108 protein-coding genes and 1 pseudogene (2 of these 109 running past the window's edge) are annotated in these 112,267 nt (G+C 64.6%); 60 read left to right on the forward strand and 49 right to left on the reverse strand.

The features are described from left to right. A protein-coding gene (gene holA, locus NGM99_RS03570) for a DNA polymerase III subunit delta (protein WP_252816079.1) crosses the window boundary here: on the forward strand, positions 1–928 show its 3' portion. 104 nt of this gene lie to the left of the window's left edge; 928 of the gene's 1,032 nt are visible here — the last part of the coding sequence; the start codon falls outside the window, past its left edge; the stop codon is at positions 926–928. 120 nt (positions 929–1,048) lie between these two features. On the opposite strand, the gene NGM99_RS03575 is transcribed toward holA, so the two are convergent. The 9 genes and pseudogenes from NGM99_RS03575 to hemE all read right to left on the reverse strand — a co-directional run bounded on the left by NGM99_RS03575 (position 1,049) and on the right by hemE (position 11,271). Beyond that, the gene (locus NGM99_RS03575) at positions 1,049–1,924 is read right to left on the reverse strand and encodes a ParB/RepB/Spo0J family partition protein (protein WP_252816082.1); all 876 of its coding nucleotides are present in this window, start codon (positions 1,922–1,924) and stop codon (positions 1,049–1,051) included. Positions 1,925–1,953: 29 nt separating this feature from the next. Continuing rightward, on the reverse strand, positions 1,954–2,751 hold the full coding sequence (locus NGM99_RS03580) for a ParA family protein (protein WP_252816084.1): 798 nt from the start codon (positions 2,749–2,751) through the stop codon (positions 1,954–1,956). 121 nt (positions 2,752–2,872) lie between these two features. Then, positions 2,873–3,490 (reverse strand): 16S rRNA (guanine(527)-N(7))-methyltransferase RsmG, encoded by a 618-nt coding sequence (gene rsmG / locus NGM99_RS03585; RefSeq protein ID WP_252816087.1) that lies wholly within the window; start codon positions 3,488–3,490, stop codon positions 2,873–2,875. A gap of 8 nt (positions 3,491–3,498) precedes the next feature. Further along, complete coding sequence (gene mnmG / locus NGM99_RS03590) at positions 3,499–5,364, reverse strand: tRNA uridine-5-carboxymethylaminomethyl(34) synthesis enzyme MnmG (protein ID WP_252816090.1); 1,866 nt, start codon at positions 5,362–5,364, stop codon at positions 3,499–3,501. 37 nt (positions 5,365–5,401) lie between these two features. Then, positions 5,402–6,712 carry a tRNA uridine-5-carboxymethylaminomethyl(34) synthesis GTPase MnmE gene (gene mnmE, locus NGM99_RS03595; protein ID WP_252816092.1) on the reverse strand — a complete coding sequence of 437 codons (1,311 nt, stop codon included), beginning with the start codon at positions 6,710–6,712 and terminating at the stop codon, positions 5,402–5,404. 123 nt (positions 6,713–6,835) lie between these two features. Further along, a pseudogene (locus NGM99_RS03600) lies at positions 6,836–7,796 on the reverse strand (IS481 family transposase). Positions 7,797–8,209: 413 nt separating this feature from the next. Further along, complete coding sequence (gene rho / locus NGM99_RS03605) at positions 8,210–9,475, reverse strand: transcription termination factor Rho (protein WP_252816095.1); 1,266 nt, start codon at positions 9,473–9,475, stop codon at positions 8,210–8,212. Between the two features lie 216 nt (positions 9,476–9,691). Then, positions 9,692–10,225, reverse strand: a complete 534-nt coding sequence (gene hemJ / locus NGM99_RS03610) for a protoporphyrinogen oxidase HemJ (protein WP_252816096.1) — start codon at positions 10,223–10,225, stop codon at positions 9,692–9,694. Beyond that, complete coding sequence (gene hemE / locus NGM99_RS03615; RefSeq protein ID WP_252816099.1) at positions 10,222–11,271, reverse strand: uroporphyrinogen decarboxylase; 1,050 nt, start codon at positions 11,269–11,271, stop codon at positions 10,222–10,224. The genes hemJ and hemE overlap by 4 nt, the downstream gene beginning before the upstream one ends. Before the next feature lie 474 nt (positions 11,272–11,745). On the opposite strand from hemE, the gene NGM99_RS03620 reads away from it, so the two are divergent. Genes NGM99_RS03620 through dnaQ form a run of 5 tightly spaced genes read left to right on the forward strand, consistent with a single transcriptional unit; the run spans position 11,746 to position 15,404 of the window. Next, positions 11,746–12,582, forward strand: a complete 837-nt coding sequence (locus tag NGM99_RS03620; RefSeq protein ID WP_353937369.1) for a pyruvate, water dikinase regulatory protein — start codon at positions 11,746–11,748, stop codon at positions 12,580–12,582. A gap of 12 nt (positions 12,583–12,594) precedes the next feature. Beyond that, positions 12,595–13,194: a Maf-like protein gene (locus NGM99_RS03625; RefSeq protein ID WP_252816101.1), complete on the forward strand. Its 600-nt coding sequence runs from the start codon at positions 12,595–12,597 to the stop codon at positions 13,192–13,194. Beyond that, a complete protein-coding gene (locus NGM99_RS03630; protein ID WP_252816103.1) occupies positions 13,187–14,023 on the forward strand; it encodes a shikimate dehydrogenase in 837 nt (278 codons plus the stop codon). Before NGM99_RS03625 ends, NGM99_RS03630 begins: the two co-directional genes overlap by 8 nt. Further along, positions 14,020–14,619, forward strand: a complete 600-nt coding sequence (coaE, locus tag NGM99_RS03635) for a dephospho-CoA kinase (protein ID WP_252816105.1) — start codon at positions 14,020–14,022, stop codon at positions 14,617–14,619. The genes NGM99_RS03630 and coaE overlap by 4 nt, the downstream gene beginning before the upstream one ends. 56 nt (positions 14,620–14,675) lie before the next feature. Then, entirely contained in the window at positions 14,676–15,404 is a 729-nt protein-coding gene (gene dnaQ, locus NGM99_RS03640) for a DNA polymerase III subunit epsilon (RefSeq protein WP_252816107.1), read from the forward strand. A gap of 118 nt (positions 15,405–15,522) precedes the next feature. Here the strand turns inward: dnaQ and secB are convergent, their stop codons facing one another. Next, positions 15,523–16,035: a protein-export chaperone SecB gene (secB, locus tag NGM99_RS03645; protein WP_252816109.1), complete on the reverse strand. Its 513-nt coding sequence runs from the start codon at positions 16,033–16,035 to the stop codon at positions 15,523–15,525. Between the two features lie 116 nt (positions 16,036–16,151). Further along, positions 16,152–16,631 carry an FxsA family protein gene (locus NGM99_RS03650; protein ID WP_252816111.1) on the reverse strand — a complete coding sequence of 160 codons (480 nt, stop codon included), beginning with the start codon at positions 16,629–16,631 and terminating at the stop codon, positions 16,152–16,154. A 223-nt stretch (positions 16,632–16,854) separates the two neighbouring features. On the opposite strand from NGM99_RS03650, the gene NGM99_RS03655 reads away from it, so the two are divergent. From NGM99_RS03655 to NGM99_RS03670, 4 genes are all read left to right on the forward strand, one after another. Beyond that, positions 16,855–17,565 (forward strand): Tim44/TimA family putative adaptor protein, encoded by a 711-nt coding sequence (locus NGM99_RS03655; RefSeq protein ID WP_252816113.1) that lies wholly within the window; start codon positions 16,855–16,857, stop codon positions 17,563–17,565. Positions 17,566–17,600: 35 nt separating this feature from the next. Further along, positions 17,601–18,677: a murein transglycosylase A gene (gene mltA, locus NGM99_RS03660; protein WP_252816898.1), complete on the forward strand. Its 1,077-nt coding sequence runs from the start codon at positions 17,601–17,603 to the stop codon at positions 18,675–18,677. Next, positions 18,674–19,186 carry a Smr/MutS family protein gene (locus NGM99_RS03665; RefSeq protein WP_252816116.1) on the forward strand — a complete coding sequence of 171 codons (513 nt, stop codon included), beginning with the start codon at positions 18,674–18,676 and terminating at the stop codon, positions 19,184–19,186. Before mltA ends, NGM99_RS03665 begins: the two co-directional genes overlap by 4 nt. 85 nt (positions 19,187–19,271) lie before the next feature. Continuing rightward, positions 19,272–20,357, forward strand: coding sequence for a PLP-dependent cysteine synthase family protein (locus NGM99_RS03670; protein WP_252816118.1), 1,086 nt, complete (start codon positions 19,272–19,274; stop codon positions 20,355–20,357). A 43-nt stretch (positions 20,358–20,400) separates the two neighbouring features. Here the strand turns inward: NGM99_RS03670 and NGM99_RS03675 are convergent, their stop codons facing one another. Continuing rightward, on the reverse strand, positions 20,401–21,282 hold the full coding sequence (locus NGM99_RS03675; protein ID WP_252816120.1) for an SDR family oxidoreductase: 882 nt from the start codon (positions 21,280–21,282) through the stop codon (positions 20,401–20,403). Positions 21,283–21,386: 104 nt separating this feature from the next. On the opposite strand from NGM99_RS03675, the gene NGM99_RS03680 reads away from it, so the two are divergent. Further along, entirely contained in the window at positions 21,387–22,244 is an 858-nt protein-coding gene (locus NGM99_RS03680; RefSeq protein ID WP_252816122.1) for a helix-turn-helix transcriptional regulator, read from the forward strand. 246 nt (positions 22,245–22,490) lie between these two features. Here the strand turns inward: NGM99_RS03680 and NGM99_RS03685 are convergent, their stop codons facing one another. From NGM99_RS03685 to hslV, 6 genes are all read right to left on the reverse strand, one after another. Next, complete coding sequence (locus tag NGM99_RS03685; RefSeq protein ID WP_252816124.1) at positions 22,491–23,450, reverse strand: DUF1402 family protein; 960 nt, start codon at positions 23,448–23,450, stop codon at positions 22,491–22,493. A gap of 80 nt (positions 23,451–23,530) precedes the next feature. After that, the gene (gene hslU / locus NGM99_RS03690; protein WP_252816126.1) at positions 23,531–24,841 is read right to left on the reverse strand and encodes an ATP-dependent protease ATPase subunit HslU; all 1,311 of its coding nucleotides are present in this window, start codon (positions 24,839–24,841) and stop codon (positions 23,531–23,533) included. 4 nt (positions 24,842–24,845) lie between these two features. Continuing rightward, the gene (locus NGM99_RS03695) at positions 24,846–25,922 is read right to left on the reverse strand and encodes a hypothetical protein (RefSeq protein ID WP_252816128.1); all 1,077 of its coding nucleotides are present in this window, start codon (positions 25,920–25,922) and stop codon (positions 24,846–24,848) included. Beyond that, the gene (locus tag NGM99_RS03700; RefSeq protein WP_252816130.1) at positions 25,919–26,488 is read right to left on the reverse strand and encodes a DUF2585 domain-containing protein; all 570 of its coding nucleotides are present in this window, start codon (positions 26,486–26,488) and stop codon (positions 25,919–25,921) included. Before NGM99_RS03700 ends, NGM99_RS03695 begins: the two co-directional genes overlap by 4 nt. Before the next feature lie 23 nt (positions 26,489–26,511). After that, positions 26,512–27,021, reverse strand: a complete 510-nt coding sequence (locus NGM99_RS03705; protein ID WP_252816132.1) for a GNAT family N-acetyltransferase — start codon at positions 27,019–27,021, stop codon at positions 26,512–26,514. Between the two features lie 9 nt (positions 27,022–27,030). Continuing rightward, positions 27,031–27,585, reverse strand: a complete 555-nt coding sequence (gene hslV / locus NGM99_RS03710; RefSeq protein WP_252816134.1) for an ATP-dependent protease subunit HslV — start codon at positions 27,583–27,585, stop codon at positions 27,031–27,033. A 172-nt stretch (positions 27,586–27,757) separates the two neighbouring features. Between hslV and hisB the strand changes: the two genes are divergently transcribed. Genes hisB through coaA form a run of 8 tightly spaced genes read left to right on the forward strand, consistent with a single transcriptional unit; the run spans position 27,758 to position 32,873 of the window. Continuing rightward, on the forward strand, positions 27,758–28,357 hold the full coding sequence (gene hisB / locus NGM99_RS03715; protein WP_252816136.1) for an imidazoleglycerol-phosphate dehydratase HisB: 600 nt from the start codon (positions 27,758–27,760) through the stop codon (positions 28,355–28,357). 3 nt (positions 28,358–28,360) lie between these two features. Beyond that, the gene (locus NGM99_RS03720) at positions 28,361–28,795 is read left to right on the forward strand and encodes a DUF2628 domain-containing protein (RefSeq protein ID WP_252816138.1); all 435 of its coding nucleotides are present in this window, start codon (positions 28,361–28,363) and stop codon (positions 28,793–28,795) included. Further along, entirely contained in the window at positions 28,792–29,448 is a 657-nt protein-coding gene (gene hisH / locus NGM99_RS03725) for an imidazole glycerol phosphate synthase subunit HisH (protein WP_252816140.1), read from the forward strand. Before NGM99_RS03720 ends, hisH begins: the two co-directional genes overlap by 4 nt. Next, complete coding sequence (gene hisA, locus NGM99_RS03730) at positions 29,445–30,176, forward strand: 1-(5-phosphoribosyl)-5-[(5-phosphoribosylamino)methylideneamino]imidazole-4-carboxamide isomerase (protein WP_252816142.1); 732 nt, start codon at positions 29,445–29,447, stop codon at positions 30,174–30,176. Before hisH ends, hisA begins: the two co-directional genes overlap by 4 nt. Before the next feature lie 32 nt (positions 30,177–30,208). Further along, a complete protein-coding gene (locus NGM99_RS03735; protein WP_252816144.1) occupies positions 30,209–30,781 on the forward strand; it encodes a Uma2 family endonuclease in 573 nt (190 codons plus the stop codon). Further along, entirely contained in the window at positions 30,778–31,560 is a 783-nt protein-coding gene (gene hisF / locus NGM99_RS03740; RefSeq protein ID WP_252816146.1) for an imidazole glycerol phosphate synthase subunit HisF, read from the forward strand. The genes NGM99_RS03735 and hisF overlap by 4 nt, the downstream gene beginning before the upstream one ends. A 21-nt stretch (positions 31,561–31,581) precedes the next feature. Then, entirely contained in the window at positions 31,582–31,905 is a 324-nt protein-coding gene (locus NGM99_RS03745) for a phosphoribosyl-ATP diphosphatase (RefSeq protein WP_252816148.1), read from the forward strand. 8 nt (positions 31,906–31,913) lie between these two features. Further along, entirely contained in the window at positions 31,914–32,873 is a 960-nt protein-coding gene (gene coaA, locus NGM99_RS03750) for a type I pantothenate kinase (protein WP_435371387.1), read from the forward strand. Between the two features lie 22 nt (positions 32,874–32,895). Here the strand turns inward: coaA and NGM99_RS03755 are convergent, their stop codons facing one another. After that, positions 32,896–33,747 (reverse strand): oxidoreductase, encoded by an 852-nt coding sequence (locus NGM99_RS03755; protein ID WP_252816150.1) that lies wholly within the window; start codon positions 33,745–33,747, stop codon positions 32,896–32,898. Positions 33,748–34,014: 267 nt separating this feature from the next. Here NGM99_RS03755 and NGM99_RS03760 point away from each other — a divergent pair, with 267 nt between their 5' ends. Further along, positions 34,015–35,520, forward strand: a complete 1,506-nt coding sequence (locus tag NGM99_RS03760) for a phospholipase D-like domain-containing protein (protein ID WP_252816151.1) — start codon at positions 34,015–34,017, stop codon at positions 35,518–35,520. A 79-nt stretch (positions 35,521–35,599) separates the two neighbouring features. Here NGM99_RS03760 and arfB read toward each other — a convergent pair whose 3' ends face one another. After that, on the reverse strand, positions 35,600–36,040 hold the full coding sequence (arfB, locus tag NGM99_RS03765; protein ID WP_252816153.1) for an alternative ribosome rescue aminoacyl-tRNA hydrolase ArfB: 441 nt from the start codon (positions 36,038–36,040) through the stop codon (positions 35,600–35,602). 269 nt (positions 36,041–36,309) lie between these two features. Here arfB and NGM99_RS03770 point away from each other — a divergent pair, with 269 nt between their 5' ends. The 5 genes from NGM99_RS03770 to NGM99_RS03790 all read left to right on the forward strand — a co-directional run bounded on the left by NGM99_RS03770 (position 36,310) and on the right by NGM99_RS03790 (position 40,191). Further along, entirely contained in the window at positions 36,310–37,020 is a 711-nt protein-coding gene (locus tag NGM99_RS03770) for a response regulator transcription factor (protein ID WP_252816155.1), read from the forward strand. A 13-nt stretch (positions 37,021–37,033) separates the two neighbouring features. Beyond that, positions 37,034–38,848 carry a sensor histidine kinase gene (locus NGM99_RS03775; protein ID WP_252816156.1) on the forward strand — a complete coding sequence of 605 codons (1,815 nt, stop codon included), beginning with the start codon at positions 37,034–37,036 and terminating at the stop codon, positions 38,846–38,848. 9 nt (positions 38,849–38,857) lie between these two features. Then, complete coding sequence (locus NGM99_RS03780) at positions 38,858–39,289, forward strand: HPr kinase/phosphorylase (RefSeq protein ID WP_252816158.1); 432 nt, start codon at positions 38,858–38,860, stop codon at positions 39,287–39,289. 199 nt (positions 39,290–39,488) lie between these two features. Next, entirely contained in the window at positions 39,489–39,899 is a 411-nt protein-coding gene (locus NGM99_RS03785) for a PTS sugar transporter subunit IIA (protein WP_252816160.1), read from the forward strand. A 7-nt stretch (positions 39,900–39,906) separates the two neighbouring features. Beyond that, entirely contained in the window at positions 39,907–40,191 is a 285-nt protein-coding gene (locus NGM99_RS03790) for an HPr family phosphocarrier protein (protein WP_252816162.1), read from the forward strand. A gap of 51 nt (positions 40,192–40,242) precedes the next feature. Here NGM99_RS03790 and NGM99_RS03795 read toward each other — a convergent pair whose 3' ends face one another. Continuing rightward, positions 40,243–41,883, reverse strand: coding sequence for an aq_1923 C-terminal domain (locus NGM99_RS03795; RefSeq protein ID WP_252816164.1), 1,641 nt, complete (start codon positions 41,881–41,883; stop codon positions 40,243–40,245). A gap of 228 nt (positions 41,884–42,111) precedes the next feature. Between NGM99_RS03795 and ahcY the strand changes: the two genes are divergently transcribed. The 7 genes from ahcY to trxA all read left to right on the forward strand — a co-directional run bounded on the left by ahcY (position 42,112) and on the right by trxA (position 55,639). Further along, on the forward strand, positions 42,112–43,509 hold the full coding sequence (gene ahcY / locus NGM99_RS03800) for an adenosylhomocysteinase (protein ID WP_252816165.1): 1,398 nt from the start codon (positions 42,112–42,114) through the stop codon (positions 43,507–43,509). A 252-nt stretch (positions 43,510–43,761) separates the two neighbouring features. Then, entirely contained in the window at positions 43,762–46,320 is a 2,559-nt protein-coding gene (locus NGM99_RS03805; protein WP_252816166.1) for a sensor histidine kinase, read from the forward strand. 8 nt (positions 46,321–46,328) lie between these two features. Then, a complete protein-coding gene (gene tsaE / locus NGM99_RS03810) occupies positions 46,329–47,813 on the forward strand; it encodes a tRNA (adenosine(37)-N6)-threonylcarbamoyltransferase complex ATPase subunit type 1 TsaE (RefSeq protein ID WP_252816167.1) in 1,485 nt (494 codons plus the stop codon). Beyond that, positions 47,810–48,541, forward strand: a complete 732-nt coding sequence (locus NGM99_RS03815; RefSeq protein ID WP_252816168.1) for a nucleotidyltransferase family protein — start codon at positions 47,810–47,812, stop codon at positions 48,539–48,541. The genes tsaE and NGM99_RS03815 overlap by 4 nt, the downstream gene beginning before the upstream one ends. Beyond that, positions 48,538–51,663, forward strand: a complete 3,126-nt coding sequence (gene addB, locus NGM99_RS03820) for a double-strand break repair protein AddB (protein WP_252816169.1) — start codon at positions 48,538–48,540, stop codon at positions 51,661–51,663. The genes NGM99_RS03815 and addB overlap by 4 nt, the downstream gene beginning before the upstream one ends. Next, entirely contained in the window at positions 51,660–55,217 is a 3,558-nt protein-coding gene (gene addA, locus NGM99_RS03825; RefSeq protein ID WP_252816170.1) for a double-strand break repair helicase AddA, read from the forward strand. The genes addB and addA overlap by 4 nt, the downstream gene beginning before the upstream one ends. 101 nt (positions 55,218–55,318) lie before the next feature. Further along, the gene (gene trxA, locus NGM99_RS03830) at positions 55,319–55,639 is read left to right on the forward strand and encodes a thioredoxin (protein ID WP_252816172.1); all 321 of its coding nucleotides are present in this window, start codon (positions 55,319–55,321) and stop codon (positions 55,637–55,639) included. Between the two features lie 475 nt (positions 55,640–56,114). On the opposite strand, the gene pncA is transcribed toward trxA, so the two are convergent. Continuing rightward, complete coding sequence (pncA, locus tag NGM99_RS03835; RefSeq protein ID WP_252816174.1) at positions 56,115–56,714, reverse strand: bifunctional nicotinamidase/pyrazinamidase; 600 nt, start codon at positions 56,712–56,714, stop codon at positions 56,115–56,117. A gap of 292 nt (positions 56,715–57,006) precedes the next feature. Here pncA and NGM99_RS03840 point away from each other — a divergent pair, with 292 nt between their 5' ends. Further along, complete coding sequence (locus tag NGM99_RS03840; RefSeq protein ID WP_252816176.1) at positions 57,007–57,831, forward strand: ferredoxin--NADP reductase; 825 nt, start codon at positions 57,007–57,009, stop codon at positions 57,829–57,831. A 506-nt stretch (positions 57,832–58,337) separates the two neighbouring features. Here the strand turns inward: NGM99_RS03840 and NGM99_RS03845 are convergent. The 5 genes from NGM99_RS03845 to NGM99_RS03865 all read right to left on the reverse strand — a co-directional run bounded on the left by NGM99_RS03845 (position 58,338) and on the right by NGM99_RS03865 (position 64,001). Then, positions 58,338–59,336 carry an ABC transporter ATP-binding protein gene (locus NGM99_RS03845; RefSeq protein WP_252816178.1) on the reverse strand — a complete coding sequence of 333 codons (999 nt, stop codon included), beginning with the start codon at positions 59,334–59,336 and terminating at the stop codon, positions 58,338–58,340. Continuing rightward, positions 59,336–60,409 (reverse strand): Gfo/Idh/MocA family protein, encoded by a 1,074-nt coding sequence (locus NGM99_RS03850; protein ID WP_252816180.1) that lies wholly within the window; start codon positions 60,407–60,409, stop codon positions 59,336–59,338. Before NGM99_RS03850 ends, NGM99_RS03845 begins: the two co-directional genes overlap by 1 nt. Next, positions 60,406–61,245 (reverse strand): carbohydrate ABC transporter permease, encoded by an 840-nt coding sequence (locus NGM99_RS03855; protein WP_252816182.1) that lies wholly within the window; start codon positions 61,243–61,245, stop codon positions 60,406–60,408. Before NGM99_RS03855 ends, NGM99_RS03850 begins: the two co-directional genes overlap by 4 nt. Positions 61,246–61,507: 262 nt before the next feature. Continuing rightward, positions 61,508–62,440: a carbohydrate ABC transporter permease gene (locus NGM99_RS03860; protein ID WP_252816184.1), complete on the reverse strand. Its 933-nt coding sequence runs from the start codon at positions 62,438–62,440 to the stop codon at positions 61,508–61,510. 298 nt (positions 62,441–62,738) lie between these two features. Next, positions 62,739–64,001: an ABC transporter substrate-binding protein gene (locus tag NGM99_RS03865; protein ID WP_252816186.1), complete on the reverse strand. Its 1,263-nt coding sequence runs from the start codon at positions 63,999–64,001 to the stop codon at positions 62,739–62,741. A gap of 234 nt (positions 64,002–64,235) precedes the next feature. Here NGM99_RS03865 and NGM99_RS03870 point away from each other — a divergent pair, with 234 nt between their 5' ends. The 3 genes from NGM99_RS03870 to nagA are packed head-to-tail and all read left to right on the forward strand — an operon-like array spanning position 64,236 to position 67,191. Continuing rightward, the gene (locus NGM99_RS03870) at positions 64,236–65,012 is read left to right on the forward strand and encodes a GntR family transcriptional regulator (protein WP_252816188.1); all 777 of its coding nucleotides are present in this window, start codon (positions 64,236–64,238) and stop codon (positions 65,010–65,012) included. Beyond that, complete coding sequence (locus NGM99_RS03875) at positions 65,009–66,040, forward strand: SIS domain-containing protein (RefSeq protein ID WP_252816190.1); 1,032 nt, start codon at positions 65,009–65,011, stop codon at positions 66,038–66,040. Before NGM99_RS03870 ends, NGM99_RS03875 begins: the two co-directional genes overlap by 4 nt. After that, positions 66,037–67,191, forward strand: a complete 1,155-nt coding sequence (gene nagA, locus NGM99_RS03880) for an N-acetylglucosamine-6-phosphate deacetylase (protein WP_252816192.1) — start codon at positions 66,037–66,039, stop codon at positions 67,189–67,191. The genes NGM99_RS03875 and nagA overlap by 4 nt, the downstream gene beginning before the upstream one ends. A 78-nt stretch (positions 67,192–67,269) precedes the next feature. Here nagA and NGM99_RS03885 read toward each other — a convergent pair whose 3' ends face one another. Further along, a complete protein-coding gene (locus tag NGM99_RS03885; RefSeq protein ID WP_252816194.1) occupies positions 67,270–67,980 on the reverse strand; it encodes a haloacid dehalogenase type II in 711 nt (236 codons plus the stop codon). Between the two features lie 286 nt (positions 67,981–68,266). Between NGM99_RS03885 and NGM99_RS03890 the strand changes: the two genes are divergently transcribed. The 5 genes from NGM99_RS03890 to NGM99_RS03910 all read left to right on the forward strand — a co-directional run bounded on the left by NGM99_RS03890 (position 68,267) and on the right by NGM99_RS03910 (position 74,724). Further along, positions 68,267–69,625: an ABC transporter substrate-binding protein gene (locus NGM99_RS03890; RefSeq protein ID WP_252816196.1), complete on the forward strand. Its 1,359-nt coding sequence runs from the start codon at positions 68,267–68,269 to the stop codon at positions 69,623–69,625. Positions 69,626–69,715: 90 nt separating this feature from the next. After that, the gene (locus NGM99_RS03895; protein WP_252816198.1) at positions 69,716–70,732 is read left to right on the forward strand and encodes a carbohydrate ABC transporter permease; all 1,017 of its coding nucleotides are present in this window, start codon (positions 69,716–69,718) and stop codon (positions 70,730–70,732) included. A 3-nt stretch (positions 70,733–70,735) separates the two neighbouring features. Next, entirely contained in the window at positions 70,736–71,884 is a 1,149-nt protein-coding gene (locus NGM99_RS03900; RefSeq protein WP_252816200.1) for a carbohydrate ABC transporter permease, read from the forward strand. 25 nt (positions 71,885–71,909) lie between these two features. After that, complete coding sequence (gene bglA, locus NGM99_RS03905) at positions 71,910–73,583, forward strand: beta-galactosidase BglA (RefSeq protein WP_252816202.1); 1,674 nt, start codon at positions 71,910–71,912, stop codon at positions 73,581–73,583. Positions 73,584–73,611: 28 nt separating this feature from the next. Further along, positions 73,612–74,724 (forward strand): ABC transporter ATP-binding protein, encoded by a 1,113-nt coding sequence (locus NGM99_RS03910; protein WP_252816204.1) that lies wholly within the window; start codon positions 73,612–73,614, stop codon positions 74,722–74,724. Positions 74,725–74,793: 69 nt separating this feature from the next. On the opposite strand, the gene NGM99_RS03915 is transcribed toward NGM99_RS03910, so the two are convergent. Next, complete coding sequence (locus NGM99_RS03915; protein ID WP_252816206.1) at positions 74,794–75,177, reverse strand: hypothetical protein; 384 nt, start codon at positions 75,175–75,177, stop codon at positions 74,794–74,796. Positions 75,178–75,379: 202 nt separating this feature from the next. Here NGM99_RS03915 and NGM99_RS03920 point away from each other — a divergent pair, with 202 nt between their 5' ends. Further along, positions 75,380–75,826, forward strand: coding sequence for a Fur family transcriptional regulator (locus tag NGM99_RS03920; RefSeq protein ID WP_252816208.1), 447 nt, complete (start codon positions 75,380–75,382; stop codon positions 75,824–75,826). Positions 75,827–76,025: 199 nt separating this feature from the next. Further along, positions 76,026–77,477, forward strand: a complete 1,452-nt coding sequence (gene gnd, locus NGM99_RS03925) for an NADP-dependent phosphogluconate dehydrogenase (RefSeq protein WP_252816210.1) — start codon at positions 76,026–76,028, stop codon at positions 77,475–77,477. 326 nt (positions 77,478–77,803) lie between these two features. Here the strand turns inward: gnd and NGM99_RS03930 are convergent, their stop codons facing one another. Together NGM99_RS03930 and NGM99_RS03935 are read right to left on the reverse strand one after the other, a co-directional pair. Then, on the reverse strand, positions 77,804–79,570 hold the full coding sequence (locus tag NGM99_RS03930; protein ID WP_252816212.1) for an ABC transporter ATP-binding protein/permease: 1,767 nt from the start codon (positions 79,568–79,570) through the stop codon (positions 77,804–77,806). Positions 79,571–79,681: 111 nt separating this feature from the next. After that, positions 79,682–80,692: a LacI family transcriptional regulator gene (locus tag NGM99_RS03935; RefSeq protein ID WP_252816214.1), complete on the reverse strand. Its 1,011-nt coding sequence runs from the start codon at positions 80,690–80,692 to the stop codon at positions 79,682–79,684. 333 nt (positions 80,693–81,025) lie between these two features. Here NGM99_RS03935 and NGM99_RS03940 point away from each other — a divergent pair, with 333 nt between their 5' ends. The 10 genes from NGM99_RS03940 (at position 81,026) to NGM99_RS03985 (ending at position 91,632) form a co-directional block, all read left to right on the forward strand. Next, the gene (locus NGM99_RS03940; protein WP_252816216.1) at positions 81,026–82,267 is read left to right on the forward strand and encodes an ABC transporter substrate-binding protein; all 1,242 of its coding nucleotides are present in this window, start codon (positions 81,026–81,028) and stop codon (positions 82,265–82,267) included. A gap of 97 nt (positions 82,268–82,364) precedes the next feature. Next, the gene (locus NGM99_RS03945) at positions 82,365–82,901 is read left to right on the forward strand and encodes an endonuclease domain-containing protein (RefSeq protein ID WP_353937378.1); all 537 of its coding nucleotides are present in this window, start codon (positions 82,365–82,367) and stop codon (positions 82,899–82,901) included. Further along, positions 82,901–83,815: a carbohydrate ABC transporter permease gene (locus NGM99_RS03950; protein ID WP_252816220.1), complete on the forward strand. Its 915-nt coding sequence runs from the start codon at positions 82,901–82,903 to the stop codon at positions 83,813–83,815. The genes NGM99_RS03945 and NGM99_RS03950 overlap by 1 nt, the downstream gene beginning before the upstream one ends. A 195-nt stretch (positions 83,816–84,010) precedes the next feature. Further along, complete coding sequence (locus NGM99_RS03955; RefSeq protein WP_252816221.1) at positions 84,011–84,928, forward strand: carbohydrate ABC transporter permease; 918 nt, start codon at positions 84,011–84,013, stop codon at positions 84,926–84,928. Between the two features lie 14 nt (positions 84,929–84,942). Continuing rightward, positions 84,943–86,070, forward strand: a complete 1,128-nt coding sequence (locus tag NGM99_RS03960) for an ABC transporter ATP-binding protein (RefSeq protein ID WP_252816222.1) — start codon at positions 84,943–84,945, stop codon at positions 86,068–86,070. Between the two features lie 23 nt (positions 86,071–86,093). Then, a complete protein-coding gene (locus tag NGM99_RS03965; RefSeq protein ID WP_252816901.1) occupies positions 86,094–86,840 on the forward strand; it encodes a sugar phosphate isomerase/epimerase family protein in 747 nt (248 codons plus the stop codon). A 24-nt stretch (positions 86,841–86,864) separates the two neighbouring features. Next, complete coding sequence (locus tag NGM99_RS03970; RefSeq protein ID WP_252816224.1) at positions 86,865–88,073, forward strand: Gfo/Idh/MocA family protein; 1,209 nt, start codon at positions 86,865–86,867, stop codon at positions 88,071–88,073. 217 nt (positions 88,074–88,290) lie between these two features. Next, positions 88,291–89,325, forward strand: coding sequence for an L-glyceraldehyde 3-phosphate reductase (mgrA, locus tag NGM99_RS03975; protein WP_252816226.1), 1,035 nt, complete (start codon positions 88,291–88,293; stop codon positions 89,323–89,325). A gap of 65 nt (positions 89,326–89,390) precedes the next feature. After that, on the forward strand, positions 89,391–91,016 hold the full coding sequence (locus tag NGM99_RS03980; protein WP_252816228.1) for a glycoside hydrolase family 43 protein: 1,626 nt from the start codon (positions 89,391–89,393) through the stop codon (positions 91,014–91,016). Between the two features lie 130 nt (positions 91,017–91,146). Continuing rightward, positions 91,147–91,632 (forward strand): DUF1440 domain-containing protein, encoded by a 486-nt coding sequence (locus NGM99_RS03985; RefSeq protein ID WP_252816230.1) that lies wholly within the window; start codon positions 91,147–91,149, stop codon positions 91,630–91,632. Positions 91,633–91,692: 60 nt separating this feature from the next. On the opposite strand, the gene NGM99_RS03990 is transcribed toward NGM99_RS03985, so the two are convergent. Next, on the reverse strand, positions 91,693–92,460 hold the full coding sequence (locus NGM99_RS03990; RefSeq protein WP_252816233.1) for a class II aldolase and adducin N-terminal domain-containing protein: 768 nt from the start codon (positions 92,458–92,460) through the stop codon (positions 91,693–91,695). 128 nt (positions 92,461–92,588) lie between these two features. On the opposite strand from NGM99_RS03990, the gene NGM99_RS03995 reads away from it, so the two are divergent. Further along, on the forward strand, positions 92,589–93,650 hold the full coding sequence (locus tag NGM99_RS03995; protein ID WP_252816235.1) for an aldo/keto reductase: 1,062 nt from the start codon (positions 92,589–92,591) through the stop codon (positions 93,648–93,650). Positions 93,651–93,722: 72 nt separating this feature from the next. Here the strand turns inward: NGM99_RS03995 and NGM99_RS04000 are convergent, their stop codons facing one another. The 6 genes from NGM99_RS04000 to NGM99_RS04025 all read right to left on the reverse strand — a co-directional run bounded on the left by NGM99_RS04000 (position 93,723) and on the right by NGM99_RS04025 (position 98,037). After that, entirely contained in the window at positions 93,723–94,295 is a 573-nt protein-coding gene (locus NGM99_RS04000) for a cysteine hydrolase family protein (RefSeq protein WP_252816237.1), read from the reverse strand. Positions 94,296–94,722: 427 nt separating this feature from the next. After that, positions 94,723–94,896: a hypothetical protein gene (locus NGM99_RS04005; protein ID WP_252816239.1), complete on the reverse strand. Its 174-nt coding sequence runs from the start codon at positions 94,894–94,896 to the stop codon at positions 94,723–94,725. Positions 94,897–95,050: 154 nt separating this feature from the next. Next, positions 95,051–95,707 (reverse strand): DUF2076 domain-containing protein, encoded by a 657-nt coding sequence (locus NGM99_RS04010; protein ID WP_252816241.1) that lies wholly within the window; start codon positions 95,705–95,707, stop codon positions 95,051–95,053. Between the two features lie 35 nt (positions 95,708–95,742). After that, complete coding sequence (locus NGM99_RS04015) at positions 95,743–96,459, reverse strand: Bax inhibitor-1/YccA family protein (protein WP_252816244.1); 717 nt, start codon at positions 96,457–96,459, stop codon at positions 95,743–95,745. A 262-nt stretch (positions 96,460–96,721) separates the two neighbouring features. Continuing rightward, positions 96,722–97,492, reverse strand: a complete 771-nt coding sequence (locus NGM99_RS04020) for an anti-sigma factor family protein (protein ID WP_252816246.1) — start codon at positions 97,490–97,492, stop codon at positions 96,722–96,724. Further along, positions 97,489–98,037, reverse strand: a complete 549-nt coding sequence (locus NGM99_RS04025; RefSeq protein WP_252816248.1) for a sigma-70 family RNA polymerase sigma factor — start codon at positions 98,035–98,037, stop codon at positions 97,489–97,491. Before NGM99_RS04025 ends, NGM99_RS04020 begins: the two co-directional genes overlap by 4 nt. 207 nt (positions 98,038–98,244) lie before the next feature. On the opposite strand from NGM99_RS04025, the gene NGM99_RS04030 reads away from it, so the two are divergent. Both NGM99_RS04030 and NGM99_RS04035 read left to right on the forward strand, forming a co-directional pair. Continuing rightward, positions 98,245–99,393 (forward strand): MFS transporter, encoded by a 1,149-nt coding sequence (locus NGM99_RS04030; protein WP_252816250.1) that lies wholly within the window; start codon positions 98,245–98,247, stop codon positions 99,391–99,393. Between the two features lie 57 nt (positions 99,394–99,450). After that, positions 99,451–99,948, forward strand: a complete 498-nt coding sequence (locus NGM99_RS04035) for a GNAT family N-acetyltransferase (RefSeq protein WP_252816903.1) — start codon at positions 99,451–99,453, stop codon at positions 99,946–99,948. A gap of 3 nt (positions 99,949–99,951) precedes the next feature. On the opposite strand, the gene NGM99_RS04040 is transcribed toward NGM99_RS04035, so the two are convergent. Beyond that, positions 99,952–100,251 carry an HNH endonuclease gene (locus tag NGM99_RS04040; protein WP_252816251.1) on the reverse strand — a complete coding sequence of 100 codons (300 nt, stop codon included), beginning with the start codon at positions 100,249–100,251 and terminating at the stop codon, positions 99,952–99,954. Between the two features lie 31 nt (positions 100,252–100,282). After that, positions 100,283–100,789, reverse strand: coding sequence for a hydrolase (locus tag NGM99_RS04045; RefSeq protein ID WP_252816252.1), 507 nt, complete (start codon positions 100,787–100,789; stop codon positions 100,283–100,285). Between the two features lie 128 nt (positions 100,790–100,917). On the opposite strand from NGM99_RS04045, the gene NGM99_RS04050 reads away from it, so the two are divergent. Further along, positions 100,918–101,418, forward strand: coding sequence for a pyridoxamine 5'-phosphate oxidase family protein (locus NGM99_RS04050; protein ID WP_252816253.1), 501 nt, complete (start codon positions 100,918–100,920; stop codon positions 101,416–101,418). A gap of 122 nt (positions 101,419–101,540) precedes the next feature. Here the strand turns inward: NGM99_RS04050 and NGM99_RS04055 are convergent, their stop codons facing one another. The 3 genes from NGM99_RS04055 to NGM99_RS04065 all read right to left on the reverse strand — a co-directional run bounded on the left by NGM99_RS04055 (position 101,541) and on the right by NGM99_RS04065 (position 104,488). Continuing rightward, positions 101,541–102,818, reverse strand: coding sequence for a tlde1 domain-containing protein (locus tag NGM99_RS04055; protein WP_252816254.1), 1,278 nt, complete (start codon positions 102,816–102,818; stop codon positions 101,541–101,543). 287 nt (positions 102,819–103,105) lie between these two features. Then, the gene (locus NGM99_RS04060; protein ID WP_252816255.1) at positions 103,106–104,011 is read right to left on the reverse strand and encodes a S1C family serine protease; all 906 of its coding nucleotides are present in this window, start codon (positions 104,009–104,011) and stop codon (positions 103,106–103,108) included. A gap of 150 nt (positions 104,012–104,161) precedes the next feature. Continuing rightward, complete coding sequence (locus tag NGM99_RS04065; RefSeq protein WP_252816256.1) at positions 104,162–104,488, reverse strand: hypothetical protein; 327 nt, start codon at positions 104,486–104,488, stop codon at positions 104,162–104,164. A gap of 169 nt (positions 104,489–104,657) precedes the next feature. On the opposite strand from NGM99_RS04065, the gene NGM99_RS04070 reads away from it, so the two are divergent. Beyond that, positions 104,658–105,098 (forward strand): pyridoxamine 5'-phosphate oxidase family protein, encoded by a 441-nt coding sequence (locus NGM99_RS04070; RefSeq protein WP_252816257.1) that lies wholly within the window; start codon positions 104,658–104,660, stop codon positions 105,096–105,098. Positions 105,099–105,123: 25 nt separating this feature from the next. Here NGM99_RS04070 and NGM99_RS04075 read toward each other — a convergent pair whose 3' ends face one another. From NGM99_RS04075 to NGM99_RS04095, 5 genes are all read right to left on the reverse strand, one after another. Then, positions 105,124–107,238 (reverse strand): EAL domain-containing protein, encoded by a 2,115-nt coding sequence (locus NGM99_RS04075; RefSeq protein WP_252816259.1) that lies wholly within the window; start codon positions 107,236–107,238, stop codon positions 105,124–105,126. Positions 107,239–107,406: 168 nt separating this feature from the next. Further along, the gene (locus NGM99_RS04080; RefSeq protein WP_353937371.1) at positions 107,407–108,666 is read right to left on the reverse strand and encodes an LLM class flavin-dependent oxidoreductase; all 1,260 of its coding nucleotides are present in this window, start codon (positions 108,664–108,666) and stop codon (positions 107,407–107,409) included. Further along, positions 108,663–109,460, reverse strand: a complete 798-nt coding sequence (locus tag NGM99_RS04085) for an LLM class flavin-dependent oxidoreductase (protein WP_252816261.1) — start codon at positions 109,458–109,460, stop codon at positions 108,663–108,665. The genes NGM99_RS04080 and NGM99_RS04085 overlap by 4 nt, the downstream gene beginning before the upstream one ends. A 161-nt stretch (positions 109,461–109,621) precedes the next feature. Continuing rightward, entirely contained in the window at positions 109,622–110,116 is a 495-nt protein-coding gene (dps, locus tag NGM99_RS04090) for a DNA starvation/stationary phase protection protein Dps (RefSeq protein WP_252816262.1), read from the reverse strand. A gap of 69 nt (positions 110,117–110,185) precedes the next feature. Beyond that, positions 110,186–110,629: a MarR family winged helix-turn-helix transcriptional regulator gene (locus NGM99_RS04095; RefSeq protein WP_252816264.1), complete on the reverse strand. Its 444-nt coding sequence runs from the start codon at positions 110,627–110,629 to the stop codon at positions 110,186–110,188. Between the two features lie 155 nt (positions 110,630–110,784). Between NGM99_RS04095 and NGM99_RS04100 the strand changes: the two genes are divergently transcribed. Both NGM99_RS04100 and NGM99_RS04105 read left to right on the forward strand, forming a co-directional pair. Next, positions 110,785–111,210 carry an organic hydroperoxide resistance protein gene (locus NGM99_RS04100; RefSeq protein WP_252816265.1) on the forward strand — a complete coding sequence of 142 codons (426 nt, stop codon included), beginning with the start codon at positions 110,785–110,787 and terminating at the stop codon, positions 111,208–111,210. Between the two features lie 162 nt (positions 111,211–111,372). Then, on the forward strand, positions 111,373–111,768 hold the full coding sequence (locus NGM99_RS04105; protein WP_252816266.1) for a VOC family protein: 396 nt from the start codon (positions 111,373–111,375) through the stop codon (positions 111,766–111,768). A gap of 231 nt (positions 111,769–111,999) precedes the next feature. Here NGM99_RS04105 and NGM99_RS04110 read toward each other — a convergent pair whose 3' ends face one another. After that, positions 112,000–112,267: the final stretch of an HAL/PAL/TAL family ammonia-lyase gene (locus NGM99_RS04110; RefSeq protein ID WP_252816268.1), read on the reverse strand. The gene runs 1,256 nt beyond the window's last position; the window shows 268 of its 1,524 coding nt (coding positions 1,257–1,524); its start codon lies beyond the right edge, outside the window; it ends in the stop codon at positions 112,000–112,002.

Consider the following 112,267-nt stretch of genomic DNA (forward strand, 5'->3'; position numbering starts at 1 on the left):
GCGTGCGAAAGCGTTTGCCGAAAAATCCGGCGTGCCGCTCGACGATCCCTTCTCGGTAGTCAAGCTCGATGCCGGTTCGGAAACCGAGCCCGGCCGTGTGGTCGATGAAGCGCGCACGGTTTCCATGTTCTCGCCGCGCCGCCTACTCTGGATCCGCAATGCCGGCAACCAGAAGAGCTTGGTGGACGATCTTGCCGAACTCGCCAAGCGCCCGCCCAGCGATGCGATCCTGCTCGTCGAAGGCGGCGATCTGAAAAAGGGCGCCTCGCTCCGCGCGCTTGCCGAGGAAAGCCCGGCCGCGATCGCCCTGCCTTGTTACGCAGACGAATCGAAAACCATCGACACGCTGATCAACGACGAGCTGAAGCGCAGCAATCTGACGATCACCGAAGACGCGCGCGCGGCCCTTCACGAATTGCTCGGCGGCGACCGCATGGCCTCGCGCGGCGAAATCGAAAAACTCGGCCTGCACGCGGGCGGGGGCGGCGAGATCACCCTGTCCGATGTCCGCCTCCTGACCGGCGACGTGTCCGCCGCTTCGGTGGACGAAGTGATCGAGCAGGCCGTGCAAGGCAATCCATCGGAACTCGGCCGCCTGTTCAGCGCCCATGTCACCCTGCCCGCCCAGGTCCAGCCGTTGTTGGCTGCGGCCCTGCGGCAGTTCCAGACGCTTTATTTCCTGCGCGCCACAATGGACAGCACCCGCGCCAATGCCTCGTCAGCGGTCTCGGCGCTGCGCCCGCCCCCCTTCGGCCCCCGCCGCGCCGCGCTGGAACGTGGTGTCATCCGCTGGCCGATGGCCGCGCTGCAGACCGCACTCGCCCAGCTTCAATCCGCCGTCCTCGAAAGCCGCCGCCGTCAGGACTTGGCACTGGCGGTGGCCGAGCGAACGCTGTTGAGCTTGGCTGTTCGAGCAAAGCGGAACTGATGGCTTTGCCCCGAAGCGCCTAGCGGCTTTTCGGAACAGGATGCTTTCAAAACAGTGAGTTGGAGGCGCAACAGCAAGTGAGAGGTCGGCCGGCAAACAAGCCGACCGGAAACGCGCGGTTCAGCCCTTCAACCGCCGGCAAAGATCGTCCAGCTGCTCGAGGCTCTTATAGCCGATGCGCAGCTCGCCACCCTTGGGCTTGTGATTGATCGCAACCTTCAGACCGATCACATCGGCCAGGAGCTTTTCGAGCGCCCGCGTATCGGCATCCTTTTCAGGCTTCGGCGCTTTCTCAGCCGGTTCCGTTTCGCCCTCTTCCGCAGTGCCTTGCGCGATCGCCTCGGCCTGGCGCACCGACAAGCCTTCCTCCACGATACGCTGCGCGAGAGCCACCGGATCCTGCACTGTGATCAGCGCGCGGGCATGCCCGGCGGACAACTGGCCATCCACCAGCATGTCGCGGACGATGTCCGGCAATTTCAACAGGCGCAGCGTGTTCGCCACATAGCTGCGGCTCTTGCCGATCACCTGTCCCAGATCGGCCTGCGTGTAATTGTGATCTTCGATCAGCTGCTGATAGCCCAGCGCCTCTTCCACCGGGTTAAGGTCCGAGCGCTGCACGTTCTCGACGATGGCGAGTTCGAGCGCCGTCCGGTCGTTCACATCGCGCAGAATAACCGGCACTTGCGCGAGACCTGCCTTTTGCGCGGCGCGCCAGCGCCGCTCGCCGGCGATGATCTCGTAACGCTGCGTGTGTCCCACCAAGGGCCGCACCACGATGGGCTGCACCAATCCATGCTGCTGGATCGAGCGCGCCAGGTTGTCCAGATCGTCCTCGCTGAATGAACGACGCGGGTTGCGCTTGTTGTGCGCGATGGCATCGAGCGGCACCTGTCCGTCGGGCTGAACGGCAGCTTCGTCGGGGTTCTTGTCGATCTCGCCCAGAAGTGCCGCCAAGCCACGGCCCAAGCGTTTGCGGGACTGGTCGTCGTTCATGGCCGGTCCTTTCGGATGCGAATCATTCATCACGCCGCGCGCAACCGGCGTTCCTGACGGATCACCTCGGAGGCCAACTGGAGATAGGCTTGGCTGCCCGAGCATTTCAGGTCGTAGAGGATCGCCGGCTTGCCGTGGCTGGGTGCTTCCGACACGCGCACATTGCGTGGGATGATGGTCTCATAGACCTTCTCACCCATATGCGCCCGCACATCCTCGACCACCTGATTGGCGAGGTTGTTGCGCCCGTCATACATGGTCAAGACGATGCCCTGGATCGTCAGGCGCGGGTTGATCGAGCGTTTCACCTGCTCGACCGTTTCCAGCAACTGGCTCAGGCCTTCGAGCGCGAAGAACTCGCATTGCAGCGGCACCAGCACCGAATGCGCCGCCGCCATCGAGTTCAGCGTGAGGAGATTGAGCGAAGGCGGGCAGTCGACCAGCACATAGGTGAAACCGGCACGCGCGGCACTTGGCGAGGCGAAGGCTTGGCGGAGCCGTAAAGCGCGGTCGGGCGCCATGCCGATTTCCATCTCGACGCCCAAAAGATCGAGCGTCGAAGGCACGATGGAAAGGCCGGGCACCACCGTGCGCTTGGCCGCCTGTTCCACTGTCGCCGAGTTCGTCAGGAGGTCATAGGACGAGATATCGCGCTCGCGGCGATTGATGCCGAGCCCCGTGCTCGCATTGCCCTGCGGGTCGAGGTCCACGATCAGCACCTGCTCGCCGATGGCCGCAAGGGCGGTGGCAAGGTTGATCGCCGTCGTCGTCTTGCCGACGCCGCCTTTCTGGTTGGCCACGGTGATGATCCGGGGACCGCTCTGCATGGTTGCCCTCGACAGTTCCAGAGCCCTCTCGGTGATCTTCGATGCACCGGAAAAACTCTGTCTTATAACCTCGGTCGCGATCCCGAACGCAAAGCCGCTGCGCGGTTTGGCCGGGATTGCCCTATTTTGCGCGAACCGGCCGGAGGTTGCGAATCTCGAGGATGGCGCTTTCCAAATCAGTTCGGCTCGGATGCTCTACCACGTCGAACTGCCACAGCGCGCGACTTTCTTCGATCTCGGCGCGATAGTTTTTACCTTTTGGAAAGAGCCCGACCGCGCCTTTCCGCAGCCATAGCTCGGAAAGGCCCAAAAGCTTCGAGAGGGAAGCCAAGGCCCGCGCCGTCACGATCTCAGGCACCGCGATCATCGTATTGACCGCCTCGATGCGCTCGTTCCATACGGAAGCCGGGAGCTCCATCGCATCCGCAGTCTCGCGCAAAAAGTTCGCTTTCTTGCCTGTGCTCTCGACCAGATCGATATGCCCTTCGGGCTTTTCCTTGAGCGTGATCGCCAGGACAATTCCCGGAAAACCGCCGCCCGAACCGAGATCGATCCAGCGATTGGAATCCGGCTTAAGATCCGCCAGTTGCAGGCTGTCGCGAAAATGCCGTTCCCAGATTTGGTCCAGCGTGGAGGGCGCCACGAGGTTCATGCGGCCAGCGGCGTCACGAAACCTGTGCTCGAATTCGATCAGCCGCTCGCGTGTTTCACGTGAAACCTTGTCGAGCCAGTCGGGCATACCGGTCATTAGCTGGCTAAGCCATAGGAGCGAATCCGGGAAAGGATCAGGCTCATCGCCGCCGGCGTCATGCCATCCATCTTCTGCGCTTCCGCCAGCGAGCGCGGACGGCGCTGACGCAGCTTCTGCTTGAGCTCAAGCGACAGGCCAGCCACACCATCGAAGTCGATATCCTCGGGGATCAGCCGCGCTTCCTCCCGCCGCATCTCGGCAATGTCCGCCGATTGCCGGTCGAGATAGACCGCATAGGTCGCTTCCGTCTCGAGCCGCTCGGCGAGCTTCGGATCGATACCCCTGAGTTCGGGCCAGACACGCGACAGGCGCGTGACCGTCATGTCCGGCTGGCTCATCAACTCGTAAGCCGTGCGGCGGCGGCCGTCGCGGTTGAGCTCGATCCCATGCGGTGCCGCTTCATGCGCGGTGAGCGAAAGCGACTGGGTGAGGGCACGTGCTTGGGCCAAGGCCTCGCTCGATTCGTGGTAATGCGCGGCGCGGGTCGTGCCCACCACACCGAGTTCGATCCCGAGCGGCGTCAAGCGCTGGTCGGCATTGTCGGCGCGCAAGGTCAGGCGAAACTCGGCGCGCGAGGTGAACATGCGGTAGGGCTCGCTGACGCCACGGCTGGTGAGGTCGTCCACCATCACCCCGAGATAGGCATCCGTCCGGCTGACGACCCTGCCATCGCCGCCACCCGCACGCCGCGCCGCATTGATGCCGGCGAGCAGGCCTTGCGCGCCCGCTTCCTCATAGCCTGTCGTGCCATTGATCTGACCGGCCAGGAACAGACCGGGCAGGCGGCACGTCTCGAGCGTCGGCTCCAACTCGCGCGGATCAACATGGTCGTATTCGATGGCATAGCCCGGCTGCAGGATGCGCACCTGCTCCAGCCCCGGAATGCTCTGGATCAGTTCGCTCTGAACCTCTTCCGGCAGGGAGGTCGAGATGCCGTTCGGATAAACGACATCGCTGTCGAGCCCCTCGGGCTCCAGGAAGATCTGGTGTCCCTCGCGGTCGCCGAACTTGACGATCTTGTCCTCGATCGACGGGCAGTAACGCGGGCCGACCCCTTCGATGGAGCCGGAATACATGGCCGAGCGATGAAGGTTGTCGCGAATGATCCGGTGCGTTTCGGGCACCGTTCGGGTAATCGCGCATTCGATCTGCGGCGTGGTAATCCGGTCAGTGAGAAACGAAAACGGCACCGGGTCTTCGTCCGCGGCCTGCTTTTCCAACTCGTCCCAACGGATGGTCTTGCGATCGAGCCGGGCAGGGGTGCCGGTCTTCAGGCGGGACAACGCAAAGCCGGCGTCTCGGAGGCGAATCGATAAACCATAGGAGGGCTGTTCGCCGATGCGACCAGCCGGGATCTTTTTTTCGCCGATATGGATCAGGCCACCGAGGAACGTGCCGGTGGTGAGAACGACGGCACCCGCATCAAGCGTCCGCCCATCGGCCAGCACGACGCCTTTGACGCGATTGCCGGAGACCACCAAGTCAGCGACTTCACCTTCGATCACCTCGAGCCCATCCGTCTCGGCGATCAGTGCCTGAATGGCTTGCGCATAGAGCTTGCGGTCTGCCTGCGTCCGGGGCCCGCGTACGGCGGCACCCTTGCGGCGGTTGAGCAGGCGAAACTGGATGCCGGCACGGTCGGCAGCGCGGCCCATCAAGCCGTCCAGCGCATCGATCTCACGCACCAGATGGCCCTTGCCCAACCCGCCGATCGCAGGGTTGCAGGACATCACGCCGAGATTGTCGTGACGCAGCGTGACGAGCGCGGTCTTCGCACCTATGCGCGCGGCGGCAGCGGCGGCTTCCGTGCCGGCATGGCCGCCGCCGATGACGATCACATCGAAAGAGGAAACAGGGTTCATGCGCGCGCTCATACAGCATGAACCGGTTTCACGTGAATCACTTTCCGATGCAGAAAGACGAGAAGATTTCGCCCAAAACATCCTCGGTTCCGATTTCCCCGGTGATACGGCCGAGAGCCGTCGCGGCAAGGCGCAGGGATTCGGCCCGCAGTTCGAGCGGACGGCTGTCGATCGACGCGTCTTCCAATTCAGCGGCAGCGACGCGGAGATAAGTGGCGTGACGCTCGCGGGAAGGGAGGATCTCACCGAGATCGCCCAGCGAAGAGGCGGCTTGGCTGCCGATCAGCGAAAGAAGTGCCTCAATGCCTTCGCCGGTTTCCGCTGAGATCGTCAGGTCGGTTCGAGGCCGATCGTTGCCGGCAAGATCGGCCTTGCTCCCCACTGTCACGATATTCGGATGCGCTTGTGGAAGGCTTTGCGGCTGCGGATCGGAAAGGTCGATGAGGTGCAGCACCAGCTTCGCCTCGCGCGCCCGCTCCAGTGCCCGCGCAATACCGATGCTTTCCACGCGTCCGGCATTCTCGCGCAGGCCTGCCGTGTCCACGAGGCGCACGCGATTGCCGTCGAGCGAGAGTTGGACCTCGATCAGGTCACGGGTGGTCCCGGCTTCGTCCGACACGATTGCCGCCTCGCGCTGTGCCAGCGCGTTGAGCAGCGTGGATTTCCCGGCATTGGGCGCGCCGAGGATCACCACTTCAAAGCCTTCGCGCATCTGGTTCACCCGCGCGAGCCCGCCGAGATGTGCCAGCACCTCGCCGCGCAAGGCGGCCATATCCATCCAGATGCGGTCCGCAACCGACCCCGGCACGTCGCTTTCATCCGAAAAGTCCAGCTCCGCCTCGATCATGGCGCGTGCATGGAGCATCCGTTTGCGCCACGATGCGTAAAGCGCACTTTGCCGCCCGCCGAGGTTCTCCGCCGCGAAACGCCGCTCGGCTTCCGTTTCGGCCGCGACCAGATCGGCCACGGCTTCCGTTTGAACCAGATCGGCCTTGCCGTTCAGAAATGCCCGCCGGCTGAACTCGCCGGGCTCGGCCATGCGCAGGCCATGAGCGCGGAGGGCGGCAAACAGCCGGTCGAGGATGGCGCGGCCGCCATGAATGTGGAACTCCCCGCAGTCCTCGCCGGTCTCCGAACGCGGGCCTTCAAAGAACACGACCATGCCGTGGTCGATGAGCTGCCCGTCCGCGTCGCGCAGGGCGCGGGGGGTAAGCTGACGATGCGGGGGGAGGGTGTTCGCGAGCGCTTCGATGACGGTCGCGGTCTTCGGGCCGGAAAGGCGCACGACACCGATGGCGGCAGGCAGACGACCGCTGCCGAGGGCGAAGATGGTGTCGATGGCGGTCATGAGTGGGCTGCGGGTTGCTTGGTGTTCGTTGTGGTGGAGAGGGCACGGCATGGATTCTCGGGTCAAGCCCGAGAATGACAAAGATGGGGTGCTATGGTCGTTGGAAATTGCGGAGGCTGAAGGCTAGGTGTTCAGTCCCGGCATCTGGTGGATCGGGTTGATGATGAACCGATCTGGCTCTGAGGTCCAGATTTTGGCGATGTATTCGTAGGGTGTGAGCCCGCTGAGCGTCTTGAGCCGGCGGGCGAAGTTGTATGCGGCCATGAAGTCGGCGAGGTGCGTCCGCAACTGGTCGTGGCTCTCGTAATGGAAGCGTTTGACGGTGGCCTCTTTGATCGTGCGGTTCATCCGCTCGCGCCTCGCCGTTGGTCCAGGGATGGTTCGGCTTCGTCAGTCGATGCTCGATATCGTTTGCCTCGCAGATCATGTCGAAGCGCATCTGGCGCGACCAGGCGGTGTTGCGGTTGCGCGGCTGCTCGGCGAACTGGATGCCGTTATCGGTCAGGATCGTGTGGATGCGGTAGGGCACGGTCTCCATCAGGTGTTCGAGGAACTCCCATGCTGTCCGGCGATCAGCCTTGTCGACCAGCTGCGTGACCGCGAACTTGGCTGTGCGGTCGATGCCGACGAACAGGTAGAGCTTGCCTTCGGCAGTCTGCACCCCAGCGATATCGATGTGAAAGAAGCCGATCGGGTAGCGCTTGAAGCGCTGCGGCTTCGGCTTGTCGCCCTCGATGTCCGGCAGGTGGGATATGCCATGCCGCTGGAGGCACCGGTGTAACGCTGACCGCGTCAGGTGCGGGATCGACGGTTGCAGGGCATAGAGGCAGTCGTCGAGCGGCAGGAGCGTGTGCCGCCGGAACGCCACAACCATCGCCTCCTCTGCTTCGGACAGGGTCGTTGAATGAGGGGCCTTCGGCCCGGTCTTCAGATCCTCCACTGTCGCCCGCTTGCGCCACTTCGCAACCGTCTTCGGGTTGATCCCCAGCTCACGGCTCAGCGTCGCGAGCGAAGCTTGCGATCGCTGTATTGCTGCTCGGACGGCGTGCGTGGTCGTGGCGCTCCCATGACGAACCTGTCCCATACGGCTTCCTTCCATTCCAACGAAAGGATCGCACCATCAAACCGTGGGATCAAACAGCTAGCGCCTGTTCCCCTCCATTCGTCATTCTCGGGCTTGACCCGAGAATCCATGCCGTGAGGTTGCCAGTTGGAAGGAGGTGAGCGCGGAAATGCTGAGTTTGGCGGAGAGGTCACCCCCACCCCTCACCCCTCTCCATAGGTGGGAAGGGAGACATCCACGTTGCGTTTCTCACTTGAAACTTGGTGACTGGCTTGAAGGATCAAGCAGGATGCCCTTGTCCTCCCTTTCTCCTTGTGGGGAGGGGTAAGGGGTGGGGTAAAACCTCAGAACCTGGCTCCAATCCGCCCACACCACTTCCCTACACCCAAACAAAAAAGCCGCCCGAAGGCGGCTTGTTTCGTTTCCGACTCGGTTCAGGTGTTCATCGAGTCGAAGAAATCGGCGTTCGTCTTCACCTGCTTGAGCTTGTCGATCAGGAACTCGATCGCATCCGTGGTGCCCATCGGGGCGAGGATGCGGCGCAGCACGAAGATCTTCTGGAGGTCCGACTTCTGAACCAGCAGGTCTTCCTTGCGCGTGCCGGACTTGAGGATGTCCATGGCCGGATAGATGCGCTTGTCGGCGACCTTGCGGTCGAGCACGATTTCGGAGTTGCCGGTGCCTTTGAACTCTTCGAAGATCACTTCGTCCATGCGCGAGCCGGTGTCGATGAGAGCCGTCGCGATGATGGTCAGCGAACCGCCTTCCTCGATGTTGCGGGCGGCACCGAAGAAGCGCTTGGGGCGCTGGAGAGCGTTGGCGTCCACACCACCCGTCAGCACCTTGCCCGATGACGGCACGACCGTGTTGTAGGCGCGGCCCAGACGCGTGATCGAATCGAGCAGGATCACCACGTCACGGCCATGCTCGACGAGGCGCTTGGCCTTTTCGATCACCATTTCGGCGACCTGCACATGGCGCACGGCGGGTTCGTCGAAGGTCGAGGATACGACCTCGCCCTTCACCGAGCGCTGCATGTCGGTGACTTCCTCGGGGCGCTCGTCGATGAGCAGCACGATGAGATAGCATTCGGGATGGTTGGTGGTGATCGACTGCGCGATGTTCTGCATCAAGACGGTCTTGCCCACGCGCGGCGGCGCGATGATCAGCGCGCGCTGGCCCTTGCCGATGGGGGCCACGAGATCGACCACGCGGGCGGAGATGTCCTTGCCGGTGGGAACGGCCATTTCCATCTTGAGGCGCTCATTGGGGTAGAGCGGCGTCAGATTGTCGAAATGGATCTTGTGGCGGATCTTCTCGGGGTCATCGAAATTGATCGTGTTGACCTTGAGAAGCGCGAAATAGCGCTCGCCTTCCTTCGGTGAGCGGATCGGGCCTTCCACCGTGTCGCCGGTCTTCAGCGAGAAGCGGCGGATCTGCGAGGGCGAGATGTAGATGTCGTCCGGGCCCGGCAGGTAGTTGGCATTGGCCGAGCGGAGAAAGCCGAACCCGTCCTGAAGCACTTCCACCACGCCGTCGCCGATGATCTCGACATCCTGCGCCGCGAGCTTCTTGAGGATGGCGAACATCAGCTCCTGCTTGCGCATCACCGAGGCGTTCTCGACCTCGAGCGATTCAGCGAACGCGATCAGGTCGGTGGGCTTCTTGTTCTTGAACTCCTGGAGCTTCATTTCCTGCATGAAGGATACTTCTCGGGCCTTGGACTGAATGGGATTTTGGCGCGGTAGACCTGCGGCGAAGGGATCGGCGAGGCACTGACTATCTGGGAAGGCGTCGAACGCAACCGGACAAAGACGAGGCAAAGGGCGCGTGACGAGAGGAAGAGCCTTTATCTAAACGCTGCCGCGCCCAAGAGCAAGGCGGGCCAGCACCGATTTTTCAAGTGAGGCCGGCTGTCAGAACGGCTTCACCACCACGAGGATCACGATCAGGATCATCAGCACCGTCGGCACTTCGTTGACGATGCGCCAGTGCTTCGTGCTCTTGGTGTTCCGATCCTGCGCGAAGGTGCGCACGCCCTTGGACAGGTAGCCGTGCAGACCCGACAAAAGCAGCACGAGCGTGATCTTGGCGTGCAGCCAGCTGCCCTGGAAGGCGAACACTTTCCAGGCGAGCCAGAGGCCGAAGCTCCAGGTGGCGATCATGGCCGGGTTGATGATGGCGCGCAGCAGGCGGCGTTCCATGATCTTGAAGGTTTCGCTCTTTTCCGAGCCGACGGCCGCTTCCGAATGGTAGACGAAGAGCCGCGGCAGGTAGAGAAGCCCGGCCATCCAGGCGATCACCGCGATGATGTGCAGCGCCTTGATCCAGGGATAGAAATCCTCGGGCACGAACAGGATCAGAAGCGCCGAGAAGCCCGCGAAGATCAGCAGCGCCACGATCCCGCGCGTCAGCGCCACGCGTCCTCTCGTGCTCTCCGTCGCACTCATGCCTTGGCTCTCACCCGTTCGATCATGCGTTCCACATGGGCGATTGGCGTCGGCGGCGTGATGCCGTGGCCGAGATTGAACACCAGCGGCCCATCGCCCAGTTCGCGCAGGATGGCATCCACGCCCTCGTCGAGCGCCCGCCCACCGGCCAGAAGCCGTAAGGGATCGAGATTGCCCTGCACGGCCCCGCGCGCCTGCAGGCGCTTGGCCTGCGCGAGCGGCACGGTCCAGTCGAGGCCGAGCACATCGACGCCCGTTTCCGCGCGATAGGTTTCGAGCCGTGTGCCGGCCCCTTTCGGAAAGCCGATCACCGGCACGTTCGGGTAGGCGGCGTGAACACGGGCGGTGATGCGCTCGACGGGCTCCACGGCAAAGGCCTGAAAGCTTTCGCCGTCGAGAATGCCAGCCCATGAATCGAAGATCTGCACCGCATCCGCGCCCATCTCGATCTGGCGGATGAGATAATCGGCGCAGGCATCGGCCAGAAGCGTCAGAAGCTGGCGGAAAAGCTGCGGCTCAAGGTAGGAGAAGATCCGCGCGGGCGCTTGGTCGGGTGTGCCGTGGCCCGCGATCATATAGGTCGCCAGCGTCCAGGGCGCGCCAGAGAAGCCGATCAACGTGGTCTCGGGCGGCAACTCCTCGCGCAGGCGCCGCACGGTCTCGTAAACGGGCGCCAGATGCTCGTGCAGGCGCGACGGATCGAGCCGGGGGATGTCGGATGCCTCCATGGGCGTCATCAGCGGCCCACGGCCTTCCTCGAAGCGCAGATCGCGTCCCAGCGCATGAGGGATCACCAGAATGTCGGAGAACAGGATCGAGGCATCGAAGCCGAAGCGGCGGATCGGCTGAAGCGTCACTTCGACGGCAAGGTCGGGATTGTAGCAGAGATCGAGAAAGCTTCCCGCCTGTTGGCGTGTCGCCCGGTATTCGGGAAGGTAGCGTCCCGCCTGTCGCATCATCCAGATCGGGGGAACCTCGAAGCGTTCGCCCTTCATCACCTCCAGAGCCTTTCGGCGGGGTGCTGCCTGTGCCGGCTGTTCTCCCATATTCAAAGAGAATCCATAAAGAGGAGTCTTTTGATTCTTAGACTCTGTTGGAATCGGGAATGCTGAAGCATCCACAGTGCGGGGCTTGAAATGGGACCGAAACCGAAAACGGGAAGTCTCCGGCCTCGGGCTGTGGACATAAACGGGGAGGAGCGGAGAAGTCCATGCGGAATCAGGGCTCTAAGACGCCGTGCCGCAGGCGGGCGTTTGTGGATGAGGTGTGACGGGTCGCGTGTTTATCCCCATCACCATCCACACCCCTCGATCCGCCCTGTCTGTGGGCGGATTTGTGGATAAAGGGGTGGCCTATACAGGGGGCTTTTCCACAGGCCCCCGAACCGTCCCGCTTTTCCACAGCCCTCCACAGGGGCAGACCCAAACAGGGGCGCGGCCAGCCGAAAAAGCCCCGGGACTCTTTCGCCAACTCATTGTTTCCGCCGGGATTCCCGGCAGAGCCGCCTGGGGATATGTGCCGTGAATAAGCCGCCTGTTTCGAAGCCGCAGAGCTTCTTCCACCTGCACATGATCTCGGACGCGACGGGCGAAACGCTGCTCGCCGCAGGCCGCGCGGCCGCCGCGCAATATCGCGACGCACGCGCCATCGAGCACATCTATCCGCTGATCCGGAACGAGAAGCAGCTCGAAAAGGTCTTCGAGGAGATCGAGGAACAGCCGGGCATCATTCTCTACACCATGGTCGATCAGGAACTTTCGGGGCGTATCGACGAGAAGGTGAAGCTGTTGGGGCTGCCTTGCGTGTCGGTGCTGGAACCCGTGCTGAGCGTTTTCCAGTCCTATCTCGGCATGCAGGCGGGCCGGCGTGTCGGCGCGCAGCACGTGCTCGACGCCGATTACTTCCGCCGCATCGACGCGCTCACCTTCACCATGGAGCACGATGACGGCGCGCTGCCGCCCGACATGGAGGAGGCCGATATCGTGCTGGTCGGCATTTCGCGCACTTCGAAGACACCGACCTCGATCTATCTCGCCAATCGCGGCATCAAGACCGTCAATATTCCGATCGTCGTGGGCGTGCCCCTGCCCCCCGTTCTGTTCGCCGCCAAGCGCCCGCTGGTGGTGGGCCTGATCGCCACCGCCGAGCGCATCTCACAGGTGCGCCAAAGCCGCATGGTGGCGGGCAGTTCGGGGCTCGACCAGGATTTCTACGTGGATCGCGCGGCGATCAGCGAAGAGCTCGCTTACGCGCGCAGCCTTTGCACCCGCCATGGCTGGCCGACCATCGACGTCACCCGCCGCTCCATCGAGGAAACCGCCGCCGCCATCCTTGCCTTGCGCTCGAAGCCGAGATAGGCCCCCCACCCCATGACCGAGCCTTTGATCCTCGCTTCCGGCAGCCGCTTCCGTCAGAAGATGCTCGGAGATGCCGGCCTTGCTTTCGACGTCATCCTGCCCGATCTCGACGAGCGCGCGCTGGAAGCACCCCTGCAACAAAGCGGGGCGACGCCTGAAGACGTGGCGCGGGTCTTGGCGGAAGCCAAGGCCGTGGCGGTGAGCGAGACCGCGCCCGGCCGTCTCGTGCTCGGCTGCGATCAGACGCTTTCGCTGGGCGACCGCGTGTTCCACAAGCCCGCCACGATGGATGAAGCGCAGGAGACCATCTTTGCGCTGTCGGGCCAGACGCACCAGCTCAACAGTGCGGCCGTTCTGGCGCTCGACGGGCAAGCCGTCTGGCACCATGTGGCGGTGGCGCGGATGACCATGCGTGCGCTTTCACCCGCCGAGATCGGCCGCTATTGCGGTCGTGCCGGTGAGACGATCCTGCAAAGTGTGGGCGCCTACCAGATCGAAGGCCTCGGCGCGCAGCTCTTCGAGCGCATCGAGGGCGACTACTGGACAGTGGTCGGCCTGCCGCTCCTGCCGGTGCTCGGCGCGCTTCGCGAGCGGGGGATGCTCGATGTCTAAAGCTTTCGTTTGCGGCTATCCGATCAGCCATTCCCGCTCGCCGCTGATCCACCGTTTCTGGCTGCGGAAATACGGCCTCGACGGTGCCTATGACCCGCTCTCCGTGCCGCCCGACGAGTTGCATGCGCTCGTTTCCCGCATTCGCGCGGGCGAGTTCGCAGGGGGCAATGTCACGATCCCGCTCAAGGAAGAAGCCTTTACCGAGGTGGACCGCCGCGACGAGGCGGCCGACACCATCGGTGCGGTCAACACGCTGTGGCGCGATGGCGTCACGCTCTGGGGCGGCAACACGGACGCCTATGGCTTCGCCGCCAATCTCGATGCGGAAGCGCCGGGCTGGGCGACGGGCGGCGGCACGGCGGTCGTGTTGGGCGCGGGCGGCGCTTCACGCGCCGTGCTCCATGCCCTGGTCGAGCGCGGCTTCGACGTTTCGCTCACGAATCGAACGGAGGAACGCGCGGAAGGTCTCGCAGCGCATTTCGGCCCGCGCGTGCATGTCGCGCCTTGGGAGGAGCGCCAGCATCTTTTGCAACACGCCAAGCTCCTCGTGAACACCACCTCGCTCGGCATGACCGGCAAGGATGCGCTCGACCTCGATCTTGCCGCGCTCCCGTCCTACGCGGTCGTCACCGATATCGTCTATGTGCCGCTCGAAACCCCGCTGATCAAGGCCGCGAAGGCGCGCAGCGACCTGCAGGTGGTGGATGGGCTCGGCATGCTGCTGCACCAGGCCGTGCCCGGCTTCGAGCGCTGGTTCGGCGTGCGCCCCGAGGTGACGCCCGAACTCCGCGCCCTGATCGTGGACGATATCCTGAAGGCGCATCCATGATCGTTCTCGGCCTCACCGGCTCCATCGGCATGGGCAAGAGCACTACGGCGACGATGTTCCGCGAGGCGGGCGTGCCGGTGCATGACGCGGACGAAGCGGTGCACCGGCTCTATGCGGGCGAAGCCGTGGCACAGGTCGAGGCCGAGTTCCCCGGTGTGACGGTTGCGGGCCGCATCGACCGCGACCGCCTCGCCTCCCGCGTGCTGGGCGATGCGGATGCCTTGAAGCGGCTCGAGCGCATCGTTCACCCGCTGGTGCGTGCTGACGCCGACCGCTTCCTCAATGAGTGCCGGGAAAAAGGCGAACCGCTCGCTGTTCTCGACATTCCGCTTCTGTTCGAAACAGGCGGGCGCGAGCGTGTCGATCAGGTGGTGGTCGTGACGGCCCCGGCCGAGACCCAGCGGGCGCGCGTGCTGTCGCGGCCCGGCATGACGGCGGAAAAGTTCGAGGCCATCCTCGCGCGCCAGGTGCCGGATCTCGAAAAGCGCAGGCTGGCGGATTTCGTGATCGATACGGGGGCAGGGATGGAGGCAGCACAGGCGGAAGTCGCACGCATCGTGGCACTTCTCAAAGCGCAGGGGACAGGGGCCGGTTAAGCATTGCGGCGTAAGGCTCGGACGCCCATCTTCGGGTGGACGCTGAAAGGAAAACCATGCGCGAGATCGTGTTCGACACCGAAACCACCGGCCTCGACTTTTCCGACGACCGCGTGATCGAAATCGGCGCCATCGAAATGGACAACCGGTTCGTCACCGGCCGTGTCTTCCACCACTACATCAACCCGCAGGGCCGCGCGATCCATCCCGATGCCTTGGCTGTCCACGGCATCGGCGAGGACCAGCTCAAGGGCAAGCCACACTTCGGTGAAATCGTGGAAGAGTTCGCGGCCTTCATCGAGGGTGCGAACCTCGTCGCGCATAATGCGCGCTTCGACATTTCCTTTATCAATGCCGAGTTCAAGCGACTGAAACTCGCGCCCATCGGCGACGACCGCGTGGTGGACACGCTGCAGCTTGCCAAGCGCAAGCATCCGATGGGGCCGAACTCGCTCGATGCCTTGTGCCGGCGCTACGGCATCGACAACAGCCGCCGCACCAAGCACGGCGCCCTGCTCGACTCCGAGCTTCTGGCCGAAGTCTATATCGAACTGATCGGGGGCAAGCAGACGGCACTCGTGCTCGAAGCGTCTTCGGGCGGGCGCGGGTCCGAGGCGGGCGACAACCGCCAGACGGGCGGGATCAGCGCGGTCCAGCCGCGCGCCGTGCCCTTGCCGTCACGGCTGGATGCCGAAACGCTCGCAGCCCACGACAAGCTCGTGGCGGGCTTGGGCGAAAAGGCGATCTGGGCGAAATTCGCATCCGCCCAGACTGCGGAAGGCTGACGCCTTATCTTAGAGTCTATCCGGTTCTTTTTGAACCGAACAGGCTCTCGATTCCCTGTTTATCGGCTGTCCGGGCGGGCAAACCTGTTTCCACTTTGCCCTGACAGCCTCTAGTTTCTCAAGAAACCTGAACCTTGGCCGCGGCCTGTTCTTCGGCGATGCGGCGCTGGAACATCTGGCCGAAATCGATCGGGTCGAGCAGGAGCGGCGGGAAGCCGCCATTGCGGCTGGCATTCGCGATGATCTCACGCGCGAAGGGGAAGAGCAGGCGCGGGCACTCGATGAAGAGCAGAGGCAGCATATGCTCCTGCGGGAAGCCCTCGATGCGGAACACGCCGCCATAGGTCAGCTCGACATTGAACAGCACTTCCTGCTCGACGCTGGCCTTGGCGTTGAGTGTCAGCACCACGTCATATTCCTTTTCGGAAAGCGGGTTTGCGCCGACATTGACGTTGATGGCAATCGCCGGCGCCTTGTCACGGGCGCGAAGCGAGCGCGGCGCGCCGGGGCTTTCGAAGGACAGGTCCTTCACATATTGCGCCAGCACGTTGAGCGCGGGCTGCTGCTCAGGGCTGGCACCTGTCGTGCTCCCGTTGGCGCTGCCATTGCCGTTGGTTTCGTTTTCGGCCATGGGCCTGCGACCTCCGCTTGGGGTGCGCGAACAAGAAGGCACCCGACTGTTATCAAGACGGGCGCGGGCCTAACATGGGCCGAGGGGAAAGAACAAGTTCGCTCGCTGCGCCGAACTCACCGGTCCTTTAACGGCGCGATCCAGGGCGAGTTCGGATTGGGCCCGTTGGAATAGTCGCTGGGATCGAGATCGACCACATTGGTGGGCTGCGTCGGTCGCGCCCGGCCGCCGAACCCTCCCGCGAAATTGATCCGGCCCTTTACCGCGCGCCATGCGCGGTGCTGAACCGGCGGCAACAGGAGAGCGAGGCCCACGAGGTCGGACACGAAGCCCGGCACCATCAGAAGCACGCCGGCGACCATGGTCATGAAGCCGTTGACCAGCGAGAATGACGGGTCGCGGCCCGCTTGCAATTCGGTGCGCACGCGGCTGAAGGCCGAGATGCCACCCTTTCGCAGCAACAGCGCGCCCAGCACCACGCCGCCGAGCACCAGGCCCAGCGTTGCCAACACGCCGATCTCGCGTCCGACGATCACGAAGCCTGCGATTTCCAGAAGCGGGAAAAGGAGCAGGAGAAAGCGGAAAATGGAGGCCATCGGCGGATGTGGATTCCTTGTTTGTGCGGTTCGGTTTCGTGCAGCCGGCAAAACCCGGCATTCCAGAAGATAGGAACTGCCCAAAAGATAGGAACTGCATCGTGCCGTTTGAATGATGGGCATGTGCGTTCTATATGCAGCCGAATGCCTTCGGGCGGGTTTTCAAAGGGCGCGGGCTGTTCCGTGGGCCCAAAACAGGATTCAAGGAAGCGGTTCGCGACTGATGGGGTTCCTCGACTTCGGCACGATCTTCTTTCTTATCGTCGCGGTGGTGATCTTTTACCAGCTGCGCAACGTGCTCGGCCGTCGCACCGGCAATGAGCGCCCGCCCTTCGACCCCTATACCGCCGCCCGCACCCGTGAGGCATCGGGTGAGTCCAAGGCCGAGAATGTCGTGTCGCTGCCGCGCAAGCGCGCGGCGGGCGCGACTGAGGCGGAAGTCTCCTATGCTGCCATCGATGCAGCCGCCCCGGCCGGTTCCGAACTGAACAACGGCTTGCGCCGCATTCACGACGCCGATCCCACTTTCGAGCCCAAGAGCTTCGTCGAGGGCGCAAAGATGGCCTATGAGATGATCGTCATGGCCTATGCCGATGGCGACAAGAAAACGCTCAAGAACCTGCTCTCGCGCGAAGTCTATGACGGCTTCGTGGCCGCCATCGACGACCGCGAGGCGCGCGGCGAAAAGGTGCAGTCGTCCTTTGTCGGCATCAACAAGGCCGAGATCGTCGGGGCCGACCTCAAGGGCTCGGAAGCCCAGGTAACGCTGCGCGTGGTCAGCGAACTGATCTCCGCCACGCGCGACCGCGCGGGCGAGGTGATCGACGGCGACCCGGAAAACGTGTCCGAGGTCAAGGATGTCTGGACCTTTTCGCGCGACACCCGCTCGCGTGACCCGAACTGGAAGCTGGTCGCCACCGAAGCCGAGGATTGATCGCTGCGCGCGCGGCGGAGTACTTTGTCTTGGGAATGTTCGAGCCAACGGCGTTCACGGCCATCGCGGGCTGGGACGCTGATCCCAAACTCGGCGCCTTCGAGGCCTTCCGCCGCTCGGCCGTCCATGCGCTCGAAAAGCCCTATCGCTCAGGCAGCCTCGGCATCCGCTTCGAGAGTTTCGGCGAAGCATACGACGCTGCGAGAAACCGGCCCGCGCTGACCGACGTCGAAGCCCAAGCGTTTTTCGAAACCTTCTTCTGCCCGCTGCGCGTCCGTCCCGACAATGGCCAACCCCATGGCCTCGTCACCGGCTTCTACGAGCCGATCGTGGAAGCCTCACCGGTTCGCAAGCAACATTTCGGCACGCCACTTCTCAAGCCACCCGCCGATCTGGTGCCGGTGGATGACGCCAACCGCCCGGCCGGCATGGACCCTTATCTCGCCTGGGCGCGGCAGACGCCGGATGGGCTGGTCGAGTATCACGATCGCCGGGCCATCGAGTCAGGCGCTCTTCCATTCGATGAACTGGCACTCGCCTGGCTCCGTGATCCAGTCGATGCCTTCTTCATTCATGTGCAGGGTGCGGCACGGCTCATGCTGACTGACGGCACCGAGAAACGCGTGACCTATGCGGCGAAAAGCGGCCAGCGCTTCACCGGGCCGGGCCGGGTCCTGCTCGACCGCGGCGAGCTTCAGGCTGACACTGTTTCCATGCAGTCCATCCGTGCCTGGCTCGAAACGCATCCGAATCGAGTGCAGGAGATCCTCTGGCAGAACCGCTCCTATATCTTCTTCCGTGAGGCCCCGGTGTCCGACCCCGCGCTCGGCCCCGTCGCCGCCGCCAAGGTGCCGCTGACGCCGGGCCGCTCGATTGCGGTCGATCGCCTGCTCCACACATTCGGCACGCCGTTTTTCGTTTCGAGCCCGACGCTCCAAGCATTCGATCATGCACCCTTCGCCCGGCTGATGATCGCGCAGGATACCGGTTCGGCCATCACCGGCTCTGCCCGCGCCGATCTCTTCGCAGGCTCGGGCGATGCGGCGGGCGTTATCGCCGGGGTGGTCAACCACCCGGCCGATTTCATCGCTCTGGTGCCGAGGGCAAGATGACGAGCGCACCAACCATTTCCGATGAAGATCGGGTATTATGGAACTTGATCGCGAAGACGGTTAAGCCGCTCAGACCATCGACGCGAGTCATTTCGGACGAGCTGCCTTCCATGGCCGAATTGCTGGGCGAAGCGCCGAAGCCCGCAGCACCCGCGCCGACCCCGACCGTGCGCAAAGTCCCCGCGCCGGTCATGCTCGACAAGCCGACCCACACCAAGATCGCCAAGGGCCGCCTTGCCATCGAAGCCCGCGTCGATCTTCACGGCCTTTATCAGGACCAGGCCTACACGCTGCTCCTCGGCTTCCTCCGCAGCGCCCATGCGCGCGGGGCGCGGCATGTGCTGGTAATTACGGGTAAGGGGCCGGGCGGGGACGGCGTGTTGCGGCGCTCGGTGCCGAACTGGCTGATGACGGCACCCTTCCGCGAAGTGGTCTCGAGCTTCGACCACGCCTCGCGCGGGCACGGCGGAACGGGCGCGCTATATGTGAGGGTCAAGCGGCGCACGTGAAATGGCATTGAAGTGGTATTCGCCCATACGGTAGCGCCCCGGTCCATCTGCCGTTAAACCCGCCTCGAAAACCGAGGCCCATCCCTTGCCCAACCCTTCCGCCCGCGCCTGGACCGCCGATGCCATTCGGATCATCGAAGCAGATTTCAACCGCTCCGCCGACACGCATCTTCTGCGCGTGCCATTGCCCGCCACGCCCGGCATCGCGCTTTATCTCAAGGACGAGTCCACCCATCCCTCCGGCAGTCTGAAGCACCGGCTGGCGCGGTCGCTGTTTCTCTACGGCCTCTGCAATGGCTGGATCGGGCCGCAGACCACGGTGGTCGAAGCATCGAGCGGCTCGACCGCCGTGTCCGAAGCCTATTTCGCGCGGATGCTGGGATTGCGCTTCATTGCCGTGATGCCGCGTTCGACCGCGCGGGAAAAAGTGGCACAGATCGAGTTCTACGGCGGCACCTGCCATTTCGTGGACAGTGCCGCGGAAATGTACGCGCAAAGCGCGCGGTTGGCCGATGAACTCGGCGGCCATTACATGGACCAGTTCACCTATGCCGAGCGCGCCACGGACTGGCGGGGCAACAACAACATCGCAGAGTCGATCTTCGCGCAGATGGCGCATGAGGAGCATCCGGTGCCGCGCTGGATCGTGGTGGGTGCGGGTACAGGCGGCACCTCGGCCACGCTCGGGCGCTTCATCCGCTACCGCCGTTTGCCGACCGAACTGTGCCTCGCCGACCCGCAGGCCTCGGTGTTTCACCGCCATCTGGAAGATCGCAGCATCTGCACCTCGACCGAACCGCCCTCGCTGGTGGAAGGCATCGGGCGGCCGCGCTGCGAGCCGTCCTTCGTGCCAGAACTGATCGACCGTTTCTACGCGGTGCCCGATGTCGCCAGCATCGCGGCGGCGCGCGTTCTCTCGCGCCGCATCGGGCGTTCCTGCGGCGGCTCGACGGGCACCAATCTGTGGGCCGTCATGCAGATCGTCAGCGAGATGGCGGCGCGTGGCGAGAGCGGATCGATCGTCACGCTGCTCTGCGATTCCGGCGAGCGCTACCGCTCCACGATCCTCGACGGCGACTGGCTTTGCGCGCGCGGCATCGACATATGCGAGGCCGAAAAAGCCGTCGAGAGCTTCTTCGAGACCGGCACCCTTTCGAAAGCCGCGCTCTGAGCGTGGACGGGCCGGCTCGAGATAAACCGGCCCGTGCGGATGTTCAAAGCCGGTAGTAACCTGGCTGGCTGATATCGTTGAGAAGGCTCGGGCCGGTCGGCTCCCAGCCGAGCCATTCCCGCGTCAGCGTGCTCGATCCGGCAAGATCGGTGCCCGCGAAGTTCGCGAACCACCCGAAATGCTCCGGCTCGCGCGATTCCACCGGGAGACCCAGGGTGCGGCCGATCGCTTCGGCGATTTGTCTGAACGGCACGCCTTCGTCGGCAATCGCGTGATAGACCTCATGCGAAACGCCCTCTTCCAGCGCCAGCCGGTAGAGCCTTGCCGCATCCGAACGGTGCACGCCCGCCCAGCGATTGGTGCCCTCGCCGACATAGGCCGACACCCCCGTTTCTCGCGCGAGCCTGGCGAGGATGGCGATGAAGCCCTGATCGCCGCCAAGGCCATGGGTCGAGGGCGAGAGCCGCACGGTCCCCGCCCGCACGCCGCGTTGCGCGAGGTCCTGCGCGGTCACTTCCGAGCGGCGCGGAAAGGGCGCGTCCTTGGGCAGGCGGTCCTCTTCGGTCGCGAGCCGGCCCGGTGCCAGCAGAGCCACGCCCGAGGTCACGAGCAAGGGCTTGTCTGTCCCTGCCAGCGCCTCGCCGAAAGTCTCGATGGCGCGCTTGTCCTGCTGCGCGCTGGCCGCGAAGTTCGAGAAGTCATGGTTGAACGCCGTATGGATCACGGCCTCGGCGCGGTCGGCTTCCGCGCGAAGCGTGTCGAGGTCGTCCAGCGTCGCCTCGACCACTTTGGCTCCCTTGGCCGCGAGCGGCGCGGCCTTCTCCTTTGAACGCACGAGGCCGCTGACCTGGTGGCCTGCGCCCAGCAACTCATCCACCACCATGGACCCCACCCAGCCGGTGGCACCTGTCACGAATACACGCATCTCTCTGGTCTCCAAGATTCAGCGTGACGCCTCTGCTCCTCTTTTCTATGCTGTTAAAGACGGGACATTATCCCGGTATAATCCCTAACAGGCGGGGGCCGCCCATGTCCGAAACCACGGCGCTCGGCACCTATCTCAAGAACCGGCGGACCAAGCTCGACCCCGCCACGTTCGGGCTCAATGGCGGGCGCCGCCGCACGGCGGGCCTGCGCCGCGAGGAGGTGGCGCAGAGGGCGAATATCAGCGCCACATGGTACACATGGCTCGAACAGGGACGCGGCGGCGCACCCTCGGCCGATGTGCTCGACCGCATCGCGCGCGCCTTGACGCTGACCGAAGCCGAACGCGAGCATCTTTTCCTGATCGGTCTCGGCCGCCCGCCGGAAGTGCGCTACCGCAACAGCGACGGCATCACCCCGCGCCTGCAGCGCCTGCTCGATGTGCTGACGCACAGCCCGGCCATCGTGCGCACCGCGACCTGGGACGTGATCGCCTGGAATCGCGCGGCGAGGGCCGTTCTGACCGATTATGCCGCTCTGCCGCGCAGCGAGCGAAACGTGTTGCGCATGATTTTCGTGAACCCGCGCGTGCGCGCAGCACAAGAGAAATGGGAATCCGTCGCCCGCTTCGTCGTCGCCACCTTCCGTGCCGATTCGGCGCGCGCAGGGGCCGACAGCGAAGTCGAGCAGCTGGTCGAGGAACTGAGTGCCGCGAGCCCCGAATTCGCGTCCATGTGGCGCGAAAGCGATGTGCAGACCCATGGCGACGGCATCAAGCGCCTGCGCCACCCGCAGGCCGGCACCATCACGCTGGAATATTCGGCCTTCGCGGTGGATGGCCGGCCGGATTTGAGCCTGATCGTCTACAACCCCGCGACGGAGGCTGATCGGGCACTGGTCGAGGGTTTGGTGGAGAAAGCTTACGGGCTCTTGGAGCCGAACGCCATCATAGATGGTGCCTGACAGGGGAACGCTATTGGAGAGGGTACGGTATGGATTCTCGGGTCGAGCCCGAGAATGACGAATGGAAAAGGGGTTGATCACCAACCTTCAACGTTGGCGATTACCAGCAGGCGATCCCCCATCACTTCGTCATTCTCGGCCTTGAGCTGAGAATCCATGTCGTGACGTTTCCGCTTTTCCGACGGTGCCGAAAGCCGCCTAAATCTCCGAACGACCGCTACCCATCCCTTCCCTTCGGACCGCGCTCTAGAACAGCGCCTGAAGCTCTGGCAGCTTGTCGTTCACGAGCCAGCCGTAATAGTTCTCTTCCGGCATGCGCGGGGCTTCGCCCTTGGCCGCGCGCTCGGCGTTTTCCTTTTTGAGTGCTGAGGCGCGCTCTTCCGGGTTGCCGACATTGTAGAGCGTCGCCGTGATGCCGGGGTTCTTCGAGATGTCGAAACCGGCGACGTCGCGATAGGCGGCAATCGCATCGGCGAGCGTCGCGGCCACGTAAGGCAGCGTCAGGTCCGGGTCCATGATGGTGCGATAGACTTCCTGGGGGTCGTCTGCCGAAAGCTCGGGCAGGCCGGTGCGGCGATGCACGGCATCGCTCATCTTGAGCGCGGTGAGCGGGTTCAGCTGGCCGATGCCGAAGGTCTGCCCGGCATAGAAGGGCTGGAAGAAGACAGCGCTGAAGCGGTTCTTGGGAAAGCTCGTGCCGTCCACCGTCTGGCCGGAAAACTCACGGTTCCACACGCGCTCGCGGCAGGTCCAGAGCGCTTCGCTGCCGCTTCTGCCGTTGCATTCGGCGAATTGCGGGCGACGCACGAATTCGCCGATGCTCTCGCCCTTGTATTCGAAGTTCAGCCCCGAGCGCATATAGGAGATGGCTTTGACGTAGTAGGTCTGGAGCCGGTCATAGGCATCCACATTATAGGTGTGCTCGCCCACGATGGCGCCCACCATATGCATCGGGTCGATGCCGAACTGGGCGGAGGCTTCCTTGATCTTGGCGCGCAGCTTCTTGTCGTTCGCCAACAGCGCATAGACGCGCTTGTATTTGCGCTCGAAGGTGGTGTTGCCGGCGGATGTCCGACGCGAGGAGGCGCCGGGCACGTCCGGCTGCTCGGCCGACTGGTTGCCCGGCGGCACAACGGTCACGGCATGCGCCAAGGACGAGAAGCCGAGGCTCAGGCCGAGCACAGCACCGAAAAGTCCACGTTTCACCACGGCCGCCACCTTGCAAGGAAAAGCCCGCCGGCCCGACGCTTGAAAAGAAACCAAGCGTTAACCGGCGGGCTTTTGCCTTAAAGGATGAATCGCGACAAATCTGTGTTCTTGGCGAGATCGCCGACCTGTGCCTGCACATAGGCCGCGTCGATCGTGACGGATTCGCCGTCGCGGTCGGGCGCATGGAAGGAGATGTCGTCGAGCACGCGCTCCATCACTGTCTGCAGGCGGCGCGCGCCGATATTCTCGACCGACGCATTGAGATCGACCGCGATGCCCGCAAGGCTGTCGATGGCGTCTTCCGTGAAATCGAGCGTCACCCCTTCGGTCTGCATCAGCGCCACATATTGCTTGATGAGGCTGGCTTCGGTTTCCGTCAGGATGCGGCGGAAGTCATCCTTTTCGAGCGCGCGCAGTTCGACACGGATCGGCAAACGGCCCTGAAGCTCGGGGAGGAGGTCCGAAGGCTTGGCGACATGGAACGCACCCGATGCGATGAAGAGGATGTGGTCCGTCTTGATCGGCCCGTATTTGGTGGCGACCGTGGTGCCCTCGACGAGCGGCAGCAGGTCACGCTGCACGCCTTCACGCGAGGGACCGCCCGAGACGTCCGAGCGCGCGGCGATCTTGTCGATCTCATCGAGAAAGACGATGCCGTCGTTTTCGGCCGATTCCAGTGCGCGACGCACCACCTCGTCCTGGTCGAGCAGCTTGTCGGACTCGTCGTCGATCAGCGACTCGTAGGAGTCCTTGACGGTGGTCTTCTTCATCTTGGTGCGCTTGCCGCCCATCGCCTTGGACAGCATGTCGTTGATGTTCATCACGCCGATATTGGCACCGGGCATGCCGGGGATTTCGAAGCTCGGCATGCCGCCATTGCCGGTATCGGCCACCTCGACCTCGATCTCCTTCTCGTCCAGTTCGCCCTCGCGCAGGCGCTTGCGGAAACTGTCGCGGGTCGCGGGCGAGGCGGTCTTGCCGACAAGGGCGTCGAGCACGCGCTCCTCGGCATTCACATGGGCGCGGGCTTTCACGTCCTCGCGCATCTTTTCGCGGGTGAGGCCGATGGCCGTTTCCACGAGATCGCGCACGATCTGTTCCACGTCGCGGCCGACATAGCCGACTTCGGTGAACTTGGTGGCTTCCACCTTGATGAAGGGCGCGCCGGCCAGCTTGGCCAAGCGGCGCGAAATCTCGGTCTTGCCGACGCCGGTCGGCCCGATCATCAGGATGTTCTTGGGCATCACTTCTTCGCGCATCTGCCTTTCGAGCTGCTGGCGCCGCCAGCGATTGCGCAAGGCCACGGCCACGGCGCGCTTGGCGTCCTTCTGGCCGATAATGAAACGGTCGAGTTCGGAAACGATCTCGCGGGGGGAGAAGTTGGTCATACTCTCAGGACTCTGAATGAAAGCCGGAATGTGGGGTGCGGGGCAGGCGCGCTGCAAGACCCTCCGGCAAGCGGCCGAGCAAGATGCGGCGAAGCGCATGCCAACCGGCGGACAGGAGCAACACCAGCGCGCCGAGCACCAGCATCGAAAGCGGAAAGATATTGTCGGCCAGCACCGTGCCCGACAAAAGCGCGCCGAGCGCAATGCCGGCATAGGACAGGCCCGCCACCAGCACCGCGCGGCGATCCACCAGAAGGGCTATCAGTGCGAGCACCGCGAAGATCGCGAGCACCGCCCAAGCCGAAGCCGCATCCTGCGTGCCGTCGATCGTGATGCTCTGCACCAGCGGATGCACGATCAGGGGGGCCGCGATCATGTGGAGCCAGAAGGCGATATCGGTGCGTCGCGTGGCGCGAGCCGGATCGGACAGATCGAAGCGCATGGCGAGCGCGAAGACGAGAATGCCCAGCAGGAACAGGATCGGCCGTAGCCAGGCTGCCACGAAGTCCGGCGCCAGCGCGCTGATGAAAGCGAGCGCCGCCGTACCGAGTGCCGCGACACCGGCCGCGACCGTGATCGGCACGCGGAAGCGCCAATAATGCAGCCCGGCCGCGAGCACGGTGACGAGTGCGGCGCCGAGCACGATCCAGGGCGGCAGCGTCTGGTTGCCGGGAACGAGATTGAACTGCCAGAACGAGATCACGCCCTGGCCCGAGCCGAATGCGAGAGCTGCCGTGAAGATGCCGGTGGCAAAGGTCAGCAGAAGCACGATCGAGGGCAGCGCCATGCGGCGCGGGCGCGTGAAGAACTCGGCGAGCGCCCAGGAGACCACCGCGATCACCAGCGCCATGCCGCCGAGACCCAGCGGTGTTTCGGTGAACCACCCGATGGCACTCAGGAACAGGCCGATGCCGATGGTGACGAAGATATCGCCGAAGCCCGAAATGAAGCGCAGTTTTTCGTCGTCGCGCGGTTCCTGAAGGGCGCGCGCGTCCTCGATGGCGAGCAGTGAGGTGAACTGATCGGCGCTGATCACGCCGCGCTCGACGGCGGTGCGCAGGGTTTTGTCGGAAATCGTCATCCGGCCGCTCCCTGCCATTCGCGGATCGCATCCAGCGGGTAAAGCAGCATGATCACGTTGAGTGTGAGGTTGTCGCGAATGACCCAGCCCACGCCGATCTCCATGGCGACTGCCAACAGGACCGTAACCACGACCGGAAGCTTTCGTGCCAGAAGGAAGCCGACGATCATGGCGAGGTTGTCGCAGACCGAATTCAAGACCGAGTCGCCGAAATAGTCGAGCGAGATCGTGCCTTCGCGATAGCGGTTGATCACCATCGGCGTGTTCTCGACCACCTCCCACGCCGCTTCGAGCCCGACGGCAAACGCCAGCCGCGTCATCCAGTGGGTCTTCGGAAAAGCCCATGTGAAGAGCGCGTAGAAGATGAAGCCGTGGATGATGTGGGAGAAGGTGTACCAGTCGGAAATGTGCTGCGAGTTTTCCGAGCTCTGCACCACGCCGTGCCAGAGCTTCACATATCCGCATTCGCAGATCGTGACATGACCCATGAGGGAAAGGATCAGCGCCTGAAGGGCGAGAATGCCCAACACCAGGGCCAGGCCCGTTTTCCACCGGTCCTGTGACACGATGGATCGTTGTGAAATGGCCGTCACGGCGTCTCGCCCTCGAAGTCGGGGTTGTCGATGAACATCAGAAGGGCGGGACCGTATACGCTTTCGCGGCGGTCGAGCGGCTGGAAGCCGGCTTTGGCATAGGCACTGATGGCACGAAGATTGTCGGGATGCGGATCGATCACGACGCGCGGCGCGCCCTCGTCGAACAGCTCTTCCGTGAGCTGGCGGAGAAAGGCCGAACCATGGCCTGTGCCCGTCAGGCTCTCTTCGCCGACCGAAAGATCGATGCCGAGCGTGCCGTAGGGTTGATCGGCATAAGGATGGTCGTCTTCGAGATGCGGGTCATAGACCTGCGCATAGCCGACCGGCTTGCCGTCGAGCTCCAGGATCAGGGGCTCGACGGACACGCTGTCGATATGATCTTCGATCTGGGCAAGCTCATCCGCCGGCTCGCCCCACCAGGCTTTCCAGTGGGGTTGTTCGAGCCAGCGGGCGAGAAGGGAAAGGTCGCTCCGTTCGAGCGGCCTGATGCCATAGCGCGGCATGGGAAGCGGTCAGGCCGCGTTGTCGATGGTTTCGACGATCACGCTCGCATTGGTGTAGACGCAGATTTCCGCTGCAATCCGCATCGCCGTGCGTGCGATCTCTTCCGGGTCCTTGTCGGTTTCGAGAAGTGCGCGGGCCGCGGCCAGCGCATAATTGCCGCCCGAGCCGATCGCCATCACCCCATGCTCGGGCTCAAGCACGTCGCCCGTGCCGGTCAGCGCCAGCGACACGTTCTTGTCGGCCACCAGCATCATCGCTTCGAGGCGGCGCAGATAGCGGTCGGTGCGCCAGTCCTTGGCGAGCTCGACGCAGGCGCGGGTGAGCTGGTCGGGATATTGCTCGAGCTTGGCTTCGAGGCGCTCCAGCAGCGTGAAGGCGTCGGCGGTGGCACCCGCGAAGCCCGCGATCACCTGCCCCTCCTTGCCGATGCGGCGAACCTTGCGCGCATTGCCCTTCATGATGGTCTGCCCGAGGCTGACCTGCCCGTCGCCGGCGATGACGACCTTGTTGTTCTTGCGCACGGTCACGATGGTCGTGCCGTGCATGATGATTTCGTTCGACATTATGGCTCCGATGTCGCGCCGACCCATTCGAGGCATCGACACGGTACGAGGAATATCGCCACACTTAGGCGTTGCCTTGCGCTTTGCAAACAGCGTCGAGACTGTTCCGGTAAACTGGTCATCCGCCTCATGCGCTGATAGAAGCGCCGCGTTTCACGTGGAACATTCAAGCATGAGCGCCCGGCAAGCTACAGTCAGCCGCAAGACCAACGAGACGGAGATCAAAGTTTCCGTCGCGCTCGACGGTACGGGCAAGCACCAGGTGAAGACCCGTGTCGGCTTCTTCGACCACATGCTGGAACAGCTCTCGCGCCACTCGCTGATCGATATGCAGATCGAGGCGAACGGCGATCTTCACATCGATGACCACCACACGGTGGAGGATACCGGCATCGCCATCGGTCAGGCGATCGCGCAGGCGCTCGGTGAGCGGCGCGGCATCATGCGCTATGCCTCGATCGAGCTGCCGATGGACGAAACGCTGAGCACGGCGGCAGTGGATGTGTCGGGGCGCGCTTTTCTGGTCTGGAACGTCCAGTTCACAGCGGAAAAGATCGGCACGTTCGACACCGAACTGGTGCGCGAGTTCTTCCAGGCGCTGGCGCAAAGCGCGCGGATCACGCTGCACATTTCCAACCGCTATGGCGCGAACAGCCACCACATCGCCGAGAGCTGCTTCAAGGCGGTGGCCCGGGTGTTGCGTGCGGCGCTCGAGCCCGACCCGCGCCAGCCCGATGCGATTCCCTCCACCAAAGGCACGCTGAACGGCTGACTCATGGCAAGCTTCGTCGCAATGGAGCCGCCCGAAGGAGGGCCGAGCGACCGCACGATCTTCGTCCGCGACCGCTTCACCTTCTGGGCATTCCTGCTTCCCTTCGTCTGGTTCCTGCTCAATCGGATGCCGTTCATGGCGGTGATGTCGCTCCTCGTGGTGTTCGGTCTGTTCATGCTGATGACCCTGCCCGACTTTGGGCTGGTGGGCCTGTTGATCCTGCTTCTGGTGCTGTTCGGGTTCGGCCTCGAAGCGCCTGTGCTGAAGATCCGCTCGCTGCGCGGCAAAGGCTGGCATGAGGCTGGGACGATCGATGCGCGGTCGTTCCGCGACGCCGAGCTGCGTTATTTCACCGGTGCCGTGCCGACTGGAACCGACTCGAGCTGGCGCGAGCGTTTGCCGTGGTTCGCGACACCCGCCGAGGAGACCGCGCGATGAGCCAGACCGTCACGATCATCGACTACGGCTCGGGCAACCTCCATTCGGCGCAGAAAGCGTTCGAGCGGGCCGCGCGTGAAACGGAAACCGATGCGCGGATCATCCTGACAAGCGATGCGGAGCTGGTGCGTCGGGCCGACCGTATCGTGCTGCCCGGCGTTGGCGCCTATGCCGATTGCCGCGCTGGTCTCGACGCTGTTCCCGGCATGGTCGAGGTGCTGAACGAAACCGTTCGCGGGCAAGGCCGTCCCTTCCTCGGCATCTGTGTCGGCATGCAGCTGATGAGCGAGCGCGGGCTTGAAAAGACCGTCTCGCCGGGCCTCGGCTGGATCGGCGGTGATGTGACGGAGATCAAGCCGGCTGACCCGAACCTCAAAATCCCGCAGGTCGGATGGAACACGATTCACGTGAAACATTCCCATCCACTCTTCGCCGGCATCCCCACCGGGCCTGAAGGACTGCACGCCTATTTCGTCCACTCCTATCATCTGGCCGCGCGCAACCCGGACGAGGTGCTGGCCGAAACCGACTATGGCGGGGCGGTCACGGCGGCAGTCGGCAGCGACAATTGGGCGGGCATGCAGTTCCACCCCGAAAAGAGCCAGACGCTCGGTTTGCGCCTGCTCGGCAATTTCCTGAGGTGGAATCCGTGATCCTTTTTCCCGCCATCGACCTCAAGAACGGCGAATGCGTCCGGCTCAAGCTGGGCGAAATGGATTCGGCCACCGTTTATAATCCCGACCCCGCCGATCAGGCTCGCGCCTTCGAAGCCCAGGGTTTTGAATGGCTTCATGTGGTCGACCTCGACGGGGCCTTCGCGGGCGACAGCCGCAATGGCGAAGCGGTCGAGGCCATTCTAGGCGCGACCAGAAACCCGGTACAGCTGGGCGGCGGCATCCGCAATCTGGCCCAGATCGAGGCATGGCTCACGAAAGGCATTCGCCGCGTGATCCTCGGCACGGTCGCGGTGCGCGAGCCGGAACTCGTGAAGGAAGCCTGCCGCCTGTTTCCCGGTCGCATCGCGGTCGGCATCGACGCGCGCGGCGGCCATGTGGCGGTGGAAGGCTGGGGCGAGACTTCGACCCTCAAGACGGAAGACCTCGCACGGCAGTTCGAAGGCGCGGGCGTTTCGGCCATCATCTTCACCGACATCGACCGCGACGGCGTGTTGTCGGGCATCAACTGGGATGCCACGATCCGGTTGGCCGATGCGGTCTCGATCCCCGTGATCGCCAGCGGGGGGCTCGCCTCGCTCAACGACATCCGGCGTCTGACCTTACCTGACGCCCAGAAGCTGGAAGGCGCCATCTCGGGCCGCGCGCTTTATGATGGGCGCATCGACCCAGGCGAAGCGCTCGCCATCCTGCGTGAGGCGGCGTGACGGTGTTCGGGTCGCTATGCTAAAGGTGAGCCATGAATGTGCACGCCCGATATCCGACGACGCCCGATGAGTTCGTGCGCTGGAACGAGAACCGCGAAGGCAGGCGCGAATTCGTCCGTGGAACCGTTGTCGAGATGATGATCAACACGACGATCCGTCACGCGGTGATCGCTTCGCGCTTGACGGCTATTCTGTTGCGGCAGTTCCCCTATCCGGAATTCTTCGTCGGTTCGGCCGATGTCGCCGTGCGCACCCATGCCGGCATCCGCTACCCGGATGTTTTCGTGGATCGCGGCTCGCCCGAGCATGGCGATCTCGGCCTCGTCGCCGAACATCCGGTGCTGCTTGCGGAAGTCTTGTCCTCGTCGTCGGTCGGTCGGGATTTTCTCGAGAAGGCCGCCGAATATACGGCCATACCGTCGCTTCGCTTTTATCTCGTGGCCTCGCAGGACGAGCCGCGCGTCTGGCTCTGGGCACGCGACGCTCAGGATGCATGGCAGGAGCCACAGGAGACTGAAGGCACCGAGCCTGTGGTTTCCCTTTCCGACCTCGACGCCACCCTCCCCCTTGCCGAACTCTATGCGGGAATCGAGCCGCGCCGATGACACTCAAGGCCCGCATCATTCCCTGCCTCGACGTCCATAACGGGCGCGTGGTGAAGGGCGTCAACTTCGTCGATCTGATCGATGCCGGGGATCCGGTGGAGGCGGCTGCGGCTTACGACGCGGCGGGCGCGGACGAGCTCTGCTTTCTCGACATCACCGCCTCGTCGGACAATCGCGAAACGATCCTCGACGTGGTCGGCCGCACGGCGGAAAAGTGCTTCATGCCCGTCACCGTGGGCGGCGGGGTGCGCCAGCTGGCGGATATCCGCAACCTGCTTCTGGCGGGCGCCGACAAGGTGTCGATCAACACGACCGCCGTGAAGGACCCGGACTTCATCAACCGCGCGGCCGACAAGTTCGGCAACCAGTGCATCGTGGTCGCCATCGATGCGCGGCGCGTTGACGGCGAGACGCCGCGCTGGGAAATCTTCACCCATGGCGGGCGCCAGGCGACGGGCATCGATGCGGTGGAATTCGCCGCCGACATGGCCGAGCGGGGGGCTGGCGAAATCCTGCTCACCTCCATGGACCGCGACGGCACCAAGAGCGGCTACGACATCGCGCTGACGCGTGCGGTGGCGGATGCCGTGCGCTGCCCGGTGATCGCGTCCGGCGGTGTCGGCACGCTCGACCATCTCGTGGAAGGCGTGCGCGATGGCGGCGCGACCGCCGTGCTCGCCGCCTCCATCTTCCATTTCGGCACCTATTCGGTGGGTGAAGCCAAACGGCACATGGCCCAGGCCGGATTGCCGATGCGCCTCGATCCCGCCGACCTCTAGGCGATCACTCTGAGTCCACCGATGAGCTTCACGCTGTCCGACCTCGAAGCCACCATTGCCGCGCGTGCCGCGTCGGGCGACGCCTCGTCATGGACGGCGAAGCTGATCGCGGCGGGCACGCCGAAGGCTGCGCAGAAGCTCGGCGAAGAGGCGGTGGAAGCCGTGATCGCAGCGGTCGGCGGCGATCGGGCGAACCTCGTCAAGGAAAGTGCGGACCTTCTCTACCATTGGCTGGTGGTGCTCAAGCTTGCGGACATTCCGTTGAGTGAGGTAATGGCCGAACTCGAAAGCCGCACCGGCCAATCCGGCCTTGCTGAAAAGGCCGGTCGCCCGAAAGAAAACTGAGCACGACCTTGGACCAGCTCGCGCCGCGCGAACGCTATTCGCCCTACCGCTTCTTTTCCGCCGCCGAGTGGGCCGAGTTCCGTGCCGATACGCCGCTGACCTTGACCGAAGACGAGGTGAAGCGGCTGGGTTCGCTCTACGACCCGATCGACCTGCGCGAGGTCGAGCGCATCTACCTTTCGCTCTCGCGCCTGCTTTCGGCTCATGTGGAGTCGAGCCAGCTTCTGTTTCGCCAGCGCCAAGCCTTTTTCGGCGCCCCGGAAGCCTACAAGACGCCCTTCATCATCGGCATTGCCGGCTCGGTCGCGGTGGGCAAGTCCACCACCGCGCGCGTGTTGAAGGAACTGCTCGCCCGCTGGTCGTCGAGCCCCAAGGTCGATCTCATCACCACCGACGGCTTCCTTTATTCCAACGAAATCCTGCGCCGCGAGAACCTGATGGAGCGCAAGGGTTTTCCCGACTCCTACGATGTCGGTGCCCTGCTGCGCTTCTTGTCGGCCATCAAATCGGGCCAGCCTGACGTGCCCGCCCCCCTCTACTCGCACCTGACTTACGATGTGATGCCGGGTGCCTATGTGACCGTGGACCGTCCGGATATCCTGATCTTCGAAGGCATCAACGTCTTGCAGCCGCGCGAGCTGCCGCGCGACGGCACCTTCGTGCCCTTCGTGTCGGACTTCTTCGACTTCTCGATCTATATCGATGCTGATGAGGACCTGATCCACGACTGGTACATCGCCCGCTTCATGCGCCTGCGCGAGACCGCGTTTCGCGACGAGAAGAGCTTCTTCCACCGTTATGCAAGCCTGTCCGACGAGACGGCGCTGACGATCGCCGAGAATCTCTGGGCGAACATCAACCTCAAGAACCTGCGCGAAAACATCCTTCCCACCCGCCCCCGCGCCGACCTGATCCTGCGCAAGGGCGAAAGCCACCGCGTGGCGGAAGTGGCGCTGCGGAAGTTGTAGCGGGCCGATCCGAAGCGGCTGCTCACGCGCCGTCGGGAAAATCCGCCGACAGGCTGAGGTCGCGTGTGCCTTCGATGGTCGCCACGCGTTCGCGCTGGGCTTTCAGCACCGCATCATAGCCGAAGCGGCCCAGAACCAGATGGCGCGGCGCGTCTGGGTCGAGCGCAATCGCGATCATCGCATCCGCGGCGCGCTTCGGGTCGCCCTGCTGCTTGCCGCTAATGTCGCGTGTGGATTGCAGGCGCTTGCCGGCCGTGTCCTGATAGGCCTCGATCTGTGTCGCGGTCTGCTTCAAGGAGCGCCCGGCCCAGTCGGTGCGGAACGGTCCCGGCTCGATGCAGGTGACGGCGATACCCAAGGGCGACACCTCGGCGCGCAGCGAATCCGACCAGCCTTCCACCGCATGCTTGGACGCCGCGTAGTAGCCCGAGCCCGGAAAGCCGACGAGCCCGGCGACCGAGGTGAGGTTGATGACGTGCCCGCGCCTGTTCTCGCGCATGCCGGGCAGCACTGCGCGGGTCAGTGCGAAGAGACCGAACACATTGGCATCGAATTGGTCTCGGATTTCGCTCTCCACGCCCTCCTCCACCGTGCTCTGGTAGCCATAGCCCGCATTGTTCACTAGAACGTCGATCCGCCCGAATTTTTCGAGCGCGGCCTTTGTCGCCGCCTCGATTTCGCTGGGCTTCGTCACATCGAGCGCCAGGGCCAGCACCGACGCTTCGTGCCCCTGCGCGAGATCAGCGACCCGTTCCGCATCCCGCGCGGTCGCCACCACCGGCCAGCCTCGCGCGATGACGGCCTCGGCCAGCGCGCGTCCGAAGCCGGTCGAGCAGCCTGAGATGAACCATACGGGGTTTTGGGTGTCGGGCATGGAAACGTCCTTGGTTTCCGGCCCAACGCAGGCTGTCGCAGCGGGTTGCTCGTTTTCCGGCACGGGGCCCATGTTCCAGGGTCGATCTTTCTCATCGCCATTGGTTTGGGCGCTTCCCTGAAAGCAACCATAGGCTCGGCGAGCATCATCCCGCCGGGAACCCTTTTCAAAGCAAAACGTCTGATCGAAATCGAGACCGAATGCCCTCCCGCACATGGCTCCCGCGAATGACCAATCGAGTATTTTTGTCTGAAGAACGAGGAGCGCATGAACGACGCTGCGCCGCAACATCTGCCTGAGCCGGGGCGCAATTGCTTCCGCATTGAAACTGCCGAGCGGCTTTCGGTGATCGTGGATGCAGACGATTATTTCCGGATTGCGCGTTCCGCGATGCTGAATGCCAAGCGGCGGATAACCTTGGTCGGGTGGGATTTCGACGCACGCATCGCGTTCGGGCGGAACAGCGACGACGAGGCGCCGGAAAAGCTTGGCGCGTTCATCTACTGGCTCGTCGAACAGAATCCGGAACTGGAGATCTTTCTGCTGCGCTGGGATGTTGGCGCCCTGGCGACGCTGACGCGCGGCACGACGTTTCTGACGCTTCTGAAATGGATGCGCCACCCGCGCATCCATACCAAGCTCGACGGGGCCCATCCGGTGGGCTCGTCGCACCATCAGAAGATCGTCGTGATCGACGATTGCCTCGCCTTTTGCGGTGGCATCGACATGACCGCCGACCGCTGGGACACGCGTGAGCACCGGTTCAGGGACAAGCGTCGGCGGCGTCCGACGACGCATCGCGCCTATATGCCCTGGCACGATGCGACGACGGCGATCACCGGACCCATTGTGGACGCGATTGCCGAAATCTGCCGTGAGCGCTGGAAAGTGGCCGGCGGTCGTCCCGGTCTCGCGCCGATCGAGGGCGTGAAAAGCTGCTGGCCGGAAGGATTGCCCACGCATTTCCAATATGTGCCCGTCGCCGTGTCGCGTTCGGCGCCCGAATGGGACAACCGTCCACCCGTCCGCGAAATCGAAGCGCTTTATGTCGATCAGATCGCCCGCGCGAAACGCTTCATCTATGCCGAGAGCCAGTATTTCGCTTCGCGCCGCATCGCGGAGGCCATCGCCCGGCGGCTGGATGAACCGGGCGGACCGGAGATCGTGGTCGTCAACCCGGAAACGGCGCGCGGCTGGCTGGAACCGGTCGCGATGGACTCGGCACGGGCGCGCCTTGTGGAAGCGCTGCGCCGACGCGACCGGGAAAACCGCTTTCGCATTTATCATCCCTATAATGACGGGGGCGAGGCGATCTATGTTCACGCCAAGATCCTGATCGTCGACGACCGGATCCTGCGCGTCGGTTCCTCCAACATGAACAACCGTTCGATGCGGCTCGATACCGAATGCGATGTCACCATCGATCTCGATTGTGGTGGAGGCGTCGCAGCGGCCGAGACGGTCGCGGCGATCCGCAACGATCTTCTGGCCGAGCATCTGGGCGTCCCGGCTGAAATCGTGGCGGCCGAGATCGCCCGCACGGGCTCGCTGATCGAAACGGTGGAAGCGCTGCGTGGAGACGGCCGATCACTGCGGGCTTACGAAATGCCCGACCTTTCGAGCGTCGAGGAATGGCTGGCCGACAACGAAGTGCTCGATCCGGAAGGTCCTGCGGAAATGTTCGAGCCGCTTGCCGCACGCGGGCTCTTTCGTGGAATCCTGGGCAGGCTCAACCCGTCGGGCGGGCGGAAAGAAAGGATGGCGGAGCGCTGAGCAGGGCCGCTTTTTTGCTGGAAAGGTTTTGTGGCCGGACGTGATGCACGGAGCGCGCTCATGCGCCACCGCCCACCTCTCAATCGTCCCCTACCCGTCCGCGCATCTTCTTCACCACGCTGCGTCCGGCCTTCTTTTTCAGCCGCTCTTCCACCGAGCCCTTGGTCGGCTTGGTCTTGCGGCGGGGTTTGGGGGGCGGTTCGGCGGCCTGGGTGAGCATGTCGCCCAAGCGCTCGCGGGCGTCCAGACGGTTGCGTTCCTGGGTGCGGAAGCGATTGGCTTCCACCGTGATCACGCCGTCCTTGGAGGCGCGGCTGCCGGCCAGGATTAGCATCCGGCTCTGGACGCGGCCGGACAGGCCCTTGGCGCGCAGCACGTCGAAGCGGAGCTGGACGGCGGTGGAAACCTTGTTGACGTTCTGACCCCCCGGCCCCGACGCGCGGATGAAGCTTTCCTCCCACTCGTCGGGAAAGATGGTTTCACCATTGGCTTGAAGCGGGTCGTCGAGTCTTGGCGGCACGGGTGGAAATCTCTCTCGAAATGCTCCGGATTTCCCATCCGGCAAACGATCGGTTATAAGCCACCGGAACATCGGCGGCGGGCGGCAGGTTGCGATGCGAGTGGCAACCGGCCCTCATGGCGTTGGCGCTTATGCCACACTTTGCGCCCAATTCGTCCGCCACAAGCCCGCCCAGTCTCGAAAGAACGGGGCCGGGCCGGTTGAACAAAACGCGGTCTGTGCCCTTAACCATCAGGAAAGGGGCCCGGACCATGAGGGAGCCGCTTGATATGGCCACAATCGCGCTTGTGGACGACGACCGCAACATCCTGACCTCGGTCTCGATCGCGCTCGAGTCCGAAGGCTACCGCGTCGAAACCTATACGGACGGGGCGTCGGCTCTGGAAGGTTTGGGCGCGCGTCCGCCGAACCTCGCCATCTTCGACATCAAGATGCCGCGCATGGACGGCATGGAGCTGTTGCGCCGCCTGCGCCAGAAAAGCGACCTGCCGGTGATCTTCCTCACCTCCAAGGATGACGAGATCGACGAACTGTTCGGCCTCAAGATGGGCGCCGACGATTTCATCCGTAAGCCCTTCTCGCAACGGCTGCTTGTGGAGCGCGTGCGCGCGGTGCTGCGTCGGGCTTCCGCGCGCGATGCGGCGACCAACGGCGTCAAGGCGCCGACCCAGGCCTCGCGCTCGCTGGAGCGCGGCCAGCTGGTGATGGACCAGGAGCGCCACACCTGCACCTGGAAGGGCGAGCCGGTAACGCTCACCGTCACCGAATTCCTGATCCTCCATTCGCTCGCCCAGCGCCCCGGCGTGGTGAAGAGCCGCGACGCGCTGATGGACTCGGCCTATGACGAGCAGGTCTATGTCGATGACCGCACCATCGACAGCCACATCAAGCGGTTGCGCAAGAAGTTCAAGTCCGTGGACGACGACTTCGAGATGATCGAAACGCTCTATGGTGTCGGCTACCGCTTCCGCGAAGCCTGACCGCTGAATACCCATGGCGGTGGAAACGGATAATCGCGCACTCGCGCCGCTCGGGGCGACGGCGGCCCGTCGCGTCCGCCGTTCGCTTTGGCGCTATGTCCGTCCGAGCCTTTACTGGAGCCGGCTGACCACGCCGGTGCGCCGCTTTCTCGGCCACCATGTCTTTTCGAGCCTCACCCGCCGCATTCTGGTTCTGAACCTCGCAGCTCTTTGCGTGCTGGTATCGGGCATCCTCTACCTCAACCAGTTCCGCGATGGGCTGATCGAGGCGCGGGTGGAAAGCCTGCGCACGCAGGGCGAAATCATCGCCGGCGCCATCGCAGCTTCCGCCACTGTCGAAACGGATGCGATTCGAATCGATCCGGAAAAGCTTCTGGAGTTGCAGGCGGGCGAAAGCATCGCGCCGGGCGCGGACAGCCTCGACAGTCTCGATTTTCCGATCAATCCGGAGCGCGTGGCGCCGGTTCTGCGCCGCCTGATCTCGCCGACCCGCACCCGGGCGCGCATCTTCGACCGCGACGCGAATCTCCTGCTCGACTCGCGCCACCTTTATTCGCGCGGCCAGATCCTGCGCTACGATCTGCCGGTGGCGGAAGGCGACGAGCCCTCGGCCTTCGAAAGGCTCGAAAAGCGCTTCTTCGACCTGTTCCGCTTTTCCGACCTCCCCGTCTACAAGGAGCAGCCGGGGGGCAACGGCACAGGCTTCCCCGAAGTGATGAACGCGCTCACCGGCGTGCCATCCACCGTGGTGCGCGTCGGCGAACAGGGCGAGCAGATCGTCTCGGTCGCCGTGCCCGTGCAGCGCTTCCGTGCGGTGATGGGCGTGTTGATGCTGTCCACGCAGGGCGGCGACATCGACAAGATCGTGGCGGCCGAGCGCCAGGCGATCCTGCGCGTGTTCGGCGTGGCGGCACTCGTCAATGTGGTGCTCTCGCTGCTTCTCGCCTCCACCATCGCGAACCCCTTGCGGCGGCTGGCGGCAGCCGCCGTGCGCGTGCGGCGCGGTGTGAAGCATCGCGAGGAAATCCCCGATTATTCCGACCGCCAGGACGAGATCGGCAACCTGTCGGTCGCGGTCCGCGACATGACGCGCTCGCTCTACGCGCGCCTCGACGCCATCGAAAGCTTTGCCGCCGATGTGAGCCATGAGCTGAAGAACCCGCTGACCTCGCTGCGTAGTGCTGTGGAAACGCTGCCGCTTGCCAAGAGCGAAACCTCGCGGGCGCGGCTGATGGAGATCATCCAGCACGATGTGAAGCGGCTCGACCGCCTGATCACCGACATTTCCGATGCCTCGCGGCTCGACGCGGAACTCGCGCGCGAGGACGCGAACCGGGTCGATCTGGAAAAGTTCGTCGGAGATCTCGTCACCGTTTCGCGCGAAACGGGGCGCTCCAAGAAGCCCGTTTCCATCGAGTTCAAGGTGCTTCGCCCGCAAACGGGGCCGAAGGAGTTCTTCGTTCAGGGCCACGATCTGCGCATCGGGCAGGTGATCACCAATCTCATCGAGAACGCCCGCTCCTTCGTGCCCGACACGAACGGCCGCATTTCGCTGGCTCTCGAGCGGCGCAACAAGTGGATCGTCCTGACGGTGGAGGACAACGGGCCGGGCATCGGCGCCGAGAACATCGACCGCATCTTCGAGCGCTTCTATACGGACCGTCCCTCGAGCGAGATGTTCGGGCAGAATTCGGGTCTGGGCCTGTCGATCAGCCGGCAGATCGCCGAAGCGCATGGCGGCACGCTGACGGCCGAGAACATTCCGGGCGACCGGCCCGGCGAGCCGCGCGGCGCGCGGTTCACCTTCATGCTGCCGGCCGAAGAGTAGCGCTTTCCCATGCCGAATTTTCACGCCTGCGCCGTGTCACTGCGCGGGCAAGGCGTGCTGATCGCAGGCGCATCCGGCTCGGGCAAGACGCGGCTGGCGCTGAAGCTTGGCGGTCTGCGCGAGCTCGACGCGCAATTCGTGTCGGACGATCAGGTGATGCTGGAGGCGGTGGAGGGGCGTCTTGTGGCGCGTGCGCCGCACACCATATTCGGGATGGTGGAGGTGCGGGGGCTTGGTCCGGTCGCAATCCCGGCCATTCCCGAAGCCACCGTCGGCCTTTTCGTGCAACTCGTGCCCGGCCCCGAAAGCCCGCGCTTTCGTGCCGAAAGCGAGCACGAAACGCTGGAAGGCATAATCATTCCGCGCCTGCGTCTGCCCGAGCGTGATGCGGAGGGCGCAGTGCTTGCGATCCGCGCATTCCTGTTCGGCGCGCTTTTTTGAGCACATCCTGTTCGCAGATGCGGCAAAATGGCTATGAGTGTGACTGTTTTGGGCTTGTCAATGACATGGAGCTCGACAAGAGTGCGCAGCTCTTGCCCACGAGAAGGCCACCAAGGCCCGAGAAAACGGACAGGAAACCAAGGCCGAGGCGGATGGGAGCCCGGACAAACGATTGCCCAACGGAGCCTAGGCAAAGAGAATGATCGGACTCGTGCTCGTAACGCACGGTCGGCTAGCCGAAGAATTCCGCCTCGCGGTGGAACATGTGGTCGGCGCCCAAACCCAGTTCGAAACAGTGTGCATCGGAGCGGATGACGACATGGAGTCGCGTCGCGCCGACATCGTGGACGCCGTTGCGCGTGCCGACAGCGGCACGGGCGTGGTGATCCTGACCGACATGTTCGGCGGCACGCCCTCCAACCTCGCGATCTCGGTGATGGATGCCGGGCGCGTGGAGGTGATCGCGGGCGTCAACCTGCCCATGCTGATCAAGCTGACCAGCGTGCGCAAAGGCGACGACATGGCCCAGGCGCTGGAATATGCGCAGCTCGCCGGCCGTAAATACATCAATGTCGCGAGCCAGGTGCTCAACGCCCAGATGAAGTGCTGACCCGACGATGACCGGTTCCGACCCGATCACCCGCGAATTCCCGATCATCAACCAGCGCGGCCTGCATGCCCGCGCCTCCGCCAAGTTCATTCAGGTGGCAGGAGCCTTTCAGTCCGAGATCAGCGTCGAGCGCGACGGCATGAAAGTGGGCGGCACCTCGATCATGGGCCTGATGATGCTGGCCGCGGCGCAGGGCACGTCCGTCGTCGTTTCCGCGAGCGGCCCGGACGCGGACGATGCCATCCGCGCCATCGGCGATCTCATCCTGTCCAAGTTCGGCGAAGAGGCTTGAGGTTTCGCTTGGGCGGGTGACCGCCCGAACGGACCGAAACCGGTCTCGGCTTCACGGTTTCGCCTGCTCGCCGCTCTGCGCCTTGTAGGCATCCCAGAGCGCGGAGGCGCGGGCGCGGGCAGCATCCGTTTCGAGCGTGATGCGGCCTTCTTGCCCAGCGCGCGCGAGATCGTCGCGCAAACGGGCGGCGGGCTTGTCGCCAGCGGCGGATGCGATCAGCGCGACCGCATAGGCTTCCGTCATGTCGCGCGGGGCGCTGCGGCCTTCATAGGCGTCGAAGGCGAGCGCGCGCAGGCGACTCGGGCTGAAGGTCGAAACCGTTTCGGGCGTGAGTGGCGCGAGCGCCTTGCCCTGATCGGTGCGCTCGCGGAAATAGCGGCCGGCTTCCCGTTCCGCCGTCTGGCGTTCGTTCGCGCTCAGGTCCTTGTCGGCTGAAGCGAGCGTGGCATCCGACACATCCGCGCCGAGCGCGCGGGCGACGAGCAGGAATTGCAGAAGCGAAACGCGCTCGCTCTCACCGAGCGCGGGCAGCGGGCGATTGCCCGAATGGCTGCCCAGCGCGCGCACCGCATCGAGATTGCCGTTGTTTGCCAGCGTGAGCAGCCCGCGAACGCCCGCCGCCTCGTCCTGGATCGCGCCCTGCCCGCTCAGAAGCGCGCGTGCGGCGGCGAGCGGATCGCCCGAGCCATCGAGCGAGACGGTTTCGACGCGTGCCGGCGCGGGACTGACGACCGACGGGTTCAGCTCGGCCACGGTTGCCTTGCTGATCATGCCGGCCTGAAAGCGCTCCAGCGGAACGGGCTTGGACGGGTCGAGCGTGATGCGGATCGAATCCTTGTTGTCGAGAAAGCTTTGGATGGCCTTCGACCATTCCTGCGCTTTGGCGCGCAGGGCGGGATCCTCGCCGCCGGGCAACCCGTCCACGCTCGGCGCCAAGCCCATCGCCACCATCGCACCGAAGCCCGCGCGCATCTCGTCGGGCGTCACCCCTTGCGATTGCGCCGAAACATCGATCACCGCATCGAGCAGGCCGGCATCGCGATAGGTGACCGAGGAAGCGCGCAGGGTGCCGAGGATCTTCGGCGGCTGGCTGGACACGCCGGTCTCGGGCAGGGTTTCGAGACTGTCGATCGCCGCTTCGCCCGGCTCGCCGAGCGGCACCAGCACATGGAAGCCGTCGAGCATGCCCTCGGCTTCGATGCTGCCGAGCTTGGGGAAATCCATCTGGACGGCGACCGCATAGGCCGCGCGCGCATTGTCGGTGCGGTAATCGACGGTCACGTCGCCTTCCACGGTTTGCAGCCCGAGCCGGTCGAGACCGGCGCGCAAGGGCGGCGGCAGGGACAGGTTCTTGGTATCGACCACCAACCCTTGCAATTGCGTGACGTTTTCGTCGGCGCGCAGGCGTTCCACACTGGCATTGAATTGGTCTCGGCTGATGCGCAGGTCTTCCACCACGAAGCTTTCCGTCACCGGATCGTAGTGCCGCCCTTCATAGGTGATCTCGGCAAAGGAGCGGGCGATCAGGATGCCGAAGTCGAAGGCCGCCGGCGCGTAAGGCAACAGCATCGCGCGCAGGCCTTTCTCACCATCGAAGCGGGGCGCGGGGTCCTGCGCCCACGCCGCTTGCGGCAAACAGGTGCTCAAGGCGAGCAAGGCAGGGACAGCCACGCGACGGACAGTTGGGCGCATTCGAGACCTTTGCATTGGATGGCGACGGGCAAACTGGCGCGTGATGTACAGCTTTTCAACCCGAACCTTTCGGGCTCGGGCTCGAGCCGTCATATAAAGGCATCTTTATATCTTCTTGTGTCGGTGCGTCCTCTCTGCTATGTCGCGGGCGACGTCGCCCGCCCACCGCTCACGAAGCGTGCCGCATTCGGCCGGCTGGCGCGAAGAATTCAGCGAAACGGAGCTTCCATGGCTGAGCCAGACTTCCACGTTGCCGATATCAAGCTGGCCGATTGGGGCCGCAAGGAAATCGAGATCGCCGAAACCGAGATGCCCGGCCTGATGGCCGCGCGCGAGGAGTTCGGGCCCTCGCAGCCCTTGAAGGGCGCGCGCATTTCGGGCTCGCTCCACATGACGATCCAGACAGCGGTGCTGATCGAGACGCTGAAAGTGCTGGGCGCGGATGTGCGCTGGGCGTCCTGCAACATCTTCTCGACGCAGGACCATGCGGCGGCGGCGATTGCGGCCGGCGGCACGCCGGTCTTCGCCGTCAAGGGCGAGACGCTCGAGGAATATTGGCGCTACACCGACCAGATCTTCCAGTGGACCGATGGCGGTCCCACCAACATGATCCTCGACGATGGCGGCGACGCCACGATGTATATCCTGATCGGCGCGCGCGCTGAAGCCGGCGAGGATGTGCTGTCCAATCCGGGTTCGGAAGAGGAAGAGATCCTGTTCGCCCAGATCAAGACCCGCATGAGCCAAACGCCCGGCTTCTTCACGAAGCAGCGCGAGGCGATCCGCGGCGTGACGGAAGAAACCACCACCGGCGTCAACCGCCTCTACCAGCTCCAGAAGCGCGGCCTGCTGCCGTTTCCGGCGATCAACGTCAACGACTCGGTCACCAAGTCGAAGTTCGACAACAAGTATGGCTGCAAGGAATCACTCGTCGACGGCATCCGCCGCGGCACCGACGTGATGATGGCCGGCAAGGTCGCCGTCGTTTGCGGCTATGGCGATGTGGGCAAGGGTTCTGCCGCCTCGCTTTCGGGGGCAGGTGCTCGCGTGAAGGTGACGGAAGTCGATCCGATCTGCGCGCTGCAGGCGGCGATGGACGGTTTCGAAGTCGTGACGCTGGAAGACGCGGCGCCCACCGCCGACATCGTGATCACCACCACCGGCAACAAGGACGTGGTGACGCTCGACCATATGCGCTCGCTCAAGGACATGGCGATCGTCGGCAATATCGGCCACTTCGACAACGAGATTCAGGTGGCGGGTCTGCGCAATCTGAAATGGACCAACGTCAAGCCGCAGGTGGATATGATCACCTTCGCTGATGGCAAGCGCATGATCCTCCTGTCGGAAGGCCGCCTGCTCAATCTCGGCAATGCGACGGGGCATCCGTCCTTCGTGATGTCGGCCTCCTTCACCAACCAGGTTCTGGCGCAGATCGAGCTCTGGACCAAGCAGGGCGACTACGAGAACAAGGTCTATGTGCTGCCCAAGCACCTCGACGAGAAGGTCGCGCGTTTGCACCTCGACAAGCTGGGCGCGAAGCTCACCAATCTGTCCGACGAACAGGCCGCCTATATCGGCGTGACGCCGCAGGGCCCGTTCAAGGCGGAACATTATCGGTACTAAACGGGCGGTCCGGACTGCCCGCTCAGAAATCTAGGGATTGATCGCCGGCAAAAGGCCGGGGCTCCATGGGCCCCGGCCTTTTGGCTGAGGTGTTGCCCATTTGGCCTAGGCGTCATCTTCTCCGAATATTAACCTTGTTATCTGATTCTTGGGGATAGCCTGTTCAGGGGGTTGGACAGGTCCGCGCAAGCGGAATCGTCATGTTTTCCGACTTTTCGGAAAACTGTTGGGCAACGGAAAAAAGGAGCGGGGATGCCGGGGCAACCGTCGGGCAGATGGATGGATGCCGACGGCACGACGCCTGAACGGAGCATCCGCACGCGGCTGAAAGCCTGGGGCCGCCGCGTTCTGCCCTTGCCGAGCCTGCTCCTGGGTTCCACCGCGCTCGCAGCCCTTGGCCACATGCCGCATGCCCATGCGCAGGGCGCAACCACCATCGGCGGCATTTCGATGACCACCGTCGATGTGATCCAGCTCGCGATGCTGGTCGGCGCGATGGGCGCGGCACTCATCCTCGCCGTCTGGCTCATTCGCGAGCGCGGCGTTCTCGCTGCCGAAAACACCGCGATGCGCGGGCGGCTCGCCGACATGCACGCCAACCTGTCGCGCGCGGAAGCGCTTCTCAACCTGCGCGACCAGCGCATCGTCGTCTGGGCGAACGAGCACAAGAACCGCAAGCCGGAAGTGGTCGGCAATCTGGCCCTTTCCTCCGGCGCGCCGGACGACCGCGCGACCTTCCTCGCCTTCGGCCGCTGGCTGAGCCCGCGCTCGGCGGCCCAGCTCGACCAGGCGGTGAGCCTCCTGCGCGAGCGCGGCACGCCCTTCGATTTCGTGGCGGAAAGCCAGCTCGGCGCACCCTTCGAGGTGAATGGACGCCGCAACGCGGCCTATTCGATCCTGCGCGTGACGGCACTCGGCGAAGCGCGGCTGAGCGAAGCGCGCCTGCGCGCCGAGAACCAGCGGCTCAATGCCGATCTCGAAAACATGCTGGGCCTGCTCGATGCGCTCGACATGCCGTTCTGGGTGCGCGAAGGCGATAACCGTCTGCGCTGGGTCAACCAGGCCTATGCCAAGGCCGTGGAAGCGCCGAGCACGCAAGGTGTTCTGGCCGAAGCCAAGGAGTTCCTCGGCACGCAGGCGCGCGAAACCATTGCAGAGGAACACCGCAAGTCGCCGGTCTATGTCGGCAAGCTCTCGACCGTCGTGGACGGCGACCGCCGCCAGTTCGCGGTGACGGATTACGCCGGAACGAACGGCTCGGCCGGCATCGCCACCGACATGAGCGGCACGGAAGCGATCCGGGTCGAATATGAGCGCACCCTGCGCTCGCACACCGACACGCTCGACCAGCTGACCACGGCGGTCGCCACCTTCGACGAAAACATGCGCCTGCGCTTCTTCAACCAGGCTTTCGCCAAGCTCTGGGATCTCGACGCGGGCTATCTCGAAAGCGCGCCCGACAATGCGCTTTTCCTCGATCGGCTGCGCACCGAAGGCCGCATTCCCGAGCAGCCCGAATGGCGGCGCTGGAAGGACAATCTGCTGGCCTCCTATCGCGCCGTGGAGCCGCAGGAGCACTGGTGGCACCTGCCAGACAACCGGACCTTGCGCGTGGTCGCCAACCCGCAGGCCAAGGGCGGCGTGACCTGGGTGTTCGAGAACGTCACCGAGCGCATGGATCTCGAAAGCCGCTACAACACGGCCCTTCGCGTGCAGGGCGAGACGCTGGACAACCTGGCCGAAGGTGTGGCCGTGTTCGGCCCCGATGGGCGCGGCAAGCTGTTCAATCCGGCTTTCGCCACGCTCTGGAAGCTCGACGCGCTCGAGCCCGGCACGCACGTCGCCACCTTGCGCGCCCACTGCGACGCGTTGGTGGCAGGCACGAGCCCGTGGAGCGGCTTCGTCGCCTCCGTCACCGGCTATGACGAGGAGCGCCGCGACCGCAACGGCCAGTGCGAGCTGCGCGACGGCACCGCCCTTCGCTTTGCGGTCATTCACCTGCCCAACGGGCAGGTGATGATGACCTTCGTCGATGTCACCGACAGCGTGAACGTGGAACGTGCGCTGAAGGACAAGAACGATGCGCTGGAGCGCGCCGACCAGCTCAAGAACGATTTCGTGCAGCACGTGTCCTACGAGCTGCGCTCGCCGCTGACCAACATCATCGGCTTCACCGATCTGCTCTCGCTGCCGACCACCGGCCCGCTGACGGAGCGCCAGCGCGAATATGTCGGCCATATCGGCACCTCGTCCACGCAGCTGATCACGATCGTCAACGACATTCTCGATCTCGCGACCGTCGATGCCGGCATCATGGAGCTGGAGATCGCGCCGGTGCGCGTGGCCGAAACCGTGAAGGCCGCGAGCGATCTGGTGGCGGAGCGGCTGGCCGAGCATGGTATCGTGCTCAAGCTCGACCTGTCGCAGGCGCCGCAAAGCTTCCTCGGCGACGAAACGCGCATCCGCCAGATTCTCTACAACCTCCTGTCCAACGCCGCGAACTATGCGCCGGAAAACAGCGCGGTGGTGATCGCCGTGCAGGAAACGCGCGACGGCGTGGCCTTTGCCGTGCACGACAACGGCCCCGGCATGGCGCCAGACGTGCTCGACACCGTGTTCCGCCGCTTCGAAAGCCATGCCAATGGGGGCCGCCGGCGCGGGGCTGGCCTGGGGCTTTCCGTGGTGAAGAGCTTCGTCGAGCTGCATGGCGGCACGGTGCGCATCGATTCCAGCGAGACGCGCGGCACCACCGTCACCTGCTTCTTTCCCTCCGTGCCGCGCGCGAGCGGCCATTCGGAAGCCGCCGAGTAAAACCCGAAGTGACCATCGAGCTTCCCGACGAGGCGGCCACCCAGCGTCTGGGCGAGGACATCGCGGCCGTGATCCGCGCAGGCGACGTGCTGGCGCTGCAAGGGGACTTGGGCAGCGGCAAGTCCACGCTCGCCCGCGCGCTGATCCGGGCACTGGCCGACGAGCCCGATCTCGACGTGCCGAGCCCGACCTTCACGCTGGTGCAGACCTACGGGACGACACCGGCAATCGCCCATTTCGACCTTTACCGCCTCGGCCACCCGGAGGAACTGGGAGAGCTGGGACTGGGGGAGGACGCGCAGGAGGGGGCAGCACTCGTCGAGTGGCCCGAACGCGCTGAAGGCACCCTGCCGCCCGGCACGGTGACGCTGTCGCTGTCCGAGTATGGCGAAGGGCGAATAGCCGCGCTATCGGGCGAGGGCTCGTTCCGCGACCGAATCGAACGCTCGCTGTTGGCGCGCCGCTTTCTCGATGCGTCGGGCTGGGAGCGCGCCACGCGGCGGAGGCTGACGGCGGATGCTTCTGCGCGCACCTATGATGTGGTGCGCAAGGCGGGCCGGGAGCCGGTGCTGCTGATGAACTCGCTGCCGCTGGTGCTCGGTCCCGTGATCCGCGACGGCAAGGCCTATGCGGAGATCGCGCACTCCTCGCGCACGGTGCATGCTTTCGTGGCCGTCGATGAGGCGCTGGCGCAAGCCGGCATTCGCGTACCCGAGATCGTCGCGCAGGATGTGGCGAACGGCTTCCTTCTGCTCGAGATCCTCGGCTCGGAAGGCATCCTCGATGCTGACGGCCAGCCGATCCCAGAGCGCTACGAGGCAGCAGGCGCGCTTTTGGCGAAAATCCATGAGCGCGACTGGTCGCCGGAAATCCATGCGAAGGCCGGTTTCACCTACACGATCCCACCTTATGACCGGGACGCGCTGCTGATCGAGACGGAATTGTTGCTCGACTGGTTCATCCCCTGGCGCGACGGCAAGCCGGCCTCGGCTGAACTGCGCGCAGCGTTCAAGGCCGAGTGGAACCGTCTCATCACGCGGCTCGAAGCCACCGAGCAGAGCCTGGTGCTGCGCGATCACCAGTCGCCCAACACGTTCTGGCTGGCGGACCGCCAAGGCTCCGACCGCATCGCGCTGATCGATTTTCAGGACGCCCTGATCGGGCCAGCCGCCTATGACGTGGCTTCCATTGCGACCGACCCGCGCGTGACGATTTCCGAGGAACTGGAAGCGCAAGTCGTCGCGGCTTACGAGAAGGCACGCAACGGCTCGCCTCGTTTCGATCCCGAATCGTTTCGCGAGGCCTGCGCCATCTGCGCGGCGCAGCGGCACACGAAGATCCTCGGCATCTTCGTGCGCCTCAAGCTGCGGGACGGCAAGGACGGCTACATCGCTCATCTGCCGCGCATTCGCGACTATCTCCGCCGCGCGCTGAGGCATCCGGCCCTCACCGATCTGCGCGCGCTCTACCAGCGGGAAGGTATCCTGTCATGACGAAGCAGCCCATCCAGAATGCGATGGTGCTCGCGGCGGGCCTGGGCACGCGGATGCGGCCGATCACCGAGCATACGCCCAAGCCGCTCGTGGAAGTGGCCGGCAAGACGCTGCTCGACTGGGGCCTCGACGCGCTGGAAGAAGCGGGCATCGAACTGGCGGTGGTCAACGTCCATCATCTCGCGCCGAAGCTCGTGGCGCATCTCGCGAGACGTGAGAGCCCGCGCATTCTGGTGTCGGACGAGAGCGAGCAATTGCTGGATTCGGCCGGTGGCATCGTCAAGGCACTGCCGGTTCTTGGGGATAAGCCCTTCGCTCTCCTCAATGCGGACACTTTCTGGATCGATGGGCCCAGTTCCAGCCTTCAGCTTTTGTTTGGTGCCTGGGACCCCGCGCGCATGGACATTCTGCTCCTTCTCGCCGACCCGAACGCCGCCACCGGCCATTCCGGGTCGACCGATTTCCTCGTGGACGATGCGGGGAGGCTTTCGCGCGCCAATAACGATCCCGCCGGCATGATCTATGCGGGCGCCGCCGTGATCCATCCGCGCATCTTCGAGAGTGCCGCGCCCACGCCGCATTCGCTGAACCTTTATTTCGACCGTGCCATCGCTGGCGAAAGGCTCTACGGTCAGGCGATGGACGGCCATTGGATCACGGTCGGGACGCCCGACGCCATTCCGCTCGCGGAAGAAGCGATCCGGCGCGTGCGAGGTCTCGAGGCTTGAACGCCACGGGCGCCCCACGCGTCTTTTCCATCCCGCCGGGCGTTCCGTTTCTGGGCACCCTGGCGCGCGCTCTGGTCGAGGGCCGGCTGGTGCCGGGCTTCACGGCGTCGGACGACCCGCTCGCACTCGCCGATGCCACGATCTATGTGCCGACGCGCCGTGCCGCGCGCGAGTTGCGCAACGCATTCGCCAGCCTCTCGCCGGGCAAGTCCGCGATCCTGCCGACCGTGCGCGCGCTGGGCGAGTTCGAAGGCGAGGGGCTCGATCTGTCCGTGCCCGCCATTCTGGATGCCGCTCCGCCGATTCCTCATGTCGAGCGCCTGCTTTTGTTGGCGCCCCTGGTGCAGCGCTGGAAGGACTTTTTGCCCGACGCCGTGCGGACGATGTTTTCCGAAGATGTCGAGGTGCCGGTCTCGACGGCCGACGCCGTCTGGCTCGCGCGCGACCTCGCTTCGCTCATGGACGAGATCGAGTCCGAGGAAACGAGCTGGGCGAAGCTTGCCGATCTCGTCAGCGACGATCTCGGCGGCTGGTGGAAGGTCACGCTCGACTTTCTGCGTATCGTTTCCGAATCCTGGCCTGAAATCCTGCACGAGCGCGGCCAGGAAAACCCCGCGCGCCACCGCAACCGGCTGATCCGCCTCGAAGCGCTGCGGCTGGCCAATGGCGGGGCGAAGGGCCCGGTGATCGCGGCGGGCTCCACCGGCTCGAACCCGGCGGCGGCCGCTCTTCTCGCCACGGTCGCGCGCCTGCCGCAAGGGGCGGTCGTGCTGCCCGGTCTCGACGGCGAGCTGGACGAGGCTTCCGAGCGCGTGTTGAACGAGGAGCGTCCGGACGCCTCCGTGCTCGGCCACCCGCAATTCGGCCTGTCGAAGGTTCTGGCCCGCATGGGCGTGAAGCGCGGCGATGTGGAAGAGCTCGGCGCGCCGTCGGCCCCCTCGCGGTTGCGCGTGAAGGCCATCGGGGAGGCCTTGCGCCCGGCGGCGACCACCGACCAGTGGCCGGTGCGACACGCGGCCCTGCGGCCCGAGAACCTCGAAGACGCCTTCGCCGACGTGTGTCTGGTGGAAGCCGCCACCGAGCGCGACGAGGCCCTGGCCATCGCGATCGCGTTGCGTCAGGCCGTCAGCGAGCCTGAGCACACGGCGGCGCTTGCCACCGGCGACCGTGATCTGGCGCGGCGCGTGGCGGCCGAACTCGGCCGGTTCGGCATTCGTGCCGACGATTCCGGCGGCACGCCACTGTGCCGCACGCCGCCCGGCACGCTGTTGCAGCTGATGCTCGAAACCGCGTTTCGTCCCGGCGACCCGGTCTCGATCCTGTCTCTGCTCAAGCATCCGCTCCTGCTGCTCGGCCTCGACCGTGTGTCGGTGCGCCGCGCGAGCGAAACGATCGAGCTGATCGCCTTTCGCGGCGGGGCAGGGCGGCCCGACATTCTTACGCTGCGCGAGCTGTTCGACACGCGCCTCCAAGCCATTGCCGCTGCCGACCGCCAGCCTTTCTGGCTGCGCCGTCTGGATGCCAACCGCATCGAGGGGGCGCGCAAGGTGATCGCGCGGCTTGGCGAAGCCTTGGAACCGCTCGGCGACATCCGTGCCGGTGATTTCGCCGAGTTCCACGCCACGCTGCGCGCCTCGGTGGAAGCGCTGGAATGTTTAGGCCGCGGGTCCGACGGCGGGGTGGACGCGCTTTACGGCAACGATGCCGGCCGCGCGCTGGCGGCCTCCTTACGCGAACTCGTCGAAGCCGACCCGACCTTTGCCGTGCCCTCGCGCGAATGGCCCGATGTGATGGCCGCGATGCTGGCCGAAGCCGTGGTGCGCCCCGCCCCCGCCGCCGTGGACCGCCGCGTGCATATCTGGGGCCTGCTCGAAGCGCGCCTCCAGACGGTGGACACGCTGGTGGTGGGCGGGCTCAACGAGGGCTCGTGGCCGGCCAAGGCGCAGGCCGACCGCTTCATGTCGCGCTTCATGAAGAGCGGCATCGAACTGGAGCCTCCCGAGCGCCGCATCGGCCTGGCCGCGCATGATTTCGTGATGGCGGCAGGTGCTTCACATGTCGTGCTGACGCGTTCGGCGCGCTCTGGCGGTGCGCCGGCCGTGGCCTCGCGCTGGCTCCAGCGGCTTCTCACCTTTGTCGGCCCCGACACCAAGGCGGCGATGAAGGCACGTGGCGAACAGCTGCTGTCCTGGGCGCAGGAGATCGACGAGAGCGAGCGCATCGACTTCGAGAAGCGCCCGAGCCCCAGGCCGCCTGTCGACATGCGTCCCAAGCGCTTTTCGGTGACCGAGATCGAAACGCTGCGCCGCGACCCTTACGCGGTCTATGCCAAGCGCATCCTCAAGCTCGAAACCATGGACAAGCTCATCAGCGAACCGGGCCCGGCCGAGCGCGGCACGCTGTTCCACACGATCATGGACCGCTTCACGCGCAGCGAAATCGATGCGGGCGCGCCGGACGCCGAGGCACAGCTCCTCGCGATCGGCGCCCAGGCCTTTGCCGAGGCCGCCCTGCCGGAAGACGTCTATGCGCTCTGGTGGCCGCGCTTCGAGCGCATGGCCGGCGAAACGGTCGCCTGGGAGCGCGAGCGGACGGACGGGATCGCCGAGCGTCATTCCGAAATCCGCGCGGCGTCCGTTTCCGTGGGCCAGACCGGCGTGACCTTGAGCGGCCGTGCGGATCGCATCGACCTGATGCGCGATGGCACCGCCGAAATCCTCGACTTCAAGACCGGCACCTCGCCCTCCAAGAAGCAGGCGCATACGCTGCTCAGCCCGCAGATGGCGCTCGAAGGCGCGCTGTTGCGGCGCGGTGCGTTCGAGGCTCTGGGCAAGCGCGAGCCGAGCGACCTCACCTTCGTGCGGCTCAAGGCGAATGGCGATGTCGAGCCGGAATCGATCCTCGAACACAACCGCCAGCGCAAGGATGCGACGGCACTTTCCGAGGAAGCCTGGGAGCGGCTCGAAAAGCTGCTCGCGCATTACAACGATCCCGAGACCGGCTATCTGTCTCGCGCGCTGCCCTTCCGCGAGAACGACACGGATGGGGCTTACGATCACCTCGCACGTGTGCTCGAATGGTCGGCCGGCGGCGAGAATGACGGGGAAGGGGCCGAGGCATGAACGCCCGCGTTTCCGTCCCTTCCGATACGGTCGAGCGCCAGACGCTGGCTGCCGACCCGCGCAATTCGGTCTGGGTGTCGGCCAATGCCGGTTCGGGCAAGACGCATGTGCTCTCGCTTCGCGTCACGCGCCTGCTGCTCGGCGGCACGCTGCCCTCGAAGATCCTGTGCCTGACCTATACGCGGGCGGCCGCCGCCAACATGTCGAACCGCGTTTTCGGCCATCTCGCCGAATGGGCGATGCTGGATGACGAAAAGCTCGGGAGCCGCATCAAGGAACTTGAAGGCCGCGCGCCCTCGCCTGAAACGCTGCGGAAGGCCCGCCAGCTTTTCGCGAGCGCCCTCGAAACGCCGGGCGGGCTCAAGATCCAGACGATCCACGCCTTCTGCGAATCCGTGCTTCACCAGTTTCCGCTGGAAGCCAACATCGCCGCGCACTTCTCCATGCTCGACGGCAACATGGAAGCCGCCCTTTTCGCCGAGGCGCGGCGGCACCTGATCACCGGCTCGCTGCCGACTGCTGCCGATGCAGCACTCGCCGATGCCTTCGGCCACGCCATGGACTGCGCGGGCGAAGCCGGTCTCGAAGCGCTGCTTACCGAAATCATGAGCCGCCGCGACGGCTTGCGCCGCTTCATCGACCAGGGTGGCAACCCGCTTTATTCGGCCTTCGAGTTCGGCGCGAACGACGACTGCGCGGCGGTCGCGGGGGCGATCTGGCCCGATCCATATTTCCATCGCCGCATGGCCGACGATTTCCTCGCCCGCGCCCATGCCGCCGGCAAGGCCAACGCCAAGAAATTCGCCGAAAGCCTGATCGAGGCCTGCGACCAGCCCGACACCGAGAAGCGCCTCGACTGCTTGCGCCGCGCCTTCCTCACCAGGGGCAGCGACGGGCGCTGGCAGCCCAAGAAGCCCGAAGGCATCGCCTCCAAGGGCGTCGGCGAGTTCTTCGCAAGCTTTGCCGACGAGTTCGCGCGCATCGCAGACGGCATCCTGCGCCTCACCGACCGTTTGGCGCTGTTGCGCATGCTGCACGGCACGCGCGCCGCACTCCATTTGGCCGACCGGCTGCTCCATCGCTATGAGCGGCTGAAAAGCGGGCGCGGCTTCCTCGACTTCAACGACCTCATCACCCGTACGGCACGGCTTCTGGCGCGACCCGATGCGGGGCCGTGGGTGCAGTTCAAGCTCGACCAGGGCATCGACCACATCCTGCTCGACGAAGCGCAGGACACGAGCCCCGACCAGTGGGCGGTGGTGAGGCATCTGGCCGACGAGTTCTTCGCGGGCGAAGGCGCGCGGGGTTCGGCGCAGCGCACGCTGTTCGCGGTGGGCGACGAAAAGCAGTCGATCTATTCGTTCCAGGGTGCCGAGCCGCAATCCTTCACCGACACGCGCGACATCTTCGAGACCCGCGCGAAAGAGGCCGACAAGCGCTTCGCGCGCGTGGAGCTGCAATGGTCGTTCCGCTCGACAGCGGATGTGCTCAAGGCCGTCGATCACGTCTTCAAGGCCGAAACCGCCAAGCGCGGCCTGACGCGCTACCCCGAGCCCATCGACCACAAGGCGGTGCGCGAGGGGCAGGCGGGCTATGTCGAGCTTTGGCCCTCGCTCGGGCCCGAGGATGTCGAGGAGCCCGACGATTGGGCAGCGAGCATCGACCACGCCAAGGCGCCTGCCGCGCGGCTGGCCGAGAACATCGCCAAGACCGTGAAGGCGTGGATCGAAAGCGGTGACCGCATCGAGGGCCGCGACCGCCCCTTCACGGCGGGCGATGTGATGGTGCTGGTGCGCAAGCGCGACAGCTTCGTCCATGCGCTGTCGCGCTCGCTGAAAGAGCGCGGCATCGCAGTGGCCGGTGCCGACCGCATTTCGCTGCCCGCCCATATCGCGGTGAAGGACCTGCTCGCGCTCGGCCGCTTCATCCTCCAGCCCGAGGACGACCTGTCGCTCGCGTCCCTTCTGCGCTCGCCGGTCTTCGCGCTTAGCGAGGACCAGCTTTTCGCGCTCGCCGCGCACCGCCCCGAGGGTCAGTCGCTCGGTCAGGCCCTGCGGCAGGGCGCGGCGGGAAACCCGCATCTGATGACGGTCGCGGCGCAACTGGCGCTCTGGACCAACGAGGCGGCGTTCAAGCCGGTGTTCGAGTTCTATGCCGGCGTGCTCGGCCGCGACGGCGTGCGCCGCAAGATGATCGCGCGGCTGGGCCACGAGGCGGGCGAGATCCTCGACGAGTTCATGTCCTTCTGCCTCGATTCCGAAAAGGCCGGGCAAAGCGGGTTGCAGGCGTTTCTGGCAGCGCTCGACCAGTCGGCGCCCGACATCAAGCGCGAGATGGACCAGAGCCGGCCCGAAGTGCGGATCATGACCGTGCACGCCGCCAAGGGCTTGGAGGCCCCGGTCGTGTTTCTGGTGGATGGTGGCAGCGCGCCCTTTTCCGACGGCCACATGCCGCGCCTGATGCCGCTCGACCCGCCGCGCAAAGGCGACTGGGCGGGCAAGGGCTATCTCTGGCGCTTCAGCAAGGATGTCGGCAACGAGGTGACGCGGACCATCGGCGCGGGCTTCAAGGAGCGCGCCGACGACGAATATCGCCGCCTGCTCTATGTCGGCATGACGCGCGCCGAGGACCGGCTGATCGTATGCGGCTATCACGGCAAGCGCGGCCCCCATGCGGATGGCTGGCACACGCTGGTGTCGAATGGCTTGGCGAGTTCGGGGCAGTTAGAGGAACGCCAGTGCGGCGTGACGGGCGAAACCCTGCAGCGCTTCCGTGTGAGCGCCGACAAGCCAGCGGAAAGCCGTGCCCCTTCGGTGGCGGAGCCCGCAAGGCCGCAGCGGCAGAGGATCGTTCTGCCTCCGAATCTATTCGCCGATCTGCCGCCACCCCCGCCTCTGCCGCGACCGCTCGCCCCATCGGGAGCGGTGGCGAGCGTCGAGGTGGACGAGGGTGGCGAGGTAATCGCGGGCCGCTCGCCGGTGCTCGACGCCGATCCGGGCCCGAGTCTCGCGATTGCGCGGGGCCTCGCCTTTCACCGGCTGATCGAGGTCCTGCCCGACCTGTCCCCTTCCGAGCGCCGCCCCGCCGCCGAGCGCTATCTCGAGCGCGTGGGCGCGAACTGGCATCCGGTCGAGCGGGCGAAGATGCTCAAAGCCATTGAGGCCGTGCTCGACGCGCCCGAGTTGAAGGCGCTGTGGGGCGAGAATTCGCGCGCGGAAGTGGCGATCACCGGCACGGTCGATGTGAAGGGCGCGCCCCGCGCGGTGTCGGGCAAGATCGATCGTCTCGCGGTGGGGGTGGATGAGGTGCTGATCGTCGATTTCAAGACGAGCCGCCCGGCACCCCTCGGCATCAACGAACTGCCGCCTGCCTATATCGCGCAACTCGCGCTCTACCGCGCGCTGTTGCAGCCGCTTTATCCGGGCCGCCGGCTTTCGGCCACGCTGGTCTTCACCGAAGCCGCCCGTGTGATCGCGGTGCCCGAGGAGCGGATGGACGCGATGCTGGCCGAACTGGCGACGACCGAACTGGGGACAGGCAACGAACCCGCTTGAAAGCGTCTGTCGCCATCCCACATTGAAGCATGACAGTTCTTAACCCTCACACCATATGGAGTGTCCGTCTCGGTGTGAGGCACAACAGTAAGGGAAATCCCATGGCAACCGTGAAGGTCGACAAGAGCAATTTCGAACAGAGCGTTCTCCAGTCCTCGGAGCCGGTCGTGGTGGATTTCTGGGCCGAATGGTGCGGCCCCTGCAAGATGATCGCCCCGGCACTCGAGGAAATCTCCTCGGAACTCGCCGGCAAGGTGAAGATCGCCAAGCTCAACATCGACGAAAACCAGGAACTCGCCGCCCAGTTCGGCGTGCGCTCGATCCCGACCTTGATGATGTTCAAGAACGGCGAAGTGGCCGACATGAAGGTCGGCGCGCTGCCCAAGACGGCCCTCTCGCACTGGATCAACGGCGCGGCCTGAGGGTTGCGAAGATTTGAAGGAAGAGCCCGGCCGATGTGCCGGGCTTTTTTTGCTTGGTTTTGAGCGTCGTGGCTTGCCGCTTGCTCACCCCCACCCCTTACCCCTCCCCACAGGTGGGAGGGGAGACGTCATCGTTGCGTTCAGCCTCTGAAGCGTGGCGCCTAGCGTGAAGGATAGAGTGCAGCGCTCATGTCTACCCCTCCTCCTTGTGGGGAGGGGTAAGGGGTGGGGGTGACATCTCCATCAGACTCGACGCTTCGGCGCTTGCTTACCTTCATCGGCGGCGATGCGGAGAGGGAACGGCATGGATTCTCGGCTCAAGGCCGAGAATGACGAAGCGGAAGTGGAGGTGTTGGTTGCAATCGCCAAGGTGGGAGGTTGGCGCTTTACCCTTTTCCAATCGTCATTCTCGGCCTTGAGCCGAGAATCCATGCCGTGAGGGCCGCGCACCGCTGACCGTCCAGATCGACGCCCCTCAATCCACCTTGACGCCCGCCCCCCGCATTTCACCCATCATCGTCTCCACCGACCCGTTCAGGTCGATCCCCCGGCAGGCGTCGAGCTTGACGGTCACGCTGAAACCGAGCTTGCGCGCATCGAGTGCCGAATAGGCGACGCAATAGTCGGTTGCGAGGCCGACCAGCGTGAGCTTGTCCAGGCCCCGTTCGCGCAGGTAGCCGCCCAGACCTGTGGGCGTCGTGCGGTCGTTTTCGAAAAAGGCCGAATAGCTGTCGATCCGGGGACGGAAGCCCTTGCGGACCACGAGTTCGGCTTTGTCCCAGCGAAGTGCTGGATGAAACGCAGCGCCCTCCGTGCCGATCACGCAGTGGTCGGGCCAGAGCGTCTGCTCGCCGTAAGCCATCGTGACGCTTTCGAACCGGGCCTTGCCCGGATGGGAGGAGGCGAAGCTCTGGTGGCCGGCGGGATGCCAGTCCTGCGTCAGGATCACATGGGGGAAGACCTCGATCAGCGCGTTGACGAGGGGCACGATCGCGTCGCCCTCCGACACGGCCAGCGCGCCGCCGGGGCAGAAATCGTTCTGCATGTCGATGACGATCAGCGCTTCGCGGCTCATGAGGGGCTCCTGCTCTTCAAAGAAGGGATAGGCTCTGTGTGCAACGCGAAAGGGATGGGATCAACCGGCTTGCTGCTGGTCGGGAACGTGGCAGAGAATAGCGATATCCGCGCCGTTTCTTCTGAAAGGCACAAAGCCGAACGGCTATTCTCCCGCTAACGATTTGTTTGGCATTGCATTTCGCCAAACCGTCTTGATCGCGCAACCCTTCTTGCGCTAACCAGCCCTCTTGCGCCCAGCCCCGCGTTTTGCGCGGGCCGCCCGGCAAGCATCCACTTCGAGGTTTCCCATTATGCAGTCATCCGCCGCGGCCGTCAGCCAGCCCGAAACTGCGCCTGCGATTCCCGCCGGTGTCCATGCCGAAACCGTGGTGTCGGTGAAGCATTACACCGACCGTCTTTTCTCGTTCCGCATCACGCGGCCGCAGTCGTTGCGCTTCCGCTCGGGCGAGTTCGTGATGATCGGCCTGCCCGGCGGCGAGGGCAAGCCGTTGTTCCGCGCCTATTCGGTGGCAAGCCCGGCCTGGGACGAGGAGCTGGAATTCTATTCGATCAAGGTGCCGGACGGTCCGCTGACCTCCAAGCTGCAGAAGATCCAGCCCGGCGACACGATCCTGCTGCGCCCGCGCTCGACCGGCACGCTGGTCACCGACGCGCTTCTGCCGGGCCGCCGTCTGTTTCTGTTCTCCACCGGCACCGGCATCGCGCCCTTCGCTTCCATCCTGCGCGATCCCGACACCTACGAGAAGTTCGACCAGATCATCCTGACCCAGACCGTGCGCGAGCGCGCCGAACTGGCTTACGGCGAGGAACTGGCGCACCAGCTGGCCGAAGACCCGCTGATCGGCGAACTGACCGCAGGCCGCGTGCACACCTATATGACCACCACGCGCGAGATCTCGCCCCGTACGGGCCGCATCACCGCGCTGATCGAATCCGGCACGCTGTTCACCGATCTCGATATCGCCCCGCTCGATCCCGAGCACGACCGCGGCATGATCTGCGGGTCCATGCATATGCTGAAGGACATCAAGGCATTGCTGGAATCGCGCGGCTTCGAGGAAGGTTCCCTGAACAAGCCGGGCACCTTCGTGGTGGAACGCGCCTTCGTGGATTGAGGAGCGCCGCTCGGGGTTCTTTGCGGGGTAGTTCTCGTTTCTGGAAAGACGTTGTGCAGGTGGACGGTTTATCCCCACCCTATATCCCTCCCCACAAGGGGGAGGGAGGGCGCTAGCGTCGCGTTTCACCCCGAGCTTGTCGCCTAGCTTGAAAGTAGAAGTGCGGCGCTGACGTCCCCCTCCCACCTGTGGGGAGGGGTAAGGGGTGGGGGTGACGTAGCCACCAAGCTCAACGCCCCGCAAAGCCTGCGCTCTTTCGAAGCGTCAGTAGAATTTGAAGCGTCAGTAGAACCGGAAAGGACACGGCATGGATTCTCGGCTCAAGGCCGAGAATGACGAATGGATAGGAGGCAGGGCGCTAACCTTCGGCTGTGGCGACTGCCAGCCCTGACTTTGCCAACGTCACGAATGTCACCTTGGGATTTCCACCGTCACTTCGTCATTCTCGGCCTTGAGCCGAGAATCCATGCCATGAGGGTGGCGAGAAACGCTGGACTACCCAGCCCTCAGCCAACCCTCTTCCCATCCTCCCCGAACCGGTAGACCCGCGCCGGGTCGGGCGTCGCGAACAGTTCCTCGCCCGGCGCGGCCGCATATTCGCCGAACAGGCGCACCGTGATGAGCCCGGCTTTCTCGGTATCGAGATAAAGGTTCGTGTCCGCGCCCAGATGCTCGGCATGCACCACCGTGCCGCGCCATGTGCCTTCCGTTCCGTTCACGGCGATATGTTCGGGGCGGACGCCGATCGTCTTGGCACTCTCGCCCAGTCTTGCGCCGTCGATGAAATTCATCTTCGGGCTGCCGATGAAGCCGGCGACGAAGAGGTTGGCGGGCGCGTTGTAGAGCTCCATCGGCGCGCCGACCTGCTCGATCACCCCGCCATTCATGACGACGATCCGGTCGGCGAGCGTCATCGCTTCCACCTGGTCATGCGTCACATAGATCATGGTGGCGGAGAGCTCGCGGTGAAGGCGCGCGATCTCGAGGCGCGTGTTGACGCGGAGCGCCGCGTCGAGGTTCGACAGCGGCTCGTCGAACAAAAAGAGCTTGGGGTCGCGCACCACGGCGCGGCCGATGGCGACGCGCTGGCGCTGGCCGCCGGAGAGTTCAGCCGGACGGCGTTTTAGATAGGGTTCGAGCGACAGCATCGCCGACGCTTTTGCGATCTGGCTGTCGATCACGGCACTCGGCGTCTTCGCCTGTTTCAAGCCCAGCGCCATGTTGTCGCGCACGTTGAGGTGCGGGTAGAGCGCGTAGGACTGGAACACCATGGCGATGCCGCGCTGGGCGGGTGCTGTGTTCTCCACGCGTGTGCCATCGATCATCACCGCGCCCGAGCTGGTGTCTTCTAGGCCCGCGATGATGCGCAGAAGCGTGGACTTGCCGCAGCCCGAAGGCCCGACGAAGACGCAGAACTCGCCGTCGCCCACTTCGAGGTCGATGCCCTTCAGAACATCGGTCGCGCCGAAGCTCTTGCGGATTTGTTGAAGCGAAAGCGAACCCATCAGAGCCTCACCGGTTTGCCCGAACGCACGCTTTCGTCGGCCGCGAGGCACACGGCGAGCGAGCGCACCGCATCGTCCATGTGCCGCGACAGGTCGAGGTCCTCGCGGATGGCCTTGAGCACGAAGGCCTGCTCGCGGTCGCAAAGGTCCTGATGGCCGGGCTCGCCTGCCATGGAGATGTTCTCGTCGGGCGAAACGAAGCGGCCGTTCGCGTCCATTTCCGCGCGGTGGCGGCGGATCACGGACGTCTTGGTGTGGGCGTCGATGTCGTCGGACCTAGTGCCCTCGGCGACCACGATCGAGACGCAGCCGTTGGGCGAGATCACATCCTTCACGAAAAACGCGGTTTCCGACATCATCGGCCCCCAGCCCGCCTCGTACCAGCCGACCGAGCCATCGGCGAAGAGCACCTGGAGATGGCCGTAATTGTACATGTCAGGCGCGATCTCCTGGGAAAGGCGCACGCCCATGCCGCGCACCTCGACGGGTGGGGCGTCGGTGATCTGGCACATCACGTCGAGATAATGCACGCCGCAATCGACGATCGGGCTTGTGGTCTGCATCAGCTGCTTGTGGGTGGCCCAGGTGGGGCCCGAAGATTGCTGGTTGAGGTTCATGCGGAACACGAAGGGCCCGCCCAGCGCACGCGCTTCCGCGATCAGCCGCTCCCATGAGGGATGGTGGCGCAGGATATAGCCGACCACGAGCTTGCGGTTGTTGGCTTTCGCCGCATCGACCACGCGCTGCGCGTCCGCCACTGTCGTCGCGAGCGGCTTTTCCACGAACACATGCGCGCCGGCTTCCATGGCCTGCACGGCATAGTCGGCATGGCTGTCGGAATAGGTGGCGATTGCCACGAGGTCGGGCTTTTCCGATTGGAGCGTGTCCTCGAAGGACTGGCGGATGGACAAGCCGGCGAGGAGGCCGGGCAGCGGCACCCCGGAACGATTGACGAGGCCGACGATCTCGAAGCCCGGATTGGTGGCATAGGCCAGCGCATGGCTGCGGCCCATATTGCCGAGGCCCGCGACCATGACCCGTAAGGGGGAGGTGGGGATTGGTGCGGCGGTCATTTGACGGCTCCCGAGGTGATGCCGCGGATCAGCTGCCGCGAGAAGATGAAATAAAGGACGAGCACGGGCAGGATCGCGAGCGAAAGGGCTGCAAGAACCGCGTTCCAGTTGGTGACGAACTGCCCGAGAAAGATCTGTGCGCCCAGCGTCACCGTCTTGGTGGATTCGGATGGGGCGAGGATCAGGGGAAACCAGAGATCGTTCCAGATCGGAATCATGGTGAAGACCGCCACCGTCGCCATCGCGGGCCGCACCAGAGGCAGCACGAGGCGGAAGAAGATGCGGTATTCGGACAGCCCGTCGATGCGGCCGGCATTCTTGAGATCGTCGGACACCGTGCGCATGAACTCGGACAGGATGAAGATCGCGAGCGGCAGGCCCTGCGCGGTGTAGACGAGGATGAGCGCGGTCAGCGTGTTCACCAGTCCGCTCGCCACCATCAGCTGCAGGATGGCCACCGTGCCGAGCCGGATCGGGATCATGATGCCGAGCGCGAGGTAGAGGCCGGTCAGCGTATTGCCGCGAAAGCGATATTCGGACAGCGCGAATGCCGCCATCGCGCCGAACAAGAGCACGAGAAACAGCGAGACCACGGTGACGGTCAGGCTGTTGCCGAAATAAAGCAGGAAGTCGCCCTGCGCCATCACGGTGGTGTAGCCGACCGTATCGAAGGTGGTCGTGGTCGGCGGCATGAGCGGCGCCCGAAAGATCGCGTTGCGCGCCTTGAAGGAGTTCATGACGACGACAAGCACGGGGAAGAGGGCGATGATCGTGTAAAGGATCAGGATCGCATGAGCCGCGGCCGAGCGGGGGAGGGACGAGGTGGCGCGGCTCATGGGGCGGGTCTCGTGGTGAGGGCGCGGGTGGCTTGACGGTTCGAATGTCGAGCGCGCGGAGAGATCACCCCCACCCCGTACCCCTCCCCACAAGGGGGAGGGGAGGCGTCATCGCCGCGTTCAACACGGGGAAGGAGCAACAAGGCTGAAGGATGAGGCGCCAAGATCGGCGCTCCCCTCCCCCTTGTGGGGAGGGGTAAGGGGTGGGGGTGACGTTGCCGCTTCACCAGCCCATCCGAGTTTGGGGCCAAACCCACCCCGCTCAAAACTGATACCTCCGCAGCCGCGTCTGCACCGCGAACAGGTACACGCATACGCCGGCCAGGATGATCACGAACATCATCGAGGCGATCGTCGAGCCCATATACGGATCGCCCGATTGCAGCTGGAAGCCGAAGAAGGTGCGGTAAAGGAAGGTGCCGAGGATGTCGGTGGAATAGTTCGGTCCGGCGAGCGCGCCTTGGGCGGAATAGATCAGGTCGAAGGCGTTGAAATTACCGACGAATGTCAGGATCGAGATGATGCCGATGGAGGGCAGGATCAGCGGCAGCTTGATCTTCCAGAACTGGCTCCAGCCGGTCACCCCGTCGAGTTCGGCCGCTTCGATCACCTCGTCGGGGATGGAGAGCAGGGCGGCATAGATCAGCATCATCGGAATGCCGACGAACTGCCAGACCGAGATCAGGCCGAGCGTGGTCAGCGCATACTCTTCCTTGCCCAACCAGGGCGTGAACAGGCTTTTCAGACCGACGAGGTCGAGGAGGTTGGGGGCCACCCCCCAGAGCGGCGACAGGATCAGCTTCCACACGAAGCCGACGATCACGAAGGACAGAATGGTGGGGATGAAGATCGCGGTGCGGTAGAAGGCGGCGAAGCGCAGGCGCGGGCTCGACAGAAGTGCTGCGAGCGCCACGCCGATCGGGTTCTGCACCACCATATGGATGATGAAGAACCAGGTATTGTTCCACAGCGCGTTCCAGAACGAGGCCGACCAGCGCGCGTCGCCGAACAGCGTCTGGAAATTGGCAAGGCCGACAAATGTGCGCACGCCTTCGACATTGCGGAAGAGCGAGAGCTGCAGCGTGCCGAAGAGCGGCAGGATCATGATCGCCGAATAGACGAGCACCGCCGGCGCGAGCAGCACGGGAATGTGCCAGCGGAACGGGCGTCGAGCGGGGGCGGGCGCTTGGGTCATGGGCGGGTTTTTGGATTTTCGGACGGGCTGGTTGCGGGACCGTCGGGTTTGGGGTGGCTCGTTGCGGAGGTGTTCGCGTTCGTCGCGAACGTCACCCCCACCCCTTACCCCTCCCCACAAGGGGGAGGGGAAGACGTCGGCGTTGGGATCAGACTTTCAACTCAAGCGACAAGCGTCGAGGTTGCATCTCAGCGTGGCCGTACCCCTCCCCCTTGTGGGGAGGGGTAAGGGGTGGGGGCGACCTCGCCGCGCAACCGGCGCTTCAAGCATCAGCCGCGCGGCGAAAAGCCAACCCCGCTTACTTCGCAGCACCCGGCTTGTACCAGCCGTCCAGGCCCTTCTGCAGCTTGTCCGCAGCCTGTTCCGCTGTTTCGGTACCGTTGATCACGTTGGCCGACTCCACCCAGGTCTCGTTTTCGAGATTGGGCGTGCCGCGCGAAAGCACCTGGTAGGTCGAGCGGATGGTGGGCTTGCACTGTTCGCGCCAGGACACGAATTCCTGGGCGAGCGGGTCTTCCATCTTCACCGGCGTGTTGGACAGCGAGAAGAAGCCCGGCAGGGCGTTGGCGTAGATGGTGGCGAATTCCGGCGAAGCGACCCAGGACAGGAAGGTCTTGGCCGCGTCCTGGTTGGGGCTCTTGGCGTTCAGGCCGATGCCGATATCGTTGTGGTCCGAGATATAGCAGGTGTCGCCCGCGTTCTTCACCGGCGGCGGGAAGGCGCCCATCTTGAACTGCGCCTGGCTGTTGAACTGCGAGATTTCCCACGAACCAGCGGGGTAAATAGCGGCACGGCCGAGCGTGAAGAGGTTCTGGCTGTCTGGATAGGCCTGCGCCTCGAAGCCGTCGCCGAGATAAGGCTTCCACTTGGCGAGCGTCTTGAGGGGCTCGACCCAGTCGGCGTCGGTCAGCTTCTGCTTGCCCTCGATCAGCGCCTTGCGGCCGTCTTCGCCCTTCCAGTAGTTCGGGCCGATATTCTGGTAGCCCATGGTCGCGGCTTCCCAGAGATCCTTGGTGCCCATCGCCAGCGGGATATAGTTGCCGTCGGCCTTGATCTTGTCGAGGGCGGCGAAGAACTCGGCCTCGGTCTTCGGGACCGCGATGCCGAGCTGGTCGAACGCGTCCTTGTTGTAGATGAAGCCGTGGATCACGGATGCCATCGGCACGCAGAAGGTCTTGGAGCCGTCATCGGTGGACCATGCCGACTTCGCGACGGGGGAGAAGTTCTCCATGCCGGGCAGGCTCGTCAGATCGGCGAGCTGGCCCTTGTTGAAGAGATCGAGCGAGGCGTCGAAGGGGCGGCAGGTGATGAGGTCGCCGGCCGAGCCCGCGTCGAGCTTGGCGTTGAGGGCGGCATTGTATTCGGTGGGGGCGGAGGGTGCGAAGGTCACCTTGATGCCCGGATGGGCCTTCTCGAAGGCGGGAATGAGCTTTTCCTGCCAGATGGTCAGGTCGTCGTTGCGCCAGCTTTCGATGGTCAGCGACTTATCCTGCGCGAAGGCCAGAGTGGCGCCGCTCAGGATTGTGGAGGCCGCAAGCGCGGCCAGCATAAACTGTTTCATGATATCTCCCTGTGTTCCCGGCCGGGCTGTTCCTGGAGGCCCGGATCGCCCGCCGCCTCTTTTCGAGTGTCGGCGGCGAACGCATGCGGTGCAGACGATACCAAAAAAGACCACCTGTCTAGTGGCCAAGGATAGAAGGGACGAAAATTTGCGATTTTGGCGATTTCAGCTTGGCAAGTGGTATTTCAATGGTACCCTCACGATTGAAATCTTCGGGAGATGAGGCTTCAGGCCATGAGCGGGGTTGCCGCAATTCTGGACCGGATGCGCGGTGACGATCACCTGCACGCGCCGCTCTACATGCGACTGCAGCGCGCCATCGAGGAAGCCTTGGCGAGCGGCTCCATGGCGCCCGGCGAGGCACTTCCCTCCGAGCGTGATCTGGCGAATTTGACCGATGTTTCACGTGTAACAGTGCGCAAGGCCGTGCGCGATCTCGTCGAGCGCGGGGTGCTGGTGCAGCGTCAGGGCTCGGGCACCTTCGTCGCGCCACGCGTGGAGCGGGTCGAACAGCAGCTTTCGCGGCTGACCTCGTTTTCGGAAGACATGGCGCGGCGCGGCCTGACCTCGCGCTCGGTGTGGCTGGACCGTGGCGTCTATCCCGCACTTCCGAGCGAAGTCATGGCGCTGGGCCTGCGGGGCGACGAGAAGGTCGCGCGGCTTTCGCGTCTGCGCATCGCGGGCGACACGCCGCTCGCCATCGAGCGCGCGGTGATCTCGGCGACGATCCTGCCAGCCCCGCGCGACGTGCTGTCCTCGCTCTATGCCGTGCTCGACCAGACCGGCCACCGCCCGGTGCGCGCGGTGCAAAGGATCGCGGCCGTCAACCTCGGCGAAGAGGATGCGCGGCTGCTCGGCGTCGTCACCGGCTCGGCGAGCCTGTCCATCGAGCGCATCTCCTATCTCGCCAGCGGCCGTGCCATCGAACTGACGCGCTCCATCTATCGCGGCGACGCCTATGACTTCGTCGCCGAACTCTCCTGGGGTGCGCCCCGCGAAGGAATCAAATGACCGACCAGACGACTTTCATGCGCCGCGAAGTGGCCGAAATTCCGCAGGCCGTGGCGCGGCTGTTCGAACAGTCGGACGCGGCCCTGAAGGCGGCGGGCGAGGCTTTGCGCCAGGCCGATCCGCGCCTGATCGTGACGATTGCGCGCGGCTCCTCCGACCAGGTCGCGACGCTGTTCAAATATGCGGTCGAGATCGAGACGGGCATTCCGGTGGCTTCTGTCGGGCCATCGATCGCCTCCGTCTACGGCGCGAAACTGAAGATCGACGGGGGCGCGGCGATAGCCGTGTCGCAGTCGGGCCAGAGCCCGGACATCCTGGCCGCGATGAAGGTGGCGGGCGAGGGTGGTGCGCTGACGGTGGCCATGACCAACGATCCCCACTCGCCGCTCGCGCAGGGCGTCGCGCATGCGATCGATATCGCGGCGGGGCCTGAAAAGAGCGTGGCGGCGACCAAGACTTTCGTGTCTTCGGCGGCCGCCGCTCTCGGCCTCCTGGCGCATTGGCGAAAGGACGAGGCGCTGTTGCGCGCCCTCTACGATCTGCCCCAGGCGCTCGAAAAGGCCCTGACCTGCGACTGGCAGGCCTTCGGGGACGCCATCGGCGATCAGTCCTCGCTCTTCGTGCTCGGGCGTGGGCCGTCCTTCGCGATTTCGGGCGAAACGGCGCTCAAGTTCAAGGAAACCTGCGGCGTCCACGCGGAAAGCTACTCGGCGGCGGAAGTGATGCATGGGCCGATGGCGATCGTCACCAAAGGCTTCCCCGTGCTTGCCCTTTCCACGCCGGATCAGGCCGAGCCCTTCGTGGTGGATGCGGCCGATGCGCTGGCCGACAAGGGCGCTGCGGTATTCGCGGCAAGCGGGAAGGTGAAGACGGCCCAAAGCCTGCCTGTCGCCCGGACCGGCCATCCGCTGACCGACACGCTGTCCCTGGTGACGAGCTTCTATTCGTTCGCGGAGAATTTCGCGCGGGCGCGCGGGCTCGATCCCGACCAGCCGCCGCATCTCAGAAAGGTCACCGAAACCCGATGAGCTCGCAACACGCAATCACGGGCGCTGCCCGCATCTTCGACGGCGAAATCTGGATCGATGGGGCGGCCCTTCTGCTCGATGGCGACAGGGTCGCCGGCATCGTGCCGGAAACCGCGCTGGAGAATTCCGTGCGCCGCACCGAGCTCGATGGCGGCGTATTGGCACCGGGCTTTCTCGACCTTCAGGTGAATGGCGGCGGCGGGGTGATGTTCAACGACAGCCCGTCGGTCGATGCCATCCGCACGATCTGCGAAGCGCACCGCCCCTTCGGAACGACCGCGCTTCTGCCGACGTTGATCACCGACACGCGCGAGATTACTCGTGCCGCGATTGCTGCCGGCATCCAAGCGGCGAAAGCGAACGTGCCGGGCTTCATGGGGCTCCATCTCGAAGGCCCGCATCTGTCGATTGCGCGCAAAGGCGCGCATGATCCGGCGCTGATCCGGCCGATGGAGGACGACGACCTCGAAGCCTTGCTGGAGGCCAGGAAGCAGCTGCCGGTGCTGCTGACTACAGTCGCCCCTGAATCCGTCACACCCGAGCAGATCGGACGGCTGGCGCAAGGCGGCGTCTATGTCAGCCTTGGCCATTCCGACACCGGCATTGCGCAGGCGCATCGCTCCTTCATGGCGGGCGCGACGATCGCCACGCATCTCTTCAACGCGATGAGCCAGCTCGGCAATCGTGAGCCGGGGCTGGTAGGGGCTGTGCTCGATCACGGTCATGTCTATGCCGGGCTGATCGCCGACGGTATCCATGTCGCTTCCGAATCGATCGGCACGGCTCTTCGCGCCAAGCGTGGGCCGGGGCGGATCTTTCTCGTGACCGATGCGATGTCCACTATCGGCACGGATCAAACGAGCTTCACGCTCAACGGCCGCACCATCAAGCGCGAGCATGGGCGGCTGACGCTGGCCGACGGCACGCTGGCGGGCGCCGATCTCGACATGGCGGCGGCCATCCGCTTCATGCATGAGGTGATCGGGCTGGAACAAAGCGAGGCTTTGCGCATGGCGGGGCTTTATCCGGCACAAGCCGTAGGCGAGGCGGCCACGCGCGGACGGCTCGCGAGCGGCGCGCGGGCCGACTTCGTCCATCTGAGCGAAGACGGCCATGCGCAGGGCACCTGGATCGATGGCGAGCGGCCCTAGGCGCCGCTCCCCGAGCCGCGTGGAGGCTCTGCTCTCGCGCCCTGTTTCATGTGAAACGGGCGAGCGGGAAGAAGGGCGTCAGGCGGGCAGGAGCAGGGCTGCGGCTTCATCGAGGTCGCGCACCCGCGCGTAAGGCAGCCAGTCCGGGTTGCCTGCCTCGTTCAGCCGGTTCACCCAGATGCCGCGAAGGCCCAATTCGTGACATGCCTTCATGTCCCAATACATGCCCATCGCCACATGCACCGTCTCTTCCCTTGCGACGCCGATCGCGCGGTGGGCGTGTTCGAAGAACTGCCGCGACGGCTTGTAGGCCTGCGCCTGCTCGGCGGTGATGACGAAATCGAACGGCACGCCGATGCGCTCCACGGTGGGGGCGATCAGGTCGTCGTCGGAATTGGTGAAGATCGCGAGTCGGTAGCGCTCGCGTAGCCGCAGCAGGGCATCCGGCACGTCCGCATGCGGCCCCATCGTGGCGGGCGCGGAAGCGATGCGCTCGATCTCCTCTGCGCTTGGGCTCAGGCCCTCTTCGCTGAACGCTGCCCTGAAGCCGGTGCGCAGCACGTCCCTGTAGAGGCGATGCGGCTTCTCAGCCGTCAACCGGCGGCTCTGGGCCGAGAAGCCGTCGAGGATGGCCGAAGCGCTGCGGTCGCTCGCGCGATGGGCGTCCAGCACCCTCTCGATCTCGCGCAAAAGCACCTCGTACCACTGCACGAGGGTTCCATAGCAGTCAAAGGTGATGACCGAAGGCGCAGGGTCGAGCGTGAACGGGGCGGTGTCGGATCGGGGCATCGGGAAAGCCTGTGGGTCGGGATCGCGTTCGGGCGGCATCGGGGAAACGACGCCGGCACGGCTTCCAACGAACGGCCATCCGCCTCGTTGCGTCGGGTAGGGCAGGGCCTCGCTCTGCATCTGCAACCTGTGACAGTTCACGCGGCGGCGACTTCTTTCCCCGGTTGCAGCAAACCCTATGTTGCGGCACAGTCCTGTGATCGGGCGGAGGAGAACTGCCCCGGTTCGGCAGGCTGCAAGGCTCGGGCACGGCACAACACGGCCCAATGCATAGGGAGGCACATCGATGAGGAAGTTTCTGCTGCTCGGCGCGGCGATTGCGGCGCTGGCGGTGAGCGCGACCGCTCACGCCCAGGAACTCAAATTCGCGCCCGGCGAGGAAAACCGCTTCACCTGGGAGAACTACGAGGAGCTGAAGAAGACCGACCTCAAGGGCGAGACGCTGACCATCTTCGGTCCGTGGCGCGGCGAGGATGAGGCGCTGGTGCGCTCGGTTCTGGCCTATTTCCAGGAAGCGACGGGCGCCAATGTCCAGTATTCCTCTTCCGAGAACTACGAACAGCAGATCGTCATCGACACGCAGGCCGGCAGCCCGCCCAACATCGCGATCCTGCCTCAGCCCGGCCTGATCCAGGATCTGGCCTCCAAGGGCCTGCTCACCCCGCTCGACCAGGCCGACGCCGATTTCGTAAAGAACAATTACGGCGCGGGCGACAGTTGGGTGAAGCTCGGCACCTACAAGGGCAAGGACGGGAAGGAAGCGTTCTACGGCTTCCCCTACAAGGCCGACCTCAAATCGCTCGTCTGGTATGTGCCGGAAAACTTCGAGGAGGCAGGCTATGAAGTGCCCAAGACCTGGGAAGAGCTTCAGGCCCTGACCGACAAGATCGTGGCGGACGGCGGCGTGCCGTGGTGCATCGGTCTGGGCTCGGGCGGCGCCACCGGCTGGCCGGCGACCGACTGGATCGAAGACATCATGCTGCGCACCCAGTCGCCCGAAACCTACGACCAGTGGACCACGAACGCGATTCCGTTCAACGACCCGAAGGTTGTTCAGGCGCTCGACATCTTCGCCAAGATCGCGACCAACGACAAATATGTCGATGGCGGCAAGGCAGCGGTTGCGGCGACCGATTTCCGCGACAGCCCCAAGGGTCTCTTCTCGGTGCCGCCGAAATGCTACCTGCACCACAATGCGTCGTTCATCTCGTCCTTCTTCCCCGAAGGCACGAAGCTCGGCGAGGATGCGGACTTCTTCTACCTGCCCCCTTATGCCTCCAAGCCCGAACTCGGCACGCCTGTGCTGGGTGCCGGCACGCTGGCCATGATCACCAAGGACTCGAAGGCCGCGCGCGCTTTCATCAAGTTCCTCGAAATGCCGCTCGCGCATGAGATCTGGATGGCGCAGTCGGGCCTGCTGACGCCCCTCAAGACGGTGAAGCAGGAGGCTTATGCCAACGACGCGCTGCGCAAGCAGGGCGAAATCCTGACGAATGCCACCACTTTCCGCTTCGACGGCTCGGACCTGATGCCCGGCAAGATCGGCGCGGGCGCCTTCTGGACAGGCATGATCGACCTCGTCGGCGGCAAGTCGCCGGAAGCGGTCGCGACCGACATCCAGAAGAGCTGGGACGCCATCAAGTAAGAAGAACGGGCCGGCTTCGCGCCGGCCTTTTCGTCTCGAGCGTTTGATTCCACGCGGGGACCTGACCCACGTGGAGAGTGGGAGGGCATCATGGCAAGCCAGATCGTTTCGGCGATCCTCACCGTTCTTGTCGGCGTTTTCGGCTGCGTCGCCTATTTCTGGGGCGCGAACCGGCTGCTCGACCTCGCCTATCCCGCGCATGGCGTGTCGGGCATGCGGGCGGTCGATAATCTGCGCCGCCAAGGGCTGATCCGGCCTTGGCTCTTCGTCGGCCCCGCACTGATCCTGCTCGGCGTCTATCTCGTTTACCCGGTGGTCGAGACGCTGCGCCTATCCCTCTTCGACCGCGGCGGCACGAACTTCGTGGGGCTTGCGAATTACGAGTGGGCCTTCGGCGACCGCGAATTCCGCAACTCGATCTTCAACAATTTCCTCTGGCTTTTGGTCGTGCCGGCCGCCTGTACCTTTCTGGGGCTGATCATCGCGGTGCTCACCGACCGCATCTGGTGGGGCACGATCGCCAAAAGCCTGATCTTCATGCCGCTCGCCATCTCGTTCGTGGGTGCGAGCGTGATCTGGAAGTTCATCTACGAATATCGCGGGGGCGGGCAGACGCAGATCGGCATTCTCAACGCCATCGTGCAGTCGCTCGGGCTCGAGCCGCAGGTCTGGATCTCGCTGCCCTTCTGGAACAACTTCTTCCTGATGGCGATCCTGATCTGGATCCAGACGGGCTTTGCGATGGTCATTCTCTCCGCTGCCCTTCGCGGCATTCCGGAGGAAACCATCGAGGCGGCAGTGATCGATGGGGCCAACCCGTTCCAGATCTTCTGGAAGATCATGGTGCCACAGATCTGGGGCACGATCGCCGTGGTGTGGACGACGATCACGATCCTCGTGCTGAAAGTGTTCGACATCGTCCTCACCATGACCAACGGCCAGTGGAACACGCAGGTTCTGGCCAATCTGATGTTCGACTGGATGTTTCGCGGCGGCGGGGATTTCGGGCGCGGGGCGGCGATCGCGGTGGTGATCATGCTGGCCGTGGTGCCGATCATGATCTGGAACATCCGGCAGGCCACGCGCGAAGCGGATGGGGGGCACTAAACCATGGCAGCACGTGGTTCCGTTGCCGGGCGCTGGGGCGTTCATCTGGCGGTTCTGTTCTTCGTGGTCCTTTGGACCGTCCCGACCCTGGGCATTCTCGTCACGTCCTTCCGCGAAGCCGGCCAGATCGTGGCGTCGGGCTGGTGGACGGCCCTTTCCTCCTCCGCCCGCACCGAAGCGGGGCGTTTGCCGACGCCTGAAACGCAGGTGGAGCGCGACGGGCGGTTCCTGCTCGAGGGCAACATCTTTGGCGAAGGCCAAAGCGGCACGGTGCTCGCCTTTGGCACCCGCGCGCAGAATCCGACCGAGTTCGCGGCGGGCGCCACGGCCGATATCCGCGATGGCGCCACGCTTCAGGTCAACGAGGACGGCGGGTTCACGCTTTCCTCGCCGACCCGCCTCGAAGGCTCGCGTGGCCAGCGTGTTTATTATCAGGCCTCCACGCCGCCCGAATTCACCGTGAAGAACTACGAGACGGTGCTTTTTTCCGAAGGCATCGGGCGCTCCTTCATCAATTCGCTGACGGTGACGATCCCCGCCACCATCATCCCGATCCTGATCGCAGCCTTTGCCGCTTATGCGCTGGCCTGGATGCGCTTTCCGGGGCGTGCGCTTCTGATCGCGACCGTGATCGGCCTGCTCGTCGTGCCCTTGCAGATGTCGCTGATCCCCTTGCTCAAGCTTTATAACGGCGTCGGTGCGTTTTTCGGCGTGCCGGCCAAGACCTATCTCGGCATCTGGCTGGCCCATACCGGCTTCGGCCTGCCTTTCGCGATCTATCTGCTTCGCGCTTATATCGCCGGACTGCCGCGCGAGATCATGGAATCGGCGCGCATCGACGGCGCGAGCGATTTCGAGATCTTCGTGAAGATCGTGCTGCCGCTGTCCTTCCCCGTTCTGGCCTCTTTCGCCATCTTCCAGTTCCTCTGGGTCTGGAACGACCTGCTCGTCGCGATGGTCTTCCTCGGCACGGGCACGGAACAGCTGGTGCTCACCGGCAAGCTCAACGCGCTCTTGGGGTCCAAGGGCGGCGATTGGGAAATCCTCACCACCTCCGCCTTCATCACCATTCTTGTGCCGATCGCTGTGTTCTTTGCTCTCCAGCGCTATTTCGTGCGCGGGCTTCTCGCCGGCTCGGTGAAGGGCGGGTAGGAACGGGCAAGACAAAGAGCAGAGCATGGACGCACGGGTGGAACGAGCGGCAGGGACGGCAGGGGTGGGCGACGCCGACTGGTGGCGGGGTGCCGTGATCTACCAGATCTATCCGCGCTCGTTTCAGGACACGAATGGCGACGGCATCGGCGATCTCGCGGGCATCACAAAGCGTCTGCCTTATGTCGCCTCGCTCGGCGTCGATGCGATCTGGATCTCGCCCTTCTTCCCCTCGCCGATGAAGGATTTCGGCTACGACGTGTCGGATTATTGCGGCGTCGATCCGATGTTCGGCACGCTCGACGATTTCGATGCGCTGATCGCCGAAGCGCACCGGCTGGGGCTGAAGGTGATGATCGACCAGGTGATCAGCCACACCTCGGACCTGCATCCGTGGTTCAGGGAAAGCCGCAAGAGCCGCGATAATCCGAAATCGGACTGGTATGTCTGGACTGATGCGAAGCCAGACGGCACGCCGCCCAACAACTGGTTGTCCGTCTTCGGCGGCTCCTCATGGGAGTGGGATACGGGGCGCCGGCAATATTACCTGCACAACTTCCTCACCACCCAACCCGATCTCAACTTCCACAATCCGCATGTGCAGGATGCGGTGCTGGGCGCGGTGCGCTTCTGGCTCGAGCGCGGCGTGGACGGGTTTCGGCTGGATACCGTGAACTTCTATTTCCACTCGGAGGGGCTGGAAAACAATCCGGCTTTGCCGATCGAGAAGCGCAACGACAAGTCGGCGCCGGCGGTCAACCCTTACGGGTATCAGGACCACGTCTATGACAAGAACCGGCCGGAGAATGTCGGTTTTCTCGAACGCTTCCGCGCGCTGCTCGACGAGTATCAGGCCCGCGCGGCGGTGGGCGAGGTGGGCGAGGGTCAGCGCGGCACGGAGCTGATGGCGGAATACACCAGCGGCACGAAGCGGCTGCAGATGTGCTACAGCTTCGAACTGCTCACTTCCGCCCCTTTGAGCCCCGGCCAGCTCAAGGAAACTCTGGAAGAGTTCGACGGGAAGGCGCCCGATGGCTGGGCCTGCTGGGCCACCTCGAACCACGACGTGGAGCGCACCGCCTCGCGCTGGGGCGACAATGTTGCGCCCGACAACCGCACGGCCTTCACCAAGCTCGTCGCGAGCCTGCTGCTCTCCTTGCGCGGCTCGGTCTGTTTGTATCAGGGCGAGGAACTGGGGCTGACCGAGGCGCAACTGCGCTTCGAGGATCTGCAGGACCCTTATGGCATCCGCTTCTGGCCCGATTTCAAGGGCCGCGACGGCTGCCGCACGCCGATGGTGTGGGACGCGGGCGACAAAGCGGGCGGCTTTTCGAGCGGCAAGCCCTGGCTTCCCGTTCCCCCCGAACACCTTCTGATGGCCGTGAGCGCCGAGGAAGACGACGACGCGTCCGTGCTCGCGCATTACCGGCGCTTTCTCCGCTTCCGTAAAACGCACCCCTCGCTGCAGCGCGGGTCGATCCTGTTTCTGAAGGCCGAAGGCGATGTGCTGGCTTTCCGGCGCGAATGGGAGGGCGAGACCCTGGTCTGTGCCTTCAATCTGGGAGAGGTGCCGGCCGAGATCGCGTTAGAGGATGCGGACGGTTGCGCGACGCTCCCCGACAGTGGACACTCGGGCACGGTTTCGGGCGATACGATCACGTTGCCGCCGCTTGGCGCATGGTTCGGCCGGCACGAATGAGCGAACCGGAAGAACAGGGAGGAGCAGAATGGCAGATCTGACGCTTCGGCAGGTGCGCAAGGCCTATGGGTCGGTGGAAATCCTGCACGGAATCGACCTCGACATCAAATCCGGCGAGTTCATCGTGTTCGTGGGGCCTTCCGGCTGCGGCAAGTCTACGCTGTTGCGCACGATTGCGGGGCTCGAGGACATTTCCTCGGGCACGCTGCAGATCGATGGCGAGACGGTGAACGACGTGCCGCCGTCCAAGCGCGGGATCGCCATGGTGTTCCAGTCCTACGCGCTCTACCCGCACATGACCGTTTACGACAACATGGCCTTCGGCATGAGGATCGCGCGGGCTCCGAAGGAGGAGATCGACCGGCGCGTGAAGGCGGCGGCCGACATCCTGCAGCTGACGCCCTATCTCGCGCGCCTGCCGCGTGCGCTCTCGGGCGGCCAGCGCCAGCGCGTGGCCATCGGCCGGGCCATCGTGCGCAATCCCAAGGTGTTCCTGTTCGACGAGCCGCTGTCGAACCTCGACGCCGCGCTCCGCGTCGCGACGCGCATCGAGATCGCCAAGCTCAAGGAATCGATGCCCGCCACCACCATGATCTATGTGACGCATGATCAGGTGGAGGCGATGACGCTGGCCGACCGCATCGTGGTCTTGAAGGACGGCTATATCGAACAGGTCGGCTCGCCGATGGAGCTCTACAAGAACCCCGGCAACCTGTTCGTCGCCCGCTTCATCGGCTCGCCTTCCATGAACATCCTGCCCGCCACCGTTTCACGCGCAGGCGCGCGGACGGAAGTGAAGCTGCCGGAGGGCCACACTGTCGAGGTGCCGGTGGAAACGCCGGCGAGTGCGGCGGGTGCCAAGGTGCATTTCGGCGTGCGGCCCGAGGATCTGCGCGTGGCGCGCGAGGGCGAATCGGTCTTCCTCGAAGGCAAGGTCGATTATGTCGAGCAGCTGGGCGAGGTGCAGCTGGTTTATCTGGATATCGGCCGCGCGGACGAGCCGCTGGTGGTCAAGCTGCCGGGCGGCGCGCCGGTCGAGCGTGGCGCGCCCCTGCGCCTGACGGCCTCGGCCGAAGACCTGCACCTCTTTGCCGAGGATGGCTCCTCGCTGCGCAGGCGGCAGCTGCCCGTCGCGGCCTGAGCAAAACCGAAAAGCAAAGAAAAACGGCGGCCACTGGCCGCCGTCCAACTGTTTGCCGATGCGAAGCGCTCAGTACGCGCTGCTGCCACCGCCGGTTCCGCTCGCCCCACCCGAACCGATCGTCCCTGAGCCGATCGACGAGCCCGAGGAGCCGTTGCCGGGAAGCGTGTCCGTAGGCGTGCCCTGATTGTCGCCGCCGACATTGTTGTTGGCCGAAGGTGCGGGCGCGCCGCCCACCGACCCTTCCGGCAGGATCGTGCCGGTGTTGCCGTAATCGATGGAGCCATTGTTGGCCGGTGCGTTGCTGCCGTTCTGGACCTGATCCGAGCCCAGGCCGCGCGCGGCGGGCTGATCGGAAGCGGCCGGATTGTTGGGCATGTTGTTGGTGGTCTGCGCCATTGCCGAGCCGGCGACGGTGAGGACAATCGCGGAAGCTGCAAGAAGTGCTTTCATGACAAATGCTCCTTTGAAGTTCTGGCCTCGAACACCCGGTAAATGGATCAGTGCGGGCGTGGCCATCTGATTGATACAGGGAGGAGAAGGCCGAACTCGGCGATGGGTTCCCTTCACGAAAATTTGGGGTCGGACGCCTGGGAGCGGCTAGAACCCGCGCAGAGCCTTTGCAACTGGCTGTCAACTGGCCCATAAGCGGCCCATGGTTCGCGCTCCCAAACCCGCTTCGGAAAAAGCCCTGCGCCGTGCCGGCGTGCGCATCACGCGGCAGCGCAAGGTGATCCTCCAGGTTCTGGAAGACGCCGACCATCTCGATGCGCCGGGCATCCATGCGCGCGCCGCCGCGGTCGATCCGAGCATCTCGCTGTCCACCGTTTATCGCACCGTGAAGCTGCTCGAAGACCAGGGCGCCCTCCATCGTCATGCCTTCGGCGACGGCCCCGCCCGTTTCGAAGGCGCGCATGGCGAGCATCATGATCACCTGATCGACATCGAGACCGGCGACGTGATCGAGTTCGCGTCACCCAAGATCGAGGAATTGCAGCAGGCCATCGCCGACAGCCTCGGCTACGACATCGTCCATCATCGGCTGGAGCTTTATGGGCGCAAGCGGCAACCGGAGGCCCAAGCCGACAAGAGCAAGGATTAGGCCCAAGCCGACAAGAGCAAGGATTAGGCCCAAGCCGACAAAAGCAAGGGTTAGGGCCAAGCCGACCAAGGCAAAGATTGACGCCCTGTCGTCCCGCTCCACATTGGCCGTGCCGGGGCCGCTCCATCGGGGGCTGACCTGATCGATGCGGGCCATGCTATGGGCTCGTCTCAACGATTCGCAAGCGGAGAGGGTGCCCATGGAACTGGCGGAAATCGGCCTTGTCGGCCTCGGCGTGATGGGATCGAACCTCGCGCTCAACATCGCCGAGCACGGCCACCGCATCGCGGTGTGGAACCGCGAACTGCCCCGCTTGCCCGAATTCATCCGCGACGCGGGCGATCTGGCCCAGCACATCATCCCGACCGAGACGATCGAGCAGCTGATCGCCGCCATCAAGCCGCCGCGCGCGGTGATCCTGATGATCCCGGCGGGTGCCGCCGTGGACGAGCAGATCGGCATCCTCAAGCCGCTTCTGGGCGAGGGCGGGCTCATCATCGATGCCGGAAACAGCGACTTCCGCGACACGGTGCGCCGGGTCAAGGAACTGGAAGGTTCGGGCGTGACGCTGGTCGGCATGGGCGTGTCGGGCGGCGAAGAGGGCGCGCGCCATGGGCCTTCGATGATGGCGGGCGGCGAGCGTTCGGCCTTTGCCCGCATCGAACGGATCATCATGGATATCGCCGCGCGCACCAAGGACGGCGAGCCCTGTGCCGCATGGCTCGGGCCGGACGGCGCAGGCCATTTCGTGAAGACGATCCACAACGGCATCGAATATGCCGACATGCAGATGATCGCCGAGATTTACGGCGCGTTCCGCGACGGCGCGGGGTTGAAGCCTGCCGAGACCGCCGAAATCTTCAAGGACTGGAACACGCGCGAGCTCGATTCCTACCTGATCGAGATCACGGCGCGCGTGTTGTCGGCCGTCGACAAGGAAACGGAGAAACCGATCGTCGATATCATCCTCGACCGCGCGGGCCAGAAGGGCACCGGCCTGTGGTCGGCGGTGGAAGCCGAGCGGCTGGGCCGCCCGGCCAGCGTGATCGAGGCCGCCGTCGGCGCGCGCGTTCTGTCTTCGCTCAAGGACGAGCGCGAGGCGGCGGAAAAGGCCTATGGCCTGGGCAAGCCGGAAGCGGGCGCTTTCACGAAGAACGATGCGCAACTGCTCGAACACGCGCTGCTCGCCGGCAAGGTCGTGGCCTATGCGCAGGGTTTCGCCGTGCTCGCCATGGCCTCGCGCATGTTCGACTGGAACCTGCCGCTGCCGACCGTTGCCCGCATCTGGCGCGCCGGCTGCATCATCCGGTCCCAGTTCCTGGGCACCATCGCGGCCGCCTTCGAAGGGCCAAAGGTGGACAACCTTCTGATGACGCCCGCCTTCATCGACATCATGAAGCGCTCCCACGGCGCCTTGCGCGAGGTGGTGGCGCGCGCGGCGCAGGCCGGACTGCCGATGCCGGCTTTGTCTTCGGCGCTGGCTTATTTCGACAGCTACCGGCAGGGGCGTGGCACCACCGATCTGATCCAGGCCCAGCGCGACTTCTTCGGCGCGCACGGCTTCGAGCGCATCGACCAGCCCGGCGCGCATCACGGCATCTGGGGCATCAGCGAGATGCCGGCCACGCCGACGCCGGGCGAGAAGGCTTGAGGACAGAAACAAAGGGCCCGCTTCGGCGGGCCTTTTTGTTTTCAGTGCTGCTTGTTGAGATGCCGGTGCAGGCGGCCAAGTCACTCCCACCCCTTACCCCTCCCCACAGGTGGGAGGGGAGGACGTCATCGCCGAGCCCGCCTGCGACGCTTGGCGTCTGGCGCGAAGGAACAAGTAAGAGGCTGGGGTCTCCCCGCCCCCTTATGGGGAGGGGTACGAGGTGGGGGTGACGCGTCCGCTAGACTCGACGTTTCAGAACGTCCTCATCTCTCCTGCTTCTTGCAATCCGCCGCCTTTCACTTGGAGTTCGGGTCTCGCCGAGGGGCTTATACCCGTTCCGCCACCTTCGCCTTGCCGCGCATGGGTTCGCGCTTCAGTTCCACCACGCGTGAGAAGAACGTGCCGTCCGCCTTTTCAACTTGGCCGATATTCAGGAGCGCGGAATCCTTCAGCTCCGTTTCGAACAGCTTGAACACTCGTTCCCGCGCCGGCCCGTGGAACGAATCCAGCGCCTGGTTGACCACGATCCAGTCCGGCCGGTGCATGGCGAGGCGGGCGAAGGCGACGAGGCGCTGGTCGTCTTCGGAAAGCTCGCGGTCCCAACGGCCCACGCGGTCGAGGCGATCGGACAGATGGCGAAGGCCGAGGCGGTCGAGCAGGTCGGGAGCGGCATTCGCCGCGACGTCGCTGGCGGCCATCGGATAGGAGAGCGCCTCGCGCAGGGTGCCGGGCGGCATATAGGGGGCGGCCGGGACGAAGGCGACGGAAGCACCCTTGGGCAGGCCGATGCGCCCCTCGCCTTCGCGCCAGAGCCCGGCCATCGCCTTGAACAGAAGCGTCTTGCCGACGCCCGCCTCGCCGGTGATGGCGATGCGCTCGCCGGGGGCGACGACCAGTTGCGGTTCGCTCAACCGCGCACGGCCCACCGGCGAGATGATCGCGACCTTATCGAACACTACGCGGTTCTCTTCGCTCGCATCCAGCCTGATGCCGAGCGTCGGATGGATGATGGGCGAGGGCAGTTCGGTAAGGGCGGCGCGGAAATTGCCGACGCGGAGCAGCGTAGCACGCCAGTCGGCGATGGCGCCGATATGGTCCACGAACCAGCGCAGCGCGGTGTGAACCTGCGTGAAGGCGGCAGCCGCCATCATCAGCCCGCCAAAGGAAAGATGGCCCGAGAAATAGACCGGCGAGGCGATGACGATCGGTGCCACCACTGTGATCCAGCCATAGCCGGAGGTGACGAAAGTGAGCCGCACCACCGCATTCATGATGTTGCGCACGGCTTTGAGCACCGAGGACAGGTTCTCCTCGAGCCGCCGCTCTTCGCCTGCTTCCGCGCCCTCGAGCGCGATCGCCTCGCGGTTCTCGTTGACCCGCACCAGCGCGAAGCGCATCGCCGCCTCGCGCTCGTAGCGCTCGCTGTTGAGCTTGATCAGCGGTCGGCCGACCAGCCATGAAAGCGCCGAAGCCACGCCCGCATAAAGAAACGCGGCCCAGACCATGTAGCCGGGAATGGCGATGGCCGTGCCGTTGAACATGAAGGAGAAGCCGGCCGAGATCGACCAGAGGACGCCGATGAACGAGACGAGCAGGATGCCCGACTGCATGAGGCCGATGCCGAGATCGGCGCTGAGATCGGCCAGCTGCATGGCATCCTGATGCACGCGCTGGTCGGGGTTGACGCTGACGGCACCCGCTGCCGCCAGCCGCGCGCCGCGCCCCGGCGCCATCCATTCCTTGAGAAGATCGTGCGTCAGCCCTTCGCGCAGCTTGATGTGCAGCATCTGGTTGAACCAGGCCTGCACGGTGTTGAGGACGAGGAGAAAGGCTGCGATCTGCACGAAGACGAGCAATTGCTGGAAGAAGCCCGCCAGGTTGCGGCGCTCGATGGCATCATAGAACGGTTTGTTCCAGCTGTTGAGCAGCACCTGCCCGTAGGCTGTCGCGAGGATGATGCCGAGCAGACCAGCACAAAGCAGGAAGATCGCGTTGCGCGCGGGCGAAGCCATGAAGGCAGCGCGCATCATGCGCAGCTGTCCGCCGAATGTCTGCTCCTTGGATGCCGGCGGCACCACAGGCTTCATGTTCATGGCCCGACCTTTCCTCGGTCCTTGGGACATCGTGCCGAAGAGTGTCCGGCACAATCCCATCTGGCCTCAATATACCTTTCAGAATGGTATCGGTTCCGTGAGGAGGGAGGCTCAGTCCGCTTTCGGCGTAGCCAGGCTCTGCAGGGTGGCGACCGGCGCGCCATTGATGGCACCCAGAAGCGCACGGGCGAGTTCGCGCCCCGCATGGCGGAAATCCTCGGGCACCACATGGATGGCCGAGCGGAACAGTTTCAGGATCGCGGTCGATTCCTTGGACACGAGATCGATGTCGCGGCCGACCACCAGCCCCGCATCCTCGATGCCGGCGACGAGCGCCAGCGTCGCGGCCCCCGCCGAACTCACCAGCCCGTCGGGCCGGTTGGGCCGTTCCATGAGCTTTCTGGCTTCCTCGCGGATGCCTGACACCGGGCTGTCGAGCGACACATGCGAGAAGGGCACTTCCACGCAGCCTGTTTCGCTCAGGCCCTCGAGAAAGCCGTCCCGCGTATGGTGGTGGTAGGACAGGTTGCGTCGTGGCGCGAGCAGCGCGAGCCGCTTGCGGCCCAGCCCTGCGAGTTTCTGCACGGCCTGGCGTGCGAAGGCGGCATTGTCGTAGTCGTGGAAGGGGTGCTCGATCCCGCTCGTGGTGCGGCCGTGGGTGGCGAACGGAAAGCGGCGCTCGGCCATGAAGCGCACGCGCGGGTCGTCGGGTTCGGTGCGCGAGATGATGATGCCGTCCGCAGACCCGGTCTCAAGCACGTAGCGCACCGGTTCCATCGGGTCGTTGGTGCCGGAATAGGGCGTGACGATCAGGTGATAGGGCGTCTTCGCGAGCACTTCCGAAATGCCGTAGATCACGTCGGACACGAAGCCGCCGATATATTCGTCGGTGTTGAGCACGAGGCTGATGACATTGGTCTTGCCCGTGCGCAGGCGGACGCCCGCGCGGTTGGGACGGTAGCCCACTTCGCGCGCGACGAGCTGCACGCGGCGTCGCGTTTCCTCGCCGATCTCGGGCGCATCCTTCAGCGCACGCGAAACGGTTGTGACGCCCAGGCCCGTCATGAAGGCGATGGTCTTGAGTGTCGGACGTTCGTTTTCCGCTTGGGTCTGCGCATCCATGGTCTTGATCGCGTCTTCGTCCCCTGACGGCTTTCTCCCTTGAAAGCGCGCTCACGCCTGCTTTTCGCAGAGTCTTCGCGGCACAGCAAGTCGCCTGAAACGTTTCAGATTTTGTTGCATGGCTCATTGAACCGAGCGCTGGAAGCTTCTCGCTTCCCCAGGTTCTCAACGTCACCCGGTTCGAGATAGTGCGGTGCAACGGTACTTTTGCTGCGCTGCGAAATCATTCGGCTGGCGAAGAAAATACCATTCGGGTGTCAGAAGTCGCTTGCGCGCGCAAAAATCCACAGCTAGCTTCGCCATCTGTAACGTTTCAGATCTGGGAGGAACAGGATGCGTTATCGGTTGGGCATGGCCGCGCTCGCGGGCTCGGTTGCCTTTTCCCTTTCACCGGCTTTCGCCACCGACCTCGAAGTCACCCACTGGTGGACATCCGGCGGCGAGGCCGCAGCCGTCGCCGAATTCGCCAAGGCGTTCGACGCCACCGGCAACAAGTGGATCGACGGCGCCATCGCCGGTTCCGGCGGCACGGCGCGGCCGATCATGGTCAGCCGCATCACCGGCGGCGACCCGATGGGCGCGACCCAGTTCAACCATGGCCGTCAGGCGGAGGAACTGGTGCAGGAAGGCCTGATGCGCGACCTGACCGACCTGGCCACCAAGGAAAAATGGGCCGAGGTGATCCGCCCCAAGAGCCTGCTCGACAACTGCACCATCGAGGGCAAGATCTACTGCGCGCCGGTCAACATCCATTCCTGGCAATGGCTGTGGCTGTCCAACAAGGCTTTCACGGATGCCGGCGTCGCCGTGCCGACCAACTGGGACGAGTTCGTCGCCGCAGCCCCCAAGCTGCGCGAAAAGAACATCATTCCGCTGGCTGTCGGCGGTCAGGGCTGGCAGGCGACCGGCGCGTTCGACACGATGCTTCTGGAGCTGGGCGGCAAGGACCTCTATCTCAAGATCTATCAGGACAAGGACTCGGAAGCCGCCGGGGGGCCTGAAGCCGCGAAGATCTTCAAGGCGGCGGATGATGCCCGCAAGCTGGCCAAGGGCTCCAATGTCCAGGACTGGAACCAGGCGACGAACCTCGTGATCACCGGCAAGGCCGGCGGCCAGATCATGGGCGACTGGGCGCAGGGCGAGTTCGCGGTCGCGGGCCTGAAAGCCGGCACCGACTATTCCTGCCTGCCGGGCTTGGGCGTTTCCAACCCGACACTGGCGACGGGCGGCGACGCCTTCTATTTCCCCGTGCTGAAGGACGAAGCCAAGTCGGCCGCACAGGAGGTGCTGGCCTCGACCATGCTGAAGCCTGAAGTCCAGGTCGCCTTCAACGCCAAGAAGGGCTCGCTCCCCGTGCGCGGCGACGTCGATGTCGGCTCCGTCAACGACTGCACCAGAAAGGGCCTCGACATCCTCGCCAAGCCCGACAGCGTGGTGAAGAGCACCGACGAACTCGCCTCCGCCGACACGCAGAAGCAGAAGGAGGACCTGTTCACGGAATTCTTCGCCAACGAATCGCTCACGGCGGAAGATGCGCAGAAGCGGTTCGCGGAGATCATTTCCTCGGCGGATTGAGTGAGCCTGCCGGTGTCGAGCACGACATCTCCAAGGTCAGGCACGGCGTCTCCGCTCCCCTCCCCCTTGTGGGGAGGGGTATGGGGTGGGGGTGACGGTGCCCACTAGGATCTGGCCTACAGCGATTAAGCGAGCACGGAAGTTGCGTGGCGACATGACCGAGGGCGAGACGCGCCTTTGGCATGAGCTCAAAGGCTTCCGCAGGCTTTATGGGATTCACGTTCGCAAGCAGGTGCCGATTGGCAGTTACGTGGTGGATTTTGCGATCCACGATCTGAAGCTGGTGATCGAAGTGGACGGTCAGCACCATCAGTTGCCGGAGCGCCAAGCTCGTGATGCCGAACGGGACGGTTGGCTGAATGCGCAAGGCTACCGCGTGCTTCGCTTCAACACCGGTGAATTATCGGCCTCCTTTGATGGCTGCATCGAGGAGATCCTGCGCGAAATCGGGGTGGATCAGCCTGGCGGAGACCTTACCCCCACCCCTAACCTGCCTTTCGCATGGCTCAAGGCGTTCGAAGCTCGAAAAGCCATCTCCATGGCTTTTCGCCGGCCCGAGTGCCGTCGCTCCTCACCCCCACAAGGGGGAGGGGAACGCCGCCGAGAGCTGCTCCCTCTCGAAGAGGAAGTCTGATGACCTCAACGACCCTCTCAACCACCCGACCCAAACGCCCCTCCCAGCTTTTCCGCAATCTCAGTGCGAAGCTGGCGTCGATCCCGATGATCCTCACGGCGCTGGTGATCTTTCTCGGCGGCACGGTCTGGACGGTCGTCTATTCCTTCACCTCCTCGCGCCTCCTGCCGCGCCTGCGCTGGGCGGGGCTCGAGCAGTATGAGCGGTTGTGGGCCACGCCGCGCTGGCTGGTTTCGATCGAGAACCTCCTCGTCTACGGCGTACTGTCGCTGATCTTCTCCTTCGTGATCGGCTTCGTGCTGGCAGCGCTCATGGACCAGAAGATCCGCTTCGAAAGCGCGTTTCGGACGATCTTTCTCTACCCCTTCGCGCTGTCCTTCGTGGTAACCGGCCTCGTCTGGCAGTGGCTGCTCAATCCGGAATTCGGCGTGCAGAACATCGTGCGCGAAATGGGCTGGACGAGTTTCACCTTCGATCCGCTCTACGACCAGAGCATCGTCATCTATGGCATCCTGATCGCCTCGCTGTGGCAGGGCACGGGGCTCGTGATGTGCTTGATGCTGGCGGGCCTGCGCGGCATCGACGAGGACATCTGGAAGGCTGCGCGCGTGGACGGCATTCCGATGTGGAAGACCTACCTTTTCATCGTCATTCCGATGATGCGGCCCGTCTTCATCACCACGCTGGTGATCGTCGCGAGCGGCATCGTGCGTGTCTACGACCTCGTCGTCGCCCAAACCTCGGGTGGGCCGGGCACGGCGTCCGAAGTGCCCGCGAAATACGTCTACGACTACATGTTCCAGGCGCAGAATCTGGGTCAGGGCTTCGCGGCCTCGACGGTGATGCTTCTGACGGTCGCCATCGTCGTCGTACCCTGGGCCTATCTCGAATTCGGGAGGCGCAAGCGTGTTTGAGAGCTTGTTTGAGGATATCCTTGGGTCGGTCCAACGGTCCTTTTCGCTGCTCGCTTCGTTGCCGAGCCTCGCCGATGCCACAGCATCGTCTGCGTTCGGCGCCTCGCGAAGCAACAAAAATTCCTCGCTAGCCCTCCGCCAATGAATCCTCAAATAAGCTCTAACCCCGCGACCCTTGCCACGACCGTGGCCGGCATGGATGCGGTCGCCGATCGTGTGCGCCCCGGCGTCGAAGCGGGCCCGCGCGGGAGCCGCCGCCGCTCGGCGCTTTCAACGCGCAACGTCGTGATCTACGGTGTGCTTTCGGTGGTGGCGATCTACTATCTGATCCCGCTTTACGTGATGGTGGTGACCTCGCTGAAGGGCATGCCCGAGATCAGGCTCGGCAACATCTTCGCTCCCCCCATGGAGATCACTTTCGAGCCCTGGGCCAAGGCCTGGGCGTCGGCCTGCACGGGCCTCAACTGCGACGGGCTTTCGCGCGGCTTCTGGAACTCGGTGCGCATCACCGTGCCGTCGACGATCCTGTCGATCCTGATCGCCTCGATCAACGGTTATGCACTCGCCAACTGGCGCTTCAAGGGCGGCGAGCTGTTCTTCACGATCCTGATCGTGGGCGCCTTCATTCCCTATCAGGTGATGATCTATCCGATCGTGATCATCCTGCGCGAGATGGGCATCTATGGCACGCTCACGGGGCTGACCATCGTGCACACCATCTTCGGCATGCCGATCCTCACCCTTCTCTTCCGCAACTATTTCGCCTCCGTGCCGGAAGAACTCTTCAAGGCCGCACGCGTCGATGGCGCGGGGTTCTGGGGCATCTACTGGAAGATCATGCTGCCGATGAGCCTGCCGATCTTCGTGGTGGCGCTGATCCTGCAGGTGACGGGCATCTGGAACGACTTCCTGTTCGGCGTCGTCTACACGCGCCCCGACACCTATCCGATGACGGTCCAGCTCAACAACATCGTCAACTCGGTGCAGGGCGTGAAGGAATACAACGTCAACATGGCCGCGACCATCCTCACGGGGCTGGTGCCGCTCGTCATCTACTTCGTTTCCGGCAAGCTCTTCGTGCGCGGCATCGCCGCCGGCGCGGTGAAAGGCTGAGAGATCCCATGCTCATGACGCAAACCCGTTCCGCCCCTGTCGCCGCAATCACCGAGCCCTCCAGCGTCAGCGTGCGTGACCTGAGGCTCAGTTTCGGCTCGGTCTCCGTGTTGAGCGATCTCAACCTCGAAATCCGCGAGGGCGAGTTCCTGGTGCTGCTCGGGCCTTCCGGCTGCGGCAAGTCCACGCTGCTCAACTGCATCGCGGGTCTTCTCGACATTTCCGACGGGCAGATCTTCATCAAGGGAAAGAACGTCACCTGGGAGGAGCCCAAGGATCGCGGCATCGGCATGGTGTTCCAGTCCTATGCGCTCTATCCGCAGATGACGGTGAAGGGAAACCTGTCCTTCGGGTTGAAGAATGCCGGGCTGCCCAGGGACGAGATCGAGCGGCGCATCGCGCAAGCCGCCGAGATTTTGCAGATCGGCCCGCTTCTGGAGCGTCGCCCGGCCCAGCTTTCGGGCGGCCAGCGCCAGCGCGTCGCGATCGGCCGGGCGCTGGTGCGCGACGTGGACGTGTTTCTGTTCGACGAACCGCTGTCGAACCTCGACGCCAAGCTGCGCTCGGAACTGCGCGTCGAGATCAAGCGCCTGCACCAGCGGCTCGCCAACACCATGATCTATGTGACGCATGACCAGATCGAAGCCCTGACGCTCGCCGACCGCATCGCTGTGATGAAGAACGGCGTGATCCAGCAGCTCGATGCGCCGCAGGTGATCTATAACCGCCCGGTCAACCGTTATGTCGCGGGCTTTCTCGGCTCGCCGGGCATGAATTTCACCGATGGCGAAATCGCGCTGCGCGATGGCGCCGCTTTCTTCACCGCGCCCGGCATGGCGGTGCCGCTCCACAAATATCGCGCAAGCAAGGGCACCCTGCAGCCCGGCCCGGCCGTGTTCGGCATGCGCCCCGAGCATGTCGCGCTCAATGCCGGCGCGGACTGGCCGTTTTCAGCGCAGGGCCCTTGCGAGATCGTGGAGCCGATGGGCTCGGATTCGCTGATCTGGACGCAGATCGGCGGCCAGAGCTTTTCGGTGCGCGTCACGTCCGAGCGCGCACCTCAGCTGGGCGACATCGTGTCGGTCGGCTTCGATCCGATCAACGCCTCGATCTTCGACGCCGCTTCGGGCGAGCGTCTGTGAATTCATAGCAGAAGGTAATCATGATGGACTGGTCTTTTCAGCTCTACAGCGCGCGCAACTTCAAGCCTTGGAGCCAGGTCGTCGAAACGCTTGGGAAACTCGGCTACAGCCAAGTCGAGGGCTTCGGTGGCGTGTATGAAGACCCCGAGGGCTTCCGCGCGCTGCTCGACCGCAACGGGATCGCGATGCCGTCGGGCCATTTCGGCTTCGCGCAGTTGAACGACGATCTCGACGGGGCGCTGAGCATCGCCAAGACACTCGGCATGAAGCTCGTCGCCTGCCCCCATATCGACGTCGCCAGCCGGCCGACGGATGTGGAGGGCTGGAAGCGTTTCGGCGAGCAGCTGGGTGCCATCGGGAAACGCGTCGAGGCCGAGGGCTACCGCTTCGCCTGGCATAACCACGATTTCGAGTTCCAGGCGCTTGCCGACGGCTCGCTCCCGCAGACGCACCTTCTCGACGCCGCGCCCGATCTGGGCTGGGAGATGGATGTCGCCTGGGTCATCAAGGGTGGCGGCAGTGTCGATATGTGGATCGACAAATACGCCGACCGCATCGTGGCCGTCCATGTGAAGGACATCGCGAAAAACGGCGAGGGACTGGACGAGGACGGCTGGTCCGATGTCGGGCATGGCACGGTGGATTGGAAGGCGCTGGTGAGGAAGTTCAGGGAAAAGACGCCGGCTCAATATTTCATCATGGAGCAGGACAACCCGAACGATTTCGAGCGCTTCGCGCGCCGCTCCATCGAAACCGTCCAGGCATTCTGACAAGCATTTCAGGGTATCAAGACAATGGCAGACAAGCAGAAGGCACCGAAGGCGGCGAAGCCCGGTGCCCGGAACGGCAAGGTGCTCGGCGTCGGCGTGATCGGCGCGGGCAATATCTCCACGGCCTATTTCAGGCTCGCGCCGCTCTTTCGCGGGGTCGAGATGCGCGCCTGTGCGGATATCAACATGGCGGCGGCGCAAGCGCAGGCGGAGACGTTCGGCCTTCGCGCGCTTTCCGTGGACGAGCTTCTCGCCGACCCGGATATCGACATCGTGGTCAACCTGACCATCCCCGCCGTGCACTACGAGGTGTCCAAGAAAATCCTGGATGCGGGCAAGCATGTCTATTCCGAAAAGCCCTTCGTGCTTTCGGTCGAAGAAGGGCTGGACCTCAAGAAGCGCGCGGAAGCCGGCAATCTGCGCGTGGGCTCCGCGCCCGACACCTATCTCGGCGGCGCGCACCAGCAGGTCCGCGCGCTGATCGATAGCGGCGCGGTCGGCAAGATCACCAGCGGCACGGCCTTCGTGATGAGCCACGGCATGGAGCACTGGCATCCAAACCCCGACTTCTTCTTCCAGCCGGGCGCAGGCCCCGTGCTCGATGTCGGGCCTTACTATGTGGCGAACCTCATCCAGCTGATCGGCCCGGTGAAGCGGCTCGCGGCCTTCGCCACGACGCCCAAGACGGAGCGCACGATCCTGTCGCAGCCGCGCGCGGGCGAGAAGATTCCGGTCGGCACGCCGACCACGATCTCAGGCATTCTCGAATTTCATTCGGGTGCCGTGATCGCGCTCAACGCCTCGTGGGACGTGTGGAGCCATGGCCACGCGCCGATCGAGCTTTACGGTGAAGACGGCACGGTGTTCGTGCCCGACCCGAACTTCTTCGGCGGCGAGGTGTCGATCACCAAGGGCGACAAGCGGGTCAAGAAGCTGCCTAAATGGGAGCACCCGTTCTCGGTCCAGAACGACCGGCACAAGGAGGGCTTCTACGCCAATTACCGCACGGCGGGTCTGGCCGACATGGCGCTGGCGATCCTTGAAGGGCGGCCGCACCGCTGCTCGCTGGAATCGGCACTTCATGCGGTGGAGGTGATGACGGGGCTGTTGAAATCGGGCGAGACGGGACAGTTCGTGGAGCTGCAGACCACCTGCGAACGGCCGGCGGCGCTGGGCGTGAAGGAGGCGGAGGCGATGATGGTGCAGAAGGAGGGGAAGCGAAAGGCGGCGTGAGGGCAAGTCCTCTCCCCCCTTGAGGGGGAGATGTCACCGAAGGTGACAGAGGGGGTTGTCTCAGAAGGCACCGCATGAAGCTGCGTCCCACGCTGCCGTGATGACCCCACCCCCGGCCTTTGGCCGGACCCTCCCCTCAAGGGGGAGGGAGGCCTCGCGCACGCGCCTCGAATCCTGCTAACCCCCGCTCACACCTCTCCAACCACCGAGCCTCGTCATGCCCTACACCCCCGCTGAAAACCGCTACGCCCGCATGCCTTACAACCGCTGCGGGCGGTCCGGCCTCAAGCTTCCCGCCATCTCCTTCGGTCTGTGGCACAATTTCGGCCACACCACCCCGCACGAGACCAAGCGCGACCTGTGCCGCACGGCCTTCGATCTGGGCATCACCCATTTCGATCTCGCCAACAATTACGGGCCGCCTCCGGGCACGGCCGAGGAGGCGTTCGGCGAAATCCTGCGCACCGATTTCGCGGGGCTGCGCGACGAACTGATCATCTCTTCCAAGGCCGGCTACGACATGTGGCCGGGGCCTTATGGCGAGTGGGGTAGCCGGAAATATCTGATCGCCTCGCTCGACCAGAGCCTGAAGCGGATGGGTATCCCTTATGTCGACATCTTCTATTCCCACCGCTTCGACCCCGACACGCCGCTCGAGGAAACCTGCGGCGCGCTGGATTATGCGGTGCGCTCGGGCCGCGCGCTTTATGTCGGCATCTCGTCCTACAACTCGCAGCGCACGCGCGAGGCGGCAAAGATCCTGAAGGCGCTCGGCACGCCGCTTCTGATCCACCAGCCGTCCTATTCGCTGGTCAATCGCTGGATCGAGGAAGACGGGCTGCTCGACACGCTCGACGAAGTGGGCGCGGGCTCGATCGTGTTCTCGCCGCTCGCGCAAGGGCTCTTGACCGACAAATACCTGACCGGCGTGCCGGAAGGCAGCCGCGCCACGGAAAACCACTTCTTCAGGCGCTCCTTCCTGAGCCCCGAAACGCTCGAAAAGGTGCGGGGCCTGAACGCCATCGCGCAGGGGCGCGGCCAGACTTTGGCGCAGATGGCCATCGCCTGGGTGTTGCGCGGCGGCCGTGTGACGAGCGCGCTCGTGGGTGCGAGCCATGCGGAACAGCTGCGCGACGTGGCGGGCGCGGTGAACAATCTCGCCTTTTCCGACGACGAATTGAGCCGGATCGACACCTTTGCACGCGAGGCCAGCATCAATCTCTGGACCAAGTCGGCCGAACTGGAAAGCTGACCACAACAGGTTTGGACGCGAGGCCTTTCGGGAGAAAAGGCCTCGCGGTTCATGGAGGAGGAGCCATGACCACGATCCGCAACCCGATCCTGCGCGGCTTCAATCCCGACCCCTCGATCTGCCGGGTCGGCGAAGACTACTTCATCGCGACCTCCACCTTCGAGTGGTATCCGGGCGTGCAGATCCACCACTCGCGCGATCTGGCGAACTGGACGCTCCTCTGCCGCCCGCTTTCCCGCGCGGCCCAGCTCGACATGCGCGGCAATCCGGATTCGGGCGGCATCTGGGCGCCTTGCCTGTCTCACGCCGATGGGCTGTTCTGGCTGGTCTACACGGATGTGAAGCGGCTCGACGGCTCGTTCAAGGACGGCCACAACTACATCGTCACGGCCCCCAACATTTCCGGCCCGTGGTCGGACCCGATCTACGCCAATTCGAGCGGCTTCGACCCTTCGCTCTTTCATGACGATGACGGGCGCAAGTGGTTCGTGAACATGCTCTGGAACCACGTCTCGACGGGCGTCGGCGGCCAGCCGAAGCACCCCTCCTTCGCCGGCATCCTGCTTCAGGAATACGATCCGACAGCACGAAAGCTCGTCGGGCCGATCCGCAACATCTTTCGCGGCAGCGCGCACGGGCTGGTGGAAGGGCCCCATTTGTTCAAGCGCGAAGGCTGGTATTACCTGACCACTGCCGAGGGTGGCACGGGCTACGACCATGCGGTGACCATGGCGCGCTCGCGTGAGATCGCCGGGCCCTATGAGCTGCATCCCGACACGCACCTGATCACGTCGAAGGACGCGCCCGAGGCCGCCCTGCAGCGCGCCGGCCATGGGCAGATCGTGGAAACGCCGGATGGCGCGGTCTATCACACACATCTCTGCTCGCGCCCGCTGCCCGGCATGCGGCGCTCGCCATTGGGACGCGAAACGGCGATCCAGAAATGCGAATGGGGTGCCGATGGCTGGCTCCGGCTGGTCGGCAATGGGCCGGTTCCGCGCGAAACGGTGCCGGGGCTGGAGAAGAGTCCGGTTCCCGACAGTCCGAATCCGGCTAAGCTTTCGCGGCAAACATTCCAATCCGGCACGCTGCCGGAAGAATTCCAGTGGCTGCGCACGCCATATCCCGAGCGTATCTTCCGTCTCGGCGAGGGTGGCCTGACGCTGATTGGCCGCGAGTCGCTCGGTTCGTGGTTCGAGCAGGCGCTGGTGGCGCGGCGGCAGGAGCATTTTGCGTTTCGTGCCGAAACGGAGGTGCATTTCGCGCCCGACACCATCCAGCAGGCGGCGGGCCTCATCCACTACTACAACCGCGCCAAGCTGCATTTTATCGCGGTAGCCTACGACGAGACGCTCGGCCGTGTCCTCCAGATCATGTCCTGTCCCGCCGACTGGCCCGACTGCCGCCTGCGCTTTCCGCTCGATCCGCCCTTGCCCTTGCCGGGCGACGGCCCTGTGCGGCTGCGGATGGAGGTGGATGGGGCCGAGTTGCAGTTCTTCGTCGAGCGCGACGGCGCATGGCGGGCGGTCGGCCCGGTGCTCGATGCGAGCCTGATCTCGGACGAGGCGGGCACGCGCAACGAGCACGGCTCGTTCACGGGCGCATTCGTCGGAATGGCGGCGTTCGATACGAGTGGGGCGGGACGGGAAGCGCGGTTCGGGTGGTTCGCGTATGAGGGGCGGGATGGTTGAATGATGGTGGGCTCGGACTGAACCTGCCGTTCGTTGCCTCTTCTCGATCTGAAAGAGGTCGCATCCCCCTGAACCTTTCCGCTTCTCCGCCATTCCCCTGCGAACCTAAGCGGAACCCAGGATTGGCCCTATGTCTCACAACGCCAACCTCGCCAAAGGCGTGGTCGCAGGTTTCGCCGCGGGCTTGGTCGCCTCGCTCGCCATGGATCTTTTCCAGCGTGCGGCGAGCAGCCTGCAATCGGACGAGGGCGGCTCCGACGAGGATCCGGCGACGGTGAAGGCCGCGAATGCGGTGGCGCGACAGGCCACCGGCCGTTCCGTGCCGCGTTCCGCCAAGCCGGCGGCGGGCGAGGTGGTGCATTATGCGACGGGCGCGGGGCTCGGGGTTCTCTATGGCGGGCTGGCCGAGCTGGCGCCTGTCACCACGGCCGGGGCCGGCGCGGGATATGCGGTGGCGACTTGGGCCGCACTCGACGAAGGTGCCGTGCCCGCGCTCGGCTGGGGGCCGAAGGCGACCGAAACGCCGCTGAGCAGCCATGCCTATGGGCTCGCCTCGCATCTGATCTACGGCGTCACGCTGGAATTCGCCCGCAGACTGATCCGCGAAAGGCTCTGATGCCCTCGACAAGCCCATTGCGGGATCATGCCGCGGAACGGTTGTCCCGCTGCGAAAGGCCTAATGCCGATAATCCGATCCCTCGCCATCGAGAATGGCCTTGAGTTCGTCCAGATGCCTGTCGGCCTGTCCCGGATAGTTATCGGCTTCGTCGGCGACCTTGCGTGCCACCGCATCCGATAGCGTCCGCAAGGGGCGGCCGGTCCACAGGGCCTTGATGTAGGTCTCCGCCGCGCGCTCGAAGTAATACATGCGGTTGAAGGTGTCCGCGACCGTGTCGCCGATCACCAGCACCCCGTGATTGCCCATGATCATCACCTTGTGCTTCGGGTCCGCGAAGAGTTGGGCACAGCGCGCGCCTTCTTCCTCGAAGGCCATGCCGCCATAATGGTCGTCCACCACCGTGCGCTCGAAGAAGGTCGCGGTGTTCTGGTCGATGGGCGGTAGCGAGGAATCGGCCAGCGAGGCGAGCACGGTCGCGTGGATCGAATGCACATGCATCACGCAGCGCGCATGGGGCACGGCGCGATGGATCGCGCCATGAAGCCCCCAGGCGGTCGGGTCGGGCGCATCGGGACGGTCCATGGTGGCGGGATCGTCGGCGTCGATCAGCAACAGGTCGCTCGCCTTGATGCGGCTGAAATGGCTCTGATTGGGGTTCATCAGGAAACGCCGGCCGCTCTCGTCCACGGCGAGCGAGAAGTGGTTCGCGACCGCCTCGTGCATGTTGAGCCGTGCCGTCCAGCGAAAGGCGCAGGCGAGGTCCGTGCGCTCCTCGGTGAAGGGCAGGTTGCTTCGCATGTCCGGCTTCAACTGCGTGAGGCTCATGGTTCTTGTTCTCCGCTGTTCCCGCGAGCGAGTGTGACCGCCGGATCGCTCGCTCGCAAGCGAAACCCACGCTTTCTCTCCGCGCCACGCGCCCTAACTCCTTGCGCCAGACGCTTGAGGAAAATCCCATGGAATACCGCCTGCTCGGCCGCTCGGGCCTGAAGATCTCCACGCTCACGCTCGGCACGATGACCTTTGGCGGCGGGGGCAAGTTTTCGCAGGTCGGCTCGACCGGGCTCGACGAGGCACGGCGGCAGATCGATCTCTGTCTCGATCATGGCGTGAACCTGATCGACACGGCGGATGTCTATTCGACGGGTGTGTCCGAGGAGATCATCGGCGAGGCGCTGAACGGCAAGCGGCCCAAGAACGTGCTCCTCGCCACCAAGGCGCGGTTTCCGATGTCGGACGACGTGAACGACCGGGGCCTGTCGCGCCACCATCTGATCCGTGCCTGCGAAGACAGCTTGAAGCGGCTGCGCACCGATGTGATCGACCTTTATCAGGTCCATCAATGGGACGGGCAGACGCCGCTCGAAGAAACCATGGCGGCGCTCGACACGCTCGTGAACCACGGCAAGGTTCGCTACATCGGCTGCTCGAACTATTCCGGCTGGCACATCATGAAGGCGCTGGGCGTCTCGGTGCGCGAGCATCGGCATCGCTTCGTCAGCCAGCAGATCCACTACACGCTGGAAGCGCGCGAGGCGGAATACGAGCTTCTGCCGATCAGTCTCGACCAGGGCTTGGGCGTTCTGGTGTGGAGCCCGCTCGCCGGCGGGCTGCTCTCGGGCAAGCATCGGAGAAACAGCCAGGCGGAAGGCTCGCGGCAGCTGGCGGGCTGGACCGAGCCGCCGATCCGCGACGAGAACCGGCTCTGGAACATCGTGGATGTGCTGGTCGCCATCGCCGAGGCGCGCGGTGTGTCTGCCGCCCGCGTGGCGCTTGCCTGGCTGATCGGGCGTGAGGCGGTGACATCGGTCATCATCGGCGGGCGGACGTTCGAACAGATCGAGGACAATCTGGGCGCGGCCGAGCTTGCGCTGTCGGACGAGGAGCGGACGCAGCTCGATGCGGTCAGCGCGCCGCCGGTGCTTTACCCCTACTGGCACCAGGCGCAGACCGCGAGCGACCGGCTTTCGCCGGCCGACCTGTCGCTGTTGGGGCCGACGCTGGCGAAGCAGGGCTGAAATTTCCGCCATTCGGCCTTCGGATGGGACTGGCGGTCCTTTTCTACGCCAGCCCTCCGGAGGCCCCTGAGTCTAAGCCGAGCGGGAAAGGCTGATCGCGTCCAGCATTGCGGTTGTGGTCACCACTTGCGCGAACTCGGCGCGCAGCGTCGCGACATGGGCGCGGTGGATGTCCTGCGCGGCGATCGTGCCGCCATTTCCATCCGACAACGCGAAGCAGTCGCAGGCGTCTTCCACGAGAACCATGCGGAAGCCGAGATTGCTCCCCACGCGCACGGTGGTCGAAACGCACTGGTCGGTGGTGATGCCGAATACGACTACCGTGTCGATGTCGAGCCGGCGCAGGCGCAGTTCCAGGTCGGTGCCGATAAAGGCGGCATTGACGCTCTTGCCGACCACCGCCTCCTCGCCCTGCGGGCCGAAGCCGGGACGGAACGCGTTGCCGGGGTGATCGGGGCGCAGGGTCGAGCCGGGCTCGACGGAATCGTGGCGGACGTGGATGAGCGGGCGTCCGGTCTCGCGCCATGCCGCAAGGAGAGCAAGGCCGTTGCGATCGACCTCGGCGTTCCAGCGCGCGGGCCATGCGGGGTTGTCGAACGCTTGCTGCATGTCGATGGGGAGGAGAACGGCGCGGGACAGGTTCATGGGATGATGAAGCAGGGGTGGGGCGACGGGGGCAAGCAGCAGTTTGAAATTTGAGGAGGTGAATGGCGGCTGAGAGCAGAGAGTGGCGCGGGTGGAAACGTCATCCCCACTTTGTATCCCTCCCCATAAAAGGGAGGGAAGGCGTCCACGTTGCATTCGACTTCGAGGCTCGGCGCCTAGCGCGAAAGCTTAAACGCGGCGCTTATGTTCTCCTCCTCGTGGGGTGAGAAGCGACCGGTTTCGGGCCTGCGAACAGCCATGGAGATGGCTTTTCGAGCTTTGAACGCCTTGAGCCACAGGAAAGGCGGCGCGGCTAAGGGGTGGGGCCTCAGAACTCGGCGTACGAGGCATGCTCAGACCTCTGTCGGTTCAGATATATGCCAACGCTCAAAGCCAGTCGGTTCTCGGTTTTCCGGACTGAAAACCCTCACTTCTTCTCTGGCCGATCCTCCATCAGCTTCCGCCGCACGCGTTCCACTTCCTCGTCGCTCACCTCGACCGGCTGACTGGTGTCGTCGGGAATCCCACCACCCGTTTGGGCGATGGTTTCGTTGCGGGGGCGGTCGTTGAGGCCGGTGGTGATCTTGGCTTTCTCGTTCATGACAAAAGTCTCCTTCGGGAAGCGGCAACGCGGAGAGGGGGCTTTGGGTGCCATGAAGCAGGCTCAAACGAAAAGCGCCCCGTTCGGCACGGGGCGCTTTCCTGATTGAGGCTGCGGGTGCGAGACGCAACCCGCAGCCCGACGAGCACGGGGATCAGATTTCCATGTCGTCGAAACCGCCGCCATCGTCGAAGCCGCCCTGATCATAGGAAGCGTCCTGCGCTTCGGGCTGTTCGGCGGGCGTTTCGGCCGGGGTTTCAGCAGGCGTTTCCGCGGCTTGCGCTTCGTTGCCGTCGAACATGCCGGCAATCGCGTTGCCGAGCAGCACGCCGCCGGCCACGCCCATCGCGGTCTGCGCCGCACCCGCGAGGAAGCCGCCGCCCCCGGCACGCTGGCCGAAAGCACCGCCGCCCTGCGGGGCGTAACCCTGCTGGGCTGCGGCACCCTGCTGGCCCCATACACCGCCACCGGCGGCAGAGCTTACGCCGCCCACGCGCGGCACGGAGCCGGAGCGTGGGGAAGCCGAGCGGCTGCCGCCACCGAACAGGCTACCGAAGAGCCCGCCGCCGCCCGAAGGCTGCGGCTGCTGCGCTTCTTGTGCTTCCAGCTCCTCGATGCGGCGCTGGGCGGCTTCCAGAGCCTGTTCCTGCACGATGATGGTTTGCGCCATGTAATAGGGCGCGCCGGGCTGTTGCGCGATCTGCTGCGCGATGAAGTCTTCCGATTCCTTGTCGCGCGGCGGGGACTGCCGCTCGACCTGGGAAAGCTTGCCGAACAGGCCCTCGATCGCCTGAGCGTCGTTGCGGTCCATGGGTTGGCTCCTTTTCGTCTCGCCGGGGCTCGCGCTTACTCGCGCTCGCCCGTGAAGTTCAGCAGCAACGTGAAGATGTTGATGAAGTTCAGGTAGAGCGAAAGCGCGCCCCACACGGCCATCTTCTGCTGCGACTCGGCGTCGAAGTTCTCGGCATACTGTTCCTTGATGGTCTGCGTGTCCCAGGCGGTGAGGCCGAGGAACACCACGATGCCGATCACGGAAATCGCGAACTGCAGGGCGGACGAGCCGAGGAAGATGTTGACGATTGATGCGATCACCACGCCGATCAGGCCCATGATCAGGAACGACGAGAAGCGGGTCAGGTCGGTCTTGGTCGTGTAGCCGTAGAGGCTCATCGCGCCGAACATGGAGGCGGCGATGAAGAAGGTGCGCGCGATCGAGGTTCCGGTGAAGACCAGGAACACGGAAGCGAGCGACAGGCCCATCACCGCGCAGAACGCCCAGAACATGCCCTGCGCGCCCGATGCCGACATGGACTGCAGGCGGAACGAGAAGAAGAACACGAAGGCGAGCGGCGCGAGCATCACCACATAGCGCAGCGGCGACTGGAAGAGCGGCACGTAAAGGGCCGGCACCGACGACACGGCGAAGGCGACCAGGCCGGTAACCACGAGGCCGAGCGCCATGTAGTTGTAGACGCGCAGCATATGCTGGCGCAGGCCCTCGTCGAAGATGGCGGCCGAGCGCTGGCCGAAGCCGGCATGCTGGCCGAATTGGGGGTTGGACATCCTTAAACTCCTTCAGGGATCAGTGGATTTTTGCGGATCAGAGGCAGTCATGGGCGGGAGGCATGCCTTGTGCCGCCCGTCTCGAATTGCCGGGTAGGAGCCGGGCGCCGGCCGTAGCGGTGCACCGGACAAGCCCGGCGATGCCCTCCGGCAGTCCGGAACGGGTGGCCCGGAGGGTCGGATCAGGGAAGCCGAGCGCATCGCCGGCAGCCTGTGCTGCTCTGATCCGACACAAGGCGTGCTTCCTGCTCATGACTGCCTCCTAATAGAGGCTTCGCGCCAGCTCGGCCGCGGCGCGGTCGAGGGCTTGGGCGTCGCCATGGGAAACCAGCGCATAGGCGACCTCGCCGACCTGGAAATAGGCGGCGGACGCGCCCTCGCCGGGCACGAGCGTGGGCTTCACCACATCGAATGTGCCGGGCCGCACCGCAAACAGCGAAAGCTGCCCGAAACTCTTGGATTGGGCCTGCAGCTCGACGCTCGGCCCGAAGCGCGACGGATAGACCTGCACGTCGCGCACGCGCCAATCGGCCGGCAGGGTCGGCATGGTGATCGCGGTCGCCGAGCGGATCTCCGCCGGATCGTAGCCCTGGGAAACCGGCTGCGAATGCATGGACGCGCGCAGCACCGAGGTGCCATGCGCCTGCACCGCGTCCTCGACATAGGCCGGCGGCGGCACTGACGCGACCACGGGGCCGACCAAGGGGCCCGCCGCATCGTTGAGCATCCAGCCGGCACCGACCAGAACCGCGACTGCCGCCGCGCGTTGGAACAGGGAGAGCACCCGGCCGCGACGAAGGCCGCGTTCGAGGCGCCGCGCGGCTTCCGTGGTGGAGGGCCGCGCGCCGGGCTGGGGCACCGCAAGGGCCAAGCGCAGCTCGTCGCGGTTGCGCAGGTCCGACATCACGCGTGCGGCCTCTTCCGGCCTTGCCGCGAGATGGGCTTCCACCGCGATGCGGCGAGCGGCATCCAGCTGGTCGTCCACATAAGCGTCGAGATCGGCCTGGACGACCGGATCGGCACTGTCCGTCATGAAAGGTCTCCAGGCTGGTTGCTGCCGCCGACGACGCGCAGATGGGCGGGCCGCACGCGGCCTTCGCTTTCCATGTCGCGAAGGGCCGAGCGGGCGCGGGCGATACGCGACATCAGCGTGCCCTGCGCAATGTTGAGAGCGTGTGCCGCTTCCTCGTAGGACAAGCCTTCGATCGCCACGAGATGAAGGGCCGCGCGCTGCTCTTCCGGCAATGAAAGAAACGCGTCGCGAACCTGGGAGAGGCGCACGGCGTGTTCCTGCGGGGCGTCGAGATGCGTGTGGCTCAACTCGCGCGCGGCGTCCTCGCGCACCGTTTCTGCCTTGCGGCTGCGGGCGCGGTCGATGAAGGTGTTGTGCAGGATCGACAGGAGCCAGGGACGAAGCGAGCCGCTCGCACGAAACGTGCCGCGCTTTTCATAGGCCCGCACCAGCGCGTCCTGCACCAGATCCTCGGCGTCCGTCCCGTCGCGCGTCAGCGAACGCGCGTAGCGCCGAAGCGCGCCGAGCTGTCCGATCACGTCGAAAGGGGACCGTTTGGGGTTCATGCTGCGTATACGGAGCGGGCCCGCGATTTATTCCCGCGCGTCCGCGATTTTTCTTCAGCGGCTGTCGGGGGAGTGAAAGTTCGGGTTTCGGACTGACGCATAAGGCAAAACGTGCGTATGGCGCGGCCTGGAAGCAAGCCCGGCGCGAGCATCGGGCTTTAAGGCCATCCGCACCAGTCTTTCATATCTTTGCAGGAGCCGCAGGGCATGACCCCGCGCCACGCCGTTTTCGCCGCCTTCGTGCCCTTCGGCATCGGCTTCGGCATGTGGGCCGGCACGATCGCGCGTGTCGCGGCGCGCTCGGACATCTCGGCGCAGATGCTGGGCTTCGCCATCACCGGTTTCATCGCAGCGGCGCTTTCCGGCACGGCGCTGGGCGGCATGCTTTCGCGACATTTCACGGTGAAGACGATCCTGCTCGGCGCCATCGCGGCTTGTGCCGTCAGCCTGTCGCTCCTGATGCAGGCCGACGAGCCGTTTTCCTTTCTTTTCGGCCTGATCGTCTACGGCGTGATCAACGGCATCTATGATGGTGCGATGAATGCGGAAGGCACGACGGTGGAAGTCGATTGCGGCCGGCCGATCCTGCTCGGCTTTCATGCCGCCGCATCCTGCGCGGCCGGGCTGGCCGCGATCGTCGGCTCCTATGTGGCGGTCAATGTCGGAACGGAAGCGACCGCGGGTATCGTCGTTTGCGGCTACGCGCTGGGCGCGCTCGGCGTGTGGCGCGGCACACCCGCACGGGTGGTCGCCATTCGCGATGCCGAACAGAAGAACCAGCCGCGCCGGTTCCAGCGCCCGATCCTGCTGCTGGGCATCGTGGTCGGCATCGTGATCGCGGGCGAAACGGTGACGGCGATGTTTTCGGCTCCGGCCCTCGTGGCGCAGGCGCCCGATCTCGCGGCCTATGCCGGCTTCGGTGCCACCGCCTTCGCGCTCTGCCAGGCGCTGGTGCGCGCGTTTGCCGACACGTTGCGCCGCCGCTTCGGCGATCTGCGGATCATGGAACTCTCGCTGGTGGTGGCGACGCTGGGCTTTCTCGTGGTTTCCTTCAGCGGCTCGTTCACCCAGAGCGCCCTGGGCTTCGCGCTGGTGGGTCTGGGCTCGGCCTGCCTCGTGCCTTGCGGCTTCTCGCTTGCACCCGCTTATTCGCGCGTGGCAGCCGCCCAGGCGCTTGGTCTATTGGCGCTGATCACCGCGCTCCCCCGCATCCCCGCGCCCCTGGCGTTCGGAGATCTGGCCGAACGCATCTCCTATCCGGCGGCCTTCGCGCTCAACGCCGTGCTGTTCTGCGTGGCGTTCGGCGTGCTCAAGCAACTGAAGCGTTTGCCGCTGCCCGAAGCGATGAAAGGGTGATAGGCAAGGACGCCCTGCTTGTTTATCGATCGATGATGGAGCGCGCCTCTCATGACCATCATCATTCGATCTGAAGAGCTCCAGGACGAGAGCAGTATTCGGGCGATCACCGAGGCCGCCTTTAAAGGGGTGGCGTATAGCGCCGGCACCGAAGGCCTGATCGTCGATGGCCTGCGCGCCGCGAATGCGTTGACGGTCTCTCTTGTCGCCGTCGAGGATGGCGAACTGGTGGGCCATGTTGCCTTTTCACCTGTCGCCATCGATGGCGCGGATTTCGGCTGGTTCGGGCTTGGCCCCGTTTCCGTTCGCCCCGATCGGCAAGGCCAAGGCATCGGTGGCCGTCTCATCCAAGAAGGTCTCGACCGGTTGAGAGCGCTTGGCGCGAAGGGGTGCGTCCTGCTGGGTGACCCAGGCTATTACGGGCGGTTCGGTTTCGAAACGGATGCCGCACTGCGCTATGAGGGCGCGCCGCCGGAATACTTCATGCGGCTTTCGCTGAAGGGTCCCGCACCGCAGGGCACTGTGACGTTCCACGAGGCATTCGACGCCAGTTGAAGCCTAGCGCCGCCCCCTCGTCGGTGCATGGAAATCCGGGGGCTTCCTGGCGATCCAGCCGAGGAATTTCTGCATTAGCGGCTCGGCGGAGGGGAGCTTGTCGTCGTCGGCCAGCCGCGCGAGTTCGTGGTTGGTGAAGGTTGCGTGCAAAGCGCGGTGGCAGATGGGGTGGACGGGCACGGTTTCGCGGCCGCCGCGGCTTTTGGGCTTGGGGTGGTGCCACTCGACGCGCGAGCCCAGGGGCCGCGCACAGAGCCAGCAGGGTTGGAGTTCGCCTTCGGCTTTTTCGGAGCGTCTTGCCATGGCGCGAATATAGGGTGCCGCCCGTTCCGCTTCAGCTTGCGCGGCGGGTTCGCGACTGCAGGATTTCGTGAAGCGAGACGGGCTTCAGGCCCATCGGATCGACGCCCACATCGTATTGGCGCGTCTGCGGCTTCAGCCGGCCGTGCGAGTGGCCGTGCAAATTGACCGATTTGCGACCCATGCCGTTCCAGGTGCGAAAGGGGTAGTGGCAAAGCACGAGCACCGTGCCGTCCACGACGAGTTCGCGATAGTGCTGGACGGATTCCCATTGCGGTGCGTTGACGGTGGCCAAGTCGTCATTGTTGCCGATCATCAGATGCTTGCGGCCGTTCAGGCGTGAAAGCAGCGTTTCCGCATGGCCTGGGCGAACGGAGCGGCAGAAATCGCCGAGATGCCACACCTCGTCTTCCGCGCCGACAGTTCCGTTCCAGTTGTCGATCAGCGCGTCGTCGTGCTCGGAAAGCGTGGAAAAGGGGCGGCGGTCGATGCGCAGGACGCGCGGGTCGGAAAAATGGGTGTCGCTGGAAAAGAAGATCATCAGGGCGCTGAACCGACATGCGCCGTGACAGGTTCCGGCAGGCCATGTGGAACCCGAAAGCGCCTGCTCGCATTCGCGTGATGAGGCCCTGCACGGGCATGAGTGTTCGAACCCCATGAGGATGCGCGATGTCGAAATATGGCGAGCTGCCCGAAGAGGAAGCCAAGACCAAGATCTGGGAAAGTGCCGAGAAGATCGGCATCTGCATGTTCGTGACCTGGGACGGCGAGCGCCAGCGGGCAAGGCCAGTCGCCGCGCGTCCGCATCGCGAGGAGGGCGCGCTCTACGTGCTGACCGATCTGCATGGGCAGAAGGACGATCAGATCGAGCGCTTTCCGATCGTGACCCTCGCCTTCGCCGACAATTCGGACAACACCTATCTGAGCATCACCGGCCATGCGACGATGTCCAACGACCGCGCCAAGATCAAGGAACTGTGGTCGGTGTTCGACAAGATCTTCTGGGAAAGCCCCGAGGACCCCTCGATCCGGCTGATCACGGTGAAGCCGGACGATGCGGAAATCTGGGACGGCGTGGGCAAGGTGCGCGCGGGGCTCGCCATGGCCGCGAAGCTGACCACGGGCGCGGAGCTTCACATGGGCGACAATGCGAAGGTGGACAGCCTGTAAAGGCTGCCAGGGCAAAGCGGAAACCGGTTTGCCCGCCCGGACAGCCGATAATCAGGGAATCGAGAGTCTGTCCGGTTCAACAAAAACCGGACAGCCTCTCAAGGCTGCCCACCCGTTCAGCTTCAGCGGCTGCGCGAGGGCGTGAAGATCGATGCGACGCGCGACGCGAGGCTCGGGCCCTTGCCGTCCATGGAGGCGACCACGACCATGCGGTCCACCTCGCCGCGCTTGAAGGCGGCGAGGAAGCGGTTGTAGTCCTTGAAGACCACGCAGCCGGACGAGTCGCCGCGCACGCGCAGGAGATAGGTGTGGGCGAGCAATCCCACGCGGCCTTGCGGCGCCTTGCCGTCGACCGGGTTGAGGCGGATGGCCTCGACGCCGTGGAAACGTGACTCGCGCATCTTGAGATTGTAGGTCGCGGGCGGCGTGGGCCCGCGCATCGTCACATGGGTAAATTTCGGGTTGTCGCGCATCTCGCCGCGGCCCGAATGGGCTTCGAGCTTCTCGCCGTTGGGCATGTAAACGGTGGCGGCCGAAATGTCATAGACGGCCGTGCGGTTGCCGCGCGTCGGCCATGGGATCGAGGATGCCCGGCCACGCGATTCTTCGAGCGGATCGTCGGGCTTGGCATAGGCCAGCACGGCCGGTGCCTTGCGCTGTGCCGGCGCGGGCTTCGCCGGCTCGGCATCGGTCTCGTCGCCATGATCGGCCGGTTCGGGCGCGATCTTCGCCTGCGGGCGGAATACGGGAGCCAGCGCGCGGTCGGGCAATTGCCAGAGCTGGGGTTTCTCGTCGTCGGTGGTGCCGATGTCGGGCATGGCATTGGTTTCGAGCGAGGCGACCTGCACCTCACCTTTGTCGAGGGAGGCATCGGCCACGGCTGCCGGGCGCGCATCCTTCATCTCGACACCGCTGGAGCGGGCGGCGGCATGCGCCGACACCATCAGAATGGCGCTGGCGGCGGCATCCGCGATTTTCTGCTCGGCCGGCTTGGCCTCCTCGAACGTCGCAGGGCGCGGGGCGTTCAGCGCGAGACGGCCATCGGGCTCGACATGGGCGGTGCGGACGGTTGCCGTGGACGAGCCGAAGCGGTTGTCGAAGCTTTGGGCTTCGAGAACGGCCTCCTTTTCGGCGCGTGACGCGGCCCAGGCCTTGCGGACCTTTTCGAGGATCGCGGCATTGGCGGCGAGCGTTTCGGGCGCGACCGACTTCACCTGCCAGCCGAGGCTCGCCTGAACCGGCGGCACTTTCAGCGCACTCGTCTTCTGCGCATCGGGTGCCGGGGCTTCCCAGCGTTCCGCAAGCCGCGCGCCGCCGGCCCAGGCGCCGAGAGCGAGCCCGGCACAGAGCGTTGCCGCCAGAAGCGGGCGCAGCCGGGACGATGTTTTGCGGGTGTGCAAGCCCATTGCTCGCATGCTGTTATGCGCAACCAAGCCGTGTCTCATTGTTTACCCGGAATGCTCTCATTGAGCGGGCCGTTACTCAAAACGGATCCGCCCGCGCCACTCAGTGAGAGTTGTCAGGCTCTCAAACCAACTTTGAGGCCTGAATATGAAGGGAACGGGTAACCAATTTCTTTAACTCGGCGTTTGCTTCACAAACACGTGCGCGGTGCGTGAGCAGCTCAAAACAGAAATGCTCGGAACCAGGTCCGGGCATTCGCAATTTCCAGCGGTTTTCTCGGTATTCACTGCATCTGCGGCTTGCGCAGGAAGCTGTTGCGGTCGGCACTCTTCACGCGCAGCCAGGTCTCGCGTCCGTCACGCACCACGCGGATCGGCAGTTCGGTGCCCGCCGGCCCGCTTTCCCAGACACGGCGATAGAAATCGGCCAGGCCTTCCACTTCCCTGTCGCGCACATCCGAGATGATGTCGCCGCGCTGAAGCCCGGCCTTTTCGGCGGGACCGTCCTCGGCGACGCTCATGACGATCACCTCGCCATTGCTTTCTGCCGAGAACACGCCGAGCCAGGGACGCGGCGGTTTGTTGACCTGGCCGCGCTTGAGCAGATCGTCGAGGATCGGCGTCAAAAGGTCGATCGGCACGATCATGTTGATGTCCTCGATCTCGTCGCCTCGGCTCATCTGGAGCCGGAGCGAGCCGATGCCGAGCAGGTTGCCGTCGGCATCCACGAGGGCCGCCCCGCCCCAGGAAGGATGCGCGGGCGCGGTGAACATCGCCTCGTCGAGCAGATATTCCCAGTAGCCGGCGAATTCCTGCCGCGCGACGATCTCGGCATCGACGGAGTGGCCGGTGCCGTCCACCAGCAGAACCGGATCGCCGACGCGCGCTTTCCGTCCGCTTCCGAGCGGTATCGCGGGCAGACCGAGGGGGCCGAGCGCCTGTACGAGACCGAAGCCGGTTTCCTGGTCGAAGGCGAGCGCATGGCCCGCGACCACATTGCCATCGGGCTTGGTCAGCCAGACTTCCTCGGCTTCCGTGATCAGATAGCCGATCGTCAGCACGAGGCCGTTCTCGCGGATCACGACGCCCGAGCCCGCGCGCTCGGTGCCGAGCGTGTCGGCGGTGAAGGCATCGCTCGGCACGGTGGCGCGAACGGAAACAACGGATTGCAGCGCTTGGTCGAGGCTCATCGGACGTCTTTCTCGGTCGAACAGTCTTGGATAACAGGGCGAAGCCGAGACAGGCGTCTCAAGGCTTTCGCAGGACGCATCGCGCGAAGGCGGGCGTCTTCCTGAAAAATAAGCATTGCCGTGGGCGAGACAAGCCCGTTCGTGAGCCGCCTACTCGCCGTCCTCGCCACCCGGCTCCAAGCCCTGATCCTCGCAGGCCTTGAGTGCCGCCGCAAGTTCGGCATCGTCCTGCGCGGCATTGACCGAGCCGTCCTCGGCACTTTCATTGGCTTCGGCCAGATCCGCGCATTCCTCGCCCATGGTCTCGGTGGGGGACGCGGCTTCGAGCGCCTCGTGCACCTGCCACTGCCAGTAGACGAAGCCGCCACCGACGAGCAGCGCCACGAGCGCTGCGATGATCAGCCCGCCCCGGCGCGAGGTCAGGCGTTCCCGGCGGCGGGCGAGGCGGCGTTTAAAGGGCGAAAAGCCTCGAGGCACGGCAGCGGACTCCAAGATACAGGGCGGTGCAACCTAGAAAGATTGGCTTTCTTGGGGCTGACGAGCCGAGAACGGACGGGGCGGGACTGCCAGGAGGGGAACAGTTAAAAGGGGAACTGATCAATGCCCCCGCGCTTCCTAAGGCTGCAAACCCACAAGGAGCACATTCATGGGCCAGCTGACGCTTGCCGACCTGTCCAAGAAGATCGCCGAGATCGATTTCGCCATGCTGTCCACCCACACGCCCGGCGGCGAGATCGCCTCGCGCCCGATGAGCAACAATGGCGACGTGGAATACAAGGGCGACAGCTACTTCTTCGCCCACCAAAGCACGCATTCCGTGTCGCAGATCGAAAGCAATCCCAAGGTGACGCTGAATTATGCGGGCGCGAAAAGCCTGCTCGGCAAGCCGGGCATCTTCATCGCCATCGAAGGTCGAGGCGAGATCATCCGCGACAAGGCGCAGTTCAAGGAGCATTGGGCCAAGGATGTGGAGCGCTACTTCCCCGAAGGCATCGACACGCCGGGCCTCACGCTGATCAAGGTCCACGCGACCCGGATCCATTATTGGGATGGCGAGGACGAAGGCGAAGTTTCGGTTCCGGCCTGAAACGCGTCAGCCTAATAGGCGAAGCTTAGGCGGGTTGCACGGCCAGCGGGTCTTTCGCTGTGGCCGTGCGGCCCGCCGCACGCGCGACCAGCGCATCGAGCGGTTCGGGGCGGTGCAGCAGGAAGCCCTGGCCGCAATCGACGCCCATCCCCTGCAGGAGCGCCAAGCCTTCCGGCTTTTCGATGCGCTCGGCGATCACGCGATAGCCAAGGCTTTTCGCCACGCCGTTGATGGCCGAGACGATCTCGCGGTCGAACTTGTTCTCGGCCATGTGTTCCACGAAGGAGCCGTTGATCTTGATGCTGTCCACGGGAAAGCGGCGCAGATAGTCGAACGAGGAAAGCCCGGCGCCGAAATCGTCGAGGCTGATCTTGCAGCGCCGCTCGCGTGCCTGGATGACGAAGCGCTCGGCGGCCTCGAAATTGGTGACGCTCGCGGTTTCGGTGATCTCGAACACCACATTCTCGTAAGGCGCGCCGGTTTCGGTGATGGTCGTGTCCGCGAAGTCCCAGAGACCCGGATCGCTGAGCGTCTGCGCCGACAGGTTGAAGGACAGAACGAGGCCGTTCTCGCGCATGGCGGCACTGTGGCGCGACAGGGCCGTGCGGAAGATCCAGCGGTCGAGCTTGGGCGCCATGCCGAACCGTTCGGCGGCCGGAATAAAGGTGCCGGGCATGATCATCTGCCCGTCGCGGCCTTCGAGCCGGGCCAGCACTTCCGCGTGGGGCGCATCGGTCCAGGGCCGGCCGAGATGGTGGATTTCCTGTCCGAACAGCTTCAGCCGCCCTTCGTCCAGCGCGTCCATCGTATCCGAGGCGATGCGCGCGGCGTTCAGGCCGGACGTGTAGTTGGGGTCCTGCGAGGCGAACACGGACACCGTGTTGCGGCCCGAGGCCTTGGCGGCGTAGCAGGCATCGTCGGCACAGGCGAGGGCGTCGGCCGCCGCCATTTTCGGGTCGTGGACGATCGCCGCACCGATCGAGGCGCCGAGCTTGCGCGGACCGGCATTCTGGCGAAGCTCCGTGTGGCGGATGGCATCGAGGATCAGCTGGGCCAGGAACTCGCCGTTTTCGCAATGCGTGGCGAGAACCGCGAATTCGTCGCCGCCGAGCCGCGCGGCCTGTGCGCCCTTAGGCAGTACGCCCCGGATCGAGGCGGCAATGGCGCGCAAGGCCGCATCGCCCGCCGCGTGCCCTGCGAAGTCGTTCAGGGCCTTGAAGTAGTCCAGATCGATATAAAACACCGCGAGCGGCAGGTTGGCGGGCTTGGTGATGGCTTCCGCGAGCATCGCATCGAAGGCGGTGCGGTTCAGAAGTCCGGTCAGCCCGTCATGGCGCGCGGCAAAGGCCAGTTCCTGCTGCCGTTCTTCCTCGAGCGTCACGTCGCGGACCGTGCCGATCATCTGCCCGGCTTCGTTCGAGACCGGCATGAACTGCAGGAGCGATTCCACATGGCGCACCACGCCGTCGGCACGGATGATGCGATAGCGCACCGCCACCACGTCATGCGCCTGTCGCGGAATCTGGTGCGTGATCTCGGCCATCTCGCGGTCTTCGGGGTGCAGGAAGGTCTCCCACAAACCGTCCGGCACCGCGCCCTCCTCGCCGACGAAGCCGTAGATCGCGCGTGAGCGGGCGTCCCAGTAGCTCTTCTGGGTTTCGAAATCATGGTGCCAGATGCCGGTGCCGCTGGCGGTCAGTGCCAGGCGGAAGCGGGCATTGACCTGACCCAGGTCGTGCTCGGCTTCCTTCTGCTTGGAGATGTCGGTCTGCACGCCGACCATGCGTGTGGGGTTGCCCTCGGAATCGCGCTCCACCACGCCGCCCCGGTCGAGTACCCAGACCCAGTGCCCGTCCTTGTGGCGCAGGCGCATCTCGGTTTCGATGATGTCGGTGGCGCCCGCCAGATGCCGGTCGCCGCTTTCCACGGCCTGGTCGCGGTCTTCCGGGTGAGCAAGCTTGAGCCAGAGATCGCTGCCTTGCGCGAGCTCCTCCTGGCTATAGCCCAGCATCCGCGCCCAGGTGGCGGAATAAAAGCAGGTGCCGCTTTGAAGGTCCCAATCCCAAAGCCCGAGCTGCGCCCGGTCGAGCGCCTGCTCCCAGAACTTTCCGTCGCGAAATGCTTTCGGCTGTCGGGCCAAGGGCAAGCCCCGGTTGCGGGTTGTCACTACTGGTTCTTCTGCACAGGTCGTGTGCAGAGTGATTTAACGTTCTACCCTAAACAAGTTTCGTTCTTAATAAAGTGGATGAAGCCGCTGACGGCGAAGTAGAGCGGAGGCGCACATCTGAGGAACCTGGACGCGGCTCGATCAGACGAGACCGAGATTGGCACGCAGCGTCCGGCCATCATAAGCCTCGCGGAACAGACCGCGCCGTTGCAGTTCGGGGATCACCAGCGACACGAAGCTGTCGAGCTCGCCGGGGAACACGGCCGGCAAGATGTTGAAGCCGTCCGCGGCTTCGCCGGTGAACCATTCTTCCAGCTGGTCGGCGATATCCGATGCCGTGCCCACGACCCGCCAGTGGCCGCGCGCGCCGGCGAAATGGCGGGCGACATCGCGGATCGACAGCCCGTCGCGGCGCGACTGCTCGATCACCAGCGCCTGCCGGCTCTGCATGCCTTGCGTCGCGGGCAGTTCGGGCAGCGGTCCGTCGAGCGGCAGGCCTTTCAGCGCATCCGTGTCGAGATAGGAGGCCAGAAGGGCCAGGGCGACCTCGTCGGGGATCAGGGCCTGAAGCTGCTCGAACTTTTCTTGCGCCGCCGCGCGCGTTTCGGCGACCACCGGCGAAACGCCGGGCATGATCCTGAGGTGATCGGGGTTGCGTCCCGCCTCGCGGACGCGGTGCTTCACGTCGTCGTAGAAGCTCTTCGCGACCTCGAAGGTTTGCGCCGCGGTGAACACCACATCCGCCGTGCGCGCGGCGAGGTCGCGGCCGACATCGGACGCGCCCGCCTGCACCAGCACCGGCGCGCCTTGCGGCGAAGGCGGCAGGCCGAGGCCCTGGAAGACCGAAAAATTCTCGCCCTCATGCGCGATGGGTCTCGCGCGATCGGCCGGGTCCCAAAGGCGCTTCACGATATCGGCGAACTCGTTGGCGCGCCCGTAGCGGTCGCCATGACGGCACAGGCCCTCCGCGCCGAAATTGGCGGCTTCGATGGTGCTGGCCGAGGTGACGAGGTTCCAGCCGGCGCGACCTCCCGACAAAAGATCGAGCGAGGCGAAGGCGCGGGCGAGCGCGTAAGGCTCGTTATAGGAGGTGGAAGCGGTGGCGACGAGGCCGATCGTGCTCGTATGCGCGGCAAGGCCGGCAAGCAGGCTCAAGGGTTCGAAACCGACTGAGCGCGAGGTCTGGCTGGCGATGTTCGCGTTGGCTTCGCGTAGGCCGGCTGCGTCTTCGAGGAAAAGAAGGTCGAAACCGGCCTGTTCGGCGGCCCGGGCGAGGCGGACATAATGTTCGAAGCGGATGCCGGCATCGGCCGCTGCCTCCGGGTGGCGCCAGGCAGCGATATGGTGCCCGGTCGCCATCAGAAAGGCACCGAGGGAAAGCTTTGCGCCGGCAGGTCTCACGAGCGGGTCTCCTTGATGAGCCCAAGACGGCTGCGGAGCGTGGCTTGTTTCGGAGGTGAATCGTTTGGCCCGCTTGCCAGTAGTCGTGCCGCTTCCGCCGGGTTTTCGACAACAAGCAAAGTATGAGGCTCGGAGTCCGACCCTCGAATGGTGAAGGTGTTGGGCGTGATCACGAGGTCGGCCTCGGCGTCGCGGGTGCCGCCATCCACTGCCAGCACCGGCAGGTCTTGCGGCGAGCGCATCACATTGAGCGGCCCCTGCACCGAGAAATGCGGCCCCTGGTGGTTGAGAACATGCATCTTGGATGGATCGAGAAAGCGGCCACTCTCACGGTCGAGCAGGAGCGCGTCGGCATCCCAGCTCTGCCAGAGACCGCGCACGACCGAGACGAACTCGGCGATCCGCTCAGCGCTGTTGCCTTCGGGCAGGCGTGTCGCCCCGCTGAAGGCCGCCCTTTCGTTGGCCTCATCGTCGTTGCGGACGAACCAGCCGGTGCGCCCGCCGCTGATGATGTCGAGCGAGGCGATGCGGCGGGCGAGATTGTAGGGCTGATGGCCAACCGCGGACGTGGCTGCGAGAAAGCCGATCGTCTGCGTGGAGGCTGCGAGCCAGGCAGCGAGAAGCGTGGCATCGGGCCACGCGCCGGTGCCGTCAGCGGCGGCGATACGATCGGGAAGGATCACGAACGGCAGGCCGGCTTGTTCGGCAGCGCGAACGGTTTCGAGAAGCGTGGCGGGATGCCAGCTGTCGGGCTCGGTGGCGAAGGGACCGGATAAAGCGAGGGCTGCGGGCATGACGGGCTCGCTTGTCTGGTTGGGAGGGTTGGCAGGTTGTTGCGAAGGCGCTGTGCGGGTGGAGGCGCTACCCCCACCCCTTTGCCCTCCAGCAAACACCTAAAACCCTTTCTCAGGGCCGCTGGAAGCCGGGCAGATCAGTCTTTCAGAAGGTCCGCCCCTCAATCGGGCGTCTGGGTATGCGCTTCGAGAAACCACAGCGATTTGTCGAGCGCGCGCGAGTAGGCCGTGAAGATGTCCGCCGCATCGGCGTCACCGGCTTCTTCCGACTGGTCGATCGCCTCACGCACGAGCTTGGCGGTTGCGCCATAGCGGTCGATCAGCGCGGAAAGGTGATCCTTGGTGCTTTGGATATCGGTCGGATAGGCCGGCAGCGTGCTTTCCGCCGCCACCGTCTGGCTGGTGCCGAGCGCGACCCCGCCCAGCTGCACGGCGCGTTCGGCGATGGTGTCGACATGGGTGTCGAGATCGTTGCGGAACGTGTCCAGCATCTCGTGGATGGCGATGAATTGCGGGCCCTTGAGGTTCCAGTGCGCCTGCTTGGTGATGAGTGCCAAGTCGATGGCGTCCGCAAGACGTGCGTTCAGGAGATCGACCACCACGCGCTTGGCGTTGGTGTCGACACTGTTGTGGTTCTTCTGCAGCTTGGTGGCCATGAAGGCGGCTCCCTTTGTCCTGTGAGGTGTCGAGGCAAGACTTAGGGAAGACAGCTCTTCACGAAAAGGTCAGGCGGTCGGCTTTCGGTCCGTCACCGTGTCGCGCAGGGCCTTGACCGCCTCGTTGAGGGCGCCGAGATCGGCCACCGTCATGCCGGAGGATGCGATCAGCGTTTCGCCCAGGCACTGGCTTTGCTCCTGCATGGCCTGTCCCTTCGCCGTCAGCGTCACCAGCACCTGCCGCTCGTCGTTCTTGTTGCGCTGGCGCGAAACGAAGCCGGCGCTTTCGAGGCGCTTCACCAAGGGTGTGACGGTGGAAGGCTCGAGCGCCAGTCGCTCGGCGATGGCCGAGATCGTGCGGCCATCCTCCTCCCACAAGGTCGAAAGCACCAAGTATTGGGGATAGGTGATGCCCAGCCCGTCGAGCAGAGGCTTGTAGGCGCGGTTGATGGCGATCGAGGCGCTGTAGAGCGAAAAGCACAGATGCTGGTCGAGCGTGAGCGGTTTGCTCATGGCGGTGGTTCCTGCTGGGACCGGGGAGAACAGCCAAGACCCATTATCACAAAAAACCATATCGCGATAATTTTCTGATGGACAAGGACGTGATGGAGCGCTACGGAATTATTTACCGCAGTAAAAATTGGCGCGACAATCGAGGAATCCGGATCATGAAAGCTCTTTACCATGCCCATGCCACCGCGACCGGCGGGGGCCGCACCGGCCAGGCCAAGACCGCGGAAGGCAATGTCGATGTCACGCTGGTGACGCCCAAGGAGCTGGGCGGCGCGGGCGGCGAGGGCACCAACCCCGAGCAGCTCTTCGCGCTCGGTTATTCCGCCTGCTTTCTCGGGGCCCTCAAGCATGTGGCCTCCAAGGAGAAGGTGAAGCTCGGCGACGACGTGACCGTGACGGCCACCATCGGCATCGGCCCGCGCGATGACGGCCAGGGCTTCGGGCTCACCGCCGCGCTGAAGGTCAACATCCCGAACGTCGATCCGGCCGTCGCCCAGGACCTGATCGCCAAGGCCGATGTGGTCTGCCCTTATTCCCACCTCGCCCACAACGGCGTGGCAGTGGACATCTCTGCGGCTTGACCGTCCGGTGCGGCTTGGCCAACCCCCGGTCCAGGCCTATCTGAACGGTTCTTGAGGGGGATCATCAGCCGTCCCTGCAGGCTGGATGATGATCCCTCGCGGGACGTGTGGCGCATGTTATCGTGCCACGCGTCCCTTTCTCATTTCAGGCGGGAGAAACGATTGGCGAAGCTCATCCATTCCATGATCCGCGTGCGCGACGAGGCGCGCTCGGTCGATTTCTACCGTAGGGCCTTCGGTCTCGCCGTGGCCGATCGCTTCGCTTTCGACGGGTTCACGCTGATCTATCTTTCCAACGCCGAGACCGGTTTCGAGCTGGAACTTACGGTGAATGCCGACCAGAGCGAACCTTACGCGCTCGGCAACGGCTATGGGCACCTGGCCGTCTCGGTGGATGACCTCGATAGGGAACACGCGCGCATGGCAAGCGAAGGCTTGAGCCCGCGCGACATCAAGGAGTTGAAGCACCCGAGCGGGTTTTCCGCACGGTTCTTTTTCATCGAGGACCCGGATGGCTACAAGATCGAGGTGCTGGCACGGGGCGGGCGGTTTTTGTGAACTCAGCTGAAGATTGCGGCCAGCGCGGTACAAGCGGAAACGCCACCCCCACCCCTTACCCCTCCCCACAGGTGGGAGGGGAAGGCGTCATCTCCGCATCTCACCTTTTAAGCTTGGCGCCCAGCTTGCATTAATGGCGTGAGGCTGGTGTCTCCCCTCCCACCTGTGGGGAGGGGCAAGGGGTGGGGGTAACCTCTCCACCTGCACAACGCTGTCTTGTGCGCGTGGCTCTTATGCAGAGCAAAGCGGCTGCAACCGCTCAATCAGCGCCCCGTGCCACAACTCATCATGCAATCGGCTCAGTTCCGCTGTCAGCGCACGATCCGCTTCCAACACCGGCACCACCGCGCGCACGGCCTCGTAAACCACAGCCGATCCCTGTCCGAGCCGCGCCCCTCTCGCGCGTAAATCCCACGCTTGCGCCGCCACCAGCGCTTCCAAAGTCAGGGTCCAGCGCAAGGGGTCGAGCTGTTCGGAAAGCTTCCCGATGCTCAGCACC

It is taken from the genome of Mesorhizobium liriopis (genome assembly GCF_024053505.1).
Classification (GTDB): domain Bacteria; phylum Pseudomonadota; class Alphaproteobacteria; order Rhizobiales; family Rhizobiaceae; genus Mesorhizobium_B; species Mesorhizobium_B liriopis.

Coding starts and splice junctions, on each gene's coding strand:
- NGM99_RS03575 (WP_252816082.1), bottom strand. CDS start 1,924: ATGAACGACGACCAGTCCCGCAAACGCTTGGGCCGTGGCTTGGCGGCA.
- NGM99_RS03580 (WP_252816084.1), bottom strand. CDS start 2,751: ATGCAGAGCGGTCCCCGGATCATCACCGTGGCCAACCAGAAAGGCGGC.
- rsmG (WP_252816087.1), bottom strand. CDS start 3,490: ATGCCCGACTGGCTCGACAAGGTTTCACGTGAAACACGCGAGCGGCTG.
- mnmG (WP_252816090.1), bottom strand. CDS start 5,364: ATGAACCCTGTTTCCTCTTTCGATGTGATCGTCATCGGCGGCGGCCAT.
- mnmE (WP_252816092.1), bottom strand. CDS start 6,712: ATGACCGCCATCGACACCATCTTCGCCCTCGGCAGCGGTCGTCTGCCT.
- rho (WP_252816095.1), bottom strand. CDS start 9,475: ATGCAGGAAATGAAGCTCCAGGAGTTCAAGAACAAGAAGCCCACCGAC.
- hemJ (WP_252816096.1), bottom strand. CDS start 10,225: ATGAGTGCGACGGAGAGCACGAGAGGACGCGTGGCGCTGACGCGCGGG.
- hemE (WP_252816099.1), bottom strand. CDS start 11,271: ATGGGAGAACAGCCGGCACAGGCAGCACCCCGCCGAAAGGCTCTGGAG.
- NGM99_RS03625 (WP_252816101.1), top strand. CDS start 12,595: ATGACCGAGCCTTTGATCCTCGCTTCCGGCAGCCGCTTCCGTCAGAAG.
- NGM99_RS03630 (WP_252816103.1), top strand. CDS start 13,187: ATGTCTAAAGCTTTCGTTTGCGGCTATCCGATCAGCCATTCCCGCTCG.
- coaE (WP_252816105.1), top strand. CDS start 14,020: ATGATCGTTCTCGGCCTCACCGGCTCCATCGGCATGGGCAAGAGCACT.
- dnaQ (WP_252816107.1), top strand. CDS start 14,676: ATGCGCGAGATCGTGTTCGACACCGAAACCACCGGCCTCGACTTTTCC.
- secB (WP_252816109.1), bottom strand. CDS start 16,035: ATGGCCGAAAACGAAACCAACGGCAATGGCAGCGCCAACGGGAGCACG.
- NGM99_RS03650 (WP_252816111.1), bottom strand. CDS start 16,631: ATGGCCTCCATTTTCCGCTTTCTCCTGCTCCTTTTCCCGCTTCTGGAA.
- NGM99_RS03655 (WP_252816113.1), top strand. CDS start 16,855: ATGGGGTTCCTCGACTTCGGCACGATCTTCTTTCTTATCGTCGCGGTG.
- mltA (WP_252816898.1), top strand. CDS start 17,601: ATGTTCGAGCCAACGGCGTTCACGGCCATCGCGGGCTGGGACGCTGAT.
- NGM99_RS03665 (WP_252816116.1), top strand. CDS start 18,674: ATGACGAGCGCACCAACCATTTCCGATGAAGATCGGGTATTATGGAAC.
- NGM99_RS03675 (WP_252816120.1), bottom strand. CDS start 21,282: ATGCGTGTATTCGTGACAGGTGCCACCGGCTGGGTGGGGTCCATGGTG.
- NGM99_RS03680 (WP_252816122.1), top strand. CDS start 21,387: ATGTCCGAAACCACGGCGCTCGGCACCTATCTCAAGAACCGGCGGACC.
- hslU (WP_252816126.1), bottom strand. CDS start 24,841: ATGACCAACTTCTCCCCCCGCGAGATCGTTTCCGAACTCGACCGTTTC.
- NGM99_RS03695 (WP_252816128.1), bottom strand. CDS start 25,922: ATGACGATTTCCGACAAAACCCTGCGCACCGCCGTCGAGCGCGGCGTG.
- NGM99_RS03705 (WP_252816132.1), bottom strand. CDS start 27,021: ATGCCGCGCTATGGCATCAGGCCGCTCGAACGGAGCGACCTTTCCCTT.
- hslV (WP_252816134.1), bottom strand. CDS start 27,585: ATGTCGAACGAAATCATCATGCACGGCACGACCATCGTGACCGTGCGC.
- hisB (WP_252816136.1), top strand. CDS start 27,758: ATGAGCGCCCGGCAAGCTACAGTCAGCCGCAAGACCAACGAGACGGAG.
- NGM99_RS03720 (WP_252816138.1), top strand. CDS start 28,361: ATGGCAAGCTTCGTCGCAATGGAGCCGCCCGAAGGAGGGCCGAGCGAC.
- hisH (WP_252816140.1), top strand. CDS start 28,792: ATGAGCCAGACCGTCACGATCATCGACTACGGCTCGGGCAACCTCCAT.
- NGM99_RS03735 (WP_252816144.1), top strand. CDS start 30,209: ATGAATGTGCACGCCCGATATCCGACGACGCCCGATGAGTTCGTGCGC.
- hisF (WP_252816146.1), top strand. CDS start 30,778: ATGACACTCAAGGCCCGCATCATTCCCTGCCTCGACGTCCATAACGGG.
- NGM99_RS03745 (WP_252816148.1), top strand. CDS start 31,582: ATGAGCTTCACGCTGTCCGACCTCGAAGCCACCATTGCCGCGCGTGCC.
- NGM99_RS03755 (WP_252816150.1), bottom strand. CDS start 33,747: ATGCCCGACACCCAAAACCCCGTATGGTTCATCTCAGGCTGCTCGACC.
- NGM99_RS03760 (WP_252816151.1), top strand. CDS start 34,015: ATGAACGACGCTGCGCCGCAACATCTGCCTGAGCCGGGGCGCAATTGC.
- NGM99_RS03770 (WP_252816155.1), top strand. CDS start 36,310: ATGGCCACAATCGCGCTTGTGGACGACGACCGCAACATCCTGACCTCG.
- NGM99_RS03775 (WP_252816156.1), top strand. CDS start 37,034: ATGGCGGTGGAAACGGATAATCGCGCACTCGCGCCGCTCGGGGCGACG.
- NGM99_RS03780 (WP_252816158.1), top strand. CDS start 38,858: ATGCCGAATTTTCACGCCTGCGCCGTGTCACTGCGCGGGCAAGGCGTG.
- NGM99_RS03785 (WP_252816160.1), top strand. CDS start 39,489: ATGATCGGACTCGTGCTCGTAACGCACGGTCGGCTAGCCGAAGAATTC.
- NGM99_RS03790 (WP_252816162.1), top strand. CDS start 39,907: ATGACCGGTTCCGACCCGATCACCCGCGAATTCCCGATCATCAACCAG.
- NGM99_RS03795 (WP_252816164.1), bottom strand. CDS start 41,883: ATGCGCCCAACTGTCCGTCGCGTGGCTGTCCCTGCCTTGCTCGCCTTG.
- ahcY (WP_252816165.1), top strand. CDS start 42,112: ATGGCTGAGCCAGACTTCCACGTTGCCGATATCAAGCTGGCCGATTGG.
- NGM99_RS03805 (WP_252816166.1), top strand. CDS start 43,762: ATGCCGGGGCAACCGTCGGGCAGATGGATGGATGCCGACGGCACGACG.
- NGM99_RS03815 (WP_252816168.1), top strand. CDS start 47,810: ATGACGAAGCAGCCCATCCAGAATGCGATGGTGCTCGCGGCGGGCCTG.
- addA (WP_252816170.1), top strand. CDS start 51,660: ATGAACGCCCGCGTTTCCGTCCCTTCCGATACGGTCGAGCGCCAGACG.
- trxA (WP_252816172.1), top strand. CDS start 55,319: ATGGCAACCGTGAAGGTCGACAAGAGCAATTTCGAACAGAGCGTTCTC.
- pncA (WP_252816174.1), bottom strand. CDS start 56,714: ATGAGCCGCGAAGCGCTGATCGTCATCGACATGCAGAACGATTTCTGC.
- NGM99_RS03840 (WP_252816176.1), top strand. CDS start 57,007: ATGCAGTCATCCGCCGCGGCCGTCAGCCAGCCCGAAACTGCGCCTGCG.
- NGM99_RS03845 (WP_252816178.1), bottom strand. CDS start 59,336: ATGGGTTCGCTTTCGCTTCAACAAATCCGCAAGAGCTTCGGCGCGACC.
- NGM99_RS03850 (WP_252816180.1), bottom strand. CDS start 60,409: ATGACCGCCGCACCAATCCCCACCTCCCCCTTACGGGTCATGGTCGCG.
- NGM99_RS03855 (WP_252816182.1), bottom strand. CDS start 61,245: ATGAGCCGCGCCACCTCGTCCCTCCCCCGCTCGGCCGCGGCTCATGCG.
- NGM99_RS03860 (WP_252816184.1), bottom strand. CDS start 62,440: ATGACCCAAGCGCCCGCCCCCGCTCGACGCCCGTTCCGCTGGCACATT.
- NGM99_RS03865 (WP_252816186.1), bottom strand. CDS start 64,001: ATGAAACAGTTTATGCTGGCCGCGCTTGCGGCCTCCACAATCCTGAGC.
- NGM99_RS03870 (WP_252816188.1), top strand. CDS start 64,236: ATGAGCGGGGTTGCCGCAATTCTGGACCGGATGCGCGGTGACGATCAC.
- NGM99_RS03875 (WP_252816190.1), top strand. CDS start 65,009: ATGACCGACCAGACGACTTTCATGCGCCGCGAAGTGGCCGAAATTCCG.
- nagA (WP_252816192.1), top strand. CDS start 66,037: ATGAGCTCGCAACACGCAATCACGGGCGCTGCCCGCATCTTCGACGGC.
- NGM99_RS03885 (WP_252816194.1), bottom strand. CDS start 67,980: ATGCCCCGATCCGACACCGCCCCGTTCACGCTCGACCCTGCGCCTTCG.
- NGM99_RS03890 (WP_252816196.1), top strand. CDS start 68,267: ATGAGGAAGTTTCTGCTGCTCGGCGCGGCGATTGCGGCGCTGGCGGTG.
- NGM99_RS03895 (WP_252816198.1), top strand. CDS start 69,716: ATGGCAAGCCAGATCGTTTCGGCGATCCTCACCGTTCTTGTCGGCGTT.
- NGM99_RS03900 (WP_252816200.1), top strand. CDS start 70,736: ATGGCAGCACGTGGTTCCGTTGCCGGGCGCTGGGGCGTTCATCTGGCG.
- bglA (WP_252816202.1), top strand. CDS start 71,910: ATGGACGCACGGGTGGAACGAGCGGCAGGGACGGCAGGGGTGGGCGAC.
- NGM99_RS03910 (WP_252816204.1), top strand. CDS start 73,612: ATGGCAGATCTGACGCTTCGGCAGGTGCGCAAGGCCTATGGGTCGGTG.
- NGM99_RS03915 (WP_252816206.1), bottom strand. CDS start 75,177: ATGAAAGCACTTCTTGCAGCTTCCGCGATTGTCCTCACCGTCGCCGGC.
- NGM99_RS03920 (WP_252816208.1), top strand. CDS start 75,380: ATGGTTCGCGCTCCCAAACCCGCTTCGGAAAAAGCCCTGCGCCGTGCC.
- gnd (WP_252816210.1), top strand. CDS start 76,026: ATGGAACTGGCGGAAATCGGCCTTGTCGGCCTCGGCGTGATGGGATCG.
- NGM99_RS03930 (WP_252816212.1), bottom strand. CDS start 79,570: ATGAACATGAAGCCTGTGGTGCCGCCGGCATCCAAGGAGCAGACATTC.
- NGM99_RS03935 (WP_252816214.1), bottom strand. CDS start 80,692: ATGGATGCGCAGACCCAAGCGGAAAACGAACGTCCGACACTCAAGACC.
- NGM99_RS03940 (WP_252816216.1), top strand. CDS start 81,026: ATGCGTTATCGGTTGGGCATGGCCGCGCTCGCGGGCTCGGTTGCCTTT.
- NGM99_RS03950 (WP_252816220.1), top strand. CDS start 82,901: ATGACCTCAACGACCCTCTCAACCACCCGACCCAAACGCCCCTCCCAG.
- NGM99_RS03955 (WP_252816221.1), top strand. CDS start 84,011: ATGGATGCGGTCGCCGATCGTGTGCGCCCCGGCGTCGAAGCGGGCCCG.
- NGM99_RS03960 (WP_252816222.1), top strand. CDS start 84,943: ATGACGCAAACCCGTTCCGCCCCTGTCGCCGCAATCACCGAGCCCTCC.
- NGM99_RS03965 (WP_252816901.1), top strand. CDS start 86,094: ATGGACTGGTCTTTTCAGCTCTACAGCGCGCGCAACTTCAAGCCTTGG.
- NGM99_RS03970 (WP_252816224.1), top strand. CDS start 86,865: ATGGCAGACAAGCAGAAGGCACCGAAGGCGGCGAAGCCCGGTGCCCGG.
- mgrA (WP_252816226.1), top strand. CDS start 88,291: ATGCCCTACACCCCCGCTGAAAACCGCTACGCCCGCATGCCTTACAAC.
- NGM99_RS03980 (WP_252816228.1), top strand. CDS start 89,391: ATGACCACGATCCGCAACCCGATCCTGCGCGGCTTCAATCCCGACCCC.
- NGM99_RS03985 (WP_252816230.1), top strand. CDS start 91,147: ATGTCTCACAACGCCAACCTCGCCAAAGGCGTGGTCGCAGGTTTCGCC.
- NGM99_RS03990 (WP_252816233.1), bottom strand. CDS start 92,460: ATGAGCCTCACGCAGTTGAAGCCGGACATGCGAAGCAACCTGCCCTTC.
- NGM99_RS03995 (WP_252816235.1), top strand. CDS start 92,589: ATGGAATACCGCCTGCTCGGCCGCTCGGGCCTGAAGATCTCCACGCTC.
- NGM99_RS04000 (WP_252816237.1), bottom strand. CDS start 94,295: ATGAACCTGTCCCGCGCCGTTCTCCTCCCCATCGACATGCAGCAAGCG.
- NGM99_RS04005 (WP_252816239.1), bottom strand. CDS start 94,896: ATGAACGAGAAAGCCAAGATCACCACCGGCCTCAACGACCGCCCCCGC.
- NGM99_RS04010 (WP_252816241.1), bottom strand. CDS start 95,707: ATGGACCGCAACGACGCTCAGGCGATCGAGGGCCTGTTCGGCAAGCTT.
- NGM99_RS04015 (WP_252816244.1), bottom strand. CDS start 96,459: ATGTCCAACCCCCAATTCGGCCAGCATGCCGGCTTCGGCCAGCGCTCG.
- NGM99_RS04020 (WP_252816246.1), bottom strand. CDS start 97,492: ATGACGGACAGTGCCGATCCGGTCGTCCAGGCCGATCTCGACGCTTAT.
- NGM99_RS04025 (WP_252816248.1), bottom strand. CDS start 98,037: ATGAACCCCAAACGGTCCCCTTTCGACGTGATCGGACAGCTCGGCGCG.
- NGM99_RS04030 (WP_252816250.1), top strand. CDS start 98,245: ATGACCCCGCGCCACGCCGTTTTCGCCGCCTTCGTGCCCTTCGGCATC.
- NGM99_RS04040 (WP_252816251.1), bottom strand. CDS start 100,251: ATGGCAAGACGCTCCGAAAAAGCCGAAGGCGAACTCCAACCCTGCTGG.
- NGM99_RS04045 (WP_252816252.1), bottom strand. CDS start 100,789: ATGATCTTCTTTTCCAGCGACACCCATTTTTCCGACCCGCGCGTCCTG.
- NGM99_RS04050 (WP_252816253.1), top strand. CDS start 100,918: ATGTCGAAATATGGCGAGCTGCCCGAAGAGGAAGCCAAGACCAAGATC.
- NGM99_RS04060 (WP_252816255.1), bottom strand. CDS start 104,011: ATGAGCCTCGACCAAGCGCTGCAATCCGTTGTTTCCGTTCGCGCCACC.
- NGM99_RS04070 (WP_252816257.1), top strand. CDS start 104,658: ATGGGCCAGCTGACGCTTGCCGACCTGTCCAAGAAGATCGCCGAGATC.
- NGM99_RS04085 (WP_252816261.1), bottom strand. CDS start 109,460: ATGCCCGCAGCCCTCGCTTTATCCGGTCCCTTCGCCACCGAGCCCGAC.
- dps (WP_252816262.1), bottom strand. CDS start 110,116: ATGGCCACCAAGCTGCAGAAGAACCACAACAGTGTCGACACCAACGCC.
- NGM99_RS04095 (WP_252816264.1), bottom strand. CDS start 110,629: ATGAGCAAACCGCTCACGCTCGACCAGCATCTGTGCTTTTCGCTCTAC.
- NGM99_RS04100 (WP_252816265.1), top strand. CDS start 110,785: ATGAAAGCTCTTTACCATGCCCATGCCACCGCGACCGGCGGGGGCCGC.